The following is an 82,212-nucleotide window of genomic DNA, read 5'->3' as shown; positions in this document are numbered from 1 at the left end:
CTTTAGCTTCTTTAGCTTCTTTAGCTTCTTTAGCTTCTTTAGCTTCTTTAGCTTCTTTAGCTTCTTTAGCTTCTTTAGCTTCTTTAGCTTCAGTGTTCGCGACCTGTTCTTGAGATGCAACCGCATCCATCATTTTTTCATCAGCTTCTTGTGCAAATACGCTGGTGCTCATTAGTACATTTAACACAACGATTGAAGCGAAGGATTTGCTTGTAGTTATGTCTTTCATATTTTTAAGAAACAAACTCATACCCCATCTGCTCAATATTTTCATTTTGGCAAATCATAGCATTAATAAAAGATTAGAGCTGAATAACGAGATTTAATTCATTCGACCTGTATGCATTTAAACGTTTAAATCCACCATAAACTAAACCCGAGTTCTACATCCTGTAAAACTCGGGTCGATGAGGTTGTGCTTTTCAAAAATCATATTATTGTTTTATTGGCTTTCCTTTCCTACATCATCTCCATGATGATTTTCCGTCGGCGTCGTCTTCCATATTGGGATCATTCCATTCCCACTCCCTGTGCCGATAAGCTTAGATTACGCTTAAGCTCGCTTAGTGACTATGGGTCAACAGACACATTCATTGTAAGCAATTTCTTACACGCATCCATTCACACTTGTTTGCCATCTTTATAATCTTGCGCAATTTCATCTGTCACTTGTTTCTCTTCTTTCTCAGCTTTCGCAATACCTTCTTGAATCGCCTCCTGAGCCTCTTGCTCATCAGCATCCGTCTGTTCTAATTCTTGCTGTACTTGCTCAAATTGTCGTCCAGTTTGTAAAACAACGTACACAGGAAAGTGATCCGAACCAATATGCGGTAATCGCTCCATTTTCACCAAAGCAAAATCAGTGCTGTGGAATACATGATCGAGTGACCATCGTAATAGCGGATAGTCCGCATGGAAGGTATTGACATAATGACGTCCAACACGCGGGTCTAACAAACCACTGATACGTTGAAATAGTCGTGTGGTACGAGACCATGCCACATCGTTTAGATCTCCCATAACAATGCAACTTTCATCCAAGTCTTTAATTTGATCACCGACAATCAACAATTCAGCATCACGTAATGTAGAGTCTTTGGCTTCAGTTGGACTCGGCGGTTTGGGATGTAAACAATATAATTGAACAGGCTGTCCAGAACGTAATTTCACTGTGGTATGAATAGAAGGAATCTCATTACTCAGTATGAATTTGACTTCGGTATCACTCAATTCCAACTTACTGTAGAGATGCATTCCATAGAGATTATCTAAAGGTACTGGAACACGATAAGGATAATCCGCTTCGATGACTGAAAGTTCATTCTGCCAGGTTTGGTCTGTTTCAAGCGTCAATACGATATCGGGTTGATGCTGATGAATCTGTTCAATCAAACGATGATATTCTGTATTTGGTGTTAAAACATTCGACACAATTAAAGAGATTTGCTTTGATGGATCAAGTTGATCTGGTTGGACCTGTTTCACCTGTTTTTTCCAAATTAAGGTATAAGGCAAGACCATCTTCAATTGATATGCTAATGCAGCAATTAATCCAACAAATATGACTTGGCGTCTTAAATCCCATTCCCCATCCCAAATCAACAGGAGGATAAATGCGATAAAGCCTAGGGCTAAAATTTGTAGTCTTGGAAAATCGGCACCTCGAAACCACCACTCATCACGCGGAATCAAAGACCAAAAACTTAACCAAATCACAACAACAGCCAGTATCTCAATCCATAGCATAGCGCTTCTCTTTATATATTCTTAATTTTTCGATGATTCATAAATTTATATTAGTTTTGCATGTAACATAAACAAGATATATTGCACAATATATTTGCTGTTTTGATTGTGTACCACTTGCAGTTATACACTCTTTTGATACACTCGAACCCCCTTTTTTATTTTAACGCACCGAGGCAAAGTGACATGAAAGTAGGTCTGGTCGGTTGGCGCGGGATGGTTGGTTCCGTCCTTATGCAACGTATGGTTGAAGAGAATGATTTCGCTCATTTTGAGCCATTCTACTTCTCTACCAGTAATGCAGGTGGTGAAGCCCCTGCGTTTGGTGGTAAAACTGCCCCAGCACTTATGGATGCGACAGACATTAATAGTCTGAAGCAAATGGATGTCATTATTACCTGCCAAGGTGGTGATTATACCACTGAAGTTTTCCCTAAGTTGAAAGCTGATGCTTGGAATGGTTACTGGATTGATGCTGCATCTACATTGCGTATGGACGATGAAGCCATCATCGTATTAGATCCAGTCAACATGAATGTGATCAAAGACGGTTTGGTAAAAGGTACGAAAACATTTGTGGGCGGTAACTGTACTGTTTCATTGATGTTAATGGGTCTTGGTGGTCTGTTCCAAAACAATCTTGTTGAATGGGCGACTTCAATGACTTACCAAGCTGCTTCTGGTGCGGGTGCGCAAAACATGCGTGAACTCATCACAGGTATGGGCTATTTGTATAACAATACAAAAGATCTATTAGACGATCCACGTTCTCCAATTTTAGATATCGACTCTAAAATTGCTGAATTACAGCGTGGTGAAGGATTCCCTTCAGCAAACTTCGGTGTACCTTTAGCAGGTTCTTTAATTCCTTATATCGACAAACAGCTTGAAAGCGGTCAATCGAAAGAGGAATGGAAAGGTCAAGTTGAAACCAATAAGATTCTTGGTAATTCACAAATTGTACCTATTGATGGTCACTGTGTACGTATTGGTGCAATGCGTTGTCACTCACAAGCATTGACTTTAAAACTTCGTAAAGATGTTCCTTTAAATGAAATTGAAGACATCATTGCAAGTGCAAATGACTGGTCTAAAGTTGTGCCGAACACACGTGAAGCATCAATGACTGATCTTACACCTGTTGCAGTAACTGGCACGCTTACAGTTCCAGTAGGCCGTTTACGTAAACTCAATATGGGTAAAGAGTATTTAGGCGCGTTCACTGTTGGTGACCAATTACTTTGGGGTGCTGCTGAACCTTTACGCCGTATGCTACGCATCTTGATTGACTATAAAAATGCTTAATATTTAATAGTCACTTCAATAAAAAGCCGGTCTGATTAGATCGGCTTTTTTTATGCAATTTGAATTGATTAGAGCTTGGAGTGCTATTTGAAAGGAAATATTATGACATCGATACAAAAAACAGTTAAATTACAATCTCATCACTTCTTATTTCGAACATCTTGATCGATACATAATGATGAACTGAGAATATAAAAAATCGAGATTAAAAACAGTCCAATATTTCGAGCACTCAGGTATTAGATTTGCAATAAATTCATTGAATTCAATGAAGGGGAAAAATTATGTTGTATGTCATTCCATTTGTCGTCTTGCTGTTAATCGCACTGGTGCTCAAAAAACGTGAGGATAAACAAAAAAATGGTGACACAGGATCAACAAAATCTAAAAAAAATGTGAGTGTAAAACGCGCTAAGAAAAGCCCCAAAACTCGTTCCACCCCACAACAAGCCTATTCACAGCATGGTCATGGCGCACCACAAGACTTAAGTGCCGAACCAGTGGCTGATGAACTTAAAGCCAGTATTGAATACTTAATTCAATCAGAAAGCTATATGTCAGCCGAAGCAAAAATCAATCAAGCATTGAATCGCGATCCTAGACAACATGAGCTTTACTCGTATTTGATTGATATTCACATCTTACAGAATGATGAATTTGCTTTAAAACAATTGAGTAATTATTTACGCTCCACTGGATTACATTACATTGCGGATGAAGCTGAAGACAAACTTAAAGCTGCAAAAGAAGCGGAACGGAATAAAGAAATTGCGAAAGAATCACGGGATATATCGAACACCGAGAATCAGCCTCGTCATGCTGCACAGTTTCATAGCACCAGTTTTATAACTGAAATCCCTGCAGTGCAATCAGAACAAGCTTTTGATCATCTCATCAAGTCTCAGGATGAACAACATAGCTCTCAGGAAAGCACACCCACTGAAACAAATGAGACCACAGAGCAATCTTCTCTTCCTTCTCAAAGCTCAACATTTGTGTTTGAAACAGAACAATACCCACATCCCTTACAAGCCAAAGAGAAGAAAAGCACCCCTGAAGAAGAAACTGAGCATGTCTCTGCTGAACCTACTGCTCATTTTGTATTTAGCTCAGAACAGCTCGATTTAGCAGAAGAGTTTACGCTCAATAAAACCAATGAAGAAATCATTGACCAGCTCCCTTCTGATCAGGCTGAAAATCAGCAGGCAACTGAACAGGAGACTCCATCGCAAAACGAGCATTTTGAACTCGATTTTTTTATGGAAGATACACCTCAACCCACTTCACAACATCCATTCGAGCAAGTTGATGAGAAGGCTCCTGCATCAAAAGAGCAAACATCTTTAGAATTTATAACGACAGATTTAACTTTCGAGCAAAATGCTCAAACACAGACTGAATCTGAAACAACCAATCAATCGACTGAAGATCGCGCACCCTTAGAGTTTGATTTAGACTTCACCAGTTTTCAGTCTGAAAATAAATCACAAACAGCATCAGTGCAGTCGACCGCTAGAGAGAACCGTGCTTCAGAAAATGAGTCCATCCAAAATCTCGACTTCACACTTGATTTGAGTCAAGAATGGGGTGAAAAAACAGATCTCCCTCATTCAGCACTGAGTTCTTCTCCATCAGAAAAAAATCTACAAGAACTGAATATTGAAATCGATCCATTGGAATTTAACTTTTCAGATCAATCGGAACAGTCTCATTCTCAAACAACAACATCCAAGGATGAACTCACTTTTGATCTTTCAGATGATTTTAACTTTGATGCTGAAACATCTAGCTCAGCAAAAGTTTCAAAGCAAAGCGTGAATGATCAGATTTTAGATTTTGTAACTTTCGACTTTGAGGAAAATCTTGATTCAAAATCTACAATAGAAAGCTCAATTGAACCGACAAACGAGTTTAATTTTGACCTCAATTCATCAGATGAAAATGTAGAAGTGCAACAGAATCATTCGCATGAAACATCTGCGATAAAAATGAATCCGAATCGTCCTGATGATCCTCTTGTACAACGTTTTCCTGAATTACTCAACGTTGATGAAATTCAACTTAACTTAGATTTAGCGGATCAATACATTAAATTTGGCGCGTTTGATGAAGCAGAAAAATTAATTACGGAATATGAATCGCATTACAATGACGAACAAAAAATGCGTGCAGCAAAACTCCGAGAGAGCATGGAATCTGATTCCAATTAATCTTAATATGAAGCAGTCTAATCAGGCTGCTTTTTTTATGAGTTCAAAAATAGCTTTAATCTATATGGGTGGGACATTTGGTTGCGTTGGTGAACCTTTAGCGCCTATGCCTGCTGCCGATTTTTTTCCGCAATTAAAAGAAATTTTGCCCGTTCAAAATCAAATCGAGCTTGTCCAGGCTCATGAGATTAAAGACAGTAGTGCATGTACGGCGCGTGATTGGTTGCTGTTAATCCAACAAATTCAACAATTACAAGCTAAACAATTTCAAAATTTTATTGTCATTCATGGTACCGATACCATGAGTTATGCTGCGGCTATTCTTTCTCGATTTCTCCATGATACGTGTCGAGTCATTATCACAGGTAGCCAATTTCCTCTGCTCAATCATGCAGCGACATCTTTGCATCCATCGAGCGATGCTTTAGATAATCTGAATCATGCCATCCAATATATGGAAAATGTGTCTGATGGTGTTTACTTATGCTTTAACCATCAAATTTTTCATGCCAGAACTGCAGTCAAGACTCATCGCACGGCATTAGATGCATTTTACGGTGAAGCATTTACAAATGTCATCAAGCCCATATCAAGTTCTTTTGTCAACATTACTGAGCAACATATTGAACGCTCGACACAACTCAATATTGCGAATCTGAGTCTTCGCCCCATTGAAATCAAATTATTCAATCAGCATTTAACGCGTTTTATCGACAACCCGCCTCATGTACTCATACTTCAAGCATATGGAACCGGTAATTTAGCAATTAATGCGGATACCACAGATATTTTGAAGCAGCTTCGTGCCTTAGGCTGCCATATTGTATTAAGTAGTCAGGTCATGTTTGGAGAATTAGATCAACGCTATGCAATTAGCAGTTGGATTAAAGCATCTGATATTTTGATCGACGATACACTCAGTGATGCCGATCTTTATGCCAAAATTCTAAAAATGTATTTACAATACCCCTCCACAGATCAATGGTTACAGCATTGGTATGATTCATCAAATTAGAGGTTCAAATGCCACGTTTTGCAATCGGAATTGAGTTTAGTGGCGTTCGTTATCGAGGTTGGCAAACACAGCAACCAGGCGTGCCGAGCGTACAAGAAACCATGGAAAAAGTATTGAGCAAAATTGCTGATGAACCCATCATTTTGCATGGTGCGGGTCGAACAGATGCAGGTGTTCATGCCACAAATATGGTGGCTCACTTTGACACAAATGCAATACGTCCAATTCGTGGCTGGCTTATGGGAGCTAACAGTACACTCCCTAAAGATATTGCCATCCAGTGGATTCAAGAAATGGGCAGTGATTTTCATGCACGCTTTAAAGCGCAGGCTCGCCGTTATCGTTATGTCGTTTATAACAGACCCATGCGTCCTGCCTTACTCCACAAACAAGTAACGCATGCTTATTACCCACTTGATGTGGATAAAATGATTGCTGCAGCCTCAAAATTTGAGGGTACTCATAACTTTGAAAGCTTTAGAGCTGCTGCGTGTCAATCCAACCAGCCTGTACGCCATGTGAGCCATTGCAAACTCATCAAACACGGTGCTTACCTCGTTCTAGACATCCAAGCAGATGGTTTTTTACACCACATGGTTCGCAATATTATGGGCTGTTTACTGGAAATCGGTCAGGGCATGTACGACATTGACCATATTGATGAAATATTCGCAGCAGAAGACCGTAAAGCAGCAGGGATCACAGCACCACCTGACGGCCTTTACTTTATCCAAGCACACTATCCTGCAGAGTTTAACTTGCCTAAAGTGCCCCTAGGCCCTCATTGGTTAAACATGCCTGAATAGTTTTTTTTATTTTGAATTGAATAGAAAAAAATCCCTTCAAAAAGAAGGGATTTTTTTAGCGCTGTTTCCGCTTACGATATTCAACAGGTGTCTCATTGGTCCATCGTTTAAAGGCACGATAGAACGTACTTGGTTCCGAGAAACCCGTGAGATAGACAATTCTCTCTACGCTTTCATTGGTGTTTGCCAAAAGTTTTTTAGCTAAACGACAACGATAGTCAGATAAAATTTGCTGGAAGCTTGTATTGGCTTCACTGAGCTGTGTTCTCAAACGACGTGGGGTAATATTCAACTGAGCTGCCACAGTTTCTAGCGTTGTTTCTCCACTCTCAAGTGTAGAACCAATGGCACGGCGCACCTCACCCACTAAATCGTATCGAGCCAACTCCTGTAATTTTTCAATCGCCAACTGCTCATGCAGTTGAAGTAATTCTGGCTCGGCTTGCCAAAGTACATAATCTAAAATTGCAGGATCAAAATAAAGTCGCGTTTCTTTTTGGCCTAAACTTACCGGGCACTCATATACACGGAAATACTCATCGTCTGAAGCACCCTCGCTAAAGTTAAAATCGATATATATAGGTTGAAAACGACCTTCAGTAATAAATTTGAAGAATCTTAAAATGCCTGAAATCGCGCACTCAGAAAAATGACGATTGACTAGGTTTTCAGAGAAAGGTTGTTCACCATTGGTTAGGTAGCAACGATCATCTTCAATAACCAATTTGGCATGAAATGCATCACTGATTAGACGTTGATATGCTAAAGCCCTTTTCAGGCCTTCGCCAAAATTTTCAGATGAAATAAAAAGATGTTCAATCACTTGACCACGATACAATGGTAAATGCTCACCTAAATGTAGACCAATGTCTGGATCTTTACTGACTTCTTCGGCAGCAACCCAGAAAGCGTACTGCGCGCTTAAAGGCGTACGCGCATTTTGATCTACTTGATTTAAGGCCACACCCGCTTTTGTTAAAATTTCTTCTGTGGGCAATCCAGCACGACGAATTGCTTGATAACCTAATCGTAGAACAACCGAAGCATCAGTTAGCTGACTCACGCAGTGCCCTTCCTTGTATGTTATTAATATTTACTTAAAACTTATGAATTAGATTACAGTCGATTGACCAAACTGACAACATAGTTAAGCATTTTTTTGTTTAAAAATTTTATTTGTTTGTTCGACAAGTTTGACCATAGAAACGCCGACTGAACTTGGTTTAACCTTGTTTTTTTCTAAAATTTTGCCTATAATTTGCGCCTTTCCAATTTGATCATCAGGTAGGCTATGGCCAATAAAGAGGAACTTATCGAGTTCGAAGGCGTTGTCACCGAAACGCTTCCTAATACTATGTTCCGTGTACGTTTAGAAAACGGTCACGAAGTAATTGCACACATTTCTGGTAAAATGCGTAAACACTATATTCGTATTTTGACTGGCGACAGTGTTAAAGTTGAAATGACACCTTATGACTTATCTAAGGGTCGCATTACTTACCGTGCACGCTAAGTGTTAGTAAGCGAAAAGCCACATTGAGTGGCTTTTTTTGTTTTTGTACTTTTATTTTATGAACTACAGGAGATCCATTCTACTAAAGCAATCGTCTGTCTTTATGAGCAGATCAATACTCAGATGTTATAGAATAATCAAACTCACTATTTATTTATTTTTAACATTCAATCAAATATAAAAACAATGCTCATATACACACTCAGCCACAAAAAAATCGTCGTACTGCCCCACTGTTTCACGCATTAAATCAATTGTGGTTTTTGGCCATCTGCATATTTACACCTTTCCAGTTTACGGCATGCCAAACAGCAAATTTTCAGAATAAAAAAATATGAACACTTATGTTTCACAATTTGTAGGGCAAGATATCCAACATATGCGTGAAACTATCAATTTGAATTCTTTTAACATTAAACTGAAGCCGAATCCTGTGATTCGAGATGAGCGGGAAATTTTCACTTTTGAACGTATAGTCAACACCGCGATTCCAATGGGAAATTCGATGAGAGATGCAAATGGTTTTATGATTCCTGTACAGAAAACTTCAGTGAGTCAGTACTACGATAACCTAATGACTTGCTCAAGTGTTTTAAGTTTAAAAAAAATACGCTTTCAAAAGCTCAGCAATAAAAAACGCAGCTCATAGGCTGCGTTTTGAATGAATCAACTGAAATTAGTTAAGCGCTGCAACAACTGCTTCACCCATTTCAATTGTCCCGACCTTCTTCATGCCTTCAGACATAATGTCAGCTGTTCGTAAACCTTGGTCTAAAACATTCCCTACTGCATCTTCAATTGCTTTTGCTGCAGCTTCTTGACGGAACGTATATCGAAGCATCATTGCAACAGATAAAATTGTTGCCAATGGGTTTGCAATATTTTGACCTGCGATATCTGGTGCTGAACCATGACAAGGCTCATACATCCCTTTACCATTTTCATCTAAAGAAGCTGATGGCAACATACCGATTGAACCAGTCAACATCGCAGCCTCATCAGACAAGATATCACCGAACAAGTTACCTGTTACGATCACATCAAATTGTTTAGGTGCACGAACCAATTGCATTGCTGCATTATCGACATACATATGTGACAAGTTAATGTCAGCATACTGTTCAGCATGTAACTGAGTTACTGTTTGTTTCCAAAGCTCAGTGACTTCAAGAACATTCGCCTTATCCACTGAACACACTTTACCACCGCGTAGTTTCGCCATTTCAAACGCCACTTTAGCAATACGTTTGATTTCTGACTCTGCGTATACGTCGGTATTAAAGCCTTGCTTCTCACCATTCTCTAATTCACGAATACCGCGTGGTTGACCGAAGTAAATACCACCAGTTAATTCACGGACAATTAAAATATCTAAGCCTGAAACAATTTCAGGTTTCAAACTTGAAGCATCTGCCAATTGAGGATACAAGATCGCTGGGCGCAAGTTAGCGAAAAGGTTAAGTTCGCTACGTAATTTCAATAAACCACGCTCAGGACGAATTGAGCGCTCAATTGTGTCCCACTTCGGACCACCCACAGCACCTAACAAAATCGCATCTGCTTTTTTTGCTTGTTCAGAGGTAACTTCTGGATAAGGTGAACCATGCGCATCAATTGCAGCGCCACCCAATAAACCTTGTTCCCATGTTAAATCTAGATTGAATTTTTCATTGACACGGGTGAGGACCTGTTCAGCTGCTTTTACAATTTCAGGACCAATGCCGTCACCAGCTAAAATCAAAATTTGTTTAGACATGAGATTTTCCATTTATAAAGTTAGTATGAACTAACGTGTTTTTAAATTTTTTTGTTCCACAAACTCACCTAGTCCATTGAGAACATTATAGGGTTTGCAGAAACGACGAATGGTTTGTTGCTCTTGCAACAAGTCAACACATAATGGCTCTGGTGCAGAAGCATCAAGTAAACTTTTTTTCCCACTGCTTCGATCTCTAAACATTACAAATCGGTAATCTTTTTTTGCTTCGAAGCGATGGATGACATTAATAGTTTCTGCTTTTTCCTCTGAAATCGGATAAAAGCGAACCACCACTTCATGCAGTCCAGCAGGAACTGAAAGATATAAGGCTTGCGGATCTTTCAAGGAGCCAGCATTTAATCGCACGATACCTTGCTTGATCGCACGCTGATCTAATCTTCGAGATTGAGCATCAACAATGGGATGCTCATCGAATCTTTCAAACTCACAATTCAGCGTTCCTGAGCAATAAATCAAAGCATGATTTCTGGTTTCAGGCGTTTCTTTAATCTTTTTCAGTTGTAATCGGTCTACGGTCTGACAAGCGGATAAAACGGCGACAGACAATCCGAAAAACGCATAGCGTAATAAAACTTTTGCCTTCATTTGTGCCCAACCTCACCAAACGGCGCAAAACTAAAAGAATAATTTTGCACCGATATTAGCAAGACTTGAATCAGAGCACTATAGCTTTAAGTATCAGTTACGCTTTGATTTCTTGGAATACCCATGGGCGAACAGCTTTAGTTCTTTCCTCATAAGCACGAATGTCTTCTGCCGCTTGTAACGTTAAACCAATATCATCTAAACCATTCAACAAACAGTGCTTTCTGAATGGATCAACTTCAAATTTAAATGCTTCGCCTGTAGGTGTACGTACTTCTTGTGCTTCAAGATCAATCGTTAACTGATAACCTTCTTGAGCTGCACACTCTTTGAATAATTGATCCACAATCTCTTCAGACAAGATCACTGGTAACATGCCATTTTTAAAGCTGTTGTTGTAGAAAATGTCTGCATAGCTTGGTGCGATTACGGTACGAAAACCATATTCTTCTAAAGCCCATGGCGCATGTTCTCGGCTTGAACCACAACCAAAGTTGGAACGTGAAATCAAGATTGAAGCACCTTGATAACGTGGTTTGTTCAACTCAAAATCTGGATTCAAAGGACGTTTTGAGTTGTCTTGCCCCAAATAGCCTTCATCTAAATAACGTAATTCATCAAACAAATTCGCGCCGAAACCTGTACGCTTAATTGATTTCAAGAACTGTTTTGGAATAATTAAATCTGTATCGACATTGGCACGGTCTAAAGGTGCAACGATACCTTGTTCAACGGTATATTTTTTCATGTTGTTTGCTCCTCTTAGAATGAACGTACATCAACAAAGTGACCTGCAATTGCAGCTGCTGCTGCCATCGCTGGGCTCACTAAATGCGTACGACCACCATTACCTTGACGACCTTCGAAGTTACGGTTTGATGTTGATGCACAGTGCTCACCCGGTTGTAATTTATCTGCGTTCATTGCTAAACACATTGAGCAACCCGGCTCACGCCATTCAAAACCAGCTTCAATTAAGATTTTATCCAAACCTTCAGCTTCTGCTTGTGCTTTGACTAAGCCAGAACCCGGAACAACCATCGCTTGCTTAATCGTGCTTGCAACTTTTTTGCCTTTTGCAACTTCAGCTGCCGCACGGATATCTTCAATACGAGAGTTGGTGCAAGAACCGATAAATACGCGATCCAATTTAATATCAGACAATGCTTGACCCGCAGTTAAGCCCATATATTGATAAGCACGTGTCCAATCGTTACGTTGTACATCATCTTTTGCTTGTTCTAATGTCGGTACTGCTTGAGATACAGGAATCACCATCTCAGGAGATGTACCCCAAGACACTTGTGGCTCAATCTCTTCACCTTGTAATACAACAACTGTATCAAAGTGTGCACCCTCATCAGAATGTAAAGTATTCCAATAAGCTACAGCTTGATCCCACTGCTCTCCTTTAGGTGCGTATGGACGACCTTTTACGTATTCAATGGTTTTTTCATCAACGGCAACCATACCTACACGGGCACCGCCTTCGATTGCCATGTTACACACCGTCATACGACCTTCGATCGACATATCACGGAATACTTGACCACCAAATTCGATGGCATGACCTGTACCACCAGCTGTACCGATTTTACCGATAATCGCTAAAACCACGTCTTTTGGTGTTACGCCTTGACCTAATTTACCGTCAACACGTACCAACATGTTTTTCATTTTCTTTTGAACTAAGCATTGCGTTGCCAATACATGTTCAACTTCTGATGTCCCAATACCGTGTGCCAAGCAACCAAACGCACCATGCGTCGCTGTATGAGAGTCACCACAAACAACCGTCATACCCGGTAAAGTTAAACCTTGCTCAGGTCCAACAACGTGTGCGATCCCTTGACGGACATCGTTGATATCAAACTGTGCAACATTAAATGTTTTACAGTTATCATCTAAAGTTTGCACTTGGATACGTGAAGTATCATCTTCGATCCCCGCAATCCCTTCAGAACGCTCTTTCGTAGACGTTGGTACGTTATGGTCAGGAGTTGCCACGTTTGCACTTAAACGCCAAGGTTTACGTCCTGCAAGTTGTAAGCCTTCAAAAGCTTGTGGAGAAGTCACTTCATGCAACAAGTGACGATCGATATAAAGTAAAGAAGATCCATCATCGCGTTGTTTAACTAAATGATCGTCCCACAATTTATCGTACAACGTTTTTTTTGTTTGAGTTTCTGCTTTTTGGGTTTCGCCTGCCATGTCGATTTGCTCCACTGGACTGGGTAATTCTGTCATTAATTACGATTATAACGGCCTATTCACATAAATCTAATTTATCATTTTTATTAGTTTAAAAACTTTTTAGAATCAATTTAAACACAAAAACCATCTATAAAAACGATTAATTTAAAAATAATATTCGCTTTTACAGATTAAATAAGAATGCTTATCATTTTAACATCTCCAAGATCACCACCAACTGAGGATGTTCACATGGCACATATTCAAAAATTTGTTGAAGATAATCAACGCATGTTCAAAAAAACATTAAGCTACTACATTATGCACATTACGGTAGCCATGATTGTCGGCTACCTTGTCACAGGCAGCATTTGGATGGCAATTACTTTAAGTTTACTTGAGCCTACTGTACAAGCCGTGGCTTATTTCATTCACGAACGCGTGTGGGAGAAAAAAACGATACAACAGGAAGAAAATATCGTCGCATAGTTTCACCTGTGATCCTCCTCATCTAAGCCGCACTATGCGGCTTTTTTTGCAACAGTTTATGAAGAATTACTTCGCAATAGATATAAATTTATTTTATAATTAAATAATATTTTCATAACCGAGTTTAAATTATGAATCTTGCTGCCTTTGAAGCTTTTATAAAAGTCATGGAAACGGGTTCGATTTCTATGGCAGCTGATCAACTATTTATCACTCAGCCCGCTGTCACCAAACGTATTCATAGTTTAGAAGATTATTTTGGTGTCAAATTATTTGAATCTGCTGGCCGAGGTGTACAAGCCACCCATGCGGCTCATTCCCTGCTTCCTAAAGTTAAAAATTGGTTAAATGAACTAGGTGATATTCATCACACCTTAAGCCACGACCAAAATCAGATTAAAGGAAAGCTTAAAGTTGGTACCAGCCATCACATTGGATTACATCATTTACCGCAACATTTAAAAAGCTATGTTCAGCAATATCCTGATGTGACATTAGATGTGCATTTTGTAGATTCAGAACAAGCGCATGAAAAAGTGTTAGCCGGTGACCTTGAACTGGCATTCTTAACCTTACCCCCTGTCCTAGATGAACGTTTAAAATATGTTCCTTTATGGAGTGACCCTTTGGTTTTCGTTGCTGCAGTTTTTCATCCATTGGCAAATATGAAAAATTTAAGCCTTGAAGATCTCATGCAGTACCCAAGTTTATTACCTGCAGCTCAAACATATACAGCGCAGATCACCCTTGCAGAATTTGAAAAAAATGGATTAAAACCTAAAGTGTCCATGAGCAATAATCCGCTTGAATCCATTCGCATGTTGGCTTCTATTGGGTTAGGTTGGTCTGTCCTGCCAAGTACTTTAGTCAATCAAGACTTGGTCAGACTGGATATTAATTTAGAAATGCAGCGTCAATTGGGTATGGTTTGGCATCCGGGACGCACCCAATCTAAGGCTGCCAAGGCACTGGTTGATTTAATGAAATAATTTCGGCACTCGATATTTAAAAAGTCATCTAATAAGATGACTTTTTACTTTATTAAGACAAGTGAGCTACTTAAGCTTTTTTCTTCAATGAATCTTCATGTAAAGACTCATTGAGCTGATCGATAATTAATGCCCATGAACCATCTGAACATAATTTTTCTTTCAAAAATTGACGTTGACCTTCAGACCAAAAACTTGCTTCAGTCAAAAAGGTTTCAGCTTCTAACTGATGTGTTTCAATAAATTCTGCAATAGCTTGCTCGCTAGAATCCAATCCTAATTGCTCAAATAAGTTGGTCATTCTTGGCTCTGCATTTAGCATCGTGTATTCCTTATGATTTTGATTAATTTTAAGTTAGTTGTTTGCGCATAAGGTATCACCAAGCGATGAAAGCGTCTGTAAATTTATGCTGAATTTCATCTCAAGTTATTTCAATGCTGATCAATGAAAAAAAGCCATTGATACAATGGCTTTAGCAATGATTTAATTTTGAGAATAAAACTGTCTTAAATGGACCAGTCTTGGATATCCCAACCCTGCTCTTTAGCCAATGCTTCAAGACGCTCATCTGGATTGACTGCAATCGCATGATCCGCATATTCCAATAAGAATCGATCGTTAATGGAGTCTGAATATGCCCATGATTCAGTAACGTCTCGTCCCTCGAGCCATTGATCTAATCGTGCCAATTTACCTTTTTGATAACACGGAATATTAATGACTTTACCCGTATATTTACCATCAACCACTTCTGCATTGGTTGCAATAATTTCTGTAATACCAAATTCACGAAAAATAGGTGCAGTAATAAAATCTGATGTTGCGGTAATCCCTACTAATTGATGCCCAGCATCTTGATGACGTTGAATCGCTTTATAACCTTCAGGACGCATTTGAGGTCGAATCACTTTTTGCATAAAAAGCTGATGTAAGTCGGTCAAATACTCATTGTCATGTTGCGTTAAAAATTCAAATACAAATTCGTTGTAGGCAATTGGATCAAGTTGTCCTGCTTTGTAGTCTTCATAAAATTTGTCATTCATGGCGCGATGTCGAACTGGATCAACCAAGCCTTCATTGACTAAAAACTCACCCCAAGAATGGTCAGAGTCGGTATTTAACAAGGTGTGATCTAAATCAAACAACGCCAATTTCATGAAATTACTCGTTCAAACTGAAATTTAAGAAAAAAAATGTAAATCTATCTCCGCTAGTCGATAGAAATTCGTTAAGATCATAGCAATTTTAAAACATTATTACTTTGAACTTTTCGAGTTGGGCATAGAGAGTGGATGCCCCCGAACCCAAAGTCAACGAATTTAATAAATTTTAGGTGCCAAATGATCGACTCAGAAGGTTTCCGACCGAATGTCGGGATCATTTTGGCAAATGATATTGGACAAGTTTTATGGGCAAAACGCATTGGTCACAATGCTTGGCAATTTCCTCAAGGAGGCATCCAATTTGGTGAAACTCCAGAACAGGCACTTTTCAGGGAACTCCGTGAAGAAGTCGGGTTATTGCCGGAGCACGTCCAAATAATTGCTCAGACCGAAGGTTGGTTACATTATCGTTTGCCACTTCGCTACATCAGATCAGATTCTGATCCTGTGTGTATCGGACAAAAGCAAAAATGGTTTTTATTGAAATTAGTCGCGTCAACGAATCATATTCAGTTGAACTTAAATGATCCGCCAGAGTTTGATCAATGGCAATGGGTCAGCTATTGGTATCCACTAGGCCAAGTGGTGAACTTCAAAAAAGATGTTTACCGTCGTGCCATGTTGGAATTGTGTATGCATCTGCCATAGCATGATTTATATTAAACATTGAATTTAAATGTTTGATTTTTATTTCGACTATTTGAATAATCACCATAATTACATCCCTTTAAGAGGAGCACCGCTACATGTCGAACATGCAATTAGACTCTTTACGGCGCATTGTCCAAGAAATCAATGCGTCTGTCAGTTTGCATGATTCGTTAGAAATTATGGTCAACCAAATTTCTGAAGCAATGCATGTAGATGTGTGCTCTATTTATTTACTTGATGAACGTAACCAACGTTACGTTCTGATGGCTTCCAAAGGCTTAAATGCTGAATCTATTGGCAATGTCTCACTGCAGCTGGGTGAGGGTTTGGTCGGACTCGTTGGGCAACGCGAGGAAATCGTCAATATCGAGAATGCGTTTAAGCATGAGCGTTTCGCATATTTCCCAGAAACGGGTGAAGAGATTTATAACTCTTTCCTTGGCGTTCCTGTTATGTATCGTCGAAAAGTCATGGGTGTTCTCGTGGTTCAAAATACTGAACCACAAGACTTTAGCGAAGCTGCTGAATCGTTTTTAGTCACACTTTGTGCGCAACTTTCTGGCGTTATCGCCCATGCGCATGCAGTTGGAAATATTGATGTTTTCCGTAAGCCAAATAATTCTCCAACCTATAAAACATTTCAAGGATCATCAGGTGCAGGTGGTATTGCATTAGGTCGTGCACTTATTCTTTATCCACCCGCAGATTTAGGTTCAGTACCTGACCGCGAAGCTGAAGATATCAGTGAAGAGCTTGAATTACTTGATCATGCAGTTGATTCAGTTCGCCAAGAAATTCAATCACTTGATGATAAAATGCAAGATTCTTTGATGTCTGAGGAACGTGCATTATTTAGCGTATTCTTGAGAATGTTAGATGAGAATGCCCTGCCTGCTGAAATCAAAGAGTTAATCCGTGATGGTCACTGGGCTCAAGGTGCAGTTAAACACGTTATTGATCGTCATGTGGCAATCTTTGCACAAATGGAAGACGATTATTTACGAGAACGTGTTGCAGACCTAAAAGACCTTGGGCGACGTATTTTAGCAGCACTTCAAGAAGATGATCTGAGTCATCGTGAACTGAGCAATGACAGTATCATCGTGGGTGAAGAAATCAGTACGGCAGCATTGGTTGAACTTCCTGTAGATAAGATTGCAGCGATTGTGACGTCTGAAGGGGCTGCCAATTCACATATGGTGATTGTGGCACGTGCTTTGGGTATCCCCACAGTTGTTGGTGTCACCGAACTTCCGGTGACTACCCTTGATGATGTGGAAATGATTGTTGATGCCTATCAAGGACGTGTATTTATCAATCCACCACGTCGTTTACGTCAACGTTACCGTGACATCCAAAAAGAAGAAGAACAAATCGCCAAAGATCTTAAACAGTATGAAACCAAAGATGCCATCACTCCTGATGGTGTTGCAGTACGCTTATTTGTGAATACAGGTTTAATGATTGATGTCGTGCGTGGTGTACAACGCGGTGCCAAAGGTGTCGGACTCTATCGTTCAGAAATTCCATTTATGTTGCGTGATCGTTTCCCGGGTGAAGAAGAGCAACGGGCGATTTACCGTCAACAACTTAGTCACTTTGCCAATAAACCAGTCGTGATGCGTACTTTGGATATTGGTGCAGATAAAGATTTACCTTATTTCGAAATAGAAGAAGAAAACTCAGCATTAGGATGGAGAGGGATTCGTTTTACCTTGGATCATCCTGAGATTTTCTCTTCACAAATTCGTGCGATGTTAAAAGCCAGTGTCGGCTTGAATAATTTGCATATTTTGCTGCCAATGATCACCAGCGTCAGTGAAGTAGAAGAAGCGCTTTATATTATTGAGCGTGACTTAGCTGCGGTTCAGGAAGAAGAACAAGTTAAAATTAATCGTCCTAAGATTGGCATCATGGTGGAAGTACCTAGTGTTTTACTCCAAATTGGTGAGTTTGCAGAATTAGTTGATTTCTTCTCTGTGGGTTCGAATGATTTAATCCAATATTTGTTGGCAGTCGACCGTAATAACCCACGTGTATCGAGTGTTTATTCTCACTTCCATCCCTCAGTGCTTCGAGCATTGCAACGCTTAGTTCAAGAGTGTCATAAATATGACAAACCTGTCAGTATTTGTGGTGAAATGGCTGGCGATCCACTCTCAGCAATTTTACTGATGGCAATGGGCTTTAATACGCTTTCAATGAGTTCGAGCAATATTCTCAGAGTCCGTAAAGCAATTTGTCATGTTCCAATGGTCGATGCGCAAACACTTTTGGATGAAGTGGTGAAAATGAGTAATCCACTCATTGTGAAAAGTTGGATGGAGTATTATTTCCGTCATCATGGTTTAGCGGATATGGTGAAATCGAATCGTATTGTAAATGCCTAATATGAATCTCGGTTTAAGCAGAGAAAGAGCTGAGTAACAACATAATCAATTGGCTTTTTTTTTTAATCTTCATGTTGATCGTAGCGATCTCGGTAATTCTATTTCATTTATATGTTAGTAAATTAAAAAGTAGTTCAAGACCCAATAAACCTATTTCAAATTATACGCTAGATCATGGTTGAACGATGAATTCTGAACACCAAATGAGCGAATCATCATATGTAGATATAGATTATGGTGGAAGTAGTGGTGGAGCAGACTAACCTTCACGTGTTTAGGCATATAAAAAAAGGGAGATAATCATTCGAATATCTCCCTTTTTTGTGCTTGCTATAGCCACGTTTTGCATTTTTCTTACGATCTACAAAAACTTGGCTTTTGTTGACTTCATGCATATGTTTTGCCACAAAGTTGTGAATCACAACTTCTGGCAACGCTTTTTTCTTTGCCATTTTTTAATCACCTTCAGTTTATCCATCCTTCATGATGGGAAAGCGATATTACGCTTTTTTGTACATTATACAAGCAAATTCATAATGGTTTTTTCAATGACATTCATCGAATGCATACAATGTTTAAGATTAGCTCTGCCATTTTTCTATGTTAAATTGATCAAAAACTCGAGCACCCGAAGGTACTCTTACTCAGCATAGAAAGGACTAAATCTTCATTATTTCGGTAGAAGACTAAATGTACCTCGATGATGATTAAATTTTCCATCTGGCATTGCGATATTTTGGTAAATGATCTTTTGCTTTTGATCGATGATCAGTACAACATTTTCTTTAGTCGCATCATCTGTCCAATACACCATAAACTGCTCAGGTCCAACCTGTGTGGCTAAATATTCAATATTGGCAGATGTATTTTGTCCTGATGTGATATTTAAAAGACTTTGGTCTTTGAATTCAAGACGCTGCGTTTGACCATTGATGTTTAACGCCAAAGTCTGTCCAATAGCGAAGAATGGTTTGTTCAATGCTTGTTGTAAACCGATGTCCTTGATTACACCTTTGACGCCTAGTATTTTGCCTTTAAGATGAATTGTTCCATCATTCCCAGCAATGTTGGTGTAAACGATATCTCGATTATAATCTTGAATATGAACGACCTTATCTCCTGATTTATCCTCATGCCAATAAACCATAAAAATATTTTTAGCAATCTCAACAGGTGTGTATTTTACCGCTTCAGAAAGATCTGGCCCAACTGCGCCACCGGCACCTGTAAAAGTTAGGTTTTGATGGTCTTTGACATCAAGATCAAATTTCAAACTCGTAAAATCGACTTGAATTTTTTGTCCTATTGGCGGATAAGGAGATGCAACTTTCCAATCGGTTTCTTTGGCAAATACTTGTGCAGACATTTTTAGCACTTCTTCACTCGACTCAAGATCTGGATACTTTGCTTTCATATATCCAAAAATCCCTTCCGAGCTTTGATTTTCAGTAACTGCTGTTTTAAAGTTCGTTAAATACCCTTTAATCCAATCCAATGGCTTAGGTGAAAAGTCACTTTTTACATAATGACTTGGGATCACTTTTTTAGGATTTAAACTCAGTATTTTATCAAGTTGCTTCTTCCAAAGATCGATCCCTTGCACACCATTGGTATCGGCCATCCACAAATGCTCACCATAAGCGACCGAAATACCACCCAATGCCGTTTTTAAACTTGGAATCCATAGGAAACTATGTGCGGAATCTTCTGGATCAAGTTGGACTTGAATCTTTTGCCCATCTAATTCCATATATCCTGAATTTAAGGCTTCAGGAATAATAATCTTTTTAGGGGCATCGCTTTTTGCTAATTGTGGCTGCCAAACTGATAACTTATCTTCTTTAGAGGCTTGTATTAAATAGGCTGTCTGCGCGGTTGAAACAACCTTAGCATTTGGAAATGCTTTTAAAATTTCATTGGTTCCAAAATAATAGTCAGGGTCACTATGCGAAATATAAATATATTTTAAATTTTTACCTGATTTCTTAATCAGATTGACTACGTCTTTAGCGTATTGATTCTGAAATTGAGCATCGACCAAAATAGCATCTTTTTTTCCTGAAATTAAAGTTGATGCAACGGCAAAAACAGCATCCTCTCCAGGAGTATAAGTCTGCAAAGTGAGTGGAGATGGATTTGATGAATCTTTTGGACTTTTATCATCAGAATCATTACAGCCACTTAAAGCAATGGTGGTCACAAATAAACTAGTGGTTAGGAGTTTTGTCATATCAGCCTCATGAGATAAATTTATCTATGGTTCTTATTGATCTTTATTTTTTAAATAAGCTTTAAAGCAAAAGTGCCATATTTCCCCTCGTCATACTGCGGATGTGGCAGTGCAACAAGACGAATTTAAAGCTTATTGAGGTAGAAGAAGGATGAGAAGTACTTACGGTTTAGTAAGTAAAAAAATCGAATTTACAGTTAAAATATTAGACTGATTTGCAACAATAAATTCCACGATAAAAAATGTTAACTTTAGTATCTTGAACTTTGAATACCTGTTAATACAGACAATACTCACTGAACAGCCATCTCTAATTTTTTCTTATTCATGGGCTAAGGCTTCAATTGGTTTTAAGTTTGCAGCACGTTTAGCGGGCATATAACCAAAGATCAAACCAACCAGTGTTGAAAATAGCAGTGCGATAATAGCAACTGACCATGAAAATACCATCTTATAATCTGAGCTAATCGCATTAAAAATAAAACTGGCGATCAAGGCGATCGCAACACCAATAACGCCACCAATTAAACATAAAACTGCAGATTCAATCAAAAACTGAGCCTGCACATCACTTTGGCGAGCACCAACTGCTATTCGTAAGCCAATTTCCTTAATTCGCTCGGTCACAGAAACGAGCATGATATTCATCACACCAACGCCACCTACGACCAATGAAATAAAGGCTACTGCAGAAATAAAGAAAGTCATCGTTCCTAAATATTTTTCAAAGGACTTCATAGACTCATCACTGTTATATATATCAAAATCCTCCACACCATGACGAGCAATCAATAGTTGCCTCACTTTCTTTTCGGCTTTCACTGAGTCAGTATTTTGATGTAGTACCGCAGTCAGCAGATTGACATTATCACTACTTGAAATTTGTGACATCAATACATTATAAGGCATCCAAATTTGTGAAGAACCTGAGCTATATTGAGGTTCAGCGATTCCAACAACTTCATAAGAACGCTTATTAAATAACACTGTTTTACCTAAAGCTAATTTTTGCTGTCCAAATAACTTTTCAGCAGCTTGCTTATCAATCACTACGATTTGGGAACGCTGTTCAACATCGCTCTGTGTAAAAAAGCGACCATATTGAACTTTCATGTTTCTAATTTTTAAATAAAAACCATCTGCACCTGTTGCACTCACATCAATATTACGATTTTGATAAATCATGTTCCCACTTAAACTGACATGTGGAGAAACATGGATAATTTCTTTCATCTCATTGAGTGCATTTAAATCGTCCATATTTAAACGGCTGGCAGATGCAGCTAAAGCTGTTCCCCCTGGATAAATCTCAAGTGTTGCTGTTTTCAATCCCCCCCAATCATTCAAAAATTTTTCTTTTGCTCCATTACCAATCGCAATGACAATGGTGACTGAGCAAATGCCAATAATAATCCCTAGCATGGTCAAAAATGACCTTAAACGATTGGCGAAAATTGAGTGCAAAGACATTTTCATCGCTTCATACACTTGGGAAACAAAGCTGAATTTCATGTCCGCATGAAAAACTTTTGATGGAGAAACTTGCCCTAAAGATTTACGCTGCGTATCCGAAAGAATGCGTCCATCTTTAATTTCAATGACACGATCTGCACGTTCTGCAATACTTTTATCATGAGTAACTAAAATAATCGTATGCCCTTGACGGTGTAGATCTTCCAAAATTTGCAAGACCATTTCACCACTTTCAGAATCCAAAGCGCCTGTGGGTTCATCGGCTAAAATAACCTCACCACCATTCATAAGCGCGCGGGCAATACTGACTCGTTGCTGCTGTCCACCCGACATTTCATTGGGTTTATTGTCACTCTTATCAGCTAAACCGAGCTGAGCTAAAAGTTGCAGTGCTCGATCCGCACGGTTTTCTGCATTCAAATTTGAATAAATCGCGGGCAAGGCGACATTCTCTAAAGCAGATAAAGCATTCAATAAATTATAGCGTTGGAACACAAACCCAAAACTTTTTAAACGTAACGATGAAAGCTCATCATTATTCAATAAGGAAATATCTTGTCCACGAAACAGAAACTGTCCTGAAGAGGCTTGATCCAAACATCCAAGTAAATTCATTAAAGTAGACTTACCTGAACCTGATTGCCCAATAATCGAAATAAACTCACCCTGTTCAATACTGAGACTGACATCTTTTAGGATGTGTTGTTGATTATTTTCTGGACCTACAAATTTATTTATTTTTTTTAGTTCAATCAAACTCATTAAGTATCGCCTGATGTATTCGCACTATCGTCAGGTGCCTCTGCCAAAATTTTTTCACCCAACTTTAAACCAGACTTGATTTCAATATCATTTGAGTCAGAAATTCCAGTCACGACTTTTCTTGGTTGAGGTTTTGTATCAGGTTGATAGAGGTAAACCATGGCATCTGATCCATATCCAATCACCGTTGTTTTCGGAATTTTCAGCACATTCTTTTTTTGATTTACAATAATGTCATTTTGGGTTGTCATACCGATACTGAGTTTACGCTCAGGGTTGTCCACCAACATTCTTGCATAGTAGAACACTGCTGCATTCGCATTTTCATTTTTATCGTCGTAAGTTCCTTTGGTCAGGGTCGTTAAAGCAGGATCAATACTTTGAATCACACCATCTAATTTCACATTGGGGTCTGCCAAGGTGCTAAATTTAACTGGCATGTTTTCTTTTAATTTAGTGTAGTCACCTTCTGCGACCTGCATTCGGATTTCCATCTTATTCAAGTTGGCGATCGTCGCGATCAAAGGTGTCGTTTGTGCAAAGTTAATGGTTTGACCAGCTTCAACAGGCATGGAAACCACGGTACCCGTCAATGGAGAGCGAATCTGTGTGTAGCCCAATTCAGTTTGTGCTGTATTCACATTAATCTGTAATTGTTTCAGCCGATATTCATTTGACTCAACATCTGCAATCGCTTGTTTAAGCTGATTATTCGCCTGTTCGAGCTCTTCACGAGAGCCTGCTTCAGCTTTGTATAAGGTTAATTTACGCTGATAGTTTTGTTTTAAAGTTTGTAAAGTGACACGTTTCGCTGCCAAGTCTGCCTTCGCAGCTTCAAGTTCGGCTTTACTGGTATTGAGCTTGTCCAACTGTGTTGTCGAGTCAATTTCAGCGATTAATTCGCCTTTTTTTACATCCTGTCCTAACTTGATATACAGCTTTTGAATTTGACCTGAGACTTGTGCACCCACGGAGACAATATCAGATGCATAAATTTCACCTGTGGCTTTAACAATCTGCGTTAGATCACCTTGAGTGACTTCAACGGTCTGCGGTTCTGGCTGCTTTTTTTGTGACTGAATATAGAAATAAACAGAAAGAGCTAAAGCAACCAATACCACTAAGACCAAAAAATACTTTAATTTTTTTGATTTTTTTTGCATGTGCATAATGACGAATAATCTTTATTGAGGAGATAACTTTTGATCAACATGTTTTATTCACTTTAATATGATCAAAATTTAAAAATTTTTAATGACACGATTCTAGTGAATTCTATTTTTTCACACTGTCGTACTTATTTATTTTTATGTATCGATAACAGCCAACCGCATCTATGTGTTGGCTGTCTATCAGAAAAGGGTTTTGGACAATAATTAAGCGGCAAATGCTCGATTTAAAATTGAGGTCACATCTACTTGTTTAGGATCAAGCATTCCCACCACTTGACCATGAAATTTTTGATACCGCGTCGCAATAAAAGCATTGGCAATAAAATCTGGTGCATAACGTTTCAGCAATACTGCTTGAGAGAGCACAACCAAACGACTGACTAAGCTTCTCCCCATAAATTGTAAATCATCAGGTTCCTGATGAAATAATCTAAACAGTCCCTGCAACTCTTCATTAAGTATTTTGTCGTGACTTGCAGTAGATGCTAAATCTTTAAATAAATGCTCGATTGATTCAGGATCACGTGAAATAGCACGAAGCACATCGAGACACATGACATTACCTGACCCTTCCCAAATAGTGTTCACAGGTGCTTCTTTAAAGAGACGAGCCATGATGCCATGTTCAACGTAGCCATTGCCACCGAAAACTTCCATCATTTCACCAGTCATCTCTACTGCTCTTTTACAGATCCAAAATTTTGCTGCTGGTGTCATGATACGTTTCCATGCCAAACAAAGTTCGCTGTCATGTTCATAACAATGAGCCAAATGGAAACTCAACTGCACTGCCGCTTCAGTTTCTAAAGCAAGATCTGTGAGCACAGACCGCATTAATGGCTGCTCAATGAGTCTCTTACCAAATGCTTGACGTTGACGAGTATAGGCAATGCTTTGTACTAGGGCCTGACGCATAATGCCACTTGAACCTACCGCACACGTTAATCGGGTATAATTCGCCATTTCAATAATCGTTGGAATGCCGCGTCCAGCCTCCCCCATCATAATGCCCCAAGCTTCTTTAAATTCGACCTCAGAGCTGGAGTTGCTGCGATTTCCAACCTTCTCTTTGAGTCGTTGAATATGAATCGCATTTTTTGTGCCATCTTCCAACCAACGCGGAACAAAGAAACACGCCAATCCATCATGCTCAGTTTTAGCAACAACCAAATGTGCATCGCACATAGGTGCTGAAAAAAACCATTTATGCCCAGTTAGTAAATAGGCTTGTCCTCTTCCAGACCGCCCAACTGGAACAGCTGTCGTTTCATTAGCACGCACATCAGAACCCCCCTGCTTTTCAGTCATGCCCATTCCAATCCAAATCGATTTTTTCTGAGCAATCGGTAAATCGCGTTCATCATATTCAGTGGATAAAAGTTTATCTCCTAGCTTTTTCCACAGCTCAGGTTCTTTTTGAATCAATGGAATGCTGCCCAAGGTCATTGAGTTTGGACATAAGTTTCCACACTCCACTTGACCACTGAGGAAGAATTTTGCTGCCCAATCCACCCAACCAGATTCTTGAGTGAAATTTAGAAAAGGATGTGCATGAACCGCATATTTACGATTTAACGCCATCCATTTGTGCCATGAAGGATGAAATTCAACAAAATCTGCCCGCCTGCCTCGAGCATCAAAACTATGTAAAATAGGAGGATGTTTATTGGCAAGATCAGCATGGTGATAAAAGCTTTCACAACCTACGACTGCGCCAAACTCACTTAAATGGACTGAGTTTCTACTGCCATAACGCTGTAAGATTTCTTGTAAGATTGGATCTGTTGTATATAGATTGTAATCTTGAAGCTCATCAAATTGATTATGTATTTGATGTGTCATCCATGCCGACATAAACGCACCCTCTTTGGAATTTTTATCTATAACTTCATTATTTATCTTATCGAGTATAGCTTTTGAAAGTAGATTATCTAGTGCAAATGATGACCTGAATTGTCATTAAATTTTTATTAACGTCTTAATATGATCTCAGTATTGTGTTCTGCTATTGTTGCATCATCTTTCGATATTTTGCTGGTGGCATACCCTTACAGCGCTTGAATGCTCTAGAAAAAACAGATACTTCTGCATAACCCAACCGTTCAGAAATTTGATCTATTGTGAGATCAGTACCCAGCAATAAATCATCTGCCAAATCCTCACGTAAATTTTTAACCAATTGGTGAAACGTAATCCCTTCATTGGCTAAATTGCGCTGAATGGTACGAATATTGACAGCTAAAGCTTTGGATATATCTTCAATCGTCGGCATTTGTGATGCATTCTTTAATAAAAACTCGCGTATTTTTTTACTATAGTCCCCTAAGCTTTTTCGGCGTCGAAATACATGCTCACACTCTTTTTGGTAACGCATAAAAGTGAAGTCATCAGCTTGACGCAATGGGGTAAGCAACAATTCAGATTGAATCGTGATTCGACTTTGTGGTTTCTCATAGAAAATAGGATAACCAGTTAATTCTTCTATCTGATTTGCATAGCAAGGCTTGGTCATCGCTAAATCTATCTGAAATGGTAATTGAGCACCAAGAATGTCATTTTGAAGTGTGATGATGGTCGCAATATCTCTTTCTAAAATAAATAATTGCATATCAGCACTTAGGTCATGATGAAATAAATTTAAATGTGTAAATTCACCATCTTCTTGCAAAGCCACATCAGAAAAAATTGCACCTAATTTTAGATACCGTATCGCAATCAACAACGCTTCTCTGACATTGGCACTACTTAAAATTGCAAATCCCCAAGCCCCTAATGTGGTGGTGTGATGTCGAAGCCCAGCTTCGAGCGCAATGGGATGTTCATCAGAGATTAGATTCATAATATTTCTGATGATCTGTAATTCATTTCGCTCTTGGATTTCAAAATTTTCTTGATAAAGATCCTGTTTCGTCAGTTGTGTATTTTCTAGGCATTGCTCAAAAGTAATACCGTAGCTTTCTGCAACATGACATAGTACCCGAGCTGTATTCGCTTCCCTTAAAAACTTCCATGAATTAAGCATCATTATTCGCGTTTTTATTTGTCATCTAATGTCAAATTTAACTGTTTAATTATCATTCTACAAGTGAATTCAATCTCTTATATTCATAAAAAAAGAAAATGGAATTTTTATGAACATGTATGCCAATCTTGCTGAGGAACAGCAAAGCCTGGTCAATGAACTCACGGCGTTATATCAAAAAACCAAAGCCGAGATGAACGACCAAGATATTGATCATATTCGAAATGTTGCTGCATATTCAAAGGCTATAAAATTACGCAGTGATCAACTTATTCGTGAATGTGTAAGTTTAGAATCTTGGGGACGGGGCATTATTCTGGGTTGTTTACACACCCTACTCGAATTTTCAGAGCTCGGTCATAACATCATGCACGGAAGTTATGATCACCTCCCCCAAGCAACCGAGTTTCACTCAGAACGCTGGGTATGGGACTTTGTGACTGATCCTCGTGAATGGCGCGTCATGCATCATCAAAATCATCATCCATTTACCAACATCGTTGGCAAAGATCATGATTTAGGGTATTCCTTTTTAAGAAGCTTGGCAGGTCAAAGCTGGTATGGGCATCACAGTGTTCAATTGCTGATTTACAGTGCGCTGATGATCACTCCATCCTACTATTTCACACTCTATACAGCCACATCAGCAGCACGTACAGAAGGTCGAAAAATCCTTTCCAAAGAAACCTTTACTCAATCACTTCGTCTCATAAAAGCTCATGCTCAAAAACAGTTTATTGAAGCACCAGTCGCTGCAAAATGGTCAAAAAAATTACCTGTTTTTATCGGAAATTATCTTACAACAACGATAGGCTATGGTTTTTTACTTCATATCCTCTTCTTAGAACATCACGCTGAAAATTTGGAGCTTTATTCAGATCCTGGACCTGATGAGACGCAAGAAGAATATTTCATACGACAGATTAAAAGTACCACCAATTTTATCCCATATGCACCGCTGGATCAGTTTCTCAAAAAAATCCTTGATGATGAGGTCCCGTATCCAAATCCACCTCCATTTGAAATCTTTTATGGCGGATTAGATACACATCTTGAGCATCATTTATTTCCAGATTTAGCATGTAATCGTCAAAGACAAATCAAAGCTGTAGTACGTAGTATTTGTGAAAAATATCATTTGCCTTATCACAATTCACCCATGGAAAAGCTGATTCCAGCGATACCTCTCAGCCTCATTAAAAGAACTCTACCTTTTGGTAATCAAGAAAAAAATAACCCTTTCAAATTACTGATTCGACCAAAAGAATTACTAAAACGTATCAAACGAGGAATTCAATATCAGCCCCCCTCAACCATGACATATTTACACAAGCCACAGTTCTATAATGCGTCGGCAAAAGTTATACAAGTCGAAATACAGCTTAATGGTCAAGTCAAAACACTCAAAATGAGCAAGCCTCAAGGTTGGGAACATTTAAGATGGCAGGCTGGCGCATTTATTTCATTAAGTTTTGAAATAAATGGGCAAACCTATATTCGTCAATACAGCTTATTGCATGAAAGCCAAAGCGCAGATGGCTATTTTGAAATAGCAGTGAAACGTACACCTGCGGGCATCGTTTCTCACTATATTCATGATCATGTTCCTGTAAATACGGAGGTGAAGATTGTAAGTCCACCACAATCTACACCTGATTTTGTTTTAGACACCCTCCCGCCGAAGTTAATCTTTATCGCAGCAGGAGTCGGTATTACGCCAATTTTAAGCATGTTAAGAAAATATCAGCGTATCGAAAGTAAAGCTGAAGCTCATTTGTTTTACTTTAACCATGATGAAAATTCTATTTTGTTTGAAAATGAGATTCGTCAAATCGCAAAGCATTCGAATTTGAATATTCACTTCATCTGCTCCAAAGTTCAGAACGAGTCGACATCTGATTTACGACAAGGACGTTTTAGTCTCGAAATTTTCCAACCTTATATTCGAGATTTTAAACGCCAACACGTATATGCCTGCGCCCCTCAAGCATTAATCGATTCTGCTCGCCAACAACTTATTCAAGCAGGCGTTAAAGCAGCAGCATTTCACACAGAAAATTTTAAACCTACTCCTTTCAATTTTGAGTCTGACGGTGTTACACGTCGAGTGATTTTCAAAAAGAGTAATACAAGTATCGACATTGAAGGGAATGTCACTTTACTTGAAGCCGCGCGTCAAGCTGGACTGAAACTGCCAAGCGGTTGTCAACAAGGTTTATGCAAAGCCTGTGTATGCACTAAATTGGAAGGTCAAACTCAGTTAGAAGTTGATTCATCCACTATTCAACATCGCATTACGCTATGCAACACTGTAGCTCGCTCGCCAATCATTGTGCTTGATGTTTAACAAAGATTATTATGTTAATCACCGTCATGAAGTAATCACGCATTGCTTCATGACAGCACGATTCAAACACTTAAACAACCAAACTTATGATTCTTATCCAAAAATTGCACAACCAAAACCTTACTGTAAATCATCGTTAAATCCTTTTAACCTGAACCAAATATTCTATTGGTGAATATTCAAATAAACCCTTAATTTATATGAGGGTAATTGGAATTTTATTTACAAATTAAACACTCCAATTGAACGCATCATGATTTATGATGAATTTGTAAACTCAATAAAACACACATTCTTGTCACAATGTTGCTTTAGAATGATCGAACAAAACGGTTCATGTCTCTGGTATTGGAAGCGCTAGATCTTATAAAAGTGAATGCTCAGCCAACCATCAAGAAAGACATATATTATAAATGGAGAATGAATATGAGCGATGACTCAAAAAAATGTCCTGTCACCCACTTAACAACTGATGCTGGTGCTCCTGTAGTAGACAACCAAAACAGTATGACAGCAGGTGCACGTGGTCCTTTACTTGCACAAGATTTATGGCTGAATGAAAAATTAGGTAACTTCGTTCGTGAAGTGATTCCTGAGCGTCGTATGCACGCGAAAGGTTCTGGGGCATTTGGTACCTTCACTGTTACCCATGATATTACGCAATATACTCGCGCTAAATTATTCTCTGAAATCGGTAAAAAAACCGATATTTTTGTGCGCTTCTCTACAGTTGCTGGCGAACGTGGTGCAGCAGATGCTGAACGTGATATCCGCGGTTTCGCAATGAAATTCTACACTGAAGAAGGTAACTGGGATTTAGTAGGTAATAACACTCCAGTTTTCTTCTTACGTGATGCGCGTAAGTTCCCTGACTTAAACAAAGCAGTAAAACGCGATCCTAAAACCAACAAACGTAGTGCAACCAACAACTGGGATTTCTGGACTTTACTTCCAGAAGCATTACATCAAGTGACGATTGTCATGTCAGACCGAGGTATCCCAGATGGTTACCGTCACATGCATGGTTTTGGTAGCCATACCTTCAGTTTTATCAATGCCAACAACGAACGCTTCTGGGTTAAATTCCATATGCGCACGCAACAAGGCATTAAGAATTTAACTGATGCAGAAGCTGAAGCGATTATTGCGAAAGATCGCGAAAGCTCTCAAACTGACTTATTTGATGCGATTGAACGTGGTGATTTCCCGAAATGGAAAATGTACGTCCAAATCATGCCTGAGCTAGATGCAGAGAAAGTTCCATATCACCCATTTGACTTAACCAAAGTATGGCCTAAAGGGGACTATCCTTTGATCGAAGTCGGTGAATTCGAACTTAATCGTAACCCTGAAAACTACTTCCAAGACGTAGAACAAGCTGCCTTTGCTCCAAGTAACTTAGTGCCAGGCATCAGCTTCTCACCTGACCGTATGCTTCAAGCACGTCTGTTCAACTATGCAGATGCTGCACGCTACCGTGTTGGTGTTAACCATTATCAAATTCCAGTGAATGCACCGCGTTGCCCTGTTCACTCAAACCGTCGCGATGGTCAAGGTCGTACTGATGGTAACTATGGTGCTTTGCCACACTATGAACCAAATAGTTTCAGCCAATGGCAGGAACAGCCACAATATAAAGAGCCACCATTAAAAATTTCTGGTGCGGCAGATTTCTGGGATTACCGCGAAGATGACAATGACTATTTCAGTCAACCACGCGCATTATTCAATCTCATGAATGATCAGCAAAAACAGGCTTTATTTGACAATACAGCCGCAGCAATGGGCGATGCATTAGATTTCATTAAGTATCGTCATATTCGTAACTGCTATGCTTGTGACCCAGCATATGGCGAGGGTGTTGCAAAAGCATTAGGCATGACCGTAGCTGATGCACAGGCTGCACGTGCAACTGACCCAGCACAAGGAAATCCTGGATTACTTTAATTAATATCTCCATAAAAAAACCGCTGTTATCAGCGGTTTTTTTTATTCAAACAATTAGTTTTTTACCTTCCCGAATACAATAAAACGGACTGATAAATTTAGATGCATTTTTCATCGCTTGGTGCAGGTCCAACTCAGGTTGATTCCGATCTTCATCTGTTAACTGAAAAGTACGATAGTGAATCGCTAGTGAACGTTTTGCGTGTAAATCTTTATGTGCTTGGAATGCATCAGCAGGATTCATATGTAGATATTGCATCAATCCTCTTGGTTCATATGCACCGATTGGCAGTAAAGCAATCCTTGGTGCACCTAAGCGCTGGTGAATCTCTTTAAAATGTTGTGCATAGCCTGTATCACCAGCAAAGTAACAATGACCATGCTCAGATAAAATTGAAAAACCACCCCATAATGCAAGGTTTTGATCACGAAGCCCTCGACCAGAACCATGTTGGGCAGGAGTGTAGACAATTTTAAAATCTTTGAATAAGGCAGACTGCCACCAATCCATCTCAATCACATGAAATGCTTTCGGCAAATAGGCTGCATTTCCTAGACCTGTATAGATCGGCATAGCAAATTTTTGATGTAGCCAATTCAAACTCGCTAAATCCATATGATCATAGTGATTATGACTGAGTAATACTGCGTGAATCTGTGGTAAATCTTCAAGTGCAATCCCTGCAGGGATAACACGTTTCGGTCCACTCCCGTGCTTTGGGCTTACATAATCCGCCCATACAGGGTCGGTTAAGAAGTTATATGGACCAATTTGAATTAAAACCGTAGCATGACCAACAAACCATACTTGCCAATCTTCTAAATCTGCATGCGGACGAGCCTCAGGCTTAGCACGTTTGGTTTGAATAAAGTCCTGTTGCTCTTTCGCGAAATCACCTTGCCAGGTAAAGCTTTTACGAGCCATCAACCATTTATATAAATTCCATTGGTTGAGCTGTGCAGGACGTGGTTCCTGATTAACGAATCTTTGCCCATTATGGTGATCCAGTGAAACCAATTTAAGTTTTGGTTTAAACCACACATGCCGAATACAATCTTCAGTCTTTAGTTGATAGTGCAGATTAGAATCTTGCGGCTTCCGTCCAACAACAAGTGTAGACTCTGGATTACTCGAAGTCGTCGTTGGAATATCAGTCAAATTAGACATAATAAATGTAAGCACCTTAAACCGAAGCGATTTTGAAATAGTTGATTATTCAGTTATATAAATAGATTATGTTCATCATCTATTCGCATTTTTAAATTATGTTTTTAAAAGATACACTGTTCGTGTTTCATTTAAGACAACATCAATCTCAATTCCCATGAAGTGGTTATAATTTCATCAATAAATTGTGAAATAGAACACCAATCATCCCTCTATTATTCATCATATACAACTCAGACTTTCTTTTTGTTTATGATTTTGTTGTTTTTTTCTGATTTTTGATGTTTTTTTAATCACCCACAGAAATCTTAAATAGAGGAAGTTAAATTTTGTTTAGGATGTGACTTAACGCTGAACAACTGATCTCCCAAAGCTTCAACGTACTTTTCTCTACATTATTATTTTTCATAGACTTAAAGCCGAAACAATTGGTTTCAACTTTAATAGATACAATCTTTTCTAAACCTATACAAATCAGTCACTCATTCACGATGAGAGTTCGATCTTGAAATCTAAAATTTCTATCTAAGTAAAAAATTAAATGCATGTAAATTTTAAAATACAAAAAAATGCTTCATTCACTAACTAAATACCAAAATACATCTACTTATTGATCAATTTCACTTATACTCATCTTTAGCAACATTAAGACATTTTTTAGATTATTCTCTGGAAGGCTATATGGAATTACGGCATTTGCGCTATTTTATTACAGTTGCAGAAGAGCTTAATTTTAGCAAAGCTGCACTTAAGCTCTACACAGCACAGCCTTCACTCAGCCAACAAATCAAAGATTTAGAAGAAGATGTTGGTGTGCGTTTACTAAATCGAACCAAACGAAAAGTTGAATTGACCGAAGAAGGCGCTGTGTTTCTGGAACAGGCGAGACTCACCATTGCTCAAGCAGAAAAAGCAATTAATATGGCGCGCCAAGTGTCTAAAGCAAAACAAAAAATGCTACGCATTGGTTTTGTGCCAGTTGCAGAAATGAAAATCTTTCCTTATGTATTACCTAACTTACGTGTTCAAAATCCCGAATTAAAAATTGAATTACAAAGCTTAAATAATATTGAGCAATTCAAAGGCATAAAGAAAGGTGAATTGGACATTACTTTTACTCGTCAACGTTTAGATTCTGAAGAGATCGAGAGTCGCTTTGTACTCCGTGAGCCTTTAGTTTTTATTCTGCCTAAAGATCACCCTTTGGCAAAGTACGATCGTATTCCTGTAAAAGCGCTTGATGGCATTGATTTTGTGATCCCTTCAGATGAGCAATCTAAGACCCTGCATGACACCATTTTAGGCTTTGCTGAACAAAATGGCGTTTCTTTTAAAATTGTTCAAAAAGCTGACAATATCTTGTTTAACATTAACTCTATTGGTATTGGCTTAGGGTGTACGATTCTTCCTGGCTATATTATGCCACTTCTCTTGGAAAATAGTGTGACTCGTCCACTCGATGTAGAGCTACCTTCGCTTGATCTCTTTGTAAGTTATCGCAAGAATGCCACTGGTATTGCTGTGCAAAAATTTATGGAGTTACTTTCAAAAGTCTTTTATTTAGACTTTAATCAAAGTTCAACGTGAATAAAAAACCCGCTGAATTGAGCGGGTTTTTTATCGATGTGATTTAGCAAGCAACTGACTGATTAATCAAATTTTTTAAAAGTTGATGTAATTCATCAATGGAATCCACGACCGCAAGTGGATGATATTGCTGTAGTACCTCAGGTACATGAACGCCATACGTCACCCCTACACTTGGCATACGAATATTCAATGCCATTTCAAGATCGTATGAAGTATCTCCTACCATTATCGCTTGATCTGCATTAAAACCAGTTTCGGCTAAAATTTCAGCCAACATCAACGGATCTGGTTTTGATTTTGTTTCACTGGCTGCACGTGTCGCTGAAAACAAACTCACACTCTGAGTTTGCCCCAGTACTCGATCTAGCCCCTTACGACTTTTTCCTGTCGCAACAGCCAAATGAATACCTGACTCTTTGAGATCATGCAACATTTCAGCCACACCATCAAACCAACGATCATGTTTCGAGTGCTCAACATAATGCGCTGAATAAGACTGTAAAATTGCCTCGTGTAAATCAGGAACCTGAGGAAATAAAACCTGCGCTACTTCAGGTAATCCTAAGCCAATAATGCTTTTAGCATCCTCATCAGTCAAAGGTTGATTAAATTGTTTGGCGGCAAATTTTAAACTTTCAACAATTTGACCCACTGAATCAAATAAGGTGCCATCCCAATCAAAAATAATGAGTTTTACCGCTGATGTCATATTTTGTATCCTAATTTTGATCGGGTGGATGCCATTTAAATATCATATTGACATATTAAGATCTCATCGTTGCATGACCTCGTCATGACACAATGATTCAATCCTTACACAACCACTGAGACGCACTCAGTCTTGTTGAGACTGCACTACAGGTTTATCCGCTTTTTGTGCGCGAAGTTGTGCAATCAAGCTTTGCATATCCTCAGGCAATGGTGCTTCAATTACTGGATATCCAGGTATCTCTAAGCGCATTGCATGTAAACATAAACGGCGTGGTTTAGGTCCACGATATTCCGTCTCATGCCCGTACTTTTCATCACCCACCAAGGGATGACCAATACTGAGTCCATGTACACGAATTTGATGTGTACGACCAGAAAGCGGTGACGCATACACGAGTGATGCATGCATAAAGCGTTCTGCTACCTTCCATTGGGTTTTTGAAGGTTTTCCTTCTTTAGATACACGTACTCGACGTTCACCATTGGCTAACTCATAGCGATGTAATGGTGCATCGATTAATTGTGAGTCTAATGTGACTTGGCCTTTCACCACAGCAGCATAAGTTTTTTGAATCTTGTGTTCACGAAGCATATCTTGAAGTGTTTTTAACACGCTACGCTTTTTAGAAATCATCACCAAGCCTGAAGTATCTCGGTCAATACGGTGGATCAGTTCTAAATATTTTTTCCCTGTCGCTGCGCGTAAGCCTTCAATTAAACCATACGCCACACCACTTCCACCGTGCACCGCAATCCCAGAAGGTTTGTTCACCACTAAAAGACCTTCATCTTCATAAACCACACGGCTTAACAAGCCCTGCGCGACTTTGTCTGATACTGGAGCTTGAGATTCATCTTTTTGTTCATAACGAATCGGTGCAACACGGATTTGATCACCAATATTTAATTTGGTTTCCGCTTTCACACGCTTTTTGTTGACCCGCACCTGACCTTCACGAATTAAACGATAGATTCGACTTTTCGGTACTCCTTTAAGACGAGCGAATAGAAAATTGTCGATGCGTTGCCCCAATTGGTGCTCATCCACTTCAAACCAAGTGACGCTTTGCCATTCTTGCGTAGAATTCATACAGTTACGTTGACCTAAAAAAATACTAAATTCGATTAAAAACTGATCATTTAGACTACCCAATTGACTAGAAATGTCTGTGTAGCCCATAGGCAGATGATCTAAGGTTTGCTATAGTCAGCGCACGGATACCGCCGTAAGTGAACATTTGTTTAGAGATTTCAAAATTTTGAAATTCAAACTAAATTTTTGTTTAGCATAAACTCGGAATGGTCCCAAAAGAATATGCCAACGCCGAAGGCTTATTATATCGGCAAAAAGACAAACTGTTGCGTTTAATTGTGCTTTTGCACATAAATCAGTTTGTTTAAAAAAATATGTCGCCAACAATTATGTTGGTTTTTAAACGTTAACTGATACACATCAGAATAGTCGCAACCTGATTTCTCATTCAGGCTATAACGTTAGATGCATTGGATCTGCACAATTTGTAAAGATACGACGATAATTCCGTATCAAGACACTCTATCAAAAAATTGAAGAGATGATCTTCGAGCAATGTGACAGTGAAAGTAACGAACATCCAATGCACCGTTAGTCCGCCAGTGAATGTTCAGGCTTCTTTAATCAGTGACAGGATTAAAGCCGTATTGCCATCATCAATACGTGAATCAAAATACCGAAGCCCATCAATAAAGGCCGGTAATACACTTAGATCAAACTGATTATGGTGATCTAGGAATTGATCCATGCGGGTTGATGTTCGCTACGTAAATCGCGATGTTTTTGCTTGTGTATCACTATTAGGTGTTACACCCATGAAACGTATGTTGATCAATGCAACACATGCCGAAGAAGTTCGCGTTGCACTCATCACTGGTCACCGTCTTTACGATTTCGATTTAGAAAATCGTACTCGTGAACAAAAGAAAGCCAATATCTACAAAGGTCATGTGACTCGCGTTGAGCCATCTCTTGAAGCTGTGTTTGTAGAATATGGTGCAGGCCGTCAAGGCTTCCTTTCAATGCGTGAAATCGCAAACTCATATTACAAAGCTGACCCTCGTCAAACTTCAAACATTCGTGAGTTAATCACTGAAGGTACTGAACTTTTAGTTCAAGTTGAAAAAGAGGAACGTGGCAACAAAGGCGCTGCTCTCTCAACTTTTATTTCCCTTGCTGGTCGTTACTTGGTCTTAATGCCAAACAACCCGAAAGGTGGTGGTATTAGTCGTCAAATTTCTGGTTCAGTTCGTGAAGAATTGAAAGAAATGTTGGCGTCTTTAAATGTACCTCGTGGTATGAGCGTGATTGTACGTACTGCAGGGATTGGTCGCTCACAAGAAGAGCTTCAACTTGATCTTCAGCACCTTCTCGATCTTTGGGCACGCATCCAAAGTACAGCAAATTCTGGCCCTTCTCCAATGTTGGTTCACCAGGAAGCTGGTGTAGTTACTCGTGCAATTCGCGACTATTTACGTGATGATGTTGCAGAAATTTTAATTGATTCTGAACAAGCATATAACGAAGCATATAATTTCGTTAAAGCTGTTATGCCGAACCAATTAGACAAGTTAAAAACATATACTTTGAATGAGCCTTTATTTGCTCATTTTGGTATCGAAAGTCAAATTCAAACAGCTTACGAGCGTGAAGTGAAACTTCCTTCTGGTGGTTCAATTGTCATTGACCAAACAGAAGCATTGGTTTCGATCGATATTAACTCTGCAAAATCTACTCGTGGTCACGATGTAGAGGAAACTGCGCTTAGTACTAACTTAGAAGCAGCAGAAGAGATCGCTCGCCAACTTCGCTTACGTGATATCGGTGGTCTGGTCGTGATTGACTTCATTGATATGACCAAAGAACGTAATCAACGTATGGTTGAAGCGAAACTGCGTGAATCAACTCAAAGTGATCGTGCACGTATCCAGTTCGGTCAATTGTCTCGTTTCGGCTTAATGGAAATGAGTCGCCAACGTTTACGCCCTTCTTTAGAAGAAGCGACTGGCTATGTATGTCCACGTTGTCATGGCACAGGTATGGTTCGTGACTTACGCTCTCTTTCACTTTCGATCATGCGTAAAGTTGAAGAAATTGCACTTCGTGAGCGTCAAGGTGAAGTGCAAGTAGAAGTTCCTGTTGAAATTGCAGCATTCCTTCTCAATGAAAAACGTCATAGCCTCGTGTATTTGGAGCAAACTTCAAATGTACGTGTGACTGTACTCCCACACCCGCATTTAGAAACGCCACATTACGAAATCTCGTATAATCCTGAAGGCTTTGCACCAACCAGCTATGAACGTACTGAAGCGACTCGTTCTAGTGAAAAAGAGTTGGGTTATGAGTCTTCAGAATGGCACTTAGAAGAAGAGCATACAGCTCCACCTACGCATGCCCCTGTAACGCAGGAAAAAGGCAATAAGCGTCATAAAAATAACCAAAATGCTACACAACCTGCGGTAGCGCAAAAAACTGCGCCAGCAGCTGCTCCAGCAACTAGCCCATGCGCATGGTTAGAAAATCTGTTTGTTCAAAAACAAGCGAGTACGATTGACCAATCGCGTACGGCTAACTCTGCAGCGGCTGCAATTGAACAAATGGTGAACGGTGGTGCCGTAAGTCGTGGTCAATTCGGTCAAATTGCACCTGTGACACCTGTGGCAATTGAAGCATCTGCACCAGTTGAAACAAATGCGTATATTTCACATACGCCTGTTGCGAAAAATGATACACGCGACCAAGAACGTCAAGCTGAAAAAGACGAGCGTCCACAACGTCATAACAAGAAAAATCGCAATAAGCAACGTGACACACGCGAAGTTAACGCAGATCAACATGTGATTGAAGAAGTTGTACAGGCACCTCGCCATGAACAACGTCAAGACAATCGTCATGAGTCACGCAATGAAAACCGTCATGAGCAACGCCAAGAACAGCGTGATCAGAAACGTCATCAAAAGCGCCCTCAACAAAACGAGACGGCTTTCGAAGCACAAACTGAACAAGCTGTGCCACGTCGTGACCGTAATGCACAACGTCCACAACGTCCAAATCGTCACCGCGATCAAAGTGTATTAAATCAAGAGCAATCTTCAGCACCTATTGCTCCAGAAGCTCAAGTTAAAGTTGATTTAATTGATGTACCTCGTAATGATGAGCTTAAAACAGCGTTAGTGGTTAATGTTGATCAAGCACAAAGTGAGATTGTTGCATTAACGCCTGAAGTAGCAGCACCTGTAGCAACTGCTCCAGCACCTGTTGTGACAGACGCTGAAGTGTCAGTACCTCAAGTGGAAATTACGGTTGATGAACCTGTCATTGAAGCTGAGGTTAAACCTCAACAAGCACCACAACGTGCAAGTAACGACCCACGTCAACGTCGTCGTAACAAGCATCAACATGACCAGAAAGCAAAATCAGATGCGCCGAAGCTTCGCCCTTCACAAGTGCCAGCTTTAGCACAACATACGGTTTTAAGTTTAATTCAACATGTTTATGGTGCGGATTGCTCTGTATTGATTGAGCAGTTTGGATTAATTCCAACCTTCAATCGCGCATTGCAAAAGTTCACTGAACAGTATGCAGCGAGTTTAAATACTCAATCTACTGAACCTGCTACTGAGAAAAAACCAGTAACACGTGATGTCGCTGTTCAACAAGCTCCAGCTGAAAAAGAGCCTGCACCTGTGTTGGACTTAACACCTCCAAAACCAGTGTCTGATAAGCGTGTTGCAAACGATCCACGTGAGCGTCGTCGTCTTGCAAAACTTGCAGCAGAGCAAGCAAAACAAGCGCGCCTTGAAGAAGTTGCAGCACAAGAAGCCGTGAAAGTTGAAGCACCTGTTACGGATGCTCCACAAGCAGCTGATGCAACATCCGAAGTTGCACATCAAGAAACAGCAACACAGACAGCTGAAGTGACTCAATCTGAAGTGAAGACTGAAGAAAAAGTTCAAACTTCTTCACAACAGCAACCTGAAGAAAAATCTTCAGAATCAACTGAAGTTGAGTCTACAGAAGCAGAAACTGCGAAAGTTGAAGTGGCGGAAGTTGCCGTAAGTGCTGAAGATAAATCTGCACAAGCTGAATCAGATAAGGATGATGCAGAACAGCAGGAAGAAGATAAACCTGTTCGTCCGCGTCGCCCTCGTGGTCGCCCACCAAAAAAAGCAACACCATCAGCTGAGTAATTTGCTTAAACTACATTAGCTTTTGACAAACCTAGTCATTACGGTGGCTAGGTTTTTTTGTTATGGTCTTTAAAGTTTTGACTGAAAAATCCTGTTCAGAATTGATCAATTTTTCAAAATGGATAAGATATTCAGTGACAAAACCAAGTAAAAAACTTGCGAAAAATTAAAGACTAAACGGAATATCACAAAAAATAGGACCAGTATGAGCCAGACTTATCAAAACGATCTCATTGGAATCAAAGACGTAGCAGCACGACTCCCACATTTGGTCACGAAGTTGCCAAATATTCTTGTCGGGCTCAAACAGGCTTATTTACGTACCCCTAAAACGCCAGCAGGTCTTGCCCTCGCTTTTGAGCGTGCAGCGCAAAAAAATCCTCAAGGTATTGCGCTGTTATGTGAAGATCAGAAATATACCTACCAACAACTAAATGATTGGGCAAACCAAATTGCACACTACTACATCACTAAGGGTGCAAAAAAAGGTGATGTGATTGCGGTCATTGTTGAAAACCGCAGTGAACTTATTGCCACCGTCATTGGTCTTGCAAAAATTGGGGTTGTTTCAGCGCTCGTCAATACGTCTCAAACAGGTAAGGTACTTACCCATAGTATTAATTTGGTTAAACCAATCGGTGTAATTGTCGGTGAAGAATGCCGTGAAGCTGTCGATGAAGTACGCGAACAACTGACTGTCGCCAAAGATAAGCTCTATTGGCTGGCTGATCAAAATACACGTCAAAATGCTGGTCAAGCACCTGATGGCTATCATAATCTTGCACAAGAAATTTTATCTGAATCTAAAGATAATCTAGCTGAAACACATAAGGTGACTGGTGCTGACGGCTTATTCTATATTTATACGTCTGGTACAACAGGTTTACCAAAAGCCGTAGTCTTTACCAATAGTCGTTGGATGTTAGCGTATGGCACATATGGTCATGTCCTCAATCTAAATAAAGATGACGTTATGTATGTCACTTTACCGCTTTATCATGCCACAGGCATGGTGGTTTGCTGGTGTGGTGTAATTGCTGGTAGTTCGACGCTAGCGATTCGTCGTAAGTTCTCAACCTCTTCTTTTTGGAAAGATGTTCAAAAATTTAATGCATCAGCAATTGGTTATGTTGGTGAGCTATGTCGCTATCTTCTAGATGCACCTGAATCACACCAAGATCGCAATCATCGCGTCACCAAGATGATTGGTAACGGCATGCGTCCAAATATTTGGGATAAATTTAAAAATCGCTTTGGCATTGAAGAAGTACTCGAACTTTATGCTTCAAGTGAAGGCAATGTCGGCTTTTCCAATATTTTAAACTTCGACAATACCGTAGGTTTCTCTCCTATTCCTTATGCCATTATCCAATATGACAAGGAAAAAGAAGCTCCTATTCGTGATGCAAAAGGTCATTGTATTAAAGTCAAAAAAGGTGAAACAGGCTTATTGATTGGTAAAATTACCAATCGCTCGCCATTTGATGGTTATACCGATCCAGAAAAGAATAAATCCTCGATCATGCATGATGTTTTTACCAAAGGAGATTCTTATTTCATCACAGGTGACCTCGTGCGAGATATCGGGTGCCGCCATGCTCAATTTGTTGACCGTCTCGGTGATACCTTCCGCTGGAAAGGTGAGAATGTCTCTACAACTGAAGTTGAAAATATTTGTAGTGATTATGAAAAGATCACAGAAGCAGTGGTATACGGCGTTGAGATTCCAAATACTAACGGTCGTGCAGGTATGGCAGCCATCACTTTAGCAGAAGGTGCTGAACTAAATGAGCAAGATTTATCCGATATGGCTCAGTTCTTTAAGAAGTCTTTGCCAAGCTATGCGGTTCCAGTGTTCTTACGTGTACAGAAAACACTCGAAACCACAGGAACATTTAAATATCAAAAGAGTAAGTTAAAGGAAGAAGCTTATTTTCCAGACAAAACTTCAGATCGTATTTTGGTTTTATTACCAAATGAAGATGCATATTGCGATTTAAATGAAGAGATTCTGAAAAATATTGAACAGTATAAATATCGCTTTTAAGCTAAAATCGATTGTTTTTTGGCTAGAAAACACGAAATTGTGTCATTTCTAGCCAAACGTAACAAAGTTTTATATTTTTTACTTGCGCTACTCAAATAACTTGCTAAAATACGCAACATCAAAACGAGATGGGTCGTTAGCTCAGTTGGTAGAGCAGCGGACTTTTAATCCGTTGGTCCCGCGTTCGAGTCGCGGACGACCCACCACTTATTTTGAAACCCCTATGGGTCGTTAGCTCAGTTGGTAGAGCAGCGGACTTTTAATCCGTTGGTCCCGCGTTCGAGTCGCGGACGACCCACCAGATTCTTAAAAAAGCCTTTCATCTTGAAAGGCTTTTTTATTGCCTGCAATATAATACAAGCTACCCTCATAGAGGATCAATTCTTATATCTTCAAAGCTTTTGACGTTGCAAAGTATATGCACGTGACGGTAGCGGATTGTCTTTAAAGAAAGTTTGGTTCACTTCCGTTGCATTGGCAATTTTATCAAGATCCATGACCATATTACCCTGCTCATCCAAATCGTAAAAAAACTGAACCCCACTCTCTCTCAAAATAATGATTTGATGGTGATGCGGATCATACAACCAACGATCTTGGCGATATTGACGTTGCGTTGTAAATTCAACCTTACCACGATGCATAAAAATACGATGAGCTGTGCCATCAGCCAATAAATTGATAATAAACTCAGCTTCACCCTTATCACAACGAGCAAAGCCATCATCACATTGCATGGTGGTTTGGTAACGACCTACAAATTTCTGCCATTCTTTAGCAACAGACTGCGGTGTTGTATCCGCATTCTCTTGAACTGGAGGCCGTGCCTTACCTGCGACATTCGTTAATGAGTTAGAAGACTCAGGCGTATGCGACTCCTGAATTTGGTTGATGTGTTCAATGTGTGGCGATTCATTCTGGCTACATGCTGCAAGTGCAATATTCATGATGGCGATAATGCTGAACATTGAGATTGAATGAACTTTAAAATTTAAATTCATCATTTTATATCTTGAGCCATTTCATAAATTGCGATGTATAAAAATATTATCCTTATAAAATAGGGATATACAAGTATTAGCATGTTCTGTCTAATTATCCAGAACCTATACCACATCAAGGTTTTATCTTTTTCATTACATAAAATTACGATATTTTATGAATAATCTCCTTTAAAACTAAAAATTATTCTCCATATAAAATGTATAGACAAACGTTAAAGAGAAATTGCGAAGTCTATTTCATGACTATTTTAGGTTCTAAAGGAGAACTCAATGGCCAATGTTGGTTTATATCGCTCAAACCGCTCTAACATGATTGCTGGTGTGATGGGTGGTATTGCTGAACGTTTTGGTTGGAATGCGAATTTATTACGAATTATTTTTGTTCTAGTGTCAGTGATGAGCGCTGCATTTCCAGGAATTTTAGTGTACTTAGTGCTTTGGTTAGTGATGCCAAAAAATAAAGTTCAGCACGAACATTCAAATACTTATGATCGTCCAATGCGCACTGTACATCAGGACAGATCACCGCTTTAACTTGAGTTTACCCTCAATCACCCACACAACCTCGGGTGAGTTTTTTAACACGATAATTTCCCCCAATTATCGTGTTTTTTTTATTCTCATTTTGCATCTTTCTCAAAATAGCGCTAACTTGAACAAAACAATAAATATGGACAATCAATGGCACAGTCGGAATGGATGGTATTGTGGCTATGCGCACTGGCCGCATTATTACATGGCCTGAGCGGTTTCGGCTTTCCCATGATGAGTACCGCCGTACTCTCTACTCAACTCCCGCTCAGCCTCGCTGTCACTTTGGTCATTCTTCCCTGTCTCATTTTAAATTTAATTCTGCTAACTGCTCACCCTCAGTATTCAATATGGCAGAGCATTCAACACTACAGCATAAGATTTTTTCCCCTTATTCTAAGTAGCTTAGTTGGCAGTCTGCTTGGGGTGAAACTTTTATTGTGGCTCAATGAAGGTTATTTAAAGCTTTTACTTGGCATGGTGATGGTACTGTATGTGATTGATCAATTACGACAACATTCATTCACCGTCAGCCCGTCAGTGCTCAATATGCTGATATTCGGTCTGTTAGCAGGCATTATCGGTGGTGCTACCAATGCAATGGCACCATTTCTAATGATGTATTTACTCAGCTGTCAGCTGAGTAAAACCGATATTGTGATCGTGAGTAATTTAAGCTTTATCGCCAGCAAATTGATACAACTCCTTCTACTTTACCCAATTTTGGTCAATATTGATGAGCATCAACAACTTTTAGTCATGTTGATCTGTGTTTTTGCGATATTTGGGGTATGGATCGGCGGACTGATCAGGCAACACATTTCTCAACAGTTTTTTAAAAATACAGTATTGATCCTATTACTTTTGCTCGGTATTCAAGCCCTGTGGCAAAGCTATAATTTATTAGAACAATCGATTTCATTGTTTAAATAGTATATTTTGAAAAGTGATAAGGATATTCATTCTTCAGAATTAAGAAGTTTAATACATGCAACTATAAAGCCTATAGCGATATTCAAAAGGAGCGAATATGACGGAACAACTCGCGACCCCGACCAACATGATGCCAAAAGGGCTGATCAAAGGTTGGGGGTTGATACTGATCGCCGCTTTTATTTCTTATGGACTCTATCAAGTCTTACCCTATGATGAAAACGCCAATAAAGGGTTGGCATTACTTTGCTTTATCGGCATTTTATGGCTGACTGAGGCCATCCATATCACGATTACCGCCCTATTGGTACCCGTACTCGCGGTTCTTCTCGCGATGCCTATGGCTAAAGGCGATGAGCTTATACCAATCACAACACAAGCGGCATTAGCTACATTTGCAGATCCTGTGATTTTTTTATTTTTTGGTGGCTTCGCATTGGCGACCGCTTTGCATATTCAAAAGCTGGATAAAAAAATTGCGATGTGGATCATCTCTATGTCTGGTGGTCATCTCGGCATCTCTGTAATGGCGATTTTTGCTGTAACAGCACTTTTATCTATGTGGATTTCAAATACGGCGACTGCAGCAATGATGCTTCCACTTGCCCTTGGTTTACTTTCACATTTAGATGTCAGTCGAGATCGAAAAACATTTGTTTTTATCCTGTTAGGTATTGCCTATTCTGCAAGTATTGGTGGCTTAGGGACCATGGTTGGCTCTCCACCAAATGCAATCGCGGCTAAGGCTTTAGACTATGATTTTGCAGATTGGATGAAAATCGGTTTACCGATGATGATGCTTATTTTACCTGCCATGCTCTTGAGTCTTTATTTGGTACTTAGACCTAAGCTCAATCATAAAGTGCAATTTGTGACTGAGGATATTCCTTGGACGGGTACTCGAATTGCAACAATGGTATTGTTTGTCTGTACGGCTATTGCTTGGATCTTCAGCAAAAAGCTGACCGAGAACTTTGGTATTTCACAACCTGATACTTGGATTGCTGTTTTGGCAGCATGCTTGGTCGTGATTATCGGCACTGCAACATGGAAACAAGTTGCTGAAAATACAGATTGGGGCGTTTTATTTTTATTTGGCGGTGGTTTAACCCTCAGTGCAATTTTAAAAGATTCAGGCAGTTCATTGGTACTTGGTCAAACGCTTGCAAATGTGTTTGGTGATACCTCACCATTGATGATTATTTTTGTTGTAGCAACATTTATTGTCTTTTTAACAGAATTCACCAGTAACACTGCATCTGCTGCACTGTTAGTACCAGTCTTTGCAGCGATTGCCGATCAAATGGGTATGCCTAAGGAAATTTTAGTTATTGTGATCGGCATTGGTGCTTCTTGTGCATTTATGCTTCCTGTTGCGACACCACCAAATGCCATCGTATTTGGTACCGGACATATTCAACAGTCTGAAATGATGAAAGTCGGATTCGTCCTGAATATAATGTGTATTTTCATTGTTTCACTATTTATCTATTGGTTCTTTATCTGATCTAAATAAATGTTCAAAAAAGAAAAAAGCACGGTATTGTGCTTTTTTCTTGTCGATTCAAAGCCAGTCTTTTATTTATTTTGCAACACCCAACCAAGTGAATTTTTGTGGTACGGCATCTAGCTTGATACTGCGTTCAATCTTGGCGGATTTCAAATCAATCTCATGAATCTGTTTCGTCACCACATTATTGATGAAAACGCGATCTTGCTGACCATGCGCAATCAGCGCTGCCTTCGCGATCGCTTCTGAACCTTGCTCAATCACTTGAATACGATGTTTCACTATCCAAGACTCAGTATCTAAAATCACCAATTGCCCCAATGAATCGAGTATCACGAAATAATCGCCAGATTGGCTATACGTCTGCTGAAGACGTTTCACATTGGTATCTTTCTCAGTCCATGGAATTTGTTGAATCAGCTTATTTGCACCATTGATAATGAATAAATCAGGTGTAGCGGATGCCAATCCAACTAGCTCTTTCGCATTAGCTTGGCCAACGACTGTACCAATACGAACGTCCAACTTAATCTTCGAGTCTTTAAAAAGACCTGCAACACCATGCTCGACAAGTAACACGCCGTCTTCACAGCCAAATGCACTATAACCTTTAATCGATGAGGCTCCGTGCAAACCTGGACACGTATTTTCTAAATTATTTTGACCATGGAAGTGATCACCATGCAGTTCGTAATTTCTCACCACACTTGCTAATGTTTCGCCTGATCCTGAATATGAACTCAATACATACTCACCCAACGGTTCAGCTACACCATGATGTTTAAATGGCAGCTTTTGCGATGCCACATTTTTTGAAGCGATTCCTGCATCTGTAAATACATCAAATTTTGATGTTTCAGTCTCGCTACCATCATAAAAAATAGCAGCCTGACCATTAAAATTCCGATAATGCGTAGGTGCAGCACCATTGAGTTGGAAGTTCAATAACTGAGGTGAAGCAGTTCCCTTATCACTTAAACCGCTGTCATAAAAATTAACAGTTCCACCAACTCGATCCATCAAGATGCCATAACGTGAACTGGGACTGCTATGTAACGCAAATGGCATCGTCTTCAGTTGTTTAATATCGATGACTTTTTGCTGTTCTAAATCGAATAAACTCAATTCTGGTCGATCGACTTGATCATTGATGATCAAAAGTCTCCCCTCTTGATTTACCACAGTTGTTGGTTTTTCAGGCGGATTATTCTGATTTGATTTGTTGTTATCACTACCACCACAAGCTGTCAGTAAAATAGCTGAAAGCAAAATGCTGATCTTTGGTAATTGGTTTTTCATGGAGATCATCTCTTATTATGACAATACATTACATTTGAAATGTTATAACATAACATTTATAACATAGTGATACAGAGATTCAAAGATTTATTCATTATCTCCGATGGAATATTCCCAATGAGATGCCAAAAATTAAAGTAAAAATGAAATCAACTGAGGTTGATTTCCTGCCATCTGATTAAAAACTTCGACATCTAGGAAAGAACACTACAGATGTCGTTCTGCTCCAAGTATGCAAACTTTTTAGCAATTGAGTTGGCCGCACAAATTTATGGACTAACCTTTGCCACTCCCTGCTAAAGTCCTTATAATTGAGCGCAATTTTTCTCTAATTTTAAGTGGAAGACCATGAGTCGCGCCATATCGCATATTGATACTTTCCAAGGCTTAATTCTTGCCTTACAAAACTACTGGGCGGAGCAAGGCTGCGTCGTGTTACAGCCTTACGACATGGAAATGGGTGCAGGTACATTCCACACTGCAACTTTCCTACGCGCATTAGGGCCTGAAACTTGGAACGCTGCATACGTTCAACCTTCACGTCGTCCGAAAGACGGTCGTTATGGTGAAAACCCAAATCGTTTGCAACATTACTACCAATTCCAAGTGGTACTTAAGCCAAACCCAGACAACATCCAACAGTTGTATCTTGACTCGCTTAAAGCGATTGGTATTGATCCGTTGGTACATGACATTCGTTTCGTAGAAGACAATTGGGAATCTCCAACGCTTGGCGCGTGGGGCTTAGGTTGGGAAGTATGGTTAAACGGTATGGAAGTGACTCAGTTCACTTATTTCCAACAAGTTGGTGGTGTTGAATGCTACCCTGTTACCGGTGAAATCACTTACGGTTTAGAGCGTCTTGCAATGTACTTGCAAGGTGTAGACTCAGTTTACGATTTGGTTTGGACTAAAGGTCAGTTTGGTACAGTGACTTATGGTGATGTATTCCATCAAAATGAAGTTGAACAGTCGACTTATAACTTTGAATACGCACCTGTCGATAAACTGTTTGAACTCTTCGACTTCTATGAAACTGAAGCAACACGTTTAATCGAAGCAAAACTTCCACTTCCTGCGTATGAGCAAGTGGTTAAAGCGTCTCATAGCTTTAACTTGCTTGATGCGCGTGGTGCGATTTCTGTGACAGAACGTCAGCGTTATATTTTACGTGTACGCACATTGGCGCGTTCAATTGCAAATGCTTATGTGGCTGCACGTGCGGAACTTGGTTTCCCAATGGCAGAACCAGCACTACGTGATGAAGTATTGGCACAGTTAAAGGCACAAGTTGAAGCAGAAGCAAAATCTGAGGAGAGCAAATAATGTCTAAACATACCGTTTTGTTCGAATTAGGTTGTGAAGAACTACCACCAAAAAGCCTTAAAAAATTGCGTGATGCACTACAAGCTGAAACCGTAAAAGGCTTAAAAGATGCAGGCTTGGCTTTTGATTCAATCGAAGCTTATGCTGCACCACGTCGTCTTGCCCTTAAAATCGTAAACGTTGATGGCGCGCAAGCGGACACGCAAAAACGTTTTGATGGCCCTGCGAAACAAGCAGCGTTTGATGCTGAAGGTAACCCAACTAAAGCGCTTGAAGGCTTTATGCGTGGTCAAGGCATCACGGTTGATCAAATCTCGACTTTTCAAGCGGGTAAAGTCGAAAAAGTTTGCTACTTAAAAGATGTCAAAGGTCAAAGCCTTGATGCTTTACTTCCACAAATTTTACAAAATGCCTTGGACAAGCTTCCAATCGCAAAACGTATGCGTTCTGCGGCAAGCCGTACTGAATTCGTACGCCCTGTAAAATGGGTTGTGTTGTTGAAAGACAACGACGTTGTTGATGCAACAATTCAAGATCACAAAGCAGGTAACGTCACTTTCGGTCATCGTTTCCATGCACCTGAAGCAATTACTTTAACGCATGCTGATGAATACTTAGCGAAGTTAAAAGCGGCTTACGTTGTGGCAAACTTTGAAGAGCGTCAAGCAATCATTGACGGTCAAGTCAAAGCTTTAGCTGATGAAGTAAATGCGATTGCGATTGTACCTAGCGACTTACGTGACGAAGTGACTGCACTGGTTGAATGGCCTGTTGCGCTTCGTGCAAGCTTCGAAGAACGCTTCCTTGCTGTTCCTCAAGAAGCACTCATCACAACAATGCAGGACAACCAAAAGTACTTCTGCTTAGTAAACAGCGACAATAAGCTTCAACCATACTTCATTACTGTGTCAAATATTGAGTCTAAAGACCCGACACAAATTATTGAAGGTAACGAGAAAGTTGTTCGTCCACGTTTGTCTGATGCTGAATTCTTCTTCTTACAAGACCAAAAACAACCGCTTGCTTCTCGTAAAGAGAAATTAGCAAACATGGTCTTCCAAGCAGAATTGGGTACGCTTTGGAACAAATCTGAACGTATTGCAAAACTCGCTGTAGCACTCGCGCCAATTACAGGCGCAAATCCTCAAGACGCTGAAAAAGCTGCGCTTCTTGCAAAATGTGACTTAACGTCTGAACTCGTGGGTGAATTCCCTGAACTTCAAGGGATTGCGGGGACTTACTACGCACGTCTTGAAGGCGAAAATGATGAAGTTGCTGAGTCTTTAGGTGAGCAGTACTTACCTAAATTCGCTGGTGACGTTTTACCAAAAACTAAAACAGGTACAACGATTGCCCTTGCTGACCGTTTAGATACGCTCACAGGTATTTTTGGTATTGGTCAAGCACCGACAGGCTCTAAAGACCCGTTTGCGCTTCGTCGTTCTGCAATTGGTATTTTACGTTTAGTGACTGAAAACGAGCTTGATGTGTCAATTGAAGACTTGATCAAACTTGCTTTAGCGGCTTATGGCGATGTATTAAAAGATCATGATAAGACGCTAAACGATGCTGTTGCATTCCTTGAAGGTCGTTACCGTGCGAAATACGAAGACCAAGGCGTTGCTGTAGATGTGATTCAAGCGGTTCAAGCCTTGTCACCAAAATCACCTCTTGATTTTCATAAGCGTGTAAATGCGGTAAATCATTTCCGTGCATTACCTGAAGCGGCTGCGCTTGCTGCTGCTAACAAGCGTGTTGCCAACATTCTTGCAAAAGAAGCTGCGCCTGAAGGTCAAGTGGTTGAAGCGAACTTGGTGGAAGATGCTGAGAAAGCATTGTTCGCTGAACTTGCGAAAATCACGCCTGTGGTTGAGCCGTTATTTGCTGCGAAAGACTACACTGCTGCATTGTCTGCACTTGCTGCACTTCGTGCACCTGTAGATGCGTTCTTTGATGGTGTGATGGTGATGGCTGATGATGCTGATCTGAAAGCAAACCGTTTACGTATGCTTGCTCAACTTCGTGACTTGTTTACGAAAGTGGCTGATATTTCAGTGTTACAGCATTAATTTAAAAGATTGATTTTTCTAAAAAAACCGCTAGAAATAGCGGTTTTTTTAGTCTAATATAGTTTTGTTGCATTTAAGGTAGGATTTTATCCCATCTATATTCTCTATAGGTGCAACTGATTTTTAAAGAGATATTCTCTTTAAGCCTTTAGGCTTGATTCTCGCTAATTAGGCGAGGATATGATTATTACAATTACCTTAAATGCACGCTTATAAATTATGGACATTAACGACAAAATTTGGTGGACAAGAAAAGCTAAAATTGAACAAGAATCACGTCTTTTAAAATATGAATTCCATAGCCAAGCATTATTGATTTGGTACTCATTTTTCACAGTCGCTATTTCAATTCTTCAACTATCTAATACTCACATTCCACTCGCAACATCAACTTTAGTCATTTTTTCTGTACTCACTTTAGTTATGTCTGGAATAGTGAGTGCTCAAAAATTTCATTCTCGTTCAGAAAAAGTTAAATCTTGTTATGAACAGTTGAATACAATAATGTTAGATAATGAAGAAAATAAAACACGAAAATACGAAACGATCTTAAAATCTTGTGAGAACCATACAACAACTGATCACCACATAGCAAAAGTTAAGACTTATTGGCAAACTCCAAAAAAGGAAAGGAAAGAAAAAATAAAACCACCTTTAACTTTATATAATTTCGTTGAAGCCTTCACCAGTAAGCTAAAATACTATTTAACTATAATATTTCTATACACCCTACCATTTTCAAGTGCTTTTATTATGCGGTGCTTCTTTGAATGAAATCTCTAAAAGAAATCCATACACATGAAAACCTTCAAAATATTTACTTAGAAAATATCTATTATAGTTTTGCAATTGGAGCCGATAATGTTTCTCATTCTACCTTCAATAGAAATTTGGATAATGAGATAGATATTATCCACCGAAAATTATCAAAAGAAACTTATGAATTTACTAGATATAAATTAAATTTATTAAGCAAAGGACGACAAAAATATCCTAGAGAAATTTATATCCCAACGATTCGAGATAGAATTGTTCTAAAATCTATGCATAAATTCTTAACGGAAATATATTCAGAAATTGAACATCATTTGCCTCAAGCAATTATTAGACAGGTTTCTTATGAGCGTCTTTTTTATGAATCATTTATAAAAATTGATATTACTAATTTCTATCCATCTATTAACCATCAAATATTATTTAAATTATTAAGTGAAAAAATTAATTGTGATTACTCCATTAATTTAATTAAAAAATCTTTACAGCCACGAAAAAATGAAATTATAGGTGGTGTTCCTCAAGGGTTATCAATTTCCAATATTCTTGCATCAATATATTTACATCAACTTGATCAAAATCTAAGAAATATTGAATCTATAAAGTATTTTAGATATGTAGATGACATCTTAATATTTTGCAACAAGAAAGACTGTGAAAAATTAAAAAATGTAATCGAAGATGAGTTCGTTAAAATTCAGCTTCAAATACATCCCATCGGTAAATTTAGCAAATCTAAAATCGGCTCAATAGAAGATGATCATTTCGATTATTTAGGTTATTCATTTATTAATGATAAAATTACAGTTAGAAAAAGTTCTGTTAATAATTTATATTCAAGTATTATCCAGTGCTTTACTCTTTTTAAATATTCAAATACTAAAAATATTCACTTTTTACTATTCCAATTAAATTTAAAAATTACTGGATGCATAGATGATGGAAAGGCTAAAGGTTGGCTATTCTTCTTTTCTGAAATTAATGATTTAACCTTGTTAAAAAAATTAGATAATTTTGTATTACAGACTTGGAAAAAGTTCAAAATTGATAACAATTATTTTAAAGATGTCAAAACCTTTACTCGAGCTTATCATGAAATAAAATTTAACTTTAAAAGTTCTAATTACTTTAATAATTTTGATTATTTCGATATGGGGAAAAAGATTGAAATCTTAAAAACTGTTTTTAATGTATCTACTAATGGTTTAACAGATTCTGAAATTCATGAAATATTTAAAATTAAAACTAAAAACCAAATAAACAAATTACTAATTGATTTAAAAAATTTCTCTTAAAATCCAAATATTTATTAATTTATGAAATTCCTATAGCCAATTTTCAATCAATTACCTATACTCGACTAAACAACACTCAACAAGAAATATTCTTATGAAATTCCAAGGTACGGTATTTATTGCTCTTATTGTTTGTTTTGTTAGCGCTTGCTCAACTACACCCTCTAACCCCAACACCCCAATCGTTTTAGAGCAACACAAAAACATTGCTGTTGAGCCTGAAACCAAAGACAACTTAGCACGACTCATCAAACAAAAAAACAACTGCCTCATTGAATTTACAGGCAACTTTGAAACAGGTAAAGCCACTGAATACTGGTTCTTCCAAGGAGAGCAACTGGTTTCGGCTCATTCAAATTTAGATGCTGATGTCGAGAAAAAACAAACCGTATTTGATATTCAAGATTCGACGAAACAATCCAACTTTAACGCGCTAAAAAACCACTTTAAAGCGCAAAATCTTCAACAGTGTGAACATTTCTAAGACGCTAAAACACCATTCATCTGATCATTCGTAAACTACAAAAGCACAATTGGCTAAAATCAACTGTGCTTTTTTAATTGGAATGAAGCTACTTCGTGATTTCTTAATCACAGTTCCTGATTGGCATAAGTGCTCACATTCAACAATTTTCTATAGAAATCAGATAGAAGAAATATCTTCTAAATTATGATTAATTTATATACAGTTGTATTTTTTAAACTGACCCAATCAATATTTTTTTATATTAAAAATAAAATACTTAATCAAAACATCATTGCCAATCCGACAAACAGCAAGACCCCAACTTGTTAGTTAAACTAAACAGTGATACAACATCAAAGCCTAATCTGAATTATCTTTTTTGATCAGATTAGGAGACATAAAAATAAAATGAATGGAACGATTTGGCTTTATGCATATTTCATTCTTAACTCAAGCACGACTACAAAAATGAAAAACAAAAAGGAATTATGTAATGAAATTGCTAAATTCTTTCTATGCTGCTGTTGGCATCGGTGTCACGATACTTGCGACCACCATCGGCATAGCAAATAAAACAATTAATCCAACACCAAATGTGACACCAGACTTAAGCTATTTAAGTCCTCAACCCGACCCCGTGACCTCCCCAGATGTCACGCTCCCAGGTACTCCCGTTGCATTAAAAAACACCCGACTCGGAACTAGACAATCTCCGAGTCAACCTCAAGTCCCATTACTTTCCAATGCCAATGCTCAATGGCAATTGTATGATCGACCTGCTGAATATCCTAAGTCGGTGACCTTGCCAGCACAGTGGATTACCATGCGTGATGGAACGCGAATCGCCACTTATGTCACGCTCCCTGCGGATGAGTCAGGTCGTCCTATCAATGCAAAATTCCCTGTGATTGTTATTCAAACGGCTTATAGTGCAGGGGTTGCAGGTAAGGTTTCAGCAATAGCAGGTGGTGCAGACCCTGAAATGGTGAAACGTGGCTACGCAACAGTCGTTGCAGATGTTCGTGGAACAGGTAACTCTACGGGTAAATGGGAAGCTTTTGGCAAAGTCGAACAACAAGATGCTTATGAAATTATTGACTGGTCAAGCAAACAAAGCTTCTCTGATGGAAATGTCGGCTTATATGGTGTTTCTTATTTAGGAATCACGGCGATGCTGGGTGCAGCGACACAACATCCAGCAATCAAGGCAGCGTTCCCAATCGTACCTATGGGTGATGCGTACCGCGATATTCTTTTCAATGGCGGACAGCTGAATACGAACTTCATTCCACTTTGGATGAGTTTAATTACACTGTTGGGTACTTTACCGATTGATACCTTGGTGCAAGATCCGATTACTGGAAAACTGACCGCACTCGATAAAATTATTAACAGTACAGAATTCCAAATACCGCTTTTTGCCAATGCTCTAAAAGGCAAAGCTGATGCATTTGATAATGACTTTTGGCAAGAAAGATCGCTGTTAGAACAAGCCAATTATATTAAAGTTCCGACTTTTATTGTCGGGGGAACACGTGATTTGTTCCAACGCAGTGAACCGCTTTGGCATGAAGCATTAAAAGGTCATACCACAGTAAAAACCTTTATTGGCCCTTGGGCACACATTCAAGCCGCACAACTTTTCCCAAGTTTGCCTAAAGGTAATGTACCGCGTTTAGACAAAATGCAACTTCAATGGTTTGATCAATATTTAAAAGGTATCAACACTGGCGCTGAAACTCTACCTAACGTCACACAATGGGTACATGGTTATGAAGATTATGTCGTCAGTACGGATTGGCCGCATGTAGCATTAGAACCAGATCGTTTATTCTTAAATACACGTGGAAATCTTGCAAAAGATCGACCAACGTCAAGCTCTGGTGAAAACTACTTATTACAAGCCCCAACTTTCGGTTTATGCTCAAGTACTATTGAACAAGTTCTCATTGGTGCAACGTCTATCCTACCTTTCCCATGTCTGGAAAATAGCAACTTAGCGAATATTCCTGCTTCGGTCTTTAACTCAGTACCTTTAACTGAAGACTATTATTTAAATGGGCCGATGCAAGCTGACTTGTGGATTTCATCCAGCTCTAAAGACAGTGGTTTAGTCGTACGTGTATCCGATGTGGACCCAAGAACGGGCAATGCTAAAACATTAAGCACGGGTATTATCACAGCGTCCATGCGTAAAGTTGACGAATCACGTTCTCGTTATATCAAAGGACAAATGATTCAACCTTGGCATACATTTAAAGCATCGGATATTCAGCCTTTAGACAAAAACAAGCCAGTCTTGGTCAATGTTGAGATTCCAGCAACTGCTGCGCTTATTCCTAAAGGACATCGTATTCAAATTTCGGTGGTTTCCAGTGATGTATGGAAAGGCGTTGCCCCATTACCAAGTTTAACTTCATCGCTTTTGGGATCGATTTCGATCTATTCGAATTCACAATACCCATCAAGCGTGGTTTTACCAAAAGTCCCGACTCAATATCTGAAGCATTGATTTTTAGATTTCTTATAGACAGCGTCTGAGCATGAATCCATGCTCAGACTTTTTATGTTGAATATATTGGTTTGATCAACACCTGTCTTAGAATCGGAGGATAAACTTTACTTTTAATTTTATTGTCCACGATCCAATGCACACAATGTAGTGTTGTATCCTAAAAGCCTTTAAGCGATGCAAGATGAATAAAAATTGTAGCTTTAATCATTAAAACTGCCGAAGCACAACGTTACAGATACATTTCAACATTGAAACAGCCCCATCGCTCATGTAGTTTGCTTGGAAACTGATAAAAAATTCAAAAGTTTTGTACAGATGAGGCGATTGAGTCACAGCGCCACCCATACAGAACTGAGAAGAGGATCCTTCATGAACATAATGAAAACGATGCTGGTAAGTTGCATTACGCTATGCTCAGCAACTACATTTGCTCAAGACTCTACTTTAACAGGCAACAATCCTGCTTACGGTGACAATCCAAATTTAGCCAAAGTACTTGCAGTCAAAGCACAAGAGACTTTGCAAAATACAGCCAACACCGTTGATGATGCGACCAAGCGTGGTATTGCTAAAATCAAACCATCCGTCGATTCAGCTTGGCAAAACACCAAAGAATTCACCAATGAAAAAGCGATTGCATTACGTGACGGTGCTCGTCAAGGCGTGGATACAACTGTTAAATCTGTGCAGCATGTTAAACAGAACCTCGTCGGAGCAGGTGGTGTTCCCATCGAAAGAGGCAGTTTGAGTCAACCCAACCCAACGACAGCACCTGCTGTCACAGCCTCCCCTGCTCCAACTACTGCATCGGTCGCTTTACCCGTTCAAGAAAATTCAGTCAACCTTGAAACTGCGCAATCAGCCAACACCACGCTAGCAAGTCAAAATCAAGCACCTGAAGCAGAACCGACCATTCAGCGTCAAAGTGTTGCTTTACCTAATAGTGGAGCTACCACCTCTAGTCCAGCTGTAGATGACAGTGATGCAGGTGTCCCACGTTAAACCCTGTCGTTTTATTCAAACCTAAGTGGAGTTTATTTATTAGGTTGAGTTTATTTATATCTCTTCAAGAAAAAAGGTGCTTCTCACAGTACCTTTTTTTATCGCTTAACTTCAGTTGACTTGACGGATCGGTTGACCCGCTTTAAATGCAGCTGCGTTTTCCTGTACTTGTTGCACAATGCGTTGACGTGCTTCAACGCTTCCCCATGCGCTGTGTGGTGTAATAATGAGATTAGGGATATCCGAATTCAATAACACATTGCCTTGCTGAGGCGGTTCTATACTCAATACATCAGTCGCTGCCCCTGCGATTCTCCGATTGATTAGTGCTTCCGCCAATGCTTGTTCATTCACAATGCCACCACGAGCACAATTAATTAAATATGCACTTTCTTTCATTAGACTGAATGCTTCTGCATCAATTAAGTCGCGTGTTGTTTCAGTCAATGGACAATGTAAGCTAATAAAGTCTGATTGACGCAGCAAGCTTTCTAAACTGACACGATCAGCGGCTGCAGGTCGTCCTGGTAAATGAGCCACAATCACCTTCATACCAAAGGCTTCAGCCAATTTCGCTACGGCTTGACCAAGTTCACCATAGCCCAAAATCCCTAAGGTCTTACCATTCAATTCAGCAATGGGGAAATCTAATAAACAGAATTGTGATGCTTTATTCCATTCACCCGCACGAACTGCACGATCATATTGAATAAAAGACGTTGCCAAGTTGAGCATCAACATCATGGTATGTTGAGCTACAGCGGCAGTACCATATGCCTGACAGTTACATACCACAATGTTTTGAGCTTTTGCTTGGATTAAATCGACATTATTGGTGCCTGTGGCTGAAATTAAAATTAATTTAAGCTGCGGTCGTTGTTGCATCATGTCTGCCGTAATCACCACTTTATTGGTCACCACCACATCTACATCCGCAATGCGTTCAAGCACTTGATCTGGATCAGTACGCTCAAAGAATGTTACCTCATCAAAGACTTGGTACCACCCCGAAAAATCTAAATCATTCTGATCGAGAGAGAATTGATCCAAAAAAACAGCTTTCACGTTGAACCTCAGCAATATTGATCTGCATTTCGACTGCAAGATTTTCATGATAATTCAACTGATTGTAAGCTTAATTGTAGGTCAACAATAGCTGATTTGACTGTTTTTTTGTCTCAGATTGCGTCGTTGCTGCACGCTGTGCTTTTAGGGAAAATTGATCTTCTTTCAGCGCATTTAAATATGCCGTTGCCAAACGATACGCTTCTTCACAAATACGTTCAGAAATCCGATCTTCTGTGTAATAACCATGTTTCATACAAGTAAAGATCATTTCAATAATGATCAACATACTGTCAGGTTGTTGCGGTAAATAATCATCTACCCGAATTGTTTTAAGTGCATCTCTTAAATCTTGACTGAACTGTTTGAGTTCCATTTGATGACGTAAATATACTTGTCGGTTCAGTGGTCCTGATAAAATCAATAATCGGGCCACAGCAGATTCATTATAAAACTTGGCAGTGGTCTCAATCACAGCTGCAGCCACCATTCGACCATAAGCCGACATACTTTCGTGCGGATGTTCTCGTATGACGTTTAAACCAGCTTCCTTAAGCAAGCTTACCAGTTTCTGCAAATGCAACTGTGCCATATGATGCAACAGATCATATTTTGTCGGAAAGAACTGATAAATACTGGCTCTTGGAATGTTTGAAGCATTGGCAATTTCGGGAATTGAAATTGACTCTAAGCCCATTTTAACTAAAAGTTTTTCAGCAGTTTGAATCACCTGCATAACACGGCGATGTGTACGCGATTGTTTTGGAGGATTCATTCCTGTTTCAGTTTTTACAATTTTCTTTTTATTCATCTGTCCCACCTAAATTCCATTTATATGGGTTTTTGTGCTCAAGTAGACACGTCAAAGATGCATGAATATTCCGATATTCATAAATACATCATCATTTGAATCATTCAAATTCGTTATATATTGCCTGATCTTAACAATGAAACAGAGTCATTCCATCGCTTTAGTTACAAAATAAACACGGGTAAATTTTAAACAATATCGCTTTTTACGACAGATTGAGATCTATCACACACTCTATATTTTTTACTTAAAGATAAAAAAAGCGCCGAAGCGCTTTGATCAATTGCTATGAAAAATTCAGCCTTACTCCACTGAAAATTTTTCTGCCTCACCAACAGTGTCTGATTCAAAAATACAGTTTCCTAACTCATCGCAGTGCATATAGAGATGCTTATAACTGATACTAAAGAAACCTTCGCCCTTTTTCACAATCAAAGGGCTCATATCCGCACTCAGCGCATCATCCATTTTGATCAATTTGGTAACACGGCGATCATTCATACAAATGAGATAGTGCTGTTTTTTAATTTCAATCTGGGCCAATCCAGTACTTTCCACATGTAATGGAATAATATACTTACCATTAATATCAATCACATGTTGTTCATAGCTTTCTAGTTTTTGGGTGATCACGTTAAAGACCAACACTTTGCCAAAGCTGTCATGAAGTTGTGTTTTATTTTCAAACGGCAAATGAATCGAAATACCGAGCTTTTGTAGATCTTGTTCATCTACTCGTTTGTTGGTCAGTAAAATACGGGTAATCGTCTGTTTAAGACTGGCATCAAAAAAGCTACTGTCTAGTTGTAGATCGATGGTTTTTAAAATATTACCTAATGCTTCATTGTGGGTGCCAAGCAGATGTGCGATCACGCTTCGATAGTAAAATTTACTGTTCTTTTTAACTGCTCGAATCTGGCGATAAAAGTAAGTTGCATCAAATTCATGTTCAATAAAATCATGCAATAACGCAGAATTTGCTAATACAGCAACCGCATCATGACCCGTATAAGGTAAATGAAGTGTATTGAGTTGAGGAATAAGTGGCTTAATCTTTTCATAATGCTCGCGATCCAGATCAAAGTAAGGATCATAAACCACGATATATTCTGCATTGCACGCAATATCTGTAGCGGCAATTTGCATGTCAGCATTGACCTTAGGATCGTAAAAATCAGTATAACGGCGGTCTTCAATTTCAGCAGGATTAATTGAATATTGCGGCACCATTGAAACCACACGTGCTGCGCCCAATAACTTACTGTACTTAATCGCTGCGTAGCCGCCCATAGAACCACCATAAGCCACGACACGCTGAAATTGATTCAACAAAGGCGATATTTGCTCGATCAAAGCTTGCATGCTCTGTGATGGGAACCATGACTTTTGTTTTGGCATGACACCTATGACATTGTAGTCATATTTGGCTAAGGATTTTTCAGCATTAATGGCATTGCCTTTGGCACGACTGATCAAGTCACCAAAAGAGAGAACCAATGTTTCTGTTGTTCCTTTTAAATAAATTGCTCTGATGTGTTCGTCTTCAAATACTATTTGCTTATCCATTGCAATTCCAAAAAAGGGTTCTCATCATCTGGTTTGCAAAATGAATCAATCGTTCACTTGCTTACATCACATTGTCGGTGTCATATTTTATAGATACTGTTCAGATTAAAAAGCGCAAAATATGACACATTCACTTCATCCTGCTGCTGAAAATGGGTTTAGTTCTGCGGCTGAACTTTATCAACAAGTCCGACCAAATTATCCACAGGCTATCGTCACCTGGTTGAAAGATGAGTTGAATATTCATCCTGATGCAGTTGCGATTGACTTAGGTTCAGGGACAGGAAAATTCCTGCACTATCTAAAACAAGTCACCTCGAACATAATCGCTGTCGAACCGATTCCAGCAATGCTGGAACAATTGAAAATAGTACATCCTGAGGTGAAGACACTACAAGCATCAAGCCATCAAATTGCGCAATCAACGCATAGTGTTGATGCTATTTTATGCGCACAGTCATTTCATTGGTTTGCTGAACGCCAAACATTGCAAGAAATGCATCGCCTTCTTAAACCTCAAGGACATTTAGGTCTAGTCTGGAACCAACGAGATATCTCAGTGGATTGGGTCAAAGCATTGGCAGATTACATCGCACCTTTTGAGTCCGATACGCCACGCTTTCACAGCAACCAATGGCAAAATGTATTTCAGCAGCAAGAATTTTTTGAATACCAAAGTTTAAGCACCTTCACTCAGTATCAAGTCGGTAGTGTTGAACAGGTCGTCAGCAAACGACTCCTATCTACCAGTTTTATTGCGGCAATGTCAGCAGCAGACCAAGCACAAATGAAAACAGTATTTGAATCGATCGTATTTGAACATACGGGACTCATGCCCCATGATGAGGTTTCCTTTCCTTATATCACTTATGCCTATCACTATCGTGCGCGATAAACTAAACTTAATCTCGATCATTCATTAAAAAACCAACAGAGGTTTGACTCTCATGACGGCAAATCTTCACCCTATTCGACTTTCGATATTTGCACTCTGCTTGAGTATGCCTTTCATGCTCATTGGATGCCAAAAAACAGAACAAAACCCTCAGACCGAACAAAAAGAATCCGTTGATCCATCTGTTGAATTGAAAACACAAATTGAAGCACAGCCGATCAAATCGTTTGAATCCACTCTAAATGACGCACATGACGTTGCTTTGCTGAATCAATATGATCAAAGTTTTGAGCAATTAAGTGATGAGCTAGACGCAGAACTTCAGCAATTAAAAGCAGATGGCAATTTAAATGCGGATATGGAGTTTCAGCGTAAACGAGATCTCATTCAGTCCTCCCTCAATATGTTGAAAGACTTAGATCTTAAGACGGAACAAGGTAGATATATTCAAGGCTTATTTTATCAATACTGGGAAAATCAGATTGAGGTCTATCAAGAGCTCGAACAGTCTCCCGAAGATGAGCTTCGAAATCCTAAAGATGCAATTCGAAATATGAGTGATTATTATACTGCGAAAGCCCAACTCCAACATTGGAGTCAAAATACTAGTGTCACGAAAGAACAATAGCGTACATAGTAAAAGTACAGCACAATTTTAGAAACGGTCTTCTGCCTGCTTAAGAAATACGTACTCGACATTGCCACGATGTTGGGGCATCTGTTTGAGTACGGTCTTGAGCAACTTCCCAAGGTCGCACATACGCCAATTCAATGAGTTCCTGACCAGGATTTAGCGCAGTCAGCTTCACTGTCTTTTCACCTCCAACGCCTACCATCGCTTTTGATTTTTCAGTCGCCAAATATTGTTCTTCAACTTTAAAGAGATGAAGCGGTTGCATAATTTGCCATTGATAACCCGTACTTGGATTTTCTGCTGCATTAAATTCTAAGGTTTCACCCACTTTCATCACCAATAGTGCAGGACAATTTTGCTGATCAGTATAGTGATGGGACTCCGCTTGCACTTCAGAGACTGGATTTTGACATGCGGCAAGACTACTCCCGAGTACGCCAATACATAAACTTATCCATAAGGATGTCTTGCCAACGCTCATGATCCACACTCTCTCATTTCTCTAATGATGAAGACTTTGAGCTGAAAGTCATTTCAAACTCATCAATCTCAAATCCTGTTTAAATATTGCGCTTTTCTAACCATTCAATTGATTCGACGCGAATTAATTTGCATGCACCATCGCCGATACCATTCCAATCCAAAGCTGACTTCCACACCAAATCTTTGGCATTAATTTGCACCAATTCCCCTTCTAAGCGCACCAGATCACCGCGTTGAACTTTCTTAATCTCTTTCGCAATTTCTGGATTAGCCGGGATAATGTGCATGTTACTCACCAACTGTGTTGCTAAGCGTGGGTGAATCGGTGGTTTTGCCATTTTCCAATTTAAGTAGCGGTCATACTGATTAATCGAAATTTGTCGTGCAATTTCAGGTTCTGTGAAAATACCGCGGGTCACGGCATAGTCGATGGGTGAAAATTGGGCTTGCGGATCATCGGTATATTCTTTTGAACCAAGAATACGAAATTCCCCTTCAAAAGGTTCCAGTACCGAAATTTTTTGATCTGCCGAAGCTGGGGGCAAACCATTGGCAATATTAAAGTCGCTCGACTTCACACTGGTAGAGCTATAAGCCGAAACACCACCAAGGGCGATACATAATGCGAGAACTAACTTTTTCAACAGACATCCATCCTTCTTGCTAAGTATCAAAAACAACCCAACCGCAGCACATACATCTACTCTGGACAACATCCGACTGAATTGTATTTAACCTACATCTATATGATCTATCTTAGAACTTCATTCTGAAAAGGAAATTGATGAACAGTAACAATCTATCGTGATTTAGTCACAATTTTGTCTACTGTTAAAAGTGTATTCAACGTGTAAAATAATCAAATAATGGAAGATGTTAAGAACAAAAATGATTTATAAATTTTATCAGCAACGAGTATTCCCTCATATTCTGAATCAAGTCATGCAGTTACCAAGTATGATGGATAGCAGACGCCGTCTTCTGCTTCCGATTCAAGGTGAGGTATTAGAAATTGGTTTTGGTACAGGAATTAACCTGCCATTTTATCAAGCTGTGGACAGTCTCTATGCGCTTGAACCGAGTTTAGATGTATACAAATTAGCTGAACAGCGTATTCAAGATGCACCGTTCCATGTGGAACATGTTCATGCTAAAGCGGAAAATTTACCTTTTGAAGATCAATCTATTCAACATGTCGTCAGCACATGGACATTGTGTAGTGTGAGTCATGTTCAACAAGTTCTAAATGAAATTAAACGTGTATTACGTATCGGTGGCACTTTGCATTTGGTTGAACATGTCGCTTACGATGCACAACAGCAAAAGAGTTTAAAGCGTCTTCAAGATCTTTTAACGCCAGTACAGAAAGTGATTGCTGATGGTTGTCATTTGAACAGAAATATCGAGCAAGCACTGCTTGATGCTGGCTTTGAGATTTCTGAACTCGATTATTTCGAAGCAGAAGAAGTGCCCAAAGTAGGTCGTCGCATGATGCTTGCTCGCGCGACTAAAACCAACTGATCACTTCTAAGTAGTGGATTATTGATCCAAGCTAGTCTTGAAAGTCGATACGGATCGTCTCAAAACGCACACGCCCTTCGGCAATTGCATTCGCAATTGCCATCTGACCTTTGGTGAGCCGTGCTCCACCACTTTTAATATCAATCAATACAACTTCAATATCTTCTGCTGCGCCATCACCATCACGGAAATCTGTATATCCATCAAATACCACATAGTCGACAGGATCACCTAAGAATTTAGCATCACTGGGTAAATATTGAAATTCTGGCATAATCGGTGCTAATTGTTCAGCCATTTTACCTTTCAGTACCGCACGACTGGTATTTACACTGCGTTTTTGAGCAGCAGCTAATGCGTGTTGATGCTCAAGTTCAAGCTCTGCAATATATTGTTCATATTCTGCTTTAATACGGCCATTGCGGGTTGAGCTCAACATCATTGTGGTGATTACCACGCCAATACCGGCGCCTATTAACATTGCCATCCAAATGGACATTGACGTTCTCTATGACTTGTTATGCGGACAATTTAAACAAGAACTAAACTTTTGTCATGTATGCGCGTTTTGGCTGATTTTAATGCTAAGCTAAGATTAGACCTTATTTGAAGCATGTATAATTTTAAACTCATGAAAACGATACTGATTGCCAACCAAAAAGGTGGCTGTGGAAAAACAATTTCTGCGATTACGCTGGCGACAGCACTCGCACAGAAAGGTTATAAAGTTGCATTGGCGGATGCGGACAATCAAAAATCTGCATTACAATGGTTAAAGCAGCGCCCAGAATCAGCAACACACATTCAAAGTTTAGATTGGCGCCATGAAAAATCGATTGGTGATGCACCGAAGAATCTTGATTATCTGATTATTGATGCTCCAGGTGCATTAACAGGCGAACACGCAGAACAATTAATTGCAGAATGTCATGCAGTGGTCACACCTCTGCAACCTTCTTTTTTTGATATCGACAGCACGCGTCGCTTCTTAAAACACATCCATGACATTAAACGTATTCGGAAAGGTAAAGTTCAAGTTCATTTGGTGGCAAATCGTGTCAAACCAAATAGTCAGAGTGCTCAAGAGATCCAACAGTTCTTTACCAAGATTGATCAACAACCTGTTGCTTGGATTTCTGAACGAACAGCTTATGGTCAATTGGCGATGCAGGGTCTCAACATTTTTGATAAAAATCAAAAAACTTATTTATCAATACAACAACAATGGCAACCCTTGTTAGATGTTTTAATTGATGATCCAAGTGATTGGTTCTAAATAAAGAATCCAGATTGTCGTCGCACTTTTTTTTCATTTTCATATATGATGTTAAATGCATACTCGAAATGAATCAGATGTGCGGCAGATACGTTTGAAAATCAAGAATATAGATCAGAGACTTTAGTGCAAGATTTTAATCCAACTTTACAGCGTGTACTTTTATTTGGCTTGTTTTTTATTCTGCTTTATTTGGGATATGACATTGTCAAATACTTTATCGTACCTGTGTTATGGGCTTGTATTATCGCCTATATGACTTGGCCTTTATACAAACGTATTCTCGCTTGGTGTGGTAATCGACCTACATTGGGTGCGTCTGTTATGACATGCTTATTGGCACTCGTTGTCGGTTTACCGTTCACTTTTGCTATCTTCTTACTTCAACATGAAGGTCGAAACTTATTCTTTGATTTACAGCGCCAACTGGCTTCTGGTCATATCACCGTTCCTGATGTGATACGTGAATTACCCATTGTAGGTAAAGAAGTTTCTCGAATTGTACGTGACATCAATGCCGACCCAAATGCACTTTTTAGTAATATTAGTGTATGGATTCAAGGACATTTAAATTACGGTAAATTCGTGATTAGCGAAATTACCAAAAATTTAGTCAAACTTGGTTTCGCCATGCTCTCTCTATTTTTCTTTTACCGTGATGGACAAACGATTGTTCAACAGGTCAGTAAAGCGATGGAGAAAGTCATTGGTCCACGTATCCAACATTATATCGACACGATCTCTGAAACAACGCGTGCAGTGGTATATGGTGTTGGTTTGACTGCCGTTGCACAGTCGATATTGGCAGGAATCAGCTATTACGTTGCTGGTGTTCCAAATCCAATGCTTTTAACCATTATGACCTTTATCATGGCGCTGATTCCTTTTGGTCCTCCAGTGGCATATGGTGCTGTTTCACTGTGGTTATTTTCACAAGGTCAAACCGTTGAGGCGATTGGCGTAATGGCTTGGGGCGTTTGTGTGGTGAGTACAGCCGACAATGTCATTCGTCCTTTGGTCATTTCAGGTGCTACTCAAATTCCGTTCTTATTGATCATGTTTGGTGTACTGGGGGGGTTAGCGAGCTTTGGGTTAGTTGGACTCTTTATTGGTCCTGTAATTCTCGCCATTCTTTTAGCCATTTGGCGTGAATGGTTACATGAAACACTGGAACCAGAACCCGTGCCTAAAGCCACGATGGCCTACGATCAAGACAATGAAACACCACTCTCATAAGTGGTGTTTTATTTTTACTGATAAGAAATCTATACAATCAAATACTTAAATCGTTCTTGTTGCTAAATGCCAAATTTGTTTCAATGCGTTATCACTTAGATGGAACAAGGATAGAACAGCATGCAAATGCAATCGAAAGTTTCAGCATTCAAAATTTCTATGCTCAGTGCATTGCTGAGTTTAGGCTTTGTGGGATGTGCAGCAACGCAAAATACATCTGCATCCAAAGAATCCAACACTAAAATCCAAACCATTCCTGTAAATGCGGTGAGTGCTCAAGGAGTTCATGATCAAATTGGAACGATTAGCTTCCAAGATAGTGACAAAGGTCTTGTGATCACAACGGACTTAACTAAATTATCACCTGGATATCACGGGTTCCATATCCATGAAAAAGGCTCATGTGAACCTGCTGAAAAAGATGGAAAAATGGGTGCTGCGCTTGCCGCTGGTGGACATTACAATCCAAATCAAGCGCCTGGGCATGGTACGCCAAACGATGGTCATTTAGGTGACTTACCAGTATTAAATGTTGACGCGTCAGGTAATGCAAAAACACAAGTGATTGCACCACGTCTTACACTTGCAGACATTCAAGGTCTATCCATCATGGTACATGCAGGTGGTGACAATTATTCAGACCAACCTAAACCACTAGGTGGTGGGGGTGATCGTGTAGCATGTGGTGTTATACGCTAAGCTACACCCAAGACTCATCAAAGGATTAAGCTCTAGCTTAGTCCTTTTTTTATTTCGCTGATGATCTATAAAATGTTGTGAGTATCACTTCATATTCATCTTTATAGACATGATTGACATATTAGCTTATTTTTAAATCTACTATCATAAAAAACGATTATTATAAATTATATTTCCCTTAAACAATGCGATCTAGTCCACATAGATTCTAACTTTGCTACAACAACGATTAGGTAAAATAGGATGTCTTCTTTTGTGGGGTTTGAGAATGAATATTAAGTCCTTACGTATTATTGGTTTACTTGAAGGGATTTCATTCCTACTACTGCTTTTTTTTGCCATGCCAATGAAATATATGTTAGATCAGCCTATTTATGTGAAATATATTGGCATGGGACATGGCGTTCTATTTGTGTTGTTTTTAGTCGTATTATTTGTGGTATGCGAGAAGCAAAAGTGGTCTATCAATGTATTTATTCTTGGGCTGATAGCTTCCGTTCTACCCTTTGCCCCTTTTATTTTTGATCGTAAACTCAAACATCTCGAACAAATACAATGATTAAAAAATCCTCCACAAGGAGGATTTTTTTATGCTGAAGTGGCTCTTTCTTGCATGATCTGATGAACAATTTTTCTTGGAGCACTAAACCACAGTGCAATAAGGATAAAACAAGCCAATGCATATGCCATCGTGCCGTAAGATTCATACATAATGCGTACAATTTCGATCACAACAAAGAATGCAATCATCATAATCATACCTACTGCGGCAGCAACAGTTCCTTTAGATACCTCAGATGCATCTAAACTGAAACGATAAAGCACAGAAAAACTGCAGCCCTCACCAAAACTGATTAAGGTCATACCGATAATTAAGCACCATAACAAATAATCCTGCCAAATCACACCTGCCAAAACAATAAGCGTTCCAACCAACATCAACGGCAATGCAACTAGCACGGTCTTTCCTACCGCATAGCGATCAATGACGCGAATCAGGACAATATTTCCAATAATTAAACCACCCAATACAGGCACCTGTGCATAGCCATATTGCATATTGGTCAGACCGAGCTGTTCGACCAAAATTACAGGTGACATAGCGATCCACAAAATCAGTGGAATTGAGACCATGGGTACTGACAAAGCCAAGCCCATAAATTTTTTATTTTTAAAAATGGCTTTGAAGTCATCCCATACATAGCTTAATGGTTGCTTAGGAATACTCAAATGCTGCTCAGGCATTTTTGCTTTAAGACCAAACCAACTTAAGGCTGCTAAAAAGGCAATCCCAATGAACCCCCAATGCCAAGACACATGGTCTATCATAAATGCGCCTAGCACAGGACCAAGTAATGGTGCGATCAATGAAATATTCGCCATTAAAGCCATGACTTTAATCGCATCTCTTTCCTCAAAAATTTCTTGGATGGCAGCATAACCCACAGCTGAAATAATGGTCAGCCCAATCCCTTGTAAAAAACGAAATGCAAGAAATTGCTCTATAGACTGGGTGAATAAAATGAGCAAACAACAGACCACAAAAAAGAAAACACCTCCAAGGAGTACTTTTTTACGACCTAAGCGATCTGATAACGGACCTAAAAACCACGCCAAACATGCTCCACCCAATAAAAAGAAAGACATGGATGATGGCGCCCACTCACTGCCTACACCAAACTCACGTGTAATCGTAAGCATCGCAGGTTGTACAAGATCATTACAGATATAGACTGAAAATTCGAAGAGCACCAATGCCAAAGGAAACATAATTGTTGCCCGACTTAAGGTTGCTTTACTCACCTTTTGCATGTTTTTTTTCACATGTTTGAATATTTTTTGGAAGCGTAGTTTACGTGAAATGCATCACAATGCCATGACAAAGTTTTGCGTTTTTGTAACCCTGAACTACGAAACAAAGTCTGAAAATTAAACGAAAATTTAGCCTTTATCTTAAATCAATTTCTCACCCAAACATTGACATCATTTGGCATCAATTGCATGGCTTTTCAAAAAAGTACCATGCTTCATTTCCTCAATCGCTTCAACAATCTCATCTTGCGTATTCATGACATAAAAACCACGCCCGACTAAAGGTTCATTTAGTGGCTGTCCCATGAGATATAAAATTTTGCTATCAGACAATGTGGTGAATTCAACGTTTTCACCATGACTTGAAAATACTGCCATTCCCTGATCAGTCAGTAATTCATCATCTGTACCAAATTCAACTTTACCACGGCGCATATACATCAGTGTGGTATCCAAATGTCCTGCTGGTAATATGAGTGTGTGACCTGCTTTTAAATCCAAATCCAAAACCAGCAAAGGACTATGGACTAATGCTGGTCCTTTCACTTGCATAAAGGCTCCAGCAATGACACGCGCAGTACCCGCATCATGAGCTAACTCTACAACCGGGATATTAGATTTGAGTAAGCTTTGATAACGCGGATTCGATTTTTTTGCAGTTGCTGGCAAATTCACCCACAGCTGAATCATTTCAAATCGTCCACCTTCTCGGGAAAATGACTCACTAAATTTTTCTTTATGAATAATGCCTGATGCAGCAGTCATCCACTGTACATCACCTTTCTGAATAACACCTCCACCACCTTGCGAATCCCAATGCTCTAACTCACCTTCATACACGAACGTGACTGTCTCAAAACCACGATGTGGATGTTCTTCAATACCTTTACGCAGTTGAGAAGGTTTCAACGTACCGGGACCAATATGATCGAGAAGCAAAAATGGGGATACTGTATTTCCCAGTTCATAGTGTGAAAAAACAGATACAACCGGATTAAAGTCTCCAACTGAAAAATGACTGTCGTTACGATGGATAAAAGCGAGTGTTTTCATTTTTTATCTTATTTATTGAATAACTTTAGTTTAATGGGGTTTTAGATTTTCCTCTACGTTAATTTTATGATGCTTTCAGTTGTGTTTTATCAATTGAAATATTTTTGTCATCAAAATTTGATGCAATTTGAAACATATAAAATGTTAGAAATCATCTAATCTCAACATTCACCACTGATCAATATGAAACTTTTAATTACTTAATGTTCATGTGGATTAATTCCACAAAGCAAAGGATCTGCAGACTCGATAAAACACTTGTTTTGTCGATGTAATCTCTCAGTACACCTTGAGCTTTTAGAACTATGTCAAAATGCTACATACCAATTAAAAATCGCTGGCGACATCATCATGAAGCTTCGATTCTATCGCTCGTCGGTGGTTGGCTAAATACCGTTGGATTTATTTCATTATTTGGCATTTATACCAATCATGTTACTGGCTATATCGTGACTGCAGGCAAAGAAACGATCTTAGGAGGATTAGGACTGTGGGCTCTTTTTATTGGCATTTTCGTAGTTACGATTGGTATTACTGCGTGGTGTGAACAACGTTGGAAAGACAAGTATCCAAACATCTTACTGGGGTTCTTTATTGCAGAGACAATACTGTTAACGCTCTTCATGCTGGCGGGACTTAATTTCAGCCCCTTTTATACTTTGGCAGAATTTGGCGCAGTACTTACCGCAACATTGGGCATTGCTGCAATGGGAATTCGAAATGCCATTATCCGAACATTACTATCTACAATGGCTACCTCAACCTTAATGACGGGCAATCTTGCTCAACTGACCATTGATTGTACTATTGCTTATGGGGCGCCTCATGTATCAGAAGAACGCAAACAAATTGCCAAACAAAATATTCTAAAAATCTTACCGACTATTTTATCCTTCAGTTCAGGTGCAATATTAGGTGCGATTACTTATATGTTGTTTGGCTTCTTATGTATGATTTTTCCCATTTTAGCGATGGGCTATATTTGCTATCGTGAGTGGCGCTTCTCGTCTGCTCATCCTTATTCGACTCAATAATGCACGCAATAAAAAAGGCATAACTCACTATGCCTTTTTAAACCGAATTTCTGGTCTGATGTCATGGACAAAGCGCGGTTTGGAAAGATTTTGTATTTTTTCCACGCACACATTTGTATTCAGTTTTCTTATTCACTTGCTGCCATTTACCATCGTTCAATTTAAAACTATAGATAAAGCGTTCGGCAGCAATTGAGTCATCCATCAAGCCTGTTTGTGTCACTTTGACTTCTGCTACGGTCGGTGCTTCGACACGATTGAAATACTGACGTAATTCAACAGTCGCAAGTTCATTGCGTAATTCAGGATGTAGCTTCATGACTTGCTCTAAAGGAGTGTCATTCCCATGTACTTTAGAAATAACATTTTTCGTAGTAGCACACCCCGTGAGCATCATGCTAACTAGACCAACTGTGGTCATTATTTTCATCATCATTGTATTACTCAGTTCGCCATTGATCTTTTACATATGATGTTCTGAACTGTTGTGACAAAAAAGAACAGATATGTATGCTATTTTTTTCAGGATCAAATGTATATCACTCGATATCCTTTGGCTGGCATAAAAAAAACAGCACCGAAGTGCTGTTTGGGATTTGCTTAATTCAAATCAAATAACTTCCCTGGATTCATAATCCCATTTGGATCAAATACTTGTTTGAGTGCTTTCATATATTCAATTTCTTCAGCTGAACGTGTGTACTCAAGATATGGCTTCTTCGTCATACCCACACCATGTTCCGCAGAAATTGAACCATCATACTTTTTCACAGTATCAAATACATACTTGTTCACCACCTGACATTTCGCAAAGAATTCATCTTTGGTTAAATTTTCAGGTTTTAAGATATTTAAGTGCAAGTTACCATCGCCAATATGACCAAACCAGCAAATTTCAAAGTCAGGATAATTGTCAGCAACAATTGCATCAATTTCTTTAATGAATGCAGGTACGTGTGTGATGAGCACTGAAATATCATTTTTGTATGGGATAAATGGTGCGATTGACTCAGAAATATCTTCACGCAGACGCCATAAGCTTTCTACTTGGTCTAAGCTTTGACTAAGCACGCCATCAAGTACCCAACCTTGTTTCATACAATGCTCAAAGATTTCCATTGCCTTGTCCATAATTGGCTCAAATGGCGCTTCAAACTCAAGCAATACATAGAATGGGCATTCGGTTTCAAATGGACGTTGCACGTGACCATTTGCCAATACTTTTTGCATCGCAAGTTCACCGAAGAACTCGAACGCAGTTAAATCAATTTTCGCTTGGAACGCGTGAAGAACTGGCATCACTGCATCAAAGTCAGGTACACCGAGCACCATCACTTGTAGATCTTGTGGTTGACGCTCAAGTTTAATTTCCGCTTCGGTCACTAAGCCTAACGTACCTTCACCACCAATAAATAAGTGTTGCAACGCATAACCTGTCGCATTCTTGATCATGCCTTTGTTTAAACGAAGCACATCACCTTTACCAGTGACCACTGTCAAACCGAGTACCCAGTTACGTGTCATACCGTATTTAATGACTTTAATACCGCCTGCATTAGTACCGATGTTACCGCCGATTTGTGATGAACCAGCTGAAGCGAAATCAACTGGATAATACATACCTTGTTCTTCAGCATAGTTCTGAAGTTGCTCAGTGACCACACCTGCTTGTACACGCACCATACGGTCTGCTGGGAAGAATTCCAAAATTTGGTTCATCTTGTCCATGCTGACCACGATTTCACCGTTAGCAGCGACAGCACCTGCAGAAAGACCCGTACGACCACCTGATGGTGTCACAGCAACATTAAATTGGTTTGCTAGTTTCACAATTGCCTGAACTTGTTCAGTCGTCGAAGGAAAAACGATGACTGATGGGTTTGGATCAAAATGTTTAGTGTGATCGCGTCCCCAATTTTGTAGGCTGTCCGCATCAGTTTTGATACGGTTTTCACCAACAATTGACGTTAATTGAGTCAATAACTCTGGGGTTAAAGCAACTGGAGCATTCATCGTTTGCAGACCTAGCAAGAAAGATACAAGTTGTAGATTGCTTAAAAAACAAACCTTTAATCAAGATTTTAAAAGCGTATTTGTTAAGCGAATGTGAAGAAAATATCACCACGACTGGATGAGTCAATTTCACGATTGTGCATTATAAAGCATTTTCCCATGAAACCCCGATAAAATCAGACATTTTGCGAATGTTACTTAGATATGATGCAGTTAATTCAACCGCAGTTTGTCTGATAAGGACTATATTTTGCAAAAATATCCATAGCTCAAGTCATAAAGGAAATGTATATAGCATGCTCACGTATGCTATCATACTGCCACTAAATTTGGCCTTTGTAGCGGAGCCGTAATGAGCCAACATCTCTCTTTGCCTAAAGATAAAATTCGTTTCCTATTGTTAGAAGGCGTTCACCAAAACGCAATCGACACTTTGAATGCTGCTGGATACACCAACATCGACTATCGTAAAACTGCGCTTGAAGGTGAAGCGCTGAAAGAAGCGATTAAAGATGCTCACTTCATCGGTATTCGTTCGCGCACACAATTAACTGAAGAAGTTTTTGAAGCTGCGAATAAATTGATCGCGGTCGGTTGTTTCTGTATTGGTACAAACCAAGTGAACTTGAATGCTGCGATGAGCCGTGGTATTCCAGTGTTCAACGCACCATACTCAAATACTCGTTCTGTTGCTGAACTTGTATTAGCTGAAGCTATTCTTCTCCTTCGTCGTGTACCTGAAAAATCTACAGATACACATGCAGGTGGTTGGAACAAATCTGCAGTAGGTTCATTTGAAACACGCGGTAAAACTTTAGGTATTGTGGGTTACGGTTCAATTGGTTCACAACTTTCTGTACTTGCTGAAAGCATGGGTATGAAAGTGATTTACTTTGATACAGTAACAAAATTACCTTTAGGTAATGCTCGCCAAGTTGGCTCAATGGGCGAACTTCTTGCCAATGCTGATGTTGTATCACTACACGTGCCAGATGTCCCTTCTACACGTAATTTCATGACCAAAGAGCAATTTGCTCAGATGAAACAAGGTTCAATCTTCATCAATGCTGCACGTGGTACATGTGTAGTAATTGAAGATTTAGCTGATGCTCTGAAATCAGGTCATTTGGCTGGTGCTGCTGTTGACGTATTCCCGAAAGAGCCTAAAGCGAACGGTGAAGAGTTTATCTCTCCACTACGTAATATCCCGAACGTGATTTTAACACCGCACGTGGGTGGTTCTACGATGGAAGCTCAAGCAAACATCGGTCTAGAAGTTGCAGAGAAATTCGTTGCTTACTCTGATAAAGGTATGACATTGTCAGCAGTTAACTTCCCTGAAATTGCGCTTCCGTTGACTGAAGGTAAACACCGTTTACTTCACATTCACAAAAATATTCCAGGCGTGTTGTCTAAAATCAACAACCTGTTTGCTGAACACGGCATTAACATCTCTGGTCAGTCTCTTATGACCAAAGGTGATGTGGGTTATTTAGTCATGGACGTTGATGCTACCGCTTCTGCTGAAGCACTTGATACACTTCATAACGTAGAAGGTACAATCCGCGCTCGCGTATTGTTCTAATCTCTAATACGTTTGGAAAACCACAGCTTTTTTGAGCTGTGGTTTTTTTATGGTGTCTCATCTGAGTTGACGTTGGCTCCGCCAACTTAGATGAAAGATATCCCTTTCTAATCTAACCATCATACATTTAAAACCATGTCTTTGTTAAAAATAAACCCGCAGTTACAAGCACTCGGTTTGTTATTGATCGCCATGATCAGTCTACAAAGTAGTGGTTCATTAGCAAAAGTTTTATTTGAACAATTCCCTATCGTTACGGTGTCAGCCCTACGTCTGACATTTAGTGCTGTGATTTTGGCAATTATTTTTCAAGTTTGGAAAATTCAATTCAAACAAATTAAATGGACAGCCATTGTCAGTTATGGTGTCGCTTTAGCTGGCATGAACATGTTGTTCTATCTTGCTATTGATCGTCTTCCGCTCGGTTTAGCAGTTTCATTTGAATTTATTGGTCCACTCAGTGTGGCTTTATATTATGCGCGTCAAAAGTTTGATTTTATTTGGGTTGGTTTGGCCATAATTGGACTGATCCTTTTATTTCCCTTTGACCAAGCCAAACAACCTTTGGATTTACTTGGTGTATTTTTTGCGTTGGCAGCTGGCGCATGTTGGGCACTTTATATTATTGCTGGTCAGCGGCCTTCGGGAGTTTCAGGTAATCACACCGTATGTTTAGGCATGTTTGTTGGAAGTATCATTCTTATGCCGATTGCCCTCAGTATCGGTTTGCCAGCAAGCGTATTTGAAATTAATCATCTAATGTTATTCATCACTTTAGCGATACTCGCCAGTGCCTTACCCTTTACTTTAGAAATGATTGCACTACGAAATCTAACAGCATTAAGTTTCGGTACCTTGATGAGTGTTGAACCAGCTGTTGCCGCATTATCTGGGTTTGTATTTTTGGGTGAGCAATTGTTATGGAATCAATGGCTAGCATTGTTTACCATCATTTGTGCCTCAATTGGCTGCACCTATACCACTCAACACGCCAAACAAAAATGATCTCATACTTAATTTAAACTACATTTTCCATGATGGATTGAAGCACTGTGGTCATCATAATAATGTTAAAATTTGAGCAGTCTCACTCTTTTTAATTCGGCTTCGTTTTCCCAATGCCAAATGCTCAACTCACTGCCGTGCTGTTCATGGTCTTATCCATGATCGCCTATCAAATTAGTGCATCCTTCGCAAAGCAGCTTTTTGAAGTTTTAGATCCATTTACTGTGGTCACTTTACGTCTATGCTTTGCATCAATTATGGTTGTATTGATGTTCCGTTCATGGAAAATTCTTCGTCGCCTTCCTTATTTAAAATGGAAAGATCTTCTCTTTTATAGTGGTTCAGTCGCTTTAATGAATGTCTTGTTTTATGCATCATTAGGAAAACTACCACAAGGGATTGCAGTAGGACTTGAGTTCCTAGGCCCACTCACGTTGGCTTTACTGTCAATCCAACATCGAAGTGATTACATTTGGGTCATCCTGGCAATTTTCGGTGTAGCACTGATGGTGCCTTGGCAAGATGCCAATGCGACTAACTTTTCATATCTTGGGGCTGCTATGGCCATTGGTGCGGGCGTTTGTTGGGCATTCTATATTTATTTTGGACAGAAAGTCGTTCGGCAGAATATCGGCATGCATGCTCTCAGCATTGCAATCGTCCTCTCAGCGTTGACATTATTACCGATCAGTATGGTTCATAATCCATACGCATTAGTTCAATTTGAATATTGGCCACAAGCCATCGTCATTGCGCTTTTGGCTACAGCCATTCCCTATGCATTGGATTTATTGGCATTAAAGAATTTAAGTAAAATGTCTTATGGAACGCTATCAAGTTTGTCACCAGCATTAGGCGCATTGACAGGTTGGTTACTGTTGAATGAACACATTACCTTATTACAAGCCGTTGCTTTGGGTTGTATTATGATTGCATCAATTGGTGTTACTTATCGCGCTGCTAGAATGAAATCACATGGCATAGAAACATAAAAAAGATGGCACATGCCATCTTTTTTTATCATGGGATTAAACCAAACTGTCTTTATCTAATTTCTTATATTTCTTATATTCAGTTTGATATTTTTTAGCCAAACTCTCTTTTTGTTTATCCTCTAGAATTTTTCCTGCTTGCTGAAAAAAGCCATGCTCTTCTTCTTCAAGATGATGATGCACGGTTTCTGACAATTTTTTCGCGATGGCTAACCATCCTGGATTACTGAATTCAGTTTCGGTGAGTTGCTCAAGTAGTTCGTCCATTTCATGATGTTCAGCTAATGCATGACGCGTAATATTCAAACCTGAATCGGTCATCATCAGTGGAATATAGAAGTATCGGTCTTCTGCCACTGCATGAGCAAACAATTCATTTTTTAGTTGCTCAAATAATGTTCGGCGTTCTGGCGTGTCCCCTGAAGTTTGAACCAGCTTCTCAGCAAGTTCACGTTGAACATCATGACTTTCACGTAAAGCTTCAAAAATATTCATCTTGTTATCCTGTCTTATAAATATGATTTGAAAAAAGAAAAACTTGAATGATCTTCAAAACACTCAACTTACTATAAGAGCTTAGTCGATAACTTCGTGATAGGTTTAATAAGCGATTTGTATAGAAAAGTTTAATGTTGAGAATGGTTTACATTAAGATCATCTGATAACTTAATCGAACAATTAAAATAGATACCAGAATTAAAAACAGAATACGAATAAAACCGCTACCGTATTTAAGCGCCAACTTCACCCCGACAATCGAGCCGATCATATTAGCGACAGCCATCATGGCACCTACTGCAAATAAAATGTGGCCTGCAGGAATAAAGAATGTAAGAGCGGCTAAATTGGTCATCACATTACCAATCTTGGCCAAAGCTGCTGCATGCAAAAAATCGACTTGTAAATATCGAATAAAATAAAAAATAAAAAAACTTCCCGTTCCCGGACCGAATAATCCGTCATAAAACCCAATCGCCAAACTTCCTATTCCAGCCAAGATCAGAATTTTAGTGTTTACCGTTTGTGCAATATGAACCTGTCCAAACTCCTTCTTTGACAATGTGTAAATTGCCATCACAATCAGCATCACCAAGACAAAGGGCTGCAAGATTGATTTCGGAATCATGGAAACACTGGCAGCTCCCGCAAAAGAACTGATGGCAGCACATATCGCCACCACCAGTAATAACTTCCATTCAAACTTAACTTTTTTAGCGAAAGTCCACGCAGATGTTGCTGTTCCAACAACCGCAGCTAGCTTATTGGTGCCAAATAATGTTGCTGGCGCCATATGAGGAAAAGCACTCATCAATGCTGGAATCTGAATGAGACCACCACCACCGACTGCTGCATCAATTGCGCCTGCGCAAAATGCAAAAAAAATCAGGCTGAGGATGATGTCTAATTCCATAATTGAGTTCGCTTATAAATTTAATACACGTTTAGGAACTAGACGTTTTTTATCAGTAATTTCAGCTAAACCTAAACACTTTTTTTCGTCAAAAACGAGGACTTGAGATTCGGCAGGATGATCAATATTGCTTTCCATCCCACGACAAAAATATTCTGCACGACCTTCTGGTACTTGAACTTTTGGAAAATGATCCACAGGCGCATAAGCAGGTAACAACAATGCTTCACGTTGTTGTTCAGTTAGACTTTCTAAGTATTCAATGGTGTACTCTGGCACAATACCAAAATGTCCAGTTTGAATACGATGTAAATATGTTAAGTGCCCATAACTTCCTAAAGCTTTAGCAATATCCTCTCCCAATACTCGGATATACGTTCCTTTTGAGCATGTCACATCCAAAGTAATTGAATCTTGAGTGAAAGACATCAGTTCAATCGCGAAAATATGAATTGGACGAGCCTCACGTTCGATTTCAATTCCTTTACGCGCCAGCTCATACAAAGGACGACCTTCTTTCTTTAAAGCAGAATACATTGGAGGAACTTGTTGAATGTCTCCAACGAATTGCTGAATCACGCTTTGAATTTTATCTTCGTTAAGTTCAATCGGTTGTGCTTCGAGCAAAACTTCACCCTCGACATCACCTGTAGTTGTACTATTTCCCAATTGAATCGTCGTTTGATAACGTTTAGTAGATTCCAGTAAAAAGTGTGAAAACTTGGTCGCTTCACCTAAGCAAATCGGGAGTAAGCCTGATGCTAATGGATCTAAAGCGCCAGTATGACCACCTTTTTCAGCACGATAGAGCCAACGCACTTTTTGCAATGCTGCATTTGAGCTAATCCCCAAAGGTTTGTTGAGTAGAAATACACCACTTATAAGACGTCGAGTAATTTTTGGAGATTTAGCAGACATTAGATAATATTCAGATCAGTAAAATACTGCTATTTTATCAAATCCATTTATCGAATATTGATTAAATTTTTATGCATAAAATGTGACATTTGTGGCAAATTATTCTACACCATTAATAATAACTAAATGATTTCATAGGATGTGAAATGAATTCAAAAGCTAAATTTAAAATTACACTGCTGATTGTGGCGTGTCTGATCGTTTTATTCCTTCTCTTTCAATGGTTGAAACCTGACTCAGCTGAATCTGCTGAAAACTCACAACGAGCAGCACAAGATGCCGAAATTCAATCAGAAAATATGGCGCTACAACAAAGTACAACCGTGAATGGTTCTAGCTTTGCAAGTAAAAGTCAGCAAGATATTCAAATCAATTGTCAAATCCAAACCGATAACGCCAACCGTTTGATTGTGAATGAAAATACTAAGAACTGTTTTGAGTTTTTTATTACCCAATACGGCGAAAAAGAGATTCCGCAAATCAAGGCTGATTTTATTAAATTTGCTCAAAGCACCTATCAAGAACCATTACTAGGTCAACTGACAGATTTATGGTCACGTTATGTTCAATATCGTGAAAAAATGGGTGACCTAACACCACCAAACCATGACAAAGAAAGTGCGCAGTATTACAAAGCTATTTTTAATCAGATGAAATCATTCCGTAAACAATTTTTTTCAGACTATGAAATTGAAGGTTTATTTGGTATCGAAGATGAATATCATGATTATACCTTGGCTCGAATGAGTGTTATGGAAGATAAAAATTTATCTGAAAAACAAAAAGCCGATAAATTAAAAGAACTATTCAATGATCTACCTGAAGATTGGAAAGAAAATTTAAAACAACTTTCTCAACTTGAAGATCTGCGTCAATTAACTGCAGAAATTAAAGCTCGTGGTGGTAGCGCAGAAGAAATTCGTCAAATGCGTCTCAGCTTAGTGGGTCCTGAAGCAACACAACGTCTAGAAAATCTTGATGGACGGCGCTTAAATTGGAAAAGCAAAGTCAATCAATATTTGTCTGAGCGTGACAGCATTGTCAAAAGTAATATGAGCCCTAGTGCAAAGCAGGAAGCTGTACAACGCCTCCGTTCTCAACATTTTAATAATTCACAAGAGCAACTTCGGGTAGAAACATTCGAGCAAGTTCATGATCAAGGCGGTCAACTTCCTTTTGCCGATTAATCTCTTCAAGGAACACATTCATTCACAGGGAAGAACGATGAAAAACTTAAAACTTAAATTGATACCTACGACGTTAGCATTCGTCATAACGCTATGCTTATCAGGCTCATTCACTGCCCACGCAGGTCCGGGATTACTCGAAGTAAATGAGACAAAGATCGGTAGTTACGCAAAAACCAAATATCCTATTGTGATGACACACGGTTGGTTAGGCTGGTCTCGCATAGGCAATGAAACATTCAATATTGACTATTGGTATCAAATCTTACCTGATCTATCGCGCAATGGTGCACGCGTTTTTGCAGCACAACTCTCACCTGCTCATACGACTGAATTTCGAGGAGAACAATTAATTTCTCAGGTTGAAGAAGTAATTGCGATCACTGGGCAGAAAAAGGTCAATCTGATTGGTCATTCGCACGGCGGACCGACTGTACGTTATGTTGCAGCAGTAAAACCCGACTATGTTGCTTCTGTTACTGGTGTAGGAGGGACTTTCAGAGGTTCTATGGTCGCAGATAAAATTCAAAATAATGAAGCAACTCGAACAATATTTAATATTTTAGGGGATTACATCATTCCCCCATTAATTGCTTATGCACAAGGTCGTCCTGATATGCCGATCAGCTTTGATGCTTCGATGAAATCATTAACTGAAACAGGCTCTGCTGCATTTAATGAACGTTTTCCAACAAAAGCTCTCGCGTCAAGTTGTACTCGTTTAGGCAGCCCAATAGACAACGGAATCTTTTATTATTCTTGGACTGGTGTTGCACAAACCACCAACCTCTTAGATATCGATACCATTTTAATGCAGCTCGGGCCTTTAGCGTATGGCAATAAAGATAATGATGGCATGGTTGGACGCTGTAGCACGCATATTGGACGTGTGATTCGTGATGATTACAAACTAAATCATACCGATTTAGCTAATATGATGTTCGGTCTCAGAGGTTTATTTGCCCCAGATCCTATTTCACTTTATCGCCAACATGCCAATCGTTTGAAACTGACAGGACTCTAGACGCACAAAATAGCGCAGTCAAATGGAAAGCTATTCATCAGAATAGCTTTTCCGACCATCAGCGACTCTCGACAAAATTTAAATAATGCTTTTTGAACACATTTGCTAATGATTAAATCCTTTAATTATTTCAACTTTTGATTCTTTTTTGCTTTTTATATGTTAATTCGGCAAGCTAAATTGGCATTTTTTGTATCTTGTTGCATTCAATAACATCTTTTAAGGTCTTCTGTATGTTCATCTGGAAGAACATCATAGATTCACTAAAAACTAGGAATAATAATGAAAATAAAACACATTCTAGGCTCGCTGGTGACAGCGCTATGTCTAACATCTACGACAACTTATGCTACTCAAGCTCAACAGATCAAAGTCTCAAGTGTCAAATCTGACTATGCCAAAACGAAATATCCTATTGTATTCGCTCATGGAATGGTTGGATTTATACGTTTGGGCACTGAAAGTCTAGGCATGGATTACTGGTATCAAATTTTACCTGATCTAGCGAGAAACGGTGCAAACACATGGGCGGCTAGAATGTCTCCTTTCAATTCTTCTGAAGTCCGAGGTGAACAATATGTTCAACAACTTGAAGAAGTCATGGCGATTACTGGTGCTGACAAACTCAATCTGATTGGTCATAGTCATGGTGCAAACTCTGTTCGTTATGCCGCAGGTGTAATGCCTGAACATGTTGCATCGGTGATGACTGTAGCCGGTGCCAACAAAGGTACAATCAT

73 protein-coding genes and 2 tRNA genes (1 of these 75 cut by a window edge) are annotated in these 82,212 nt (G+C 39.3%); 41 read left to right on the top strand and 34 right to left on the bottom strand.

Annotated features, from left to right (window positions below; translation table 11 throughout):
- Both AC1M86_RS04260 and AC1M86_RS04255 read right to left on the bottom strand, forming a co-directional pair.
- Positions 1-250: hypothetical protein (locus AC1M86_RS04260; protein WP_481607312.1), on the bottom strand; the 250-nt coding region annotated here is incomplete at its 3' end.
- Between the two features lie 371 nt (positions 251-621).
- Entirely contained in the window at positions 622-1,746 is a 1,125-nt protein-coding gene (locus tag AC1M86_RS04255) for an endonuclease/exonuclease/phosphatase family protein (protein ID WP_035264120.1), read from the bottom strand.
- 186 nt (positions 1,747-1,932) lie between these two features.
- Between AC1M86_RS04255 and asd the strand changes: the two genes are divergently transcribed.
- The 4 genes from asd (at position 1,933) to truA (ending at position 7,082) form a co-directional block, all read left to right on the top strand.
- Positions 1,933-3,051: an aspartate-semialdehyde dehydrogenase gene (gene asd / locus AC1M86_RS04250; protein WP_481607311.1), complete on the top strand. Its 1,119-nt coding sequence runs from the start codon at positions 1,933-1,935 to the stop codon at positions 3,049-3,051.
- A gap of 284 nt (positions 3,052-3,335) precedes the next feature.
- Complete coding sequence (locus AC1M86_RS04245) at positions 3,336-5,261, top strand: hypothetical protein (RefSeq protein ID WP_481607310.1); 1,926 nt, start codon at positions 3,336-3,338, stop codon at positions 5,259-5,261.
- A gap of 37 nt (positions 5,262-5,298) precedes the next feature.
- Positions 5,299-6,276 (top strand): asparaginase domain-containing protein, encoded by a 978-nt coding sequence (locus tag AC1M86_RS04240; protein ID WP_481607309.1) that lies wholly within the window; start codon positions 5,299-5,301, stop codon positions 6,274-6,276.
- A gap of 8 nt (positions 6,277-6,284) precedes the next feature.
- On the top strand, positions 6,285-7,082 hold the full coding sequence (gene truA, locus AC1M86_RS04235; RefSeq protein ID WP_481607308.1) for a tRNA pseudouridine(38-40) synthase TruA: 798 nt from the start codon (positions 6,285-6,287) through the stop codon (positions 7,080-7,082).
- Between the two features lie 55 nt (positions 7,083-7,137).
- On the opposite strand, the gene AC1M86_RS04230 is transcribed toward truA, so the two are convergent.
- Positions 7,138-8,145 carry an AraC family transcriptional regulator gene (locus AC1M86_RS04230; protein ID WP_035264130.1) on the bottom strand — a complete coding sequence of 336 codons (1,008 nt, stop codon included), beginning with the start codon at positions 8,143-8,145 and terminating at the stop codon, positions 7,138-7,140.
- A 228-nt stretch (positions 8,146-8,373) separates the two neighbouring features.
- On the opposite strand from AC1M86_RS04230, the gene infA reads away from it, so the two are divergent.
- Positions 8,374-8,595, top strand: a complete 222-nt coding sequence (infA, locus tag AC1M86_RS04225; protein WP_004692529.1) for a translation initiation factor IF-1 — start codon at positions 8,374-8,376, stop codon at positions 8,593-8,595.
- 334 nt (positions 8,596-8,929) lie between these two features.
- The gene (locus AC1M86_RS04220) at positions 8,930-9,244 is read left to right on the top strand and encodes a hypothetical protein (RefSeq protein ID WP_481607307.1); all 315 of its coding nucleotides are present in this window, start codon (positions 8,930-8,932) and stop codon (positions 9,242-9,244) included.
- Positions 9,245-9,271: 27 nt separating this feature from the next.
- Here the strand turns inward: AC1M86_RS04220 and leuB are convergent, their stop codons facing one another.
- The 4 genes from leuB to leuC all read right to left on the bottom strand — a co-directional run bounded on the left by leuB (position 9,272) and on the right by leuC (position 13,171).
- Complete coding sequence (gene leuB / locus AC1M86_RS04215; protein ID WP_179998721.1) at positions 9,272-10,351, bottom strand: 3-isopropylmalate dehydrogenase; 1,080 nt, start codon at positions 10,349-10,351, stop codon at positions 9,272-9,274.
- Positions 10,352-10,381: 30 nt separating this feature from the next.
- Positions 10,382-10,960, bottom strand: coding sequence for a hypothetical protein (locus tag AC1M86_RS04210; protein WP_179998722.1), 579 nt, complete (start codon positions 10,958-10,960; stop codon positions 10,382-10,384).
- A gap of 97 nt (positions 10,961-11,057) precedes the next feature.
- Positions 11,058-11,708 carry a 3-isopropylmalate dehydratase small subunit gene (leuD, locus tag AC1M86_RS04205; RefSeq protein ID WP_179998723.1) on the bottom strand — a complete coding sequence of 217 codons (651 nt, stop codon included), beginning with the start codon at positions 11,706-11,708 and terminating at the stop codon, positions 11,058-11,060.
- 14 nt (positions 11,709-11,722) lie between these two features.
- A complete protein-coding gene (gene leuC / locus AC1M86_RS04200; RefSeq protein ID WP_481607306.1) occupies positions 11,723-13,171 on the bottom strand; it encodes a 3-isopropylmalate dehydratase large subunit in 1,449 nt (482 codons plus the stop codon).
- A gap of 234 nt (positions 13,172-13,405) precedes the next feature.
- On the opposite strand from leuC, the gene AC1M86_RS04195 reads away from it, so the two are divergent.
- A complete protein-coding gene (locus AC1M86_RS04195) occupies positions 13,406-13,642 on the top strand; it encodes a DUF2061 domain-containing protein (protein ID WP_035264169.1) in 237 nt (78 codons plus the stop codon).
- A 131-nt stretch (positions 13,643-13,773) separates the two neighbouring features.
- Entirely contained in the window at positions 13,774-14,631 is an 858-nt protein-coding gene (locus AC1M86_RS04190; protein WP_035264171.1) for a LysR family transcriptional regulator, read from the top strand.
- Positions 14,632-14,701: 70 nt separating this feature from the next.
- Here the strand turns inward: AC1M86_RS04190 and AC1M86_RS04185 are convergent, their stop codons facing one another.
- On the bottom strand, positions 14,702-14,953 hold the full coding sequence (locus AC1M86_RS04185) for a DUF2789 family protein (protein ID WP_035264173.1): 252 nt from the start codon (positions 14,951-14,953) through the stop codon (positions 14,702-14,704).
- 185 nt (positions 14,954-15,138) lie between these two features.
- Positions 15,139-15,789 (bottom strand): HAD family hydrolase, encoded by a 651-nt coding sequence (locus AC1M86_RS04180; RefSeq protein WP_035264175.1) that lies wholly within the window; start codon positions 15,787-15,789, stop codon positions 15,139-15,141.
- Positions 15,790-15,972: 183 nt separating this feature from the next.
- Here AC1M86_RS04180 and AC1M86_RS04175 point away from each other — a divergent pair, with 183 nt between their 5' ends.
- Both AC1M86_RS04175 and ptsP read left to right on the top strand, forming a co-directional pair.
- Complete coding sequence (locus AC1M86_RS04175; protein ID WP_035264177.1) at positions 15,973-16,443, top strand: RNA pyrophosphohydrolase; 471 nt, start codon at positions 15,973-15,975, stop codon at positions 16,441-16,443.
- A 98-nt stretch (positions 16,444-16,541) separates the two neighbouring features.
- Positions 16,542-18,836: a phosphoenolpyruvate--protein phosphotransferase gene (gene ptsP / locus AC1M86_RS04170; protein WP_035264179.1), complete on the top strand. Its 2,295-nt coding sequence runs from the start codon at positions 16,542-16,544 to the stop codon at positions 18,834-18,836.
- Between the two features lie 266 nt (positions 18,837-19,102).
- On the opposite strand, the gene AC1M86_RS04165 is transcribed toward ptsP, so the two are convergent.
- The 6 genes from AC1M86_RS04165 to AC1M86_RS04140 all read right to left on the bottom strand — a co-directional run bounded on the left by AC1M86_RS04165 (position 19,103) and on the right by AC1M86_RS04140 (position 27,495).
- On the bottom strand, positions 19,103-19,288 hold the full coding sequence (locus AC1M86_RS04165) for a DUF7230 family protein (RefSeq protein ID WP_035264181.1): 186 nt from the start codon (positions 19,286-19,288) through the stop codon (positions 19,103-19,105).
- A gap of 218 nt (positions 19,289-19,506) precedes the next feature.
- On the bottom strand, positions 19,507-21,066 hold the full coding sequence (locus tag AC1M86_RS04160) for a MoaF-related domain-containing protein (protein ID WP_481607305.1): 1,560 nt from the start codon (positions 21,064-21,066) through the stop codon (positions 19,507-19,509).
- A 321-nt stretch (positions 21,067-21,387) separates the two neighbouring features.
- Positions 21,388-23,301 (bottom strand): ABC transporter permease, encoded by a 1,914-nt coding sequence (locus AC1M86_RS04155; protein WP_481596207.1) that lies wholly within the window; start codon positions 23,299-23,301, stop codon positions 21,388-21,390.
- Positions 23,301-24,470 carry an efflux RND transporter periplasmic adaptor subunit gene (locus AC1M86_RS04150; RefSeq protein ID WP_481607304.1) on the bottom strand — a complete coding sequence of 390 codons (1,170 nt, stop codon included), beginning with the start codon at positions 24,468-24,470 and terminating at the stop codon, positions 23,301-23,303. The genes AC1M86_RS04155 and AC1M86_RS04150 overlap by 1 nt, the downstream gene beginning before the upstream one ends.
- Positions 24,471-24,677: 207 nt before the next feature.
- Positions 24,678-26,327, bottom strand: coding sequence for an acyl-CoA dehydrogenase family protein (locus AC1M86_RS04145; RefSeq protein ID WP_481607303.1), 1,650 nt, complete (start codon positions 26,325-26,327; stop codon positions 24,678-24,680).
- Positions 26,328-26,478: 151 nt separating this feature from the next.
- Positions 26,479-27,495 carry an AraC family transcriptional regulator gene (locus AC1M86_RS04140; RefSeq protein WP_481607302.1) on the bottom strand — a complete coding sequence of 339 codons (1,017 nt, stop codon included), beginning with the start codon at positions 27,493-27,495 and terminating at the stop codon, positions 26,479-26,481.
- Between the two features lie 109 nt (positions 27,496-27,604).
- Between AC1M86_RS04140 and AC1M86_RS04135 the strand changes: the two genes are divergently transcribed.
- Positions 27,605-29,842 (top strand): fatty acid desaturase, encoded by a 2,238-nt coding sequence (locus tag AC1M86_RS04135; RefSeq protein ID WP_481607301.1) that lies wholly within the window; start codon positions 27,605-27,607, stop codon positions 29,840-29,842.
- Between the two features lie 426 nt (positions 29,843-30,268).
- The gene (locus AC1M86_RS04130) at positions 30,269-31,789 is read left to right on the top strand and encodes a catalase (RefSeq protein WP_035264193.1); all 1,521 of its coding nucleotides are present in this window, start codon (positions 30,269-30,271) and stop codon (positions 31,787-31,789) included.
- 46 nt (positions 31,790-31,835) lie between these two features.
- Here AC1M86_RS04130 and AC1M86_RS04125 read toward each other — a convergent pair whose 3' ends face one another.
- Positions 31,836-32,957, bottom strand: a complete 1,122-nt coding sequence (locus AC1M86_RS04125) for an MBL fold metallo-hydrolase (RefSeq protein ID WP_481607300.1) — start codon at positions 32,955-32,957, stop codon at positions 31,836-31,838.
- A gap of 681 nt (positions 32,958-33,638) precedes the next feature.
- Between AC1M86_RS04125 and hcaR the strand changes: the two genes are divergently transcribed.
- Positions 33,639-34,544: a DNA-binding transcriptional regulator HcaR gene (gene hcaR / locus AC1M86_RS04120; protein ID WP_092766703.1), complete on the top strand. Its 906-nt coding sequence runs from the start codon at positions 33,639-33,641 to the stop codon at positions 34,542-34,544.
- A 43-nt stretch (positions 34,545-34,587) separates the two neighbouring features.
- Here hcaR and AC1M86_RS04115 read toward each other — a convergent pair whose 3' ends face one another.
- From AC1M86_RS04115 to AC1M86_RS04105, 3 genes are all read right to left on the bottom strand, one after another.
- Positions 34,588-35,256, bottom strand: coding sequence for an HAD family hydrolase (locus AC1M86_RS04115; protein ID WP_092766702.1), 669 nt, complete (start codon positions 35,254-35,256; stop codon positions 34,588-34,590).
- Positions 35,257-35,382: 126 nt separating this feature from the next.
- Positions 35,383-36,348 carry an RluA family pseudouridine synthase gene (locus tag AC1M86_RS04110; protein WP_481607319.1) on the bottom strand — a complete coding sequence of 322 codons (966 nt, stop codon included), beginning with the start codon at positions 36,346-36,348 and terminating at the stop codon, positions 35,383-35,385.
- 553 nt (positions 36,349-36,901) lie between these two features.
- Positions 36,902-37,039: a hypothetical protein gene (locus AC1M86_RS04105; RefSeq protein WP_179998737.1), complete on the bottom strand. Its 138-nt coding sequence runs from the start codon at positions 37,037-37,039 to the stop codon at positions 36,902-36,904.
- A gap of 67 nt (positions 37,040-37,106) precedes the next feature.
- Between AC1M86_RS04105 and AC1M86_RS04100 the strand changes: the two genes are divergently transcribed.
- The 4 genes from AC1M86_RS04100 to AC1M86_RS04085 all read left to right on the top strand — a co-directional run bounded on the left by AC1M86_RS04100 (position 37,107) and on the right by AC1M86_RS04085 (position 42,829).
- The gene (locus AC1M86_RS04100) at positions 37,107-40,481 is read left to right on the top strand and encodes an Rne/Rng family ribonuclease (protein ID WP_481607318.1); all 3,375 of its coding nucleotides are present in this window, start codon (positions 37,107-37,109) and stop codon (positions 40,479-40,481) included.
- A gap of 205 nt (positions 40,482-40,686) precedes the next feature.
- On the top strand, positions 40,687-42,528 hold the full coding sequence (locus AC1M86_RS04095) for a long-chain-acyl-CoA synthetase (RefSeq protein WP_481607299.1): 1,842 nt from the start codon (positions 40,687-40,689) through the stop codon (positions 42,526-42,528).
- Positions 42,529-42,658: 130 nt separating this feature from the next.
- Positions 42,659-42,734, top strand: a tRNA-Lys gene (locus tag AC1M86_RS04090).
- A 19-nt stretch (positions 42,735-42,753) separates the two neighbouring features.
- Positions 42,754-42,829 (top strand) — tRNA-Lys (locus tag AC1M86_RS04085).
- 91 nt (positions 42,830-42,920) lie between these two features.
- On the opposite strand, the gene AC1M86_RS04080 is transcribed toward AC1M86_RS04085, so the two are convergent.
- Positions 42,921-43,532: a hypothetical protein gene (locus AC1M86_RS04080; RefSeq protein ID WP_481588637.1), complete on the bottom strand. Its 612-nt coding sequence runs from the start codon at positions 43,530-43,532 to the stop codon at positions 42,921-42,923.
- A 270-nt stretch (positions 43,533-43,802) separates the two neighbouring features.
- Here AC1M86_RS04080 and AC1M86_RS04075 point away from each other — a divergent pair, with 270 nt between their 5' ends.
- From AC1M86_RS04075 to AC1M86_RS04065, 3 genes are all read left to right on the top strand, one after another.
- Positions 43,803-44,066, top strand: coding sequence for a PspC domain-containing protein (locus AC1M86_RS04075; RefSeq protein WP_179998741.1), 264 nt, complete (start codon positions 43,803-43,805; stop codon positions 44,064-44,066).
- 147 nt (positions 44,067-44,213) lie between these two features.
- Positions 44,214-44,996, top strand: coding sequence for a sulfite exporter TauE/SafE family protein (locus AC1M86_RS04070; RefSeq protein ID WP_035264205.1), 783 nt, complete (start codon positions 44,214-44,216; stop codon positions 44,994-44,996).
- A gap of 97 nt (positions 44,997-45,093) precedes the next feature.
- Positions 45,094-46,503, top strand: coding sequence for an SLC13 family permease (locus AC1M86_RS04065; protein ID WP_481607298.1), 1,410 nt, complete (start codon positions 45,094-45,096; stop codon positions 46,501-46,503).
- Between the two features lie 75 nt (positions 46,504-46,578).
- Here the strand turns inward: AC1M86_RS04065 and AC1M86_RS04060 are convergent, their stop codons facing one another.
- Positions 46,579-47,805, bottom strand: a complete 1,227-nt coding sequence (locus tag AC1M86_RS04060; protein ID WP_481607297.1) for a hypothetical protein — start codon at positions 47,803-47,805, stop codon at positions 46,579-46,581.
- A 348-nt stretch (positions 47,806-48,153) separates the two neighbouring features.
- Here AC1M86_RS04060 and glyQ point away from each other — a divergent pair, with 348 nt between their 5' ends.
- From glyQ to AC1M86_RS04025, 7 genes are all read left to right on the top strand, one after another.
- The gene (gene glyQ, locus AC1M86_RS04055) at positions 48,154-49,131 is read left to right on the top strand and encodes a glycine--tRNA ligase subunit alpha (protein ID WP_035264216.1); all 978 of its coding nucleotides are present in this window, start codon (positions 48,154-48,156) and stop codon (positions 49,129-49,131) included.
- Positions 49,131-51,200 carry a glycine--tRNA ligase subunit beta gene (gene glyS, locus AC1M86_RS04050; protein ID WP_481607296.1) on the top strand — a complete coding sequence of 690 codons (2,070 nt, stop codon included), beginning with the start codon at positions 49,131-49,133 and terminating at the stop codon, positions 51,198-51,200. Before glyQ ends, glyS begins: the two co-directional genes overlap by 1 nt.
- A gap of 219 nt (positions 51,201-51,419) precedes the next feature.
- Complete coding sequence (locus AC1M86_RS04045; protein WP_481607295.1) at positions 51,420-51,974, top strand: SLATT domain-containing protein; 555 nt, start codon at positions 51,420-51,422, stop codon at positions 51,972-51,974.
- Positions 51,971-53,269: a reverse transcriptase domain-containing protein gene (locus AC1M86_RS04040; protein ID WP_481607294.1), complete on the top strand. Its 1,299-nt coding sequence runs from the start codon at positions 51,971-51,973 to the stop codon at positions 53,267-53,269. Before AC1M86_RS04045 ends, AC1M86_RS04040 begins: the two co-directional genes overlap by 4 nt.
- Before the next feature lie 94 nt (positions 53,270-53,363).
- On the top strand, positions 53,364-53,753 hold the full coding sequence (locus AC1M86_RS04035) for a hypothetical protein (RefSeq protein WP_481607293.1): 390 nt from the start codon (positions 53,364-53,366) through the stop codon (positions 53,751-53,753).
- A 475-nt stretch (positions 53,754-54,228) separates the two neighbouring features.
- The gene (locus tag AC1M86_RS04030) at positions 54,229-56,247 is read left to right on the top strand and encodes a CocE/NonD family hydrolase (protein WP_481607292.1); all 2,019 of its coding nucleotides are present in this window, start codon (positions 54,229-54,231) and stop codon (positions 56,245-56,247) included.
- A gap of 372 nt (positions 56,248-56,619) precedes the next feature.
- Complete coding sequence (locus AC1M86_RS04025; RefSeq protein WP_481607291.1) at positions 56,620-57,252, top strand: hypothetical protein; 633 nt, start codon at positions 56,620-56,622, stop codon at positions 57,250-57,252.
- Positions 57,253-57,363: 111 nt separating this feature from the next.
- On the opposite strand, the gene AC1M86_RS04020 is transcribed toward AC1M86_RS04025, so the two are convergent.
- The 3 genes from AC1M86_RS04020 to AC1M86_RS04010 all read right to left on the bottom strand — a co-directional run bounded on the left by AC1M86_RS04020 (position 57,364) and on the right by AC1M86_RS04010 (position 60,694).
- On the bottom strand, positions 57,364-58,317 hold the full coding sequence (locus AC1M86_RS04020) for a 2-hydroxyacid dehydrogenase (protein WP_180028624.1): 954 nt from the start codon (positions 58,315-58,317) through the stop codon (positions 57,364-57,366).
- Between the two features lie 70 nt (positions 58,318-58,387).
- Positions 58,388-59,128 (bottom strand): TetR/AcrR family transcriptional regulator, encoded by a 741-nt coding sequence (locus AC1M86_RS04015; protein ID WP_481607290.1) that lies wholly within the window; start codon positions 59,126-59,128, stop codon positions 58,388-58,390.
- Between the two features lie 303 nt (positions 59,129-59,431).
- Positions 59,432-60,694, bottom strand: coding sequence for a hypothetical protein (locus tag AC1M86_RS04010; protein WP_481607289.1), 1,263 nt, complete (start codon positions 60,692-60,694; stop codon positions 59,432-59,434).
- 121 nt (positions 60,695-60,815) lie between these two features.
- Between AC1M86_RS04010 and AC1M86_RS04005 the strand changes: the two genes are divergently transcribed.
- Together AC1M86_RS04005 and AC1M86_RS04000 are read left to right on the top strand one after the other, a co-directional pair.
- Positions 60,816-61,589 carry a class I SAM-dependent methyltransferase gene (locus tag AC1M86_RS04005; protein WP_481607288.1) on the top strand — a complete coding sequence of 258 codons (774 nt, stop codon included), beginning with the start codon at positions 60,816-60,818 and terminating at the stop codon, positions 61,587-61,589.
- Between the two features lie 52 nt (positions 61,590-61,641).
- Positions 61,642-62,217 carry a hypothetical protein gene (locus tag AC1M86_RS04000; RefSeq protein WP_481607287.1) on the top strand — a complete coding sequence of 192 codons (576 nt, stop codon included), beginning with the start codon at positions 61,642-61,644 and terminating at the stop codon, positions 62,215-62,217.
- A 49-nt stretch (positions 62,218-62,266) separates the two neighbouring features.
- Here the strand turns inward: AC1M86_RS04000 and AC1M86_RS03995 are convergent, their stop codons facing one another.
- Entirely contained in the window at positions 62,267-62,704 is a 438-nt protein-coding gene (locus AC1M86_RS03995) for a protease inhibitor I42 family protein (RefSeq protein ID WP_481607286.1), read from the bottom strand.
- 79 nt (positions 62,705-62,783) lie between these two features.
- Entirely contained in the window at positions 62,784-63,350 is a 567-nt protein-coding gene (locus AC1M86_RS03990) for a hypothetical protein (protein WP_481607285.1), read from the bottom strand.
- 244 nt (positions 63,351-63,594) lie between these two features.
- Between AC1M86_RS03990 and AC1M86_RS03985 the strand changes: the two genes are divergently transcribed.
- Positions 63,595-64,227, top strand: a complete 633-nt coding sequence (locus tag AC1M86_RS03985; protein ID WP_481607284.1) for a class I SAM-dependent methyltransferase — start codon at positions 63,595-63,597, stop codon at positions 64,225-64,227.
- A gap of 31 nt (positions 64,228-64,258) precedes the next feature.
- Here AC1M86_RS03985 and AC1M86_RS03980 read toward each other — a convergent pair whose 3' ends face one another.
- Positions 64,259-64,726 (bottom strand): Holliday junction resolvase-like protein, encoded by a 468-nt coding sequence (locus AC1M86_RS03980; protein ID WP_481587357.1) that lies wholly within the window; start codon positions 64,724-64,726, stop codon positions 64,259-64,261.
- 132 nt (positions 64,727-64,858) lie between these two features.
- On the opposite strand from AC1M86_RS03980, the gene AC1M86_RS03975 reads away from it, so the two are divergent.
- The 4 genes from AC1M86_RS03975 to AC1M86_RS03960 all read left to right on the top strand — a co-directional run bounded on the left by AC1M86_RS03975 (position 64,859) and on the right by AC1M86_RS03960 (position 67,997).
- Positions 64,859-65,503: a ParA family protein gene (locus tag AC1M86_RS03975; protein WP_179998757.1), complete on the top strand. Its 645-nt coding sequence runs from the start codon at positions 64,859-64,861 to the stop codon at positions 65,501-65,503.
- Between the two features lie 126 nt (positions 65,504-65,629).
- Complete coding sequence (locus tag AC1M86_RS03970; RefSeq protein ID WP_481587358.1) at positions 65,630-66,739, top strand: AI-2E family transporter; 1,110 nt, start codon at positions 65,630-65,632, stop codon at positions 66,737-66,739.
- Positions 66,740-66,859: 120 nt separating this feature from the next.
- Positions 66,860-67,438 (top strand): superoxide dismutase [Cu-Zn] SodC, encoded by a 579-nt coding sequence (sodC, locus tag AC1M86_RS03965; protein ID WP_373687194.1) that lies wholly within the window; start codon positions 66,860-66,862, stop codon positions 67,436-67,438.
- A gap of 268 nt (positions 67,439-67,706) precedes the next feature.
- Entirely contained in the window at positions 67,707-67,997 is a 291-nt protein-coding gene (locus AC1M86_RS03960; RefSeq protein WP_179998758.1) for a DUF3817 domain-containing protein, read from the top strand.
- A 29-nt stretch (positions 67,998-68,026) separates the two neighbouring features.
- Here AC1M86_RS03960 and craA read toward each other — a convergent pair whose 3' ends face one another.
- Positions 68,027-69,250 (bottom strand): chloramphenicol efflux MFS transporter CraA, encoded by a 1,224-nt coding sequence (gene craA / locus AC1M86_RS03955; RefSeq protein ID WP_481607283.1) that lies wholly within the window; start codon positions 69,248-69,250, stop codon positions 68,027-68,029.
- Positions 69,251-69,421: 171 nt separating this feature from the next.
- A complete protein-coding gene (locus tag AC1M86_RS03950; RefSeq protein ID WP_481607282.1) occupies positions 69,422-70,303 on the bottom strand; it encodes a pirin family protein in 882 nt (293 codons plus the stop codon).
- Between the two features lie 305 nt (positions 70,304-70,608).
- On the opposite strand from AC1M86_RS03950, the gene AC1M86_RS03945 reads away from it, so the two are divergent.
- Positions 70,609-71,337: a YoaK family protein gene (locus AC1M86_RS03945; RefSeq protein WP_481607281.1), complete on the top strand. Its 729-nt coding sequence runs from the start codon at positions 70,609-70,611 to the stop codon at positions 71,335-71,337.
- A gap of 61 nt (positions 71,338-71,398) precedes the next feature.
- On the opposite strand, the gene AC1M86_RS03940 is transcribed toward AC1M86_RS03945, so the two are convergent.
- On the bottom strand, positions 71,399-71,758 hold the full coding sequence (locus AC1M86_RS03940; RefSeq protein ID WP_481587362.1) for a hypothetical protein: 360 nt from the start codon (positions 71,756-71,758) through the stop codon (positions 71,399-71,401).
- Positions 71,759-71,937: 179 nt separating this feature from the next.
- Positions 71,938-73,350 (bottom strand): FAD-binding oxidoreductase, encoded by a 1,413-nt coding sequence (locus AC1M86_RS03935; RefSeq protein ID WP_481607280.1) that lies wholly within the window; start codon positions 73,348-73,350, stop codon positions 71,938-71,940.
- A gap of 352 nt (positions 73,351-73,702) precedes the next feature.
- Between AC1M86_RS03935 and serA the strand changes: the two genes are divergently transcribed.
- The 3 genes from serA (at position 73,703) to AC1M86_RS03920 (ending at position 76,932) form a co-directional block, all read left to right on the top strand.
- Positions 73,703-74,935, top strand: a complete 1,233-nt coding sequence (gene serA, locus AC1M86_RS03930) for a phosphoglycerate dehydrogenase (protein ID WP_035264273.1) — start codon at positions 73,703-73,705, stop codon at positions 74,933-74,935.
- 135 nt (positions 74,936-75,070) lie between these two features.
- Complete coding sequence (locus tag AC1M86_RS03925) at positions 75,071-75,940, top strand: EamA family transporter (RefSeq protein ID WP_481607279.1); 870 nt, start codon at positions 75,071-75,073, stop codon at positions 75,938-75,940.
- 113 nt (positions 75,941-76,053) lie between these two features.
- Entirely contained in the window at positions 76,054-76,932 is an 879-nt protein-coding gene (locus AC1M86_RS03920) for an EamA family transporter (protein ID WP_481607278.1), read from the top strand.
- Between the two features lie 36 nt (positions 76,933-76,968).
- Here AC1M86_RS03920 and AC1M86_RS03915 read toward each other — a convergent pair whose 3' ends face one another.
- From AC1M86_RS03915 to truB, 3 genes are all read right to left on the bottom strand, one after another.
- Positions 76,969-77,427 (bottom strand): hemerythrin domain-containing protein, encoded by a 459-nt coding sequence (locus AC1M86_RS03915; protein WP_035264279.1) that lies wholly within the window; start codon positions 77,425-77,427, stop codon positions 76,969-76,971.
- Positions 77,428-77,575: 148 nt separating this feature from the next.
- The gene (locus tag AC1M86_RS03910) at positions 77,576-78,343 is read right to left on the bottom strand and encodes a sulfite exporter TauE/SafE family protein (RefSeq protein WP_481607277.1); all 768 of its coding nucleotides are present in this window, start codon (positions 78,341-78,343) and stop codon (positions 77,576-77,578) included.
- A 12-nt stretch (positions 78,344-78,355) separates the two neighbouring features.
- Positions 78,356-79,261: a tRNA pseudouridine(55) synthase TruB gene (truB, locus tag AC1M86_RS03905; protein WP_481607276.1), complete on the bottom strand. Its 906-nt coding sequence runs from the start codon at positions 79,259-79,261 to the stop codon at positions 78,356-78,358.
- Positions 79,262-79,407: 146 nt separating this feature from the next.
- Between truB and AC1M86_RS03900 the strand changes: the two genes are divergently transcribed.
- The 3 genes from AC1M86_RS03900 to AC1M86_RS03890 all read left to right on the top strand — a co-directional run.
- Positions 79,408-80,448: a lipase secretion chaperone gene (locus AC1M86_RS03900; RefSeq protein ID WP_481607275.1), complete on the top strand. Its 1,041-nt coding sequence runs from the start codon at positions 79,408-79,410 to the stop codon at positions 80,446-80,448.
- A gap of 37 nt (positions 80,449-80,485) precedes the next feature.
- On the top strand, positions 80,486-81,472 hold the full coding sequence (locus tag AC1M86_RS03895) for a lipase family alpha/beta hydrolase (protein ID WP_481607274.1): 987 nt from the start codon (positions 80,486-80,488) through the stop codon (positions 81,470-81,472).
- 282 nt (positions 81,473-81,754) lie between these two features.
- Positions 81,755-82,212, top strand: partial view of an esterase/lipase family protein gene (locus tag AC1M86_RS03890; protein ID WP_092766675.1) — the start only. The gene runs 526 nt beyond the window's last position; only the first 458 of its 984 coding nucleotides appear in the window; it begins with the start codon at positions 81,755-81,757; its stop codon lies beyond the right edge, outside the window.

It is taken from the genome of Acinetobacter sp. ANC_7654, assembly GCF_056779855.1.
Note: the sequence above shows the minus strand (reverse complement) of the source record. Positions and strands in the feature narration are given on the sequence as shown.

Bases quoted from the DNA above. Each gene is read 5' to 3' on its own strand.
- AC1M86_RS04035 (WP_481607293.1), top strand. From the start codon at position 53,364: ATGAAATTCCAAGGTACGGTATTTATTGCTCTTATTGTTTGTTTTGTT.
- AC1M86_RS03985 (WP_481607284.1), top strand. From the start codon at position 63,595: ATGATTTATAAATTTTATCAGCAACGAGTATTCCCTCATATTCTGAAT.
- AC1M86_RS04165 (WP_035264181.1), bottom strand. From the start codon at position 19,288: ATGGCAAAGAAAAAAGCGTTGCCAGAAGTTGTGATTCACAACTTTGTG.
- AC1M86_RS04030 (WP_481607292.1), top strand. From the start codon at position 54,229: ATGAAATTGCTAAATTCTTTCTATGCTGCTGTTGGCATCGGTGTCACG.
- glyS (WP_481607296.1), top strand. From the start codon at position 49,131: ATGTCTAAACATACCGTTTTGTTCGAATTAGGTTGTGAAGAACTACCA.
- truB (WP_481607276.1), bottom strand. From the start codon at position 79,261: ATGTCTGCTAAATCTCCAAAAATTACTCGACGTCTTATAAGTGGTGTA.
- AC1M86_RS03935 (WP_481607280.1), bottom strand. From the start codon at position 73,350: ATGAATGCTCCAGTTGCTTTAACCCCAGAGTTATTGACTCAATTAACG.
- AC1M86_RS03915 (WP_035264279.1), bottom strand. From the start codon at position 77,427: ATGAATATTTTTGAAGCTTTACGTGAAAGTCATGATGTTCAACGTGAA.
- hcaR (WP_092766703.1), top strand. From the start codon at position 33,639: ATGGAATTACGGCATTTGCGCTATTTTATTACAGTTGCAGAAGAGCTT.
- infA (WP_004692529.1), top strand. From the start codon at position 8,374: ATGGCCAATAAAGAGGAACTTATCGAGTTCGAAGGCGTTGTCACCGAA.
- AC1M86_RS04060 (WP_481607297.1), bottom strand. From the start codon at position 47,805: ATGAAAAACCAATTACCAAAGATCAGCATTTTGCTTTCAGCTATTTTA.
- AC1M86_RS04160 (WP_481607305.1), bottom strand. From the start codon at position 21,066: ATGACAAAACTCCTAACCACTAGTTTATTTGTGACCACCATTGCTTTA.
- AC1M86_RS03995 (WP_481607286.1), bottom strand. From the start codon at position 62,704: ATGAGCGTTGGCAAGACATCCTTATGGATAAGTTTATGTATTGGCGTA.
- AC1M86_RS04145 (WP_481607303.1), bottom strand. From the start codon at position 26,327: ATGTCGGCATGGATGACACATCAAATACATAATCAATTTGATGAGCTT.
- AC1M86_RS04220 (WP_481607307.1), top strand. From the start codon at position 8,930: ATGAACACTTATGTTTCACAATTTGTAGGGCAAGATATCCAACATATG.
- glyQ (WP_035264216.1), top strand. From the start codon at position 48,154: ATGAGTCGCGCCATATCGCATATTGATACTTTCCAAGGCTTAATTCTT.
- ptsP (WP_035264179.1), top strand. From the start codon at position 16,542: ATGTCGAACATGCAATTAGACTCTTTACGGCGCATTGTCCAAGAAATC.
- AC1M86_RS04240 (WP_481607309.1), top strand. From the start codon at position 5,299: ATGAGTTCAAAAATAGCTTTAATCTATATGGGTGGGACATTTGGTTGC.
- AC1M86_RS04095 (WP_481607299.1), top strand. From the start codon at position 40,687: ATGAGCCAGACTTATCAAAACGATCTCATTGGAATCAAAGACGTAGCA.
- AC1M86_RS04015 (WP_481607290.1), bottom strand. From the start codon at position 59,128: ATGAATAAAAAGAAAATTGTAAAAACTGAAACAGGAATGAATCCTCCA.
- AC1M86_RS04005 (WP_481607288.1), top strand. From the start codon at position 60,816: ATGACACATTCACTTCATCCTGCTGCTGAAAATGGGTTTAGTTCTGCG.
- AC1M86_RS04130 (WP_035264193.1), top strand. From the start codon at position 30,269: ATGAGCGATGACTCAAAAAAATGTCCTGTCACCCACTTAACAACTGAT.
- AC1M86_RS04180 (WP_035264175.1), bottom strand. From the start codon at position 15,789: ATGAAATTGGCGTTGTTTGATTTAGATCACACCTTGTTAAATACCGAC.
- AC1M86_RS04185 (WP_035264173.1), bottom strand. From the start codon at position 14,953: ATGCTAAATGCAGAGCCAAGAATGACCAACTTATTTGAGCAATTAGGA.
- AC1M86_RS04080 (WP_481588637.1), bottom strand. From the start codon at position 43,532: ATGATGAATTTAAATTTTAAAGTTCATTCAATCTCAATGTTCAGCATT.
- AC1M86_RS04190 (WP_035264171.1), top strand. From the start codon at position 13,774: ATGAATCTTGCTGCCTTTGAAGCTTTTATAAAAGTCATGGAAACGGGT.
- AC1M86_RS03975 (WP_179998757.1), top strand. From the start codon at position 64,859: ATGAAAACGATACTGATTGCCAACCAAAAAGGTGGCTGTGGAAAAACA.
- AC1M86_RS04195 (WP_035264169.1), top strand. From the start codon at position 13,406: ATGGCACATATTCAAAAATTTGTTGAAGATAATCAACGCATGTTCAAA.
- AC1M86_RS04155 (WP_481596207.1), bottom strand. From the start codon at position 23,301: ATGAGTTTGATTGAACTAAAAAAAATAAATAAATTTGTAGGTCCAGAA.
- AC1M86_RS03900 (WP_481607275.1), top strand. From the start codon at position 79,408: ATGAATTCAAAAGCTAAATTTAAAATTACACTGCTGATTGTGGCGTGT.
- AC1M86_RS04210 (WP_179998722.1), bottom strand. From the start codon at position 10,960: ATGAAGGCAAAAGTTTTATTACGCTATGCGTTTTTCGGATTGTCTGTC.
- AC1M86_RS04125 (WP_481607300.1), bottom strand. From the start codon at position 32,957: ATGTCTAATTTGACTGATATTCCAACGACGACTTCGAGTAATCCAGAG.
- AC1M86_RS03910 (WP_481607277.1), bottom strand. From the start codon at position 78,343: ATGGAATTAGACATCATCCTCAGCCTGATTTTTTTTGCATTTTGCGCA.
- AC1M86_RS03960 (WP_179998758.1), top strand. From the start codon at position 67,707: ATGAATATTAAGTCCTTACGTATTATTGGTTTACTTGAAGGGATTTCA.
- AC1M86_RS04245 (WP_481607310.1), top strand. From the start codon at position 3,336: ATGTTGTATGTCATTCCATTTGTCGTCTTGCTGTTAATCGCACTGGTG.
- AC1M86_RS04000 (WP_481607287.1), top strand. From the start codon at position 61,642: ATGACGGCAAATCTTCACCCTATTCGACTTTCGATATTTGCACTCTGC.
- AC1M86_RS04175 (WP_035264177.1), top strand. From the start codon at position 15,973: ATGATCGACTCAGAAGGTTTCCGACCGAATGTCGGGATCATTTTGGCA.
- leuC (WP_481607306.1), bottom strand. From the start codon at position 13,171: ATGGCAGGCGAAACCCAAAAAGCAGAAACTCAAACAAAAAAAACGTTG.
- AC1M86_RS04040 (WP_481607294.1), top strand. From the start codon at position 51,971: ATGAAATCTCTAAAAGAAATCCATACACATGAAAACCTTCAAAATATT.
- AC1M86_RS03945 (WP_481607281.1), top strand. From the start codon at position 70,609: ATGTCAAAATGCTACATACCAATTAAAAATCGCTGGCGACATCATCAT.
- AC1M86_RS04070 (WP_035264205.1), top strand. From the start codon at position 44,214: ATGGCACAGTCGGAATGGATGGTATTGTGGCTATGCGCACTGGCCGCA.
- AC1M86_RS04025 (WP_481607291.1), top strand. From the start codon at position 56,620: ATGAACATAATGAAAACGATGCTGGTAAGTTGCATTACGCTATGCTCA.
- AC1M86_RS03940 (WP_481587362.1), bottom strand. From the start codon at position 71,758: ATGACCACAGTTGGTCTAGTTAGCATGATGCTCACGGGGTGTGCTACT.
- AC1M86_RS03950 (WP_481607282.1), bottom strand. From the start codon at position 70,303: ATGAAAACACTCGCTTTTATCCATCGTAACGACAGTCATTTTTCAGTT.
- AC1M86_RS03980 (WP_481587357.1), bottom strand. From the start codon at position 64,726: ATGTCCATTTGGATGGCAATGTTAATAGGCGCCGGTATTGGCGTGGTA.
- AC1M86_RS03895 (WP_481607274.1), top strand. From the start codon at position 80,486: ATGAAAAACTTAAAACTTAAATTGATACCTACGACGTTAGCATTCGTC.
- AC1M86_RS03925 (WP_481607279.1), top strand. From the start codon at position 75,071: ATGTCTTTGTTAAAAATAAACCCGCAGTTACAAGCACTCGGTTTGTTA.
- leuB (WP_179998721.1), bottom strand. From the start codon at position 10,351: ATGTCTAAACAAATTTTGATTTTAGCTGGTGACGGCATTGGTCCTGAA.
- AC1M86_RS04075 (WP_179998741.1), top strand. From the start codon at position 43,803: ATGGCCAATGTTGGTTTATATCGCTCAAACCGCTCTAACATGATTGCT.
- AC1M86_RS04115 (WP_092766702.1), bottom strand. From the start codon at position 35,256: ATGACATCAGCGGTAAAACTCATTATTTTTGATTGGGATGGCACCTTA.
- AC1M86_RS04150 (WP_481607304.1), bottom strand. From the start codon at position 24,470: ATGCACATGCAAAAAAAATCAAAAAAATTAAAGTATTTTTTGGTCTTA.
- AC1M86_RS04140 (WP_481607302.1), bottom strand. From the start codon at position 27,495: ATGCTTAATTCATGGAAGTTTTTAAGGGAAGCGAATACAGCTCGGGTA.
- serA (WP_035264273.1), top strand. From the start codon at position 73,703: ATGAGCCAACATCTCTCTTTGCCTAAAGATAAAATTCGTTTCCTATTG.
- sodC (WP_373687194.1), top strand. From the start codon at position 66,860: ATGCAAATGCAATCGAAAGTTTCAGCATTCAAAATTTCTATGCTCAGT.
- AC1M86_RS04100 (WP_481607318.1), top strand. From the start codon at position 37,107: ATGAAACGTATGTTGATCAATGCAACACATGCCGAAGAAGTTCGCGTT.
- AC1M86_RS03920 (WP_481607278.1), top strand. From the start codon at position 76,054: ATGCCAAATGCTCAACTCACTGCCGTGCTGTTCATGGTCTTATCCATG.
- AC1M86_RS04110 (WP_481607319.1), bottom strand. From the start codon at position 36,348: ATGAATTCTACGCAAGAATGGCAAAGCGTCACTTGGTTTGAAGTGGAT.
- AC1M86_RS04135 (WP_481607301.1), top strand. From the start codon at position 27,605: ATGAACATGTATGCCAATCTTGCTGAGGAACAGCAAAGCCTGGTCAAT.
- asd (WP_481607311.1), top strand. From the start codon at position 1,933: ATGAAAGTAGGTCTGGTCGGTTGGCGCGGGATGGTTGGTTCCGTCCTT.
- AC1M86_RS04065 (WP_481607298.1), top strand. From the start codon at position 45,094: ATGACGGAACAACTCGCGACCCCGACCAACATGATGCCAAAAGGGCTG.
- truA (WP_481607308.1), top strand. From the start codon at position 6,285: ATGCCACGTTTTGCAATCGGAATTGAGTTTAGTGGCGTTCGTTATCGA.
- AC1M86_RS04105 (WP_179998737.1), bottom strand. From the start codon at position 37,039: ATGGATCAATTCCTAGATCACCATAATCAGTTTGATCTAAGTGTATTA.
- AC1M86_RS04010 (WP_481607289.1), bottom strand. From the start codon at position 60,694: ATGGATAAGCAAATAGTATTTGAAGACGAACACATCAGAGCAATTTAT.
- AC1M86_RS04255 (WP_035264120.1), bottom strand. From the start codon at position 1,746: ATGCTATGGATTGAGATACTGGCTGTTGTTGTGATTTGGTTAAGTTTT.
- leuD (WP_179998723.1), bottom strand. From the start codon at position 11,708: ATGAAAAAATATACCGTTGAACAAGGTATCGTTGCACCTTTAGACCGT.
- craA (WP_481607283.1), bottom strand. From the start codon at position 69,250: ATGCAAAAGGTGAGTAAAGCAACCTTAAGTCGGGCAACAATTATGTTT.
- AC1M86_RS04045 (WP_481607295.1), top strand. From the start codon at position 51,420: ATGGACATTAACGACAAAATTTGGTGGACAAGAAAAGCTAAAATTGAA.